This is a genomic window from Deltaproteobacteria bacterium HGW-Deltaproteobacteria-18 (assembly GCA_002841885.1).
Lineage (GTDB): Bacteria > Desulfobacterota > Desulfovibrionia > Desulfovibrionales > Desulfomicrobiaceae > Desulfomicrobium.
The window spans coordinates 1-93,831 of the sequence record PHBE01000017.1; the positions used below are offsets into that span (position 1 = coordinate 1).

Consider the following 93,831-nt stretch of genomic DNA (forward strand, 5'->3'; position numbering starts at 1 on the left):
TCTTCGTCATTCTCTGCTCCCTAATCATTTGCGTTTGAAGGGGTCGGGGCTAGCAGAGTTCCCACCTAAAGGCTTGTGCAAATTTCTGGGGCCACTTCTATCCAAGTTGGCAAACGGCGTCATCGATGCGGCGGGCATTCGTTTCCATTTCATGGCCAGCAACTACGTCCTTTTTTTGCAGCAGGAACTGCGGCAGCGTTACGAATACGCCCGTTCGGGACGGCCATTGCTGCCGCGTCACATCCCTGCCGACAGATTGGACCGAAGTGACGATTTCAACCAGGAACTGTTTGCCTACATGCGGCCCGTAACCCTGGCCGAACTGCTTGACCGGCATGTTTTGGAGCTTGTCAGCCGGAAGACGCTGGAGGATGAAATCGTACGGTTCTGCCGCGACACTGTCCAACTGGACGAAATGGCCCGGCAGGAACAGGACGCTGAAAGAAGGGAGAAAGCATCCAAATCCTGCCATGCTCGGCGTTTTGAGACCCCGCTGGAGGTTTCAAGGGTAATGGAGATGAAGGAAGGGCTACCCCCCGGATACATTCAGGTAGCTTGTGAGATTGAGGCGCAGGGGGCTCAGAGCGTGGCCGAGGACTTCATGCGGCAGTGCGTGGCGCAGGAAAATTCAGCGTTCGCATAACGGACGAAGAGCAGCCCGAATCCAGGCAAAAGCAGAGCCGTTTTGCATCACCACTATTGATTATACTCGCAACAGCCTTGAATCATGAAGAGCAATGGGAAAAGAGCAGGCCCCGGTCCAGGATATGGACCGGGGCCTGTTTTGTTTGGAAGGTCAGGGGTTCTAGGACGCGTTCAGGAAATCCTTCATGCAGCGGCACAGCCGGGTGATGCCGGTGTCGATGGTTTGCTCCGAGGCGTTGGAGAAATTGAGGCGCAGGGTGTTCTGGCCCGTGCCGTCGGTGTAGAAGGGCATGCCCGGCACAAAGGCGACCTTCTGTTCGATGGCCAGGTTGAAAAGGTCCATGCACGAGCCCTTGCCCTCGGGCAGTGTGACCCAGGAGAACATGCCGCCTTCGGGGCGGGTGAAGGTCACGCCTTCGGGGGCTTCCCGTTCCAGGGTCCGGACCATGGCCGCCGCCTGGGAGCCGTAGCAGGCGGTTATCTTGGCGATGTGTTCGTCGATGGAGTGTTTTTTGAGGTACTCGGCGATGACGAACTGGTTGAAGGTCGAGGAGTGCAGGTCCGCGGCCTGCTTGGCCTTGACCGCGAGGCGGATGATTTCCGGGGGCGCGACCATCCAGCCGAGGCGAAAGCCCGGCACCGTGATCTTGGAGAAGCTGCCGAGCATGATGCTGCGACCGCCGGTATGGGCGAATACGGGCTTGTGGTGTTCGCCGCAGAAACGCAGTTCGCCGTAGGGGTCGTCCTCGATGAAGAGGGTTTCGGGATACTTTTGCAGCAGCTTGCCGAGCTCCTCGCGTTTGGCCCTGGAGTAGGTCAGGCCCGAGGGGTTCTGGAAGTTGGGCACGGCGTAGAAGAGCTTGGGTTGGCCCGTGGCAAGCAGGGCTTCGACCTGCGCCAGATTGGGGCCGTCGGCCTCCAAATCCACGGTGACGAAGCGTGGCTCGAACATGGTGAAAGCCTGGATGGTGCCCAGGTAGCTCGGTCTTTCCAGGATGACCTCGTCGTCCTTTTCAATGAAGAGCTTGCCCAAAAGATCGAGACACTGCTGGGAGCCGGTGGTGATCAGCACCTGATCCGGGTCCACGCTCACGCCGTGACGGGAGTAGCGGTTTGCGATCCAGGCCCTGAGCTCGGCGTGGCCTTCCGTGGTCGAGTACTGCAGGGCGCGCGCTCCGGACGTGGCCAGGGTTTCGCGGGCGGCTTCCTGCAGGGCCTCAATGGGAAAAAGGCTCGGGTTGGGAAGTCCGCCGGCAAAGGAGGTGATGCTCGGGTCCTGGGTGACTTTGAGTATCTCGCGAATGAATGATTTCGGAGTGTTCTGGATGCGGTTGGTGAATCGAAAACTCATGTTGCCTCCTTGAGGCCGGTGTTATGCTAAAAATAATCTGCCCAGTGCCACGCAGCCCATGCCGGTGACGATGGCGCCGACAAAGCTCTTTGTTTTCCAGCACACCGCGAAGGTCGGGATGGCCGCCCACAGAAAGATGTTTTCAGCGGAGAAATCAAGCCCTTTTTCCGTTACGACAAGCGACGGCAGCAGCATGGCCGAAAGCACCGCCACGGGGATGAAGCCCAGCCAGCGCACAACGGAATCGGGCAGGGTGCGCTGCGCCAGGGCCAGGAGCGGCAGGGCGCGCGGGACATAGGTCACGGCCATCATGCCGAGAATGGTCAGGAAGATTGTCTGCTGGTCCATGCGTGAACTCCAAGGCCAATGGTTGCGGCGATGATGGTCGCGGCCAGGACATGACTCTGGTCAAGGCCCGCGAGCATGAGGACTGTGGACAGGACGCCCGCGATGACGGCCACGGCGAGGTGCTGCCGCGACTTGAGCTGACCCAGCAGCAGCGCGATGAACATGGCCGGCAGGGCGTAATCAAGGCCGATGGGCCGGATGTCGGTGATGAGCGTGCTTGCGGCCAGGCCAAGGACAGTCCCGCCGACCCAGGCGCTCTGGGCGATGACGTTGATGCCGAAGGTCTCACCCGGTCCGGTCTCGCTTTTTGCGAAGCGTCCGACATGCAGGGCAAAGGTTTCGTCCGTCAGCTGATAGGAGAAGAGGCCCAGGCGCGATTTGCTCCAGCCTCGCAGATAGGGGGCCAGGGCCGCCGACATGAGCAGGTGGCGCAGATTGACGACAAAAGTCGTGGCCACGATAGCCAGAGGTGCGGCTTTGGCCGCAAACAGGCCGACCGCGATGAGCTGGGCCGAACCGGCAAAGACCAGCAGGCTCATGAGAACGGTGTTGATGCCCGAAAGACCGGATTTCTGGGCCAGAACGCCATAGGCAAAGCCTACTGGCACGTAGCCCAGGATGATGGGCAGGGTCTGCCTGAATGCCGAGACCAGCGTGGATTCGGTCCGGCCGGCGGTGGAAAGGGTGTCGCAGTTCATAATCGATTATCCTCGTACGGCTCAACCTAGTCAAAAACTGTTTGCAGTACAGATACAGTTTGCATAAATTTAAACCATAACAGATTGGAGGGGCGCCGGGCTGCAAACTGGGGATGAGATGGTGGCACGGAGGTCCGTTCAGGGCAAGGTCGAAAGGTTGGGGCCGGAGACAGCTTTTTATCTGACGTCGGATGGGGGGGTGGCTGGTGTCGGGGGTGGCGGTCCGCCGGAACTCCCTCGCCGGCCTCGTAGAGACGATCCATTGCGTGCAGCGCGTTCAGGCGGCGGATCGGCCGGTAAGGCAATGGTTCGTCAAACGATGCCTGGCTCGGTCAGACAGCCGACGGACCGCCACCCCCGACACCAGCCAAACCCTGCGGTATCTCTGTGAATGTAAAGGCAGAAATCCATGTTTTGGATCGTAAGCGCCCGATGCCTCCGATTTCGGAAAAAGCCCTGCGCGATAACCTGAAACGCAGTCACGACGGGAACAGCCCCGCTTACCGTGCCATGCGAGAGGCCTTTACCATGGAAGATTTCAGATACCGTCAGATCGAGCAGAACCTCATGCAGCAGATCGCCTCGGGAACCCTTGGTCCCGGGGCCAGGCTGCCTTCCCTGCGTCATGTCAGCCTGCGTAGCCGGGTGGCGGTGAGCACTGTGCTGCAGGCCTACGCCGAACTGGAACGCAAGGGGGTCATCGAGTCGCGGCCCAGATCCGGTTTTTTCGTGCGGCGCGACGCTCGGCAACTGCCTCCTCCCCCGCGCAATCCCCGGCCCGTTCTCCGGCCCCACACCGTCAACCGCAGCCAGCTCATTTCCGCCGTGCTCGAGACCGTGGGCGACCGGGAGCTTCTGCCTCTGGGTATCAACTGCCCTTCCGAGGAACTGCTGCCTTACCGCGAACTGGCCAAGGTGGCGGCCCGTTTGTCGCGGGAAGATCCCAAGCGGCAGGTCAGCTATCTGCCCGTGGAAGGCAGCCTCGAGCTGCGCCGCCAGCTGTCCCTGCGAGCGGCCCAGGCGGGGCTTGCCGTGCGGCCCGAGGAGATCATCATCACCTGCGGGGCGCTCGAAGCCCTGCATGTGGCCGTGCGCAGTCTGGTGCGGCCCGGCGACAACGTGCTCATCCAGGCCCCGTCCTATTTCTGTTTTCAGCAGCTTCTGGAGAATCAGGGCGTGCGCTCCATCGAGATTCCCTCCCATCCACGGCACGGGGTGGACCCAGCCGACGTGGAACGGGCCCTGGAGCGGTTCGACATCAGCGCTTGCATCTTTACCCCCAATTTCAACAATCCCGACGGGTCCCTGACTTCGGACAGCGCCAAGCGGGAAATAGTGGAGCTTCTGGCCAGACGGGAGATCCCGCTTATCGAGGACGATGTCGCCGGGGATCTGCATTTCGGTCCGGTCCGGCCTTCGGTCTTCAAGATGTATGATGACCTGGGGCTGGTCATCCTCTGTTCGTCCCTGTCCAAGACGCTGTGCCCTGGCTACCGCATCGGCTGGATCATGCCGGGCCGGTTTTATCGTGAGGCCTATGAGGTCAAGGCCACCACCAACGTTTGCTCCGCGACTCTCACCCAGGAAGCCGTTGGCGCCTATTTGCGCGAGGGCCGCTATGATCGGCACCTGCGTGGTCTGCGCCGGGCCTTGCAGCAGCAGACGCAGTCCATGCAGCTGCACGTGAGCCGCACCTTCCCGGAAGGCACGCGGGTCGGCAGGCCGGAGGGCGGGGGAGTCTTGTGGGTGGAACTGCCCGGGGGCGTGGACTCGGTGGAGCTCATGTATCGGGCCAGGGAAGCGGGCATCAGCATCGCCCCCGGCACCATCTTTTCGACCCAGGACCGTTTTTCCGGACACGTACGTCTCAACTCCGGCAATCCCTGGACCGTTGAGCTGGCTGAAGGGATAGAGCGTCTGGGCGACCTGGTGGCCGAGATGGTTGGCGCATGAGGGGGGCGTGTGTCATTTTGGGATATTGACGAGGCTTCTTTGCTGGCCGAGGAAACCCCCATGTCAATGAACCCGCCGCTTTTTCCGCGCAAACTTTATGTGGAGCCGGCCACCCTGTGCAATCTGGGCTGCGCCATGTGCGTCAAACATTCCGCAGGCTGGGACTGCGAGGACGCGCTCATGGCGAGGCGCACCTTCGAGGCACTGGCCCCTCTTTTTCCCCATCTGGATACACTCAACCTGAACGGCATCGGCGAATCCCTGATGCACCCGGAGTTGGCCGCGTTCATCGCCTTTGCCCGGGCTGGGGTGCCTGATGACTGCGTTATCGGCTTTCAGTCCAACGGCATGCTCCTGACCAGAGCCTTGGCCGGAGAGTTCATGGATGCGGGGCTCGACAGGATCTGTTTTTCCGTGGATTCACCGGATGCGGATCAGCTGGAACGCTTTCGGGCCGGGTCGGAGCTTGGCCAGGTCGGTCAGGCCTTCGATCTGATGCGCGGGGCAGCCTCGCGTCCGGGCGCGCGGCCTTTGTCCCTGGGTGCTGAAACCGTGATCAGCGTCCAGAATTATGCCAGTCTCCCGGACATGGTTTCCTGGTGCGCGGATCGCGGCGTCGATTTTGTCATTGTGTCCCATGTACTGCCCTACAACGCTTCCGATGCCCCGCAGAGTCTGTACGTGCCATTATCGCAGCGTTGCCTGGATTTTTATCACGAATGGGCAAAGGTCTTTGCTGCGGAAGGGCTGGACGTCTCGCATTCGTATACTTCCTTCTACGCGGTTTTCCGCACCCCGGAGCAGCAGCGGCTGGTCGACATCATCCTGGCCATGAAGGATGACGCGCAAGGGCGCGGGCTGCAGTTCAGCCTGCCCAACACCATGAACGTCGATTTTGAACGATTGGCGCGGGTGCGTGAGACATTTGCCCACGCCATGGATATCGCGCAGGCGCGGGGTGTTCGTCTTGACCTGCCCGAGATAGCCGCGCGAGAGCCCAGGGAATGCGCATTTGTTCAAAATCCAAGCCTGTTTGTGGCCTATGATGGGGCGCTGACCCCCTGCTATTACCTTTGGCACAGCTATTCGGCCTGGCTGCTTGGCTCCGAGGTGCGCGTCAGGCAGCGTGTTTTCGGGCGTGTGCCGAAAGACGACCCGTTGCAGGTTTGGCGCTCCGGTGATTTTGTCCGTTTCAGGGACGAGGCCGTGCTTGAGGAGTATGCCCGCTGCGCCGACTGCAGCGTGGCCCCGTGCGACCATGTGCAGGGTTTCCCCGCGCCTTTCGACAGGGACTGCTATGGCCGGACGGTGCCCTGCGGGGTCTGTCCCTGGTCCGGTGGCGGGTTTGCCTGTCTGCGATAAAAAAAGGGAGGCGCTGGTGGCCTCCCTTCGGTGTCGTACGTCGTACCTGCGTTCGCTGGCTTTTTTCGCTGACGCAGCAGATTGCCGTTTTGGGGCGGTCTGCTAGCCCATGGCTGCGGGTCCGGTCTCCTGGGTGCGGATGCGGATGGCGGCCGCGCATTCCAGCACGAAGATCACTCCGTCTCCTTCCTTGCCGGTTCTGGCTCCGGTATTGATAGCCTCCACAGCCTGTTCGGCAAAATCGTCGTTGACTCCGATTTCGAGCCTCAATTTTTTCAGCAGGTTCACTTCCATGACCACGCCGCGGTATGTTTCGGTGAATCCTTTCTGGCGTCCGCTGCCGAGCACGTTGGTGACGGACATGTTGTAGATTTTCTTGGCGTACAGCTCTTGCTTGACTGCGTTCAGGCACTCGGGCCGGATATATGCTACTACGAGTTTCATGGCGTTATCCCTCTTATTCGTTGGTGAAGATCTGGAAGCCGTTGTAGGATTCCATGCCGTGTTCGGTGATGTCGAGACCCTTGAGTTCTTCTTCCTGGGTGACGCGTACGCCGAGGGTCATCTTCAGGATGGTGAAAAGGGCCAGGCCCGCTCCGAAAGCCCAGGCAAAGACCGCTGCCGCGCCGATGACCTGCGTGACGAGGATTTCACTGCCGCCTCCGTAAAAGATGCCCACGTTGTCGCCGTAGCCGGGTGCCGCGAAGAAGCCCACCGCGATGGTTCCGAATACGCCGCAGACGCCGTGCACGGAGGAGGCGCCGACCGGATCGTCGATCTTGAGGACCTGATCGATGAACTCGATGGAGATGACGACCAGGACGCCGGCCAGCAGGCCGATGATCAGCGAGCCTACGGGAGAAACTTCGTAACATCCGGCGGTGATGGCCACCAGGCCGGCCAGCGCGCCGTTCAGGGACATGGATGTGTCAGGCTTGCCGTGTTTGATCCAGGCGAAGATCATGGCGCCAAGAGCACCAGTGCAGGCCGCCATTGCGGTGTTGACCGCGATATAGCCGATGGTGCCGTCAACGGTGGTGGTGCTGCCGGGGTTGAAGCCGAACCAACCGAACCAGAGGATGAACACGCCAAGCCCGGCCAGGGGGATGTTGTGCCCGGGAATGGCTTTGGCCTTGCCGTCAGCGGTGTACTTGCCCAGACGGGGTCCGACCACGATCGCACCGGCCAGGGCTACCCAGCCACCAACGGAGTGAACCACGGTGGAGCCGGCAAAGTCGATGAATCCCATTCCTTCGAGCCAGCCCGCGCCGAGCGCGTCCCCGCCCCAGAGGCTTGCCCAGGCCCAGTGCCCCGAGATCGGATAGATGAGTGCCGTGACCGCTATGCTGACGATGATGTAGGCCGAAAATTTTGTCCGCTCGGCAATGCCGCCGGAAATGATTGTCGCCGCCGTGGCCGCGAACACGGACTGGAAGAACAGGAAGGTCAGGTCCCACTGTCCGCCTGCGGTGGTCGGATCGACCCCGGCCAGGGCAAAGCCGCTGGAACCGAAGAATCCCGAAATGTCCTGTCCGAACATGATGCCGAAGCCGAGCAGGAAAAATACCGGCACGCCGGCGGCAAAATCGAGCAGGTTTTTCATGAGGATGTTTCCGGCGTTTTTGGCGCGGGAAAAGCCCATTTCAACCAGGGCGAATCCAGGCTGCATGAACATGACCAGGATGGCCGCGATCAGTGTCCAGAGCAGATTGCCATGCTCCTGCGAGAGCGCTTCGCCTTCGGCAAAGGCCATGACCGGGGTGAAAGTTGCAAGCAATAGGGTCAAGGCCCAGACTTTTGGTCTGAGCAGGGCGGTTGTTTGTTTTTTCTCTTCGAACATGATGACCTCCGTGGTGGTGAGTGTTGATACCTCCACAGAGCATAGGTAATGCCAAAGTTGTTAACTATTTGATGTTGAACATATATATCGAAATTGCAGGATTGCCGCATGCGGTATTTGTTATTTTTTCAGCTCTTTTCTAGGCCACATTATGGCATAAATTAACATTTATGTATATTTATGCGCTGGTTTTTCTTTTCTGCCTTCTTTTACGAGGGTGGTCTGGTGCTTTTTTTATTTTGCTCTTTATTTTCAAATTGTTATATGTTTTTTCAATTTTGAAATGCGTTTGGCGGGCATGTCTCCCTCTGATCCCGTCCGGATTTTCTTTTCCGCTATTCGGATTATAAGGAAATAGTCCTTTTTTGATAAAATTATCTGCTGCGATATCTGCTGCGATATCTGCTGACGGAATGATTCTGAGTAATTTTGTACGATTTACCGAGTTCTGAGTCGCTGTTTGCCGACAAATATGTTCAATTCTACAAAACTGGGAGGATTGCTATTTGTCTATTTTTACAAAAAACGACAATTTGTCATTTTTTCTGTACGAAATTGTACTGAAACAAATTCCAGCTGTGTGGAAGTTTCTATTAACTATCTGGTATCAAATAGTTTTTTTCTGTGGCACCGTCTTTGCTTTAAACCGACAAAAATGGAGGTGCATTGTGAATCCGACAGATACTGCTTTTATCATCATTTGTGCTGCCCTGGTCATGTTCATGACCCCCGGGCTGGCCCTCTTCTACGCGGGCATGACCCGTTCCAAAAACGCCTTGGGCACCATAATGCAAAGTTTTGCGGCCCTTGGAGTCATCACCCTGGTCTGGATTTTCTGGGGATATTCCCTGTCTTTTGGTACTGACATGAACGGGCTTATCGGCGGTTTTGATTTTCTGGGCATGGCCGGAGTGGGCATGGAGCCGCACGAGTCCATCGCCACCAATCTTCCGCACATGGTCTTCATGATCTTTCAGTGCATGTTCGCCATCATTACACCCGCGCTGATCACCGGAGCCTTTGCCGAACGCATGCGGTTTTCCGCTTTTATCATTTTCATCATCCTGTGGTGCACGTTCGTCTATGCTCCTTTGTGCCACTGGGTCTGGGGCGGCGGCTGGATGGCCCAGATGGGCGCCATGGATTTTGCAGGCGGAGCGGTCGTTCACATGAGCTCGGCCAGCGCGGCCCTGGCCGCTGCGCTCGTCATCGGCAAGCGCAAGGGCTACGGCAAGCGCTCCTTCCTGCCGCACAACCTGCCCATGACCATGATCGGCACGGCGCTCCTGTGGTTCGGCTGGTTCGGTTTCAACGCCGGCAGTGCCCTGGCCGCCGACGGCCTGGCAGGCAACGCCTTCGTGACCACTCATGTGGCGGCCGCCACGGCCATGCTTGCCTGGGTCTTCGCTGAATGGAAGTTCCACGGCAAACCCACGACCCTGGGCGCGGCTTCCGGCGCGGTGGCCGGTCTTGTGGCGATCACCCCGGCGGCAGGCTTTGTAGGCATCATGGCGTCCGTGCTGATCGGGCTTGGCGCCGGCGTGCTGTGCTATTTCGGCGTGAGCCTCAAAGCCCGCTTCGGCTATGACGACAGTCTTGACGTGGTCGGCATTCACGGCGTGGGTGGAATCTGGGGCGCGCTTGCCACGGGTCTCTTCGCCAGCCAGGCCATCAATCCCGCCGGCTTCAACGGCCTCTTTTACGGCAATCCCGGACAGCTCTGGATCCAGTTCGTGTCCGTCGTGGCCACCTGCGCCTTTTCATTTGTGGTCTCCTATGTTTTGCTCAAGATTGTTAACGCCATCGTGCCCATCCGTGTCACCGAAGAAGAGGAAGAGGCCGGGCTTGACGTGGCCATTCACAGCGAATCCGCTTACCAGGCTTGATTTGCCAACCACTTGAGGAGGAATCATGAAACGAGTTGAAATAATCACCCGGCCCTACAAGCTGGACGAAATCAAGGAAGCCCTTACGGGCATGGGCATACAGGGCATGACGGTCACCGATGTTCGGGGCTTTGGACGCCAGCGCGGCCACAAGGAAGTTTATCGCGGGGCCGAGTATCAGGTCGATTTCGTGTCCAAGGTCAAGATCGAGATCGTCATCGATGATGAGATGCTTGACCAGACCCTGGATGTCATCCAGCAGGCCGCCAAGACCGGCAAGATCGGCGACGGCAAGATCTTTGTCTCCACCATCGACAACGCCATCCGCATCCGCACCGGAGAGTCCGGCGGATCGGCTCTTTAGAAACGGGCAGCTTCGGCTGCCCATTCTCGCCATGAGCATCGAAACCTTACGCCAGGCCCGGGATCTTTACCGCAATGTGGACGCGGACCCGGGCCATTCTCCTACCTGGTTTTCCGCACGCATGGATGAGTGGGTGCGCACGGCCTGTCAAACCCGCCTCGCTCCGGGCGGTAAGACGCTGGTCCTTGCCCTTGGCGGGTATGGCCGCGGCCAGCTTTTTCCCTTCTCCGACATCGATCTTCTGGTCTGTCTGCCTGAATCAGGCGCTCCCGATCCTCAGCTTTTGGCCGAGGATCTTTTTGTCCCGCTTTGGGACAGCGGCTTTGACGTCGGCCACGGCATCAGGACCGTTCCTGAAACCATTGCCCTGGCATCCGCCGATTTTGAAGTTCTTTGTTCGCTCCTTGATGCCCGGCTTCTTTATGGCTCGGCTGATCTGTTTGCCGAATTTCAGGCCGCCTGCGCGAAGGACCTTTTCATTCCTCTGCGCAGGGAGCTTTTCAACTGGCTCGCCGGACGTCACGAAGCGCGGCACAGACAGTTCGGCGACGCCACGCATCTTCTTTCGCCGAACCTCAAAGAGGGCCGCGGAGGGCAGCGTGATCATCAGACCACACAATGGCTTGAAACCCTGTGCCGGATCGACGGGGAATCGTCGCCTTTTCTTTCGTCTTCCGAGCAGGAGGCCTTGTCGCGCAGCGCCGATTTCACAGCGCTGGTCAGAGTCTCGCTGCATCGCATCAGCAAGCGCAAGAACGATGTCCTGCATCTGGAGTTGCAGCCAGAAATAGCGCAACTCATCGGCTATGGCCCGGCCGATGACCGGGACTCGGTGGAGAGTTTTCTCTCCGATCTGCACAAGGCAATGTCCGAAACCAGGCTGCTTTGCCGCCTCTGTCTGAACAAGGTGCGAGTTTCCGCCGAAGCTTCTGAATCCAGGTCTCCCAGCGCAGAGGCGGGTCTTGATTTTTCCATTCTTGTCGCCGACCCGGCCAACATACTGGAGTTGTTCCGGCATAGCGCGCAGACCGGGATACCCATTGGCTGGCATACCCGTCGCATCATCCAGGATCGCTTTTCCGCCCTGTCCGGGGAGCTGAACTGGCAGCAGCCGTTAGTTTCCCGTTTCGAAGAGATTCTGTGCAGCCCTCATGCAGGGCAGGCCCTCGATCAGATGCTTGAGGTCGGCTTTTTGACCATTTTTGTGCCCGAGTTTGCGGCCGTAGAACATCTGGTTCAATTCGACGCCTACCACAAGCTTCCCGCTGGTCCACATCTTGTCGAAACGGTGAAAAATCTCACGAAATTTGACCCGGGGCATGAATTTCTGGGTGATTTTCTCCATTCGGTGCACGCCGATCCCTGTCTGCGTTGGGCCTCGCTGCTGCATGACATTGGCAAGGGAAACGGAGATCATGCCGTCAATGGTTCCCGGCTTTCGCGCCTCATTCTTGGCAGGATTGGATATGGGCTCGATTTTGTTCAGGAATGTGTTTTTTTGATCGAACACCATCTGCTGCTGGTGCATACGGCCACACGCAACGATCTGGGAGAGGAGTCGGTCGTCATGGATCTTGCGCAGAGACTTGGCAGCACGCGCCGCCTTGACCTTCTGACCTTGCTGACCTGGGCCGACTCCTTGGCTACCGGTCCCAAGGCCTGGAATCCCTGGATCGAAAACCTGCTGCGGGAAACTTATTTCAAGACCCGAAAAGTCCTTGAACATGGAATCATGTCCGATGAAATCCTGGTGCACAGATTGAGCACGATGCGCGATGCGTTGAGGTCCGTCCGCCCAAATCATTTTTCCATCGGTGAATTCGAACGTTTTCTTTCCGTCATGCCGGCCAGGTACCTGATGCAGTCCGCTCCACAACGCATCATCGAGCACATAGAGCAGGTCCATGCCTTCCGGGAGCACTCGGATGACGTTCCTTTTCTTCTGTCATGGGAGCACAGGCCCAATTCAAGGTCGTTGCGCGTGACATTGGTCTCCATCGACAGGCCAGGACTCTTCGCCCGAGTCTGCGCGGCTCTGGCCCGGCATGGGATGTCCGTTCTTGGTGCTGAATTGTGCGTCTGGGATGACAAGACGGTCGTCGACGTGTTTTGGGTCACGGAACCGCTGGACATGCTCTATGCCGAGCAGACGGTGGAAGCCTTTCAATCCAGTCTCTCAGGGTTATTTGCCGACGAGAACAGGCTGGATAAGCTTCCTGTGCAGATAACCACAAGACTCAGGAAGTTTTACGCGCTGGACCGAGAACTTGTCAGTGTGCGTCTCGACAACGGCGCCTCGGATTTCCACACCGTGCTTTCCATTCAGGCCCCGGATGTGCCTGGTCTTCTGGCCACGGTTTCGCTTTGCCTTTACCGGCTTGGCCTTGACCTCGTTTTTGCCAAGATCGCGACACAAAAAGACAAGGCCATGGACATCCTGCACATCCGCGAAGGAGGGGAGAAGATTCCCGACTCGGAGTGTGAATCCCTTGAGCGCACCCTGAGTCTGCTCATTCGCAGCCTCTACGTCTGATTTTTCAGGAATGATTGGGTCTTCCGGTCCAGTTTTCCAGGGTCTCGGGTTCCGAGAGGCATTGGTAGCGTGGTTCCCAGTCGCACCGGGCCTTGATCTCGGCGCCGTGCTGGATGATCGAGATGGGGCGGTCCGAGCTGACCACGACAAGGATTACCTGGTCGTGTTCGGCGGTGAATCTGAGGGCGGAGTTGTATCTGGCTCCGCGGGCGCGGTTTTCCCCGGCCACGGCGCGGCCATCGAGCAGGGCGGCGAATGCGTGCAGCTTGAGGTACATCATGTCGATGTGCAACGCGCCGTCCACTTTGGCCAGCGAGGTCGCCAGATCGAGGTCCATGTGACGCTTCAGATCGAGCGGGCTTTCCAGATGCTGCCCTGAGATATTGGCCAGAGGACTCCCGAAATCGAGCACCAGGGCGCAGCCGTGTTTTCTTTCCTGGGCGCTGCGCACCAAGGTGCTGACGACCTTCATGATGGTGTAGAGCTTGTTTGAATCAAGGCTCAGTTCAAGCAGCACCTCTTCCAGTTGTACCAGATTGGCTTGTCTGGTGGAGGAGTGGAACCCCCCGTCGGAAAAGCTGCAGACGGTTTCGTCCTGAACCTTGATGAAGCCATGATTGCCGCGGAATTCGGCGGTCACGGAAAAGTCGGGCATCCTGCCCGTGCCGATGCCGATGATTTTCTGCCCGTTGCTGACCAGTTTGTGCTTGTTTCCTTCCACGGCCTGCAGAAGTTTGCGGGTGTGTTTGAAATCCCTCATGGCCGGTCTTTCGAAATCTCCGAACGTGGCCAGATAATGGATTCTGTGTACCTGCGACGGCTCGACGAAGATGAGGTCGCCAAAGGCCCATTTTCCTTCTTCCTGGGTCTTCGAGATGTTCAGGACTGCGTCCAGTATGGGGTAGATGCGCAGCCGCGTGTCCGGGCCCAAGCTCAGATTCCTCATGTCGACGATATGATCCCGGACTGCATGGGTCGCAAAATTCTGCAGCACGTAGCCGGAGGTCTCAAGATCAGTAGTGCTCTTTGTTCCCAGATCCTGGGAGAGCAGCCTGCACCCGTACTCCAGCCAGCGCTGGGTCGGGCCGGTGGAACACATGTCGACGTGGTGCTCGCTGAACCATGTCTGGTAGAACATGTTATGGAAATGACCGCCGCAGGCGATTATTCCGGCCAGTTCAGGGTTATCGAATTCCCCAAGATTTCTGTCTTCTGCTGCGGAAGCGCCTTGCATCCATTTTGCGTGTTTGAGAAAGATTTCCTCCAGACGCGGTTCGTGTCCTCGCAGCAGGTCGCAGGGGTCATAAATGCGCAGCGGACTGTTTTTGTTCAGGGCATAGATCAGCGCGGCCCGGCTTGGCCCCGAGAATCGCGACAGTCCATTGCACAGGCCATCGTGAATCTGGTCGATGCATTTGATCAAAAACAGTTCTTGCATGGGTATCTTCCGGTAATTTTTCTTTTTCCGCTATCGCAGGCAGTGTTTTCGGTCAACGCATCGTTTATCTGAGACCTTGCACCCTTTTTTTCAGCGCTTAAAGTATGTCGTGAATACCAAGGAGGTATCTATGCATGAAGTCAGCCTCAACCGTGTCATCACGGACTATCTCACCGGCCTGGAAATCATGGATACCACTTACGAGGATTTGCGGCAGGCGCTTGCCAGGCTGCTTGTTGAAGACAGGAAATATCCGCGTGAGAATATCCGATCGAAATATGCCCTGGATTACTCGATAAACGGTGAGCCGCATTCCGTTGCGATTGACCTGGCGGTCTTTTCCCCGGAAGGAGATCCGCTTCTGGCTCTCTTCTTCTGCCCGGGAGAGGTGGGAACCTTTGTGCGTGAGAGCGTAGCCGCGGCCCGTATTCATCTCCCGTCTCCGTTTCCGCTGGTGATCGTGACGGATTCGATGGACCTGCAGCTGATTGAGACCAAGTCCACCGAGGTGATCGGCAGCGGTTTCAATGCCGTGCCCAGATGGAGTGAGCTGCCTGCCCTTGTCCAGGCGCATCCTTGCCCATTGCCGGGTGAAGACCGGCTGGACAAGGAGCGCAGGATACTTGCGGCCTATGATGGCTTGGGCGGCCCCTGTTGCGGAGGTGAATGCCCCGTCTAGGAAACGGGCTGACCCTTAGGCGGGAGCGGGAACCATTTTTCCTGCTGCGCCGAAGGCCATGAGCTCAGCGTTTCGGTGAGTTCCTCTTGGGAGACGCCCACAGCGCCGACCTGACCAACCACCAGTCCGGCGGCGCAATTGGCAAGTATGCATGAACTGAGCAGATCGAGACCGGAACTCAGGCCGAGGGCTATGACCGCAATGACGGTATCTCCTGCACCGGTCACGTCGAAGACCTTCTTGGCCGTGGTCGGCAGGTGGAAGACTCCCTGACCGGGCAGGAACACCGCCATGCCTTCCGCGCCAAGGGTGATGACCAGACTCTGCAGGTCTTGCCGGTCGATGATCCTCTTTCCCGCTTTCAGGATCTCCTCGCGGGTCGTGATCGCCATTTCAGCCCCTTCGGAGGCTTCCTTCTTGTTTGGCGTCATGCAGTAGAAATCATGGTAGTGAGGAAAATTGCATGTCTTTGGGTCCAGAATGATTTTCTGATCAGGACGTTTTCTGTCCCGCAGCCAGCGCAGGAACTCTTCGGAAATGACGCCTTTGCCATAGTCTGAAAGAATGATCGTCTCAAAGCCGTCAAGCTTGCTCTCCACCGCTTGCTGAAGAGCCGAAAATTCCTTTGCGTCGAGGGCCCGGTTCGTTTCCCTGTCCACACGCAGAATCTGCTGGTGCTGTGCCATGATCCGGGTCTTCAGCGTCGTCTCACGCGAGGCGGATCGGATAAGCTGGCTTTCAACGCCGAGCGTACCGCAGATTTCCTGGAGATTGTCTCCATAGAGGTCCTGTCCGCAAATGCTCACCAGGGTGGGGCAGCCGCCCAGGGTGGCCACGTTCTGGGCCACATTGCCCGCTCCGCCGATCTTGAAGACCTGCTCGGTGATCTTGACTATGGGCACAGGCGCTTCCGGCGAAATTCTCTCGACCAAGCCCTTCTGGTACTGATCGAGCATGATGTCCCCGATGATGAGCACCTTGGAACCGATCATGCGCGAGGCATTGAACGCCAAGTTCATATTTCCTGCTCCTTGGCCATGCGTTCAAGGAAAGACGCTATTTTTTCCCTTTCTTCGTTGCTTGCGTAAGCGAACACGATTTTTCCTTTTTTGGGTGTTCCTGAGTGTTTGACGGTGAAGGTGCCAGCCAGGCTCTTGACGACACTTGCGATGTCTTCGACTACGGGCTTGGCGCGGCGAGGTTTTTCTTCTTCGACCGCTGTCTTGTTCTTGATTTTTTTGACCAGATCTTCCGTTGCGCGCACGTTCAGATTATTTTGCAGAATCTTTTCCGCCAGGACGGCCATGCTCTCGGGATCATCCAGCCCAAGCAGCGCCCTGGCGTGTCCGGCCGAGAGGGCGTTGGTCTCCAGCATGGTCTGCACTTTTTCAGGCAGTTTCAGGAGCCGCAGGCTGTTGGTGACGGCGGGTCTGCTTTTGCCGATCTTGTCGGCCAGTTCTTCCTGAGTGATCCTGAAATGCTCCTTGATCTGTCCCAGCGCCCGTGCTTCTTCGATCGGGTTGAGATCCTCGCGCTGAAGGTTTTCGATGAGCGCTATGGCCATGCTCTCGTAATCGTCCATACGCCGGACTATGCAGTCGATGGTCTCAAGTCCGGACATGCGGCAGGCTCTCCATCGTCTCTCGCCGGCCACGAGTTCGTAGTGACCCGGGGTGGGTAGCGGCCTGACCAGCACGGGCTGGATCAGCCCCTGGGTCTTGATGGAGGCGGCGAGTTCTTCCAGAGCCGCCTGGTCGAAGTGGTGGCGGGGCTGGTGGATGTTGGGCTCAAGTGCGTTTATGTCCAGCGTCACTATTTCTGCTTCGTGTTCGGGTTCGACATTGCGGCTTTTGATGAGTACATCAAGCCCGCGTCCGAGCCCTCTTTTTTTCATGGTCATACTTTACCCGCGGATGTTTGCGTCAGGGGCCGTTGACCCCTCGCGATTCGTATTTAATGACAGTTAATTGTCAAAACCTTCAACTTCCGGAGTCACAGTGAACAAGGATACGGCCATAAGATACGTTGTCGATGCCAAGGGCAATTCCCATGGCGTTTTTATTGAAGAGGAAATGTGGCAGCATGTCTGTCAGCATGTTCTCTCCGTGGTGGAAAAGCTCTATCCCTCGGAAGATCGCATTGTCGAACCCATGGCCGACCTGGAGCTTCTCGAAAAATATTGGGACCTGCGTTACGAGCTGCCCTCCGACGTGGCTTGTGAGACCTGCGGGGCAACCACCGAAGACTGGAAGGCGGATGAACCCCGCAAGTTCATGCTTCGCGCTGCCAACATGGGTGGCCTGCTTGCATTCCAGTGCGTCAGCTGCAAGTCGCGCATCACCAAGCGCCACTTCAAGGACAAGGTTACTGTGACCTGCACGCCTCAGGTCAGCTGCTCCTGCGGCTGATTCAGTTTCTTGTCGATCAGTTCCTGGGCCAGTGAGATATAGGATTGGGTTCCCATGGATCTGATGTCGTAGAGTATGGCCGGAAGGCCATGGCTCGGGGCTTCGGACAGGCGCACGTTTCTCGGGATCGAAGTGTTGAATACAAGCTCTTTGAAGTGGTCGCGCACCTCGCGCTCGACCATGAATGAGAGCTTGTTGCGTTTGTCGAACATGGTCAGCAGGATACCCAGAATGTCGAGGTCCGGATTCAGCCGCTCTTTGACCAGCCCGTAGGTTTTCATGAGCTGGGCGATTCCTTCCAACGCGTAATACTCGCATTGCAGGGGAACGAGCAGCCATCTGGCCGCGCACAGGGCGTTGATGGTGATGAGCCCCAACGACGGGGGGCAGTCGATCAGGATGTAATCGTACTCGGGGCTCAGCAATTTCACGATGCCGCGCAGGATGAATTCCCTGTTTTTTTCTTCGCCCAGTTCTATCTCCGCTCCCACCAGGTCAGGCGTGGAGGGGAGTATTTTCAGGAACTCCATGTCCGAATCAACGATGGCCTTCCGCGCTTCATTGGGAGAAAAGAGGGCTTGGTAGATCGAGGTCTGCACCTGGCTCACGTCAACGCCGAGTCCGCTTGATGCATTGGCCTGCGGGTCGCAATCAATAACCAGTACACGCTGTTCCATGGCTGCAAGTGATGCCGCCAGGTTGACGGTGGTGGTGGTTTTCCCCACCCCGCCTTTCTGATTCGCCAAAACGATTGTCTGCGCCAAATGTCTTCCCTCCTGATCCTGTCGTTTCACGGGGAACTACGGACGGTAGTAATCTTTGTACCAGGCGATGAACTTCTCTATTCCTTCCTCGATGCTCGTTGATGGCTTGAACCCCACTTCCTTGATCAGGTCGTCGATGTTGGCGTAGGTCGCTGGCACGTCTCCGGGCTGGATATCCATGTAGTTGCGCACGGCTTTTCGGCCCAGGGCATTCTCGAGCACGGTGATAAACTGCTCAAGCTCGACGGTGTTGTTATTGCCGATGTTGTAAAGCTTGTATGGAGCAGGGGATGTGCTCGGATCGGGATTCTTCCCGTCCCAGGCCGGATTGCCTTGGGGCACATGGCTCACGATCCGGAATACCCCTTCGACGATATCGTCGATGTAGGTGAAATCCCGGCGCATTTTGCCATGATTGAAAACATTGATGGGCTTGTTCTCGCAAATGGCCTTGGTAAAGAGGTAGAGGGCCATGTCGGGACGTCCCCAGGGACCGTAGACCGTGAAGAAGCGCAGGCCCGTTGTCGGCAGTTTGTACAGATACGAGTAGGTATGGGCCATGAGCTCGTTTGATTTCTTGCTTGCCGCATACAGACTCACTGGATGGTCCACATTGTCGTGCACGGAAAAGGGCATGGATGTGTTCAGACCGTAGACAGAGCTGGATGACGCGTAAACCAGGTGCCTGGTTCCATTGTGGCGGCAGCACTCCAGCAGGTTGGCGAATCCTACTATGTTGGAATCAATGTAGGATTTTGGGTTCAGAAGTGAGTATCTAACCCCTGCCTGGGCCGCCAGGTTGACAACATGCGTGAATTCATTGGCCTTGAAATACGCGTCCAGGGCCACGCCATCAGCGAGATCTATGGGTTCGAAATGAAAATTCGAGTCCTGTTGCAACAGCTTCAGGCGGTCTTTTTTCAAGTCGACCGAGTAGTAGTCATTGAGATTATCGAGGCCAAATACGGAAGTTCCGGTAGCAAGAAAGCGTTTGGCGAGGTGAAAACCGATAAATCCCGCCGCGCCCGTGATAAGAATTTTCATGCAATGCTCCATGTGAAACAAAATATGAAATTGACCTAACCTAAGGCTGTTTGGTGGGCAATACGGAATTTGAGTTCTGTGACTGCTTTTTTGTGATTCGGGTTGCTGAAGGCGGCGGTGTGGTCTTGTATCAGATCGTTTGCAGGATTTTCCAGGCCTCGTTTTTGACTTGCTGGTTGCCTTGCGCCATTTCCTCCAGGCTTGGCAGTTTCACGATGCGGCAGTTTGCCTGTGCCTGAAGGCGCTTGGCTTGCGCATTAGTCTTGTCACTCGCTGTTTCCCGGTCCTGGAATAGGAGGATCATCTGCGGCTTGAAATGTTCAAGCCCTCTGCGAAATGTTTCGGAATCCAGATCGAGGGGCCAGGAACAGATGTCGTTGGCTTGCCATTTGAGGTGCTGACAAACGGACTCCTGGATTTTTTTGAAGACGACCAGGCGGGGCGGATTTGTAGCGCATTGCATGTCTTCATGGAGTCCGGCGTAGGTCCACATTGTGCGTACAGGAGATTGTTTCCCGTGAAACAATGACCTCAGCAACAACGGGAGTGGCTGACTTGCGTCCGCTGAGGGGTTTTGGTCAGGCTGAGCTTGACTTGAAATTTCTGGCTTTGGCTCGGCGCGCAATGGAGTCGACAAAGGTGAAGAATCCTCTTGGTCCTTGCCCTGCTGGCGCAGAAGATGGGTAACACCAAGACGTTTCAGGGTGCGCTGGGCTTCAGTCAGGGTGTGTTCATTGAGATCCAATCCCAGATCCTCCACGCGATTTCTGTTTTGGGCAGCTGCGGCCACGCTTCCTGCCTGCCGTGCCGGTCCATGACCAGAACCCTGTTGGTGGATGATGCAAAGCCGGCACCGGCTTCGTCTATGGGATTGGCGACAAGCAGATCAAGATTTTTTTTGGAGAGCTTGAGCGCAGCGTTCTGCTCGAGGTCTTGTGCTTCAGCTGCAAAACCAATGGTTTGTTGTCCAGGCTTCTTGGATGTACTCAGGGTCGCAAGGATGTCAGGGTTGGATTCAAAAGTCAGGCTCAGGGCTTCTCCGCTCTTTTTGAACTTCCCTGTGGGGCAGGTTGGGGGGCGAAAGTCAGCCACCGCAGCCGTAAAGCATCCGATGTCCTGTGATGGAAAGATATCCTGGGCGGCCGAAAACATTTCGCGGGCCGTGACCACGGGCACTCGCTTGATCATGGATGGCAGGGCTATGTCCACCGGTCCGCTGATGGCGGTGACTTCGGCGCCGCGCAGGGCCGCCGCGACGGCAAGGCTGGCTCCCATGATCCCGCTAGAAGGATTGGACCAGAAGCGGGCCTTGTCAAAATATTCCCGGGTCGGTCCGAGCGTGATCATGATTTTCCTGCCGCGCAGGTCCTGAGGCGAAAGTGCAGCCAGGGTTTGAATGAAAATTTCCTCCAGCGAGGCAAGCCTGCCCTGGCCCGTGTCGCCGCAGGCAACGTTGCCGCACTCGGGTTCGATGCGCGTAACGCCGCGTTCGCCCAGTACGGACCAGTTGTGGCGGGTTGCCGGAGCGCTCCACATGCGCGGGTTCATGGCCGGGGCTACCAGCACCGGGCCGGGGTAGGCCAGAAGTTGGCAACTGAGAAGGTCGTCGGCGATGCCGCAGGACATCTTGGCAATCATGTTCGCCGTGGCTGGAGCAACAAGAAAAGCGTCGGCCACCGATGGTTCGAGATGATCAAAATTTACATCATCGGCAAACATGTCGGTGTAAAGAGGGTCTGCTCCGAGCGCTCCGAAGGAGAGACCGGTCACGAACTTGCGAGCGGAGTCGGTCAGGGTCACTCCGACCTGGAGATGCAAATGCAAAAAAGCCCTGGTCAGATCCAGGGCTTTGTATGCTGCAATGGAGCCGGTGACTCCCAGGTGGATACGTTTCCCGTGAAACGTGTCGAACAGGTAGTGTGCGGGAATCACTCTGAAAGGGTCCTTTCAGGCTCCGGGGAAGACCCGGAGGATGGGTAGCTTGGGTACGAGTCAACAGGCTGCGTGCCGGTGGAGTAAGCTGGAATGCTGGAGGTAGGGACTTTGGGGGTCACCTTGACTTCAAGCCATGTGTACCAGACGGGACTTTCTTCGATCGTCAGCATGCAAACCCGATTTTCTTTTGTAAAAACAAGGTTATAGCGCTGATATTTCTGGTACGTGACCAGTGTCCATCCGTCTTTGGGCATGGTGTTGAAGAAGTAGTCAAAAAGGGAAATGGGTTCCGCTCTGCCACGAAATACGATGGTTCCGAATTTGCCGGTTTCTGTAGGGGTGATGCTGGATTTGCTCGGCTGAATCTCCATCTCTTCCGGAATGCGAATGTCGCTGAAGTCATAAAAAAAACTGTTTTGTGTCGGCGCAGGACCAGGATCTTCGGTGGTGCCGTTAAAGGTGGCGCAACCCCATGAAGAAAGCAGCAGCGCTACAAGAATAAGTTTAAGATGACGCATGTGTGTAATCCTTTGAGGAACGTTAAAATTGGAGGTCGCAAGTTCTTGGGTTGAAAATCTAGCAACATCGGCAGTGAGATCAAGTTTTTTTTAAGAGCCTACCTTCACTTCAAGCTGTCTGGCCTTGGCCGCTTCGTCAAGCCAGCCCCCGTCCTCCAGGGATTGAGCGGCCAGTGCGTACATGCGGTGCGTTCCTTCTGTGTAGATGGCGTGGACCAGTTCCTCTGCATAACCCTTGAACACGCCGTGGACCAGTTCGCTTTGCGCGTAAAGGAAGCGGGCCAGCAGAGGGTTTTCATGATGGAGAGGAAGATATAGTATGAAAAGTCGTTTGCAATGGAAGATGATGAACCGTATTCGGCGAACCTCGCGCTCGATGCTTTCCGATGTCTGCCTGATGACCGCGTAAAGTTCCGATCCGATATGCTGTTCTTCAGGGGTCAGGCCCACGCCCTGCTGCAGTTGCTTGAACCGGGGTTTGTAGTTCATCTGCTGGTAGGCGTCTTCTTTGAGTTTTATGCACTCGTGGAATATGTAGCCCAGCGCCCAGTCCAGGTATTCGCCGAAAACCGCGTACGAGGTCCTTTCTTCATTACGGAAAAGCAGATGCGAAGTGTCTTTTAGCCTCCAGAGCAGGCCCTTGCTGTTTTGACGGCCGAGCATGTCGTCAAAAAAATGGAAGCTCACGGATCCGGTTGCGTCATACTCGGAAAAATGGTTTTCCAAAGCACTGGCAATCTGGCAGAAATCGCGCAGAACGTCTCGTACAAAGGAATCATGTTTGGATTTCAGCCAGCTTTTGGACATTGCACATCCCGTACTCTTTTTTTGCGTCATGTACGGTACCCCTCGGAATCCGTCAAACCCACAAGAATCGATGAACAGCGAACAAAAAATCACTTCTCCTGAAGAAATTGCACGACCCCGCGGCAAGGTCGTTTTCACCAACGGGTGCTTCGACATCATCCATCCAGGCCATGTGGACTACCTGGAAAGGGCCAGGAACATGGGCTCGTGCCTGGTCGTCGGTCTCAACAGCGACGCTTCGGTCAGGCGTCTCAAAGGTGAGCTTCGGCCGATCAACGACCAGAACAGCAGGGCGCGGGTGCTGGCGGCCCTGGCCTGCGTGGATTATGTCGTCATTTTCGAGGAGGACACGCCTCTCGAATTGATCGGCAAGATCCGGCCGGACGTGCTGGTCAAGGGCGGGGACTGGAGCGTGGACCGGATAGTCGGACGGGAGATCGTGGAGGCGGCGGGAGGGACTGTCTGTTCCATCCCGCTTCTGGCCGGATATTCTACAACGGGGACAGTGGAACGCATCGTGGCCCTGCATCGGAGCGGCGGCAATGGATAGCCTAAACACAAAGCGGGTGGTCTATTCCCTTACGTACCTGCTGGAAATTTTGACCGAAGCTGGGGAGATTAGCGAGGCGCAGGCCAGGATCATCATGGACCACGCCGTCAAGAACGGTATCGACACGGAGGGGCCGGACGGTATCGACGACCTGATCCGCTTCAATATCCGCAAGCCGCCGAAGGAGCCCGGGCACCCGGAATCGCGCATCACGGAGGATGTCATCCTGAAAGCCGTCGCGCGCAGGGAGGGCCTTGAGTTCCGCCGGGTGGACCCCTTTGATCTGGACCTTGAGGTGACCACCAAGACCATCTCCGAGAGCTTCGCCCGCGTGAACACCCTGGTGCCGATCATGATCCGCGACGGCGAGCTCGAGCTTGCGGTCTTCAATCCTTTCCGCCCGGAGCTGTGGCAGGACATGGAGCGCGTCAGCGACTTGCCCTACAAGGTTTTCCTGAGCACCCGGCAGGACATCAACCGTCTCATCGACGACTATTACCAGTTCCGCACGGCCATCCAGGCTGCGCAGATCGAGTTCATGGACTCAAGCGAGATCGGCAATCTCGAAGCGCGGGTCAAGGTCTCGGAAAAATCCGATCCCGAATCCCAGCGCCACGTCATAAAGGCCGTGGACTATCTGCTGCGTTCGGCTCTGCGCGAGCGCGCCAGTGACATTCACATCGAGCCCAAGAGGGATTTTGCGCTGATCCGGTTTCGCATCGACGGCATCCTTCACGATCTGCACCGGCTGCCCATGACCGTGCACCTGGCCATGATAAACCGTTTGAAGGGGATGAGCAGGCTTGACATCTCCGAAAAGCGCAGGCCCCAGGATGGGCGCGTGCAGCTGGTTTTGGCCGGTGTGCCGACGGATGTGCGCGTCTCGACCATTCCGGTGGCCTTTGGCGAGAAGATGGTGCTGCGACTCCTGTCCAGCGACAGCACGCTCAAGAATCTCGAAGAGCTGGGCATGGGCCCCGACCATTATGCGACCTACAGCAAGTTCCTGAACAAGACCTACGGGCTCATCCTGGTCACCGGGCCAACGGGAAGCGGCAAGTCGACCACTCTGTATTCGACCCTGAAAGTGCTGGCCAATCCACAGGTCAACGTGGTCACGCTCGAAGATCCCATCGAGATGGTGGTCGACGATTTCAACCAGATCGGCGTGCAAACGAAAATCGGTGTGACTTTCGGGCAGATGCTGCGCCACATCCTGCGCCAGGACCCGGACATCATCATGATCGGCGAGATGCGCGACCTCGAGACCGCCGAGCAGGCCATGCAGTCGGCCCTGACCGGGCATATTGTTTTTTCGACCCTGCACACCAACGACGCCAGCGCCGCCCTGACCCGCCTGCTGGATCTTGGCCTTGACGCCTATCTCATCAACGCAGCCGTCATCGGCTGCATCGCACAGCGCCTGGTGCGAAACATCTGCCTGCACTGCAAGGTGCAGTACACGCCTGATTACGAGGAAATAAAGGCCTTGGGGCTGGAGAGCTACATCCGTCCGGGTCAGGTCCTGTGGAAGGGGCGCGGGTGCGATCACTGCCGCCAGACGGGCTATTACGGCCGCACGGGCATTTTTGAGATTCTGCCCTACGACACCGAGGTCAAGGACGCCATTCGCAAGAACATCGATCTGGGCGATCTGCGCGAGATGGTCCGAAAGAAAGGTGTTCGTTCCCTTTTTGACGACGGCATGGCGAGAGTCGTGCAGGGGGTTACAACGGTGGAGGAAGTATTGCGCGTGGCCGGGGGATCCGTCGATTAAGTGCGGGGTTTGACGGACTTTGGAAGATTTTTGCCGGTGAGTTTTTTGATATCCTCGAATGCCTGGTCAAGCGTTGAGCGCTCATCGACGCTTTGCTGCAGAAAAGAGCGGATGGGATGGACCATGCTGATGGCCTTGTCGATTTCCGGATTTGAACCGGCGGCGTAGGCGCCGATGTTGACCATGTCTTCGACCCGCTGAAAGGTGGCCATCAGGCGTATCAGGTCCCGACCGGCGGTGATGACGGGCGAGGGGGTGACGTCGGGTGCCAGGCGGCTGACGCTTTTGAGCACGTCGATGGAAGGGTAGTGGCCCTGATCGGCCAGGTCCCGCGTGAGCACGATGTGCCCGTCGAGGATGGAGCGAACCGCGTCGGCAACGGGTTCGTTGAAGTCGTCGCCTTCCACCAGCACCGTGTAAATGCCTGTGATGCTGCCTTTGCTCGAACGTCCGGCGCGTTCGAGCAGGCGCGGCAGATGCGAGAAGACCGTCGGGGTGTATCCCCGCGTGGTGGGCGGTTCACCGGCCGCGAGGCCGACTTCGCGGGCGGCCATGGCGAAGCGGGTCACCGAGTCCATCATCAGCAGCACGTCCTTGCCCTCGTCTCGAAAAAATTCCGCCATGGCCGTGGCTGCATAGGCCGCACGCATGCGCACCAACGGACCCTGATCCGAGGTGGCCACGATGAGCACGGACTTGGCCAGTCCCTCCGGTCCCAGATCCTTTTCTATGAAATCCACGACTTCGCGGCCGCGTTCGCCGATCAGTCCGATGACATTGACATCGGCCGATGTGTAGCGGGCAAACATGCCCATGAGGGTGCTTTTGCCAACGCCCGAGCCGGCCATGATTCCGATGCGCTGCCCCTTGCCCAGTGTCAGAAGGCCATTTATGGCCCGGACGCCGACATCGAGCGGTTCGGTGATACGCGGTCTGGTCAGGGGGTTGGGAGGATCTGCGTGCAGCGGGTTGTAACGGGCAGGGAAAATGGTTTTTTCCGGATCAAGGGACTGCCCGAAAGCATCCACCGCGTGTCCGAGATAGCGATGGCCAACCGGGAAGACCGGTGGAGTGCTGGTGTTGCGGATGAGGCTCCCCGGACGGATGCCGCGCATCTCGCCGTAGGGCATGAGCAGCATCACGTCGTCGCGGAAGCCAACCACCTCGGCGTTGATGGACTGTTTGCCGGTATCGCCCGGCAGAAGCTGGCAGACAGAGCCAAGTGGGGCCTTTATGCCGCGTCCCTCGGCCACCAGTCCCACGACCTTGGTCACCTTGCCATAGGCTTGCGCCGGTTGCAGTCCGGCCAGGAGATGCAGGGTGCCGTCAAGGTCGGCGGTCATGAATTTTCCACATATCCGTCGAGAATGGCGCGGACCTGTTCAAAGCGGGCAGTGATGGAATTGTCCACCAGACCGTCGCCGCTCTCTATACGAACTCCGCCCGGTGCAAGTTCGGGGCTGGCGCAGATGCGCAGTTCCGGAAGGTCGGAGCGTTTTTCCCGGGTCTGTTCGGCCAGGGATTTGGCCAGTTCAAGGTCATCCCCGCAGACATGAACGGTTATGCAGGTCCTAGCCTGGAGCTGCGCGACGGCCTCCTCGAAGAGGGCGTTCAAAACCTGTTCGCGTTGCTCGTCGAGCATGACCCCAAGGGTCTTTTCAAAGGCCAGGCGCAGGATCTGGAAAAGGCTTTGCTTGTGCTCAAGATAGATGCGCTCCTTCTCGGCGATCACTGCCGCCTGGATCGTATCCATGAAGGAGCAGACCTTCGCGGTTTCCGCCTGCGCCAGCGTGTTGGCCTTTTTTTGTCCGGCGGCAAAGCCTTCTGTCTGGGCGCGGGCGCGAATCTGTTCGGCTTCGGCCAGAGCCTGGGCCAGAATTTCCTTGGCCATCTGCTGGGCGCGCTGGCGTACCTGTTCCATATAGTGGTCCTCGGTCTCCGTGTTCCAGATCAGGGTGGGCGGGCGGTTGAGCCCGACGCCGTCGCGGCTGTGCAATCCATAGATGACCCTGCACGGGTTTGGCGCATGATCAGACAAGGACTTCGCCTCCGCTGCCGGCGATGACGATACGGCCTTCGGCCTCCAGGCGTCTTACCTGCTTGACGATGTTCTGCTGCGCGGCCTCGACCTCGGAAAGCTTGACCGGACCCATGATCTCCAGATCCTCGCGAATCATGTTTCCTGCGCGTTCGGACAGGTTCTTGAAGAACTTTTCGCGCAGTTCTTCCGGCGCGGTCTTCAGCGACATGGTCAGGTCCTCGTTGCTGATTTCCTTCAAAACCTCGCGGATGCCGCGGTCGTCGATCTTGATGATGTCCTCGAAGACGAACATGAGCTGCTTGATCTCTTCGGCCAGCTGCGCGCTCTCTTCCTCGATGTCGGCCATGATCTCCTCTTCCGTGGCCCGGTCGATGGCGTTGAGGATTTCCGCCACGGAATTGACGCCGCCGACCTTGCGGCCTTCCTTGCCGCCGATGGCGATGAGTTGGCTTTGCAGGACGCGGTCGACCTCGACGAGCATTTCCTCGGCGACGGCTTCGAGCTTGGCCAGGCGGATAAGCACCTCGGCCCGGACACCGGGGGCCATGTTCTGCAAAAGATTGCCCGCGCTGTCCGGCGGTAGATGGCCGAGAATCAGCGCCAGGGTCTGGGGGTGTTCGTTGCGCAGGATCTGGGCCAGGATCTTGGGGCTGACGTTGCCGAGTTCCTTGAAGGGCACGGGGCCGGAATCAAAATCAAGCTCGTCCAGGATATAGCGTGCCGTGTCGGAATCGAGATTCGAGGAGATCATCTTGCGCACCTGCTCGGGCCCGCCGTAGAGCATCTCCTTGCCGATGGTCATGGCCTGGTTGAACTCCTTCAGCACTTCCTCCGCCTGTTCCTTGCTCACGGAATCGAGCTTGGCCATGGCTCGTGACACGGACGTGATTTCGCTGCGCTCGAATTTCTTGAAGACCTCGGAGGCAAAAGCGTCGCCAAGGGCCAGGATGAGAATGGCCGTCTTCTGCGGGCCGGTCAGTTTTCCAGTAGGTGCTGCCACTTATGCTTCTCCCTGAGTCATCCATTGACGCATGATCATGACGGCCTGATCCATGTTCTGCTCGACAAGCTGCTGTGCGAGGTGCTTGGCGTTTTCGATGCGTTTGACGGCGTCCACGGCCGCCATGTCCTCTTCGTTCAATCCTTCGGTCAGGGCCATGAGCTCCTGGGCCGCGCCAAGCTCGTCGGCAGTCTGCACCGTGGGCTTGTCGACCTTCGGACGGATCAGGGCCAGGACCACAGGGCGCGCCACGAAGAGCAGGAACAGGAGAATTACGAGCGTGTTCAGGAGCGGCTTGCCCAGGAGCTGGAAGTAGCGCGAGGCGACGTCCAGAAGTGGTGCCTGTTCCGCACCGACGGGCTCGCCAAAGGAGATCGAGGAGACCTCGATGGCGTCCCCGCGAGTGTCGTCAAATCCGACGGCGCGCTGGCTGAGCTGGCGAATCTGTTCCATCTGTTCGGCACTTAAGGGCTCGAAGGCGTATGTCCCGTCCTGCTGCTGAGTGTACTTGCCGTCGACGAGAACGGCAACGCTTAAACGCTTGATGCTGCCGACCTGGGAGATGATCTGCTGTTCTTCCTTGTTGATGTCGAAATTCGTGGTGGAGGATGTACGGGTGCTTTCCTGCGAGGTGCCGGAGGCGGTGCGGTCGTTTTCGCCCTGATAATTGGGATCAGGTGTGCCGCCGTCGACATTGGCCGACCCCGTGCTTTCCTCCTCGTTCTTGACCTCGCTTCTGACCACGGCGGATTTGGGATCGAAAATCTCCTTGCGGATGGTCGTGCGATCGAAGTCAAGGTCGGCGTTGACCCGGGCGATGACCCGTCCGGGGCCGACAATGGGCACCAGGAGCTGTTCGATGCGCTGTTCAAGGCTGCGCTGCATGCTCGACTGGTATTCAAGCTGGGTCGAGCTCAAGCCCGCGAAGTCGTTGTCCGTCTTGGGCTCGTAGAGGATCTTGCCCCTGCTGTCGGCGAGAGTGATATGCTCGGTGGTCATCCCTTCGACGCTGGTGGACACGAGGTTGACAATGGCCTGCACCTGCTGTGCGCCAAGGCTTCGACCACCTTTGAGCTTGAGCATGATGGCGGCGGAGGGCGGGGCCTGCTCTTCGACGAAGAGACTCTTGTTGGGCAGCACCAGATGTACGCGGGCGCTCTCCACCTCGGCCAGCTCGGAGATGGTGCGGGACAGCTCGCCCTGCAGGGCGCGCTGGTAGTTTATGCCCTGCACGAAGTTGGTTTGCCCGATCTTGTTCTCGTCAAAGAGTTCGAAGCCGATGCCCTGACCGTGCAGGGCGCCTTCACCGGCCAGTTTGAGCCGCGCTTCGTAGACCATGTCGCCCGGTACCATGATGGAGGTCCCGGAATCGGTGATCCGGTAGGGGATTTTTTCCTTTTGCAGGTAATTCACCACGCTGGACGCGTCTTCCTGGTACAGATTTGCGTATAGGACCCTGTAATCGACCTTGTTCATCCAGAAGATCATGGCGAAGAACGCGATCAGAAGCGAGACCAGCAATCCTCCTAGGAGGATACGCTGGGCCAGGGATTTATCGGTCCAGAAGTCCGTGGCCTTGGCCAGGGTGCTTTGCAGAAAGGGGGGCATGGTGAATCCTCGCGTGTATTAGAATCAGAACTGGATGCGCATTATTTCCTGGTATGCCTGCATGACCTTGTTGCGAACCGCAGAGGTCATGTCCATGGCCAGTCCGGCCTTTTGCAGGGTGATCATGAGCTCATGCACGTTCTGGTTTTTGCCCGAGGCAAAATCCTGGATCATGAGCGATTTTTCCCCCTGCATTTCGTTGACCTTGGCCAGTGACTCTTCAATGGTCTCGGCAAAGGACTGGGTCGCTTCCCTGGTGGACTTGTTCTTGGCATCAAGGCTTTTGGGATTGCTCAAAAGCTCGCTTGCCGCCGAATAGGCCTTGATGGCCAAAGGTGATACCGCCATGGAATGCCTCCTTGTCTGTGTCTGCTACTTTATCAGGCCGGGACTATGCTTCCGGCCTATCGCCCGATTTCGAGGGCCTTGGAAAACATGCTCTTGGACGTGGTGATGGTCGAGACGTTGGCCTCGTACGCGCGCATGGCCGAGAGCATGTTGGTCATCTCTTCCACCACGTTGATGTCAGGATAGCTGACATAGCCTTCTTCGTTGGCATCCGGGTGCCCCGGCTCGTAGACCTGCTTGAGCGGTCGCCTGTCGTTCTGGACGGAATCGACCCGGACCCCTTTGACGTCCTGATCCAGGGCCGAGTTCATGGCCTTGGAGAAGGGGCTCTGCACTTCGGTTTCCTTGAAGATGACTTCCTTGCGGCGGTAGGGGCCTCCGTCCACGGTCCTGGTCGTCTTGGCGTTGGCCAGGTTCATGGAGATGACATTCAAATGGGTGCGTTCGGCCTTGAGCGCGGACGCTCCGACATCGATGGCGGTCATGAAGTCCATTATTTGCCTCCGTCAGCGATAGTCTGCTTCAGGCCGGAGAGGCTTTTCTGCATCACCGTCGCAAGCGTGTTGTAAAGGAGGTTGTTCTTGGCCATGACGGCCATTTCCTTGTCCAGGTCCACGTTGTCCACGCCCTGCACCACTCGCGGCGTCAACGATTTGGTTACGCTGGCCTCGGTCTTGTCAGCGGCAAAGGCGACCGGAAAGTGGTCCGGATGTGTGCGGGACACGGCACCGGCTTCGGAGAGGCCGAGGGCGGCCTGCAGGTCTTTTTCAAACTCCAGGGTGCGGGCCTTGTAGCCGGGCGTGTTGATGTTCGCCAGGTTGGCGCTGACGATGTTTTGACGCTGAAGCTGAAAATCCATGACCTTGGCCGTCAGATCAATGTGATCGGGAAACAAGCTTTTCATTCGATAACCCCTTGTCGTACCGGCATTTGTTGTTCTGTGTGAGGCAGAGCCGGGATGCTGACGAGGTCTGGTTTGCAATGACCATTCCAGATTGTGAGGAAGACAGGATGATCTTTAAAATCATGATGTTGTCAGGATAAAGACAAGTTTGGGCACACATTTTGCGGGATGGCTTGGCAAGTGGCATCAAAGTTGCTTTGTCGCTGACAGAGAATCAATGCATACTAGATTTGCCGACAAGGAGGAGGAACCATGAGTTCGCATCTGGATTATGAAATCAACAAGGAACTGGGCGAGTGTTATCTTTTCATGGGTGAGCTGGACAAGGCCGAGAGCTATTACCAGAAAGCCGCAAGCAGCAACGGCGTCCACCCTGATCCATATTTGGGTCTGGCGACCATTGCGGTGCAGCGCGGGGATCTGGACCAGGCCATGGCCATGTACCAGAAAGCCGAGGACATCGCCTCTTCGGACAAGTCCATCGCAGGCATAGCGCTCATCAGCGCCCAGCAGGGCCAGGAAGACAAGGCGTTCGGGCTGTATCTGAAGGCTCTTGCGCTCAATCCCGAAAACATTGTCGCTCTTTTCGGGCTGGTTCAGGTCGCGCATGTGCTTGGCCGCACGGCCGAGGCCATCGCTCCCCTGGAGCAGCATCTGGAATTGAATCCTGGCAAGAGCGAAGTCCGCTATGCCTTGAGCGGGTGTCTCGTGACCAGCGGCCGCAAGGACGAGGCCAGGGCGCACCTGCGCAGGCTTTTGGAGATGGACCCCGCCAACGCCTCGGCGTCCGAGCTTCTGGCCCAGCTCTAGAACGGCTGCGTTCCTCCTCCCTCAAGGCAGGTCGGCTCCCGGTAATCCGGGGTCCGGCCTGTCTGCGTTATTGCATATTGCGGTCAAAGGTGGCAGTGCACGGCGAACATTCTTTTCGAGATGGGGGATACCATGAATATGTTGCCGATTCGCCGGGCCATCCTGAGCGTAACAGATAAATCAGGCCTTGAGGACTTTGCCCGCTTTCTGCAGGGCCATGGGGTGGAGCTTGTTTCCACCGGGGGCACCCGCAAGAAACTCGTCCAGGCGGGCCTTAAAGTCCGTTCCGTCAGCGATGTGACCGGTTTTCCGGAGATCCTGGGCGGCCGGGTCAAGACCCTGCACCCGCACGTGCACGCCGGAATTCTGGCGGACAAGGATGATGCCGCGCACATGCAGACCTTGAAGGACCTGCGGCTGTCTCCCTTCGATCTCATCTGCGTCAATCTCTACAATTTTGCCGAAGCCGTGCGCCAGACCCTGGAAGACAAGCAGGCCGTGGAGCAGATCGACATCGGCGGGCCGACCATGCTGCGCGCTTCGGCCAAGAACTTTCATTCCGTGGCCGTGATCCCCGATCCGTCACACTATGCCGAATGCATGCAGGAGATGAAGGGCAACGGCGGTTCCCTTTCCCTGGATTTCCGCAAGCGCATGGCCGTAGCGACTTTTGCCCTGACTTCGGAATACGACCGCATGATCACCGAGTACCTGAGCCGCTCCTGACGGAGCGGCCCGGCCGGCCCACGCCGGCAACGGAGAGAACACCATAGCATCCAAACCTCTGGGTAACCTGACCGGCCTGAAGCCCAGCCAGATCACGGCCATTTCTCGTCTCTACAACAGGCGCTTTCCCGACCAGGGCGGGTTTACTCCCGACCAGGCCCGGGAGCTGGCCATCCTGAGCAGGGGCATAAGCCGCCAGATCGGCGTGCTCGTAAACCGCAAGGGCGTCCCGGTCATGGTGCTGGTCGGAGAGCAGGACGGCATCCTGATCCCCGAACTCTCACGTCATCGCCAGGCCGATTCCAGACTGTCCGGCCTGCGCCTCCTGCACACCCATCTTGATTCGTCCCTGCTGACCCAGGAAGACCTCATGGACATGGTCTTTTTGCGTCTCGACGCGGTCTGCGTGCTTACGGTGTCTCCCGACGGAGCCCCCAGGACCTGCCAGATCGCGCACATCCTGCCTCCGAACACCGACGAGCTGCCCTATCAGGTCCACCCGGCCATGATCTGGGATGATGTGGACTTTGATTTCGGAGCGAACGTCAAGGCCCTGGAAGACGAACTCGCGCGTACGGGCCAGAGCGTGGCTGCCACGGCCCGCGAGGGCTCGGCCATTCTGGTCAGCGTGGCTTCCGAATCCAGAGGTGCGCAGGAACGCTCACTGGCCGAGCTGGCAGAACTGGCGGACACGGCCGGACTGGAAGTGGTGGGGCAGGTCGTGCAGCGGGTGACCAAGGTCAATCCCAAGCTCATCCTGGGCCGGGGTAAACTTTCGGAACTTGAAGTATTGGCCCTGCAGAAGAATGCCGCGACTCTGGTCTTCGATCAGGAACTGACCCCCACGCAGCAGCGCAACCTGAGCCAGATCACCGAGCGCAAGGTTCTGGACCGCACGCAGCTCATTCTCGATATTTTCGCCCAGCACGCCCAAACCCGCGAAGGAAAGCTGCAGGTCGAGATGGCCCAGCTCAAATACATGATGCCGCGTCTGGTGGGGCAGAATCGGGCCTTAAGCAGGCTGGCAGGGGGTATCGGTGGACGCGGTCCGGGCGAATCGCGCCTGGAGATGGATCGCCGCAAGATCCGCGAGCGCATCGCCCAGATCAAGACCGAGCTCGGGAGCGTGCGCAAGCACCGCAAGTCCACGCGCAGCCGCCGCGACAAGGCCGGGCTGCCCATCGTCTCTCTGGTCGGGTACACCAACGCGGGCAAATCCACGCTCCTGAACACCCTGACCAAGAGCGTGGTCCTGGCCGAGAACAAGCTTTTCGCGACGCTCGATCCCACCAGCCGCCGGCTGCGTTTTCCCGAGGACCGGGAAATCATCCTGACCGACACCGTGGGGTTCATCCGACATCTGCCGGCCGACCTGCGCGAGGCCTTCATGGCGACCCTGGAGGAACTCGAGAGCGCGGACGTGCTGGTGCATGTGGCCGACGCCTCGCACCCGGAGATGGACGCCCAGATCGAAGCGGTGGAGTCCATCCTGCGCGACCTGTCCATCGACGGAATTCCCCGCATCCTCGCCCTGAACAAGACAGACCGCATAAGCGAAGAGACTCGCCAGACCTTGAGCTTCGTCTATCCTGACGCGGTCTTCATCTCCGCCCTCGAACGCCCGACCCTGGCTCCTTTGGTCGATCGCATCAAATCACTGCTGTGACGCTGCGCCCAGTGCGGAGCCTCCTTCGATAAAGGCGGGAATCCATGTGCGGAGCCGCCCCGGCCGCAGATTCCCGCTGCATACAGAAAAAGCGCGAAAACCCAGGAGGTTTCCGCGCTTTTCGCGTTGAATTCAGGACGAAGGCTATTTTATCTTCCAGGGATGTTCTTCACCGGCCATGAGGCGCTGGATATTTTCGGAGTGTTTCCAGAAAATCAGCGCCATGAGCACCAGGGCCAGGGGAATGGCGCCGTAAAGGCCCTGGAAGAGCAGGACCACCGGCATGAGGGCGACCATGACCAGGGAGGCCAGGGACACGAAGTTGTAGAAGTACAGGGCCGCCAGGAAGCCCAGGGCGCAGAGTATCGTCCCGGAGGTGGAGATGGCTACGAAGGCGCCTACCCATGTGGCCACGCCCTTGCCGCCCTTGCCGTGCAGAAATACGGAGAACATGTGTCCGCAAACCGCGGCCGTGGCGACCAGCGTCAGAAAAAAGTAGGAATCCGAGAAGCTTGCGGCCAGGGCCACGGGCACGAAGCCTTTGAGCATGTCCAGGGTCAGGGTCATGGCGCCGTACTTGGTGCCGCAGAGACGGCCGACGTTGGTGGCACCGATGTTGCCGCTGCCCTGCTGGCGCGGGTCGATGCCGCAGCAGGTTCTGGAGATCAAGAGGCCGAAGGGCATGGCACCCAGAAGATAGCTGATCGCGAGCCAGAATATTGTCACCATGTGCAGTCTCCTTGGTCTTTGGAAAGTTGGATTGGCATGTGCCGAAATCCCCTACGTGAAAATGGCCTGCCGGACAAGTTCATTCCTCCTCCCAGGCCTCCACGATTTTGATTTCGTTGTTCAGCGGGTCGACCTTACCGATTCTGATGGAAAAGCCCTGACCGAGCCGGATCTTGTCACCGAAGATCTTGCGTGGTGCCTTCAGGAAGAGCTGCAGATCGGGCAGCGAGATGGTCACCAGGTGCGAGCCGGGATCGACAATGATCCCTGACCAGCGCATCTTTTTGTGGTTTTGCCTGAAATATTCGTATTTCCAGTATCTCGGGCGCATGCGCTGGACCTGCCCGACCAGTTCGGCCCTGCTGGACAGCAGCGGGAGCAGGCTCTCGAGCTCGGACTGGCTCAGCAGCCGTCCCTGTCCGGTCAGCCGGGCCATGATCTGGGCCATGTTGATGAAGTCCGAATAACGCCTAAGCGGCGAAGTTACCGGGGCGTAAGCCTTGGCTCCGATGGTGGCGTGACGCCGGGGCTCGCATTCCAGGATGGAGGGGCCCATGTTGTTGATGATGCGGTAGATGTCCGTGGGATCGGTCCAGACTCCGGCGCTTTCTGCGGACAGCGTGATGTTCTGCGTCCTGAAAAGAAGGGCAGTGCCCGTCTCTCGGGCCCACGAGCCCATGGCCTTGTTGGCCAGGATCATGAATTCGGACACGATTTTTTGCGATTCGGGCGTGGATTCCGACTGCACGACCTCGACTTCCGGGTTGATCGGATCCTTGCACAGGACCATGCGCGGGTCAGGCTGGTCCATGATCACCGCGTGCTCGCGGATGCGCCCCTGTCGCAGTAGGGTGGCCAGATCGCGGGCGTGATGCAGCATCCCGGGAGCGCCTGTGGCGATCTCGTTTTCAACGCCTGTGTAGGTCAGGTTGGCCTTTATGCTGATCCACGCGATTTGCGGGTCAAGGGAGCGCAAGGCTCCTTCCGAATCCAGATCAAAGGAGATGACCAGAGCCGGGCGATCCTGGCCGGCCCGGAGGCTGAAGAAATCCTTGCCCAGGGCCTCGGGGAGCATGTGGCTGGTGCCTTCGGGCAGATAGAGGGAGGTGAAGCGGTGCAGTACGGCCCTGTCCAGAGGACTGCCGAACTCCCAGCCGAGACAGGGGCAGGCCAGGGCCAGGCGAAGCTTGAACCCGTCCTGGTCGCGAGTCAGGTCGAAACCGTCGTCGATGTCCTGGGTGCTGGAGGAGTCGATGGTCACGATGTCCGCGATGGGCTCGGTGCGCATGGCCACTACCCGTTCCTGCAGGGCCGCGACCGCCTCGGCGTGGGCTTCGGCCCAGTCCGCCTCCCAATGGTATTGGGCGCGGCAGAGGTGGAAATTGAAATGCGGCGGCACGATGCCCCAGGCCTGGGCCAGAAACAGGGGCAGGTGCGGGTCTTCCGGCAGGCCCTGGCTCATGGTCTTCCACAGGGCGTCCGAATCCCGGTCGTCGGGGTTGCACAGGCGGGTCATGAGCAGGTCGCGGATGCGGTCCATCTGTTCTTCGTCAGGCTGGGGCAGGGCGCTTTTGCGCTTGCAGAAGATGTCCCACAGTCCGCGCAGAAAAACCTGCCCGAAGCCGACCAGGCGCTCACGCTCCTGAGCCTTGCGCATCTCTTCCTGGCGGCGTTCCACGGTCTCCAGCGGATATATCTCGAACTGGGGCGGGGAGAACTTGAAATGGGTCTTGGTCTGCAGGAGCTTGCGCCCCAAAGCCGCAAGCTGGTCGGGACTTGGCTCCTCGAAGACCAGGCTTGCGAACCAGTCAATGCCCGCTTCGTCCACTTCGCCCTGGGCCAGGTCCCAGATCTCCAGCGCGTCGACGGATTCAGCCAGGCGCTCCCGGCGGCCGTTGTGGGTGCGCAGCAGATCGAGCATTTCCTGGCGGCTGCTGTCTGCCGGGCATTGGGGGCCAAGCCAGGGCAGGACGCGGGAAAGGGGGAGCTTGAGTTCGCGCTGCCCGGATGTGAAAACCCGCAGGCGCGGTCCCTGGACGTCCAGGACCCAGGCAGTCACGGGCTGGTTGTCCTGCAGGAATTCCATGATGCACCCTGGCTGCAGGGAGAGAGAGGTGGACATAAAAGGCCTTATGCGCTGTGCGCGTGAGCCGGCCGGGCCGGCTCGGATGAACGGCCCGGAGGGGGCCGTGTTCTAGTGTTTGAAGGAGCGCTGGCCAGTGAAGACCATGGCCACCTGTGAGGTGGCGCTGTTCACGGCCTGGATGATTTCCCAGTCGCGGATGGAGCCGCCGGGCTGGGCGATGGCGGTAACACCCTGGGCAACGGCAAGATCAACGCCGTCACGGAAGGGAAAAAATCCGTCCGAGACGAGGACCGTTCCGGGCAGGCCGCCCCGGTCGGCATCGGTCTTCTTCAGGATTTCTTCCAGGGACGCGGCCAGTTCGGCGTCGGTCTTGGCCTTGAGCTTGAGTTCGTAAAGGGAAAGGTTGTGACGTTCGAAGGCCAGCCTGTCGGCATACTTGGTGTAGGCCTTCTGGATGGTCAGTTCAACGCAGCCCACCCGGTCCTGCTCACCCGTGCCGATGGACACGGTGGCCCCGTCGCGGGCGAAGATGATGGAGTTCGAGGTCACTCCGGCTTCCACGGCCCAGGCGAAGAGCAGGTCTTCGGCTTCGCGGCGGCTGGGCTTGCGGGCAAGGTAGGTGGTGCCGTCCTTGATCGCTTCGGCGGGCAGGAAGTCGTCCTCGGTCAGGATTCTGTTTCTGAAGGAGGCCTGGATGATGAGTCCCCCGTCGACCAGGGACTTTATGTCCAGAAAAGGGGTTCCCACGATTTTTTCCAGTTCGGCCAGCGCCGGAATGCGGATGATGCGCAGGTTCTTTTTCGCGGTCAGGACGGTCAGGGCCTCGGCCGTGAAATCCGGGGCGGCGATGACCTCGAAGTAGCTCGCGCTTATGAATTCGGCACAGTCCTTGTCGAGGGTGCGGTTGACGATGATGGTGCCGCCGAAAGCCGCGATGCGGTCGGAGGCGAAGGCGCGGGAAAGTGCCGTGAACAGGCCGCCATCGGACCAGGCCGCGCCGCAGGGGTTGTTGTGCTTGAGGATGATGGCGGCGGGCTTGGCTGTCAGGTACTGGAGCATGTTGATGCCGTTGTCCACGTCGGTCAGGTTGATCTTGCCCGGATGCTTGCCGGACTGGATCAGGTTCTCCTCGGTCAGGCTCGAAACGAGCTTGTGTTGTCCCTGCTGGAAGGCGACTCCGTCCATGTTGAAGGAACTATCGACCACTTCGTAGAGGGCCGCGGGCTGGTCCGGGTTTTCGCCGTAGCGCAATCCTTTCTGTTCGCCGCCGATGTTCCAGGTTTTCTTGGCGTAGCGGATGGTCTGATCACCCACGGTCAAGGTCAGGTCGGCAGGAAAGGAGTCCCGGTTCAGTGTATGATACATCTTCTTGAGATCACTCATATAGTCTCCGAAAAGAGGATTTGGCGTTGTCCGGCCCGAGGACCGGGCCGTGCGAATCCATGTGCCCCTAGCACAGGCCCGAATGGACGGCAAATCCCGTGCCGGGGCGGGACCCGGTCACAGTCGTGCGACATGCGCGAATTTACGGATTCGTGTTTTTTGAGAGCCAATCGATTGCGTAAATTGACTTCGCTCCAGCCTTCTCATAAAGAAGGGAGCCATTTGCCATTGCGCTGACGGCGAATATACCAAAGACGAGGAGATCGGATTCATGGCGAATATCGTAGTCATGGGCGCCCAGTGGGGCGACGAAGGAAAGGGCAAGATAGTCGATTTGTTGACCACGGATGTGGCCGCCATCGTGCGCTTTCAGGGCGGAAACAATGCCGGGCACACGCTGGTGGTCAACGGCAAGCAGACCATTTTGCACCTCATTCCGTCCGGCATCCTGCACCAGGGCAAGAAATGCATGATCGGCAACGGCGTGGTGCTGGACCCCTTCGTGTTCTGCCTGGAAATGGACAAGCTGGCCGCGTCGGGCATCGACGTCAGCCCCGATCGGCTCTTGATCAGCAAGAAGACCCAGCTCATCATGCCGTATCATTGCACCATCGACAGTGCGCGGGAAAATTTCAAGAGCGGATCGGACAAGATCGGCACCACGGGCCGGGGCATCGGCCCCTGTTACGAAGACAAGGTCGCGCGCATCGGCATCCGTGCGGCGGACCTGGCGGACGAGACCCTGCTCAGGCAGAAGATCGAAAAAGCCCTGGTGGAAAAAAACGCCTTGCTGACCGGTCTTTATGGCCAGGAGCCCATGTCTGCGCAGAAGATTTTTGACGAGTTGCTGCCTGTGGCCAGACGGCTGACGGCCTATCTGGGCGACGTGTCCTCGGCCATCCAGGAGGCCGCAGGGCAGGGCGTGCTTTTCGAGGGAGCGCAGGGCACCCATCTCGACATCGATCACGGCACCTATCCCTTTGTGACCTCGTCCAACACCGTGGCCGGAAACGCCTCGGCCGGGTCCGGATGTTCGCCGCGCATGTTCGATCGCATCGTGGCCATCGTCAAGGCCTATACCACTCGCGTGGGCGCAGGTCCGTTTCCGACGGAGCAGCCCGAGGGCGCTGGAGCCTACATGCAGCAGAAGGGCGCGGAGGTCGGTGCGACCACGGGTCGCAAGCGCCGCTGCGGTTGGTTGGACATGGTCGTGCTGCGCGAATCACAGCGTCTGAACGGCCCCACGGAAATCGCCCTGACCAAGCTCGATGTCCTGGGCGGTCTCGACGAGCTGAAGCTCTGTGTGGCATACCGCTATCGGGGCGAGGAGGTCGCCTATCCGCCGCAGGAAGAAAACGGCATGGCCCATGTCGAGCCGGTCTATGAGAGCATGCCCGGCTGGTCCGAAGACATCACCGGCTGCCGGACCTATGCCGAACTGCCTTTGGCCACGCGCGACTACATCGCCCGCATCGAGGAAATCCTGGGCATTCCGGTGTCCATAGTATCCGTGGGCCCGGACCGGGACCAGACCATTCTGCGTTGACAATGGGAGGTCCGCCTCCCATTTTTTCATCATGTCCACACCCTGGCATCATATCATCTCCTCTGAGCCCCGCATCGCGGGGTTTCTGGAACGCCTCGCCCAGGCTCCGCCCAATTCGCTGCTCCTGGAAGGCGGAGACGCTTCCGGGCGTCTGGCCTTCGGTCTTTTCTGGGCCGCGCGGTTGATGTGCCGGGAGGCGGTTCCTCCGTGCGGAAAATGTCGCATCTGTCTGCAGATCGCCGACGACGCCTGCCGCGATCTCATTCTTCTGAACGGAGCCGAAGGTTCGATCAGCGTGGACACCGTGCGCGAAGTGCGCGCCGTGCTCGGCGATCCGCCTGCGGGCCGGGGGCCGCGCGTGGTCATCCTGGCCGAGGCGCAGGCGCTGGGCGACGGTGCGGCCAATGCGTTGCTCAAGTCCCTGGAAGAGCCAAGCCCGGGCAACGTCTTTGTGCTTTTGGCTCCGAGCCGTGAAATCCTGCTCCCGACCCTGGTGTCCCGCAGTTTCGTGCTTACCTTGGGTTGGCCCAGGGGCGTGCCCGAAGAACCCGATCTGGGGGAACGCCTGCGCGCATTGAGCGAGTTCATCCAGAGCGGCAAGGGCGCATGGCTCGAATGGACTGGCCGCAAGGGCAATGTGGACGCGCGGATGGCCGACTCCATCCTGCGGGAAGTCCAGCGCAGCCTGGTCCAGGCCGGATATGGAAATCCCCTGACCGAACTGGCCCGCCTGCTGGCCGCGAGGCTTGATGTGGTCGCGGTGCGTCAGGTGGGTGTCATCATCGAGAACGCCCTTGAAAGTCTGGAAGTGGGGGCCAACCCAGCCGTAGTGCTGGAGTGGGTCGCAATACGCATGTGGAACCTCCTGCACAAATAAGAAGATGCGCGAAATCATTCTCATACAAATCGCCGGCATGGACCGGGACGGCCTGCTGGCCGGGATCATGGGGCAGCTGGCCGAGTCAGGGGTGATCATCCTCGACATCAGTCAGTCCGTCATTCACGACGACCTCTCGCTTGGCGTGCTCATCGAAGTGCCGCGTGAGAACGAATCCTCGCCCATTCTGAAGGATCTCCTCTACTGGGCCCACAACCAGGGGCTGCTCCTCAAGTTTTCGCCCGTGACCGAGGACGATTATGAGCGCTGGGTCGGAGTGCAGGGCCGCAAGAGGCATATCGTGACAGTGCTCGGGCGCACGATAACGGCAGCCAATCTGGCGGCCATGGCCGAAGTGATCACCTCGCACGGACTGAGCATCGACTGCATCACCCGTCTTTCGGGCCGCAGATCCCTGGCCAACCCGCCGGCCATGCCCCGGTCCTGCCTCGAATTTTCCGTGCGCGGAACCCCGGAGGACATTTCTGGCATGCGCGCCGCTTTTCTGGATCTCTCCCGGGAGCAGGGCATCGACATCGGCTTTCAGGAAGACAACGCTTTTCGCCGCATTCGGCGCCTGGTCTGTTTCGACATGGATTCAACCCTGATCCAGGCCGAAGTCATCGACGAACTGGCCAAACGGGCCGGAGTGGGCGAAGAGGTCGCGGCCATCACCGAGGCGGCCATGCGCGGGGAGCTGGATTTTTCCCAGAGCCTGCGCAGGCGCGTGAGCCTGCTCAAGGGCCTGCCCGAGTCCGTGCTGCAGGATGTCGCCGCAACCCTGCCCATGACCGAGGGCGCGGAAAGACTCATCCGCACTTTAAAAAGTCTTGGCTACACCATCGCCATCCTGTCCGGCGGATTCAATTATTTTGGCCGCCGCCTGCAGAAGCAGCTTGGCATCGACTACGTGCACGCCAACGAGCTTGAGATACAGGACGGGGTCCTGACCGGCGGACTGGTGGGCGAGATCGTCGATGGCGCGGGCAAGGCCCGGCTGCTGAGGGCCATCGCCGACAAGGAACACATCTCCCTGGCGCAGGTCATCGCCGTGGGCGACGGCGCCAACGATCTGCCGATGCTCGACGTGGCAGGACTCGGCATCGCCTTTCACGCCAAGCCCGTGGTCCGCCAGGGCGCGGGACAGGCCATTTCCAACGTGGGTCTTGACGGCGTGCTCTATTTTCTGGGCCTGCGGGACCGCGAAACTGTGGATCAACTGGCCGGACGGGAGGCATAATGTTTGGAAAGCTGTTTTTGCTCTTTGTATTGGTGCCGGTGGCGGAGATCTACTTGCTGGTCACTGTCGGAAGCTCCATCGGGGCTTTCCCGACCGTCGCCCTGGTCATATTGACGGCACTGGCCGGAGCGCATCTGGCACGCATGCAGGGCCTGTCGACCATGATGCGCATCCGCGAGAATCTGGATCAGGGTTTCATGCCGGCCGAAGAACTCCTCGACGGCGTGCTCATCTTTCTGGCCGGCATGGTCCTCCTGACGCCGGGTTTTCTGACGGACATAGCAGGCCTGCTCATCCTCCTGCCGGTCACCCGCAATCTCTTCAAACAATGGCTACGCAAGAAGTTTGACGAATGGCGGCAAAATCCCAACGTACACATAACGTTCCACCAATAAGCGCAAGCCCCGGCGCGATTCATCCCGCTGCCGCAAATCTCATACCGTCCATCTCGTCCATTTTCCGTCCATACCGTCCATATCGTCCACCAAGCAGCCCATTAAGCCCCAGCCCCCGGAGCACCCCATGATCTACCGCAATCTCAAATCCTGCCTCGACGATCTGGAGCGGACCAGGCAACTGGTGCGCATCGATGAGCCCATCGACCCCTACATCGAGGCCGGGGCCATCCAGCGCAGGGTTTTCCAGGCCGGTGGCCCGGCGTTGCTCTTCACCAACGTCAAGGGCACGAAATTTCCCATGGCCGCCAACATTTTCGGCACATTGGCGCGGACCAAATTCATTTTCCGCGCCACCTTGCGCCGCGTGGAGGCCATGCTCTCGGCCAAGGCCGATCCGGCGCTCGTTCTGAAGAAGCCCGGACTCTGGCCGGGGCTGGCGCTTGGTGCCTGGCATACCTTGCCGAGGACCGTCAGCGGCGGCCCGATCCTGGCCCGCACCACCAGCATTTCGCAGCTCCCGCAGCTCGTCTCCTGGCCCATGGACGGCGGAGCCTACGTGACCCTGCCGCTGGTCTATTCCGAGAGCCCGTCCCGTCCCGGCTATATGGGCTCGAACCTGGGCATGTACCGCATTCAGCTCTCGGGCAACGAGTTCGAAAAGGACAGGGAAGTGGGCCTTCATTACCAGATCCATCGTGGCATCGGCTATCATCATGCCGAGGCCATCGCGCGCGGCGAAACCCTGCCCGTCAACGTGTTTGTGGGCGGCCCGCCGGCCATGACCCTGGCCGCCATCATGCCCCTGCCCGAAGGCATCGCCGAGATGCTCTTCGCCGGAGCCCTGGGCGGACACAGGGTGCCCATGATCCGGCGGCCCGGGGAACTGCCGATCCCGGCCGAAGCCGATTTCTGTATCCGGGGGTACATCGATCCGCAGGTCCAGAAGCCCGAGGGACCCTTTGGCGATCATCTGGGTTATTACAGCTTGGCGCATGATTTTCCGGTCATGCGGGTGTCCGAGGTGCTGCACCGTGAAGGCGCTGTCTGGCCTTTCACCACCGTGGGGCGCCCGCCGCAGGAGGACACCATGTTCGGTGCGTTCATCCACGAACTCACTGCCGAGCTGGTGCCGCAGGTTTTCGGAGGCGTGCACGAGGTTCATGCCGTGGACGCGGCCGGAGTGCACCCGCTCCTGCTGGCCGTGGGCAGCGAGCGCTACGTGCCGTATGCGGGCGAGCGTCAGCCGCAGGAGCTCATCACCAACGGCCTCTCGCTTCTGGGCACGACCCAGACCTCTCTCTCCAAGTACGTCATTCTTTCCGCCCGCGAGGACGATCCCGGCCTGTCCTGCCACGATGTGCCCCGTTTCCTGCAGCATGTGCTGGAGCGCCTCGACCTGTCACGGGACCTGCATTTCATCACCCGCACGACCATGGACACCCTCGATTATTCGGGCATCAGCCTCAATCAGGGGTCCAAGGTGCTCTGGACGGCTGCCGGAAGTCCAAAGCGCGTTCTGGGCAAGGCCCTGCCCGCCCTGAACCTGCCGGACGGGTTTTTGAGCCCGCGTTTTTTTGCTCCGGGAGTGCTGGTCATTTCCGGCCCGGCCCACGCCCAGCCGCGCGACACCCACGACCCTGCCATGGAAAACCTGTGTCAGGCCCTGGCAAGCGCCGAGCTGGCAGGCTTCCCGCTGATCGTTGTCGCCGACGACGCCGACTTCACGGCGGGTTCCTGGGACAATTTCCTGTGGGTGACCTTCACCCGCTCAGACCCGGCCACGGACACCTACGGGCTGAACGGGTTCACGCATTGCAAGCATTGGGGATGCACGAGCATGGTCGTCGATGCCCGGCTCAAGACCTATCACGCTCCGGCGCTGAACAGTGTGGCGGAAATCGAAAAAAGAGTGGACGAACTTGCCCTGCCCGGAAGACCCCTGTATGGAATCATCTAATCCGCCAACCAATACCAACGGGGACATGCACATGCGTACAAAGATAGTGGCCACCTTGGGCCCGGCTTCCATGGATCAGAGCGTCATGAAGGAGATGGTCCAGCTTGGAGTGCGGGTATTCCGTCTCAATTTTTCTCATGCCGGCGCGGAGTATTTCGGGCCTGTCATCCAGAAGATCAGGCAGGTCGAGAAGGAGACCGGCATCCCCCTTACGGTCATGGGTGACCTGTGCGGCCCCAAGATACGCATCGGCGAGGTCAAGGGTTCCCCGCTGCAGATCCGCAAGGGGGCCTATGTGTGCCTTGGCGGTCCGTCCATGGCGGCGACGACCGAGAGCGATATCTTCATAAGCCTCGACGTACCCGAACTTCTGGAGGGCCTGGAGACGGATATGCCCGTGTCCCTGTCCGACGGCATGCTGCAGTTCAAGGTCGTGAAGGTCATCGAGCGGGACCGGCTGGTGCTGATGGAGGCCCTGAACGGCGGCATCCTGACCTCCAACAAGGGCATCGCCTTTCCCGGCAAGACGCTCAAGGTCGCGGCCATGACCGACAAGGATCGCCGCGACCTGCATCAGGGACTTGATATCGGCATTGACGCGGTGGCTCTTTCCTTTGTGCAGAGCAAGGAGGACATCGAGGACATCAAGGCCGAGATCGCACGGCACGGGACCTGGATTCCGGTCGTGGCCAAGGTCGAACGCAAGAACGCCGTGGACAAGCTCGACTCCATCCTGGAAGTGGCCGACGCCATCATGGTCGCGCGCGGCGACCTGGGCCTTGAATGCAGCCCGGCCGAGTTGCCCATCATCCAGAAAAAGATCCTGCGCGCCTGCCGCCACGCCCAGAAACCGGCCATCGTCGCGACCCAGATGCTTTTGTCCATGGTCAAGAATCCCATCCCCACACGGGCCGAATCAACGGACGTCTCCAACGCCATGATCGACGGCGCGGACTGCGTCATGCTCTCCGAAGAGACGGCCATCGGCAGCTATCCGGTGGAGGCGGTGCGTTTCATCAACGAGATCGCGCAGTATTCCGAGCCATACTACCTGGAGCGCCTGGGCGGCCCTTACGTGCCCAAGGCCGAAAAGAACCCTCCCAAATTCATTGCCTATTCCGCCTGCCTCATGGCCGACAACGCAGACAGTGCCGCCCTCGTCTGCCATTCGACCACCGGAGCCACGGCCAGATACATAAGCTCCCGCCGTCCGGCCCAACCCATTTACGCCATGACCACGGACGCGCGCATCATGCGCTGGATGAACTTCTTCTGGGCCATCACTCCGGTGGAGAGCCCGCTGGAGCCGCGCAGCCACCAGAAGCGGGCGGAAAAATTCGTGCAGGAGTACGCAGGCTTTCGGCCCGGCGAAAACGTAATCATCGCCAGCGGCCAGGCCACCCCGGGCATGGGTACGGTCATGACCAACGAGATCAAGGTGTACTATAAGTAGGGGAGAAGAGATGCCTCCGGCGGGCAGGGGACTTGTCTCCTGCACCCCATTCAACTGTCTTTAATAAAAAAACGGGCGGCCCAATTTGGGTCGCCCGTTTTTCTTTATTGCATCCACATAATGCCCCCAACCCCTGTAAGGGGTGCAGGGGACGAGTCCCCTGCCCGCCGGAGGCATGCCTTTAAAAATCCAGCGTCTTTTTCCAGGCTGTGGCCAGGTCTTCCACCGAAGCGTTGACCAGGATTGCGCTTCCTGCGCGCAGGGTCAATTTTTCGTCGGCGGTGGTCTTGCCGATGGCGGCCATGAAGTCTCCGGCGAAGAGGGCTTCGAAGGCGGCGCGTTTGTCATCGGCCACGGTGACCACGAAGCGGCTGGCCGATTCGCTGTAGAGGCGCTGTTCGGCCAGCGGGCAGTCCAGGGCCGGGATCAGGTCCGTGTCGATATCCGCGCCGATGCGTCCGGCCAGGGCCATTTCGGCTACTGCAACGGCCAGACCGCCGTCGGAGACGTCATGGGCCGCGCTCAAAAGGCCGGTGGTGATGGCTTCGTGCATGCGCTCGTAGCGGATGCGGGCGGAAACCGCGTCGACCTGCGGAACCGATCCGCACACGCCCAGGGCGTCGGCATATTCAGAGCCGCCCAGTTCGTTTTTGGTCAGGCCCAGCACGTAGACGTTTTCGTCCGGCCGCTTGAAGTCGGAGGTCATGGTCTTGTTGCAGTCACTTATCACGCCCATGACTGAGAAGAGGACCGTGGGCGGGATGGAGATCTTGGTTCCGCCGCCGGTGTAGTCGTTCTTCATCGAGTCCTTGCCTGAGATGCAGGGCACTCCGTAGGCGAGGCAGAAGTGGGCCAGGGCCTGATTCGCGCGGACCAGCTGGGCCAGCTTGTATTCGCCGTCCGGGGTTTTTTCGGACTGGACCGGGTCGCACCAGCAGAAGTTGTCCACGCCGGCCATGTGGCGAATGTCTCCGCCGGTGGCCACGGCGTTGCGAACGCCTTCGTCGATGGCGCCCGCCATCATCCAGTAGGCATCCAGATCACTCAGTTTCGGGCAGATGCCGTTTGCTATGACCAGGGCCTTGTCGCTGCCAAGTTGGGGGCGAATCACGGCGGCGTCGGCGGGACCGTCGTTCCTGGCTCCGACGAGGGGCTTGATCACGCTTCCGCCCTGAACCTCGTGGTCGTACTGACGGATGACATACTCGCGGGAGCAGATATTCAGGCGGCCGAGCATGGACTGCAGAAAGTCCTGATGATCAGTTACCATGGGCTGCGGCGTTTCGCAGCCACAGCAGACCTGCGGCTGTGTCCAGGCGGCGCGGAGCTGCATTTGCGGACAGCCGTCATGCAGGAATTGCATGTCGAGATCGGCCACGATTTTGTCGTTGTAGCGCACGTGCAGGTAGCCCGAGTCCGTGAAGCAGCCCAGATCCGAAGCCTCGACGTTCATTTCCTCCGCCAGTTCCATGAAGGCCTGCAGTTTGGATGGGGGCACGGCCAGAGTCATGCGCTCCTGGGCTTCGGAGACCAGGATTTCCCAAGGCCGCAGGCCGTCGTACTTGAGTGGCGCCTTGGCCAGGTCCATGTCGCAGCCGCCGCAGTCCTGGGCCATTTCGCCCACCGAGGAGCTCAGCCCGCCCGCGCCGTTGTCGGTGATGGCATTGTAGAGGCCCAGATCGCGGGCGCGCATCAAAAAATCGTACATGCGGCGCTGGGTGATGGGGTCGCCTATCTGTACGGCCGTGGCCGGAGAGCCCTCGTGCAGCTCTTCGGAGGAGAAGGTCGCGCCGTGGATGCCGTCCTTGCCGATGCGCCCGCCGGTCATGATGATGCGGTCGCCGGGCAGGGCCTTCTTTTCGTAGCTGGGATGTCCGGCCACGGTGGCGGGCATGGTGCCGACGGTACCGCAGAAGACCAGCGGCTTGCCGAGGAACCGTTCGTGAAAGACGATGGCCCCGTTGACCGTGGGAATGCCGGACTTGTTGCCGCCGTGCTCGACGCCTTCCCGCACGCCCTCGAAGACGCGGCGGGGATGCAGCAGTCGGGGCGGCAGTTCTTCGTCATGAAAGGGCGAAGCGAAGCAGAAGACGTTTGTGTTGCACAACAGGTTCGCGCCCATGCCTGTGCCCATGGGGTCGCGGTTCACGCCGACAATGCCGGTCAGGGCTCCGCCGTATGGGTCCAGGGCCGAGGGGCTGTTGTGGGTTTCGACCTTGATGCAGACGTTTATGTCTTCGCTGAAGCGGATCACGCCGGCGTTGTCCTTGAACACGGACAAGCAGAAGTCGTCCTTGCCCATGCGCTGGCGAAGCTGCTTGGTGCTTCCCTGAATGAATGTTTTGTAGAGGCTGTTGATTTCAGCCTTGGTGCCGTTTTCAAGGTTTTCGTAGCTGATGCGGGAACTGAAGATCTTGTGCTTGCAGTGCTCGGACCAGGTCTGGGCCAGGCATTCGAGTTCCGCGTCCGTGGGCGCTGCGGGCAGGCCTTTGGCCTTGCGGTGGGAGACGACCGCGGGGCTTGCATAGTAGTCGCGGATGCAGCGCATCTCCTCCAGGTTCAGCGCCAGGATGTTTTCGCGGCTGAGGCGAAGAAGGGCGTCGTCATCCAGGCTGCTCAGATCCACGATATCGACGGTGCTCGAGGCTTCGCCCGTGACCGCTGCAGTGCGGGCCTGAAAACCGGGACTTGCGGTCCAGGTGTCCTTGTCCGCGATTTCGAAGCGCTGGATCAGTTCGTTTGCCAGCAGGTCCCTTGCGATGTGTTCCACCTGGGCCCGGTTCAGATCGCCGCAGATCAGATACTGGGTGGAGGTGTAGACCGCGATGTCAGCGTTGCGGTCCCCGAGCACGGTGCGCAGGGTTTCGCGGGCGGTGCGGCCTTCGTTGTCGGTCACGCCGGGACGGAAGCCGACTTCGATGAGCCAGTCGAAATCCGTGGCCGCCGGAGCGGTTTGGGCCGTATGCAGGACCGGGTCGTGCAGGGCTCCGGCTTCGATGGCCTGATCCACCTGGGCTGGGCTCAGTCCATCGACGGTGTAGATCCGGATGATCCGGACCTGATCGACGGTCAGGCCGAGCTCGCTTTTGATCTTGTGGGCGGTCTTGTTGCCTTGGGTATCGGTAACTGCCTTGCGCAGAGCCACTTCGACTCGGATCGGCATGTTGTTCTCCTGGTGACGCTTATGGTTCAGAGGTAATGCTTGGCTGCAGGTGCACAATGGCGTTTCCGCCCTGAGCCTTGGCTTGATAATTGGCTTTGTCGCAGCGTTCAAGCAGGGATTGCGAGGTGTCATCGGGTTCGAGCATGCTCATGCCGATGCTCAACGTGACCTGATTATGATGCAGTATGCTGAATTCTTTCTGAATTCTTTCAGAAATCGTCAGCAGGTTGTCGACGGTGGAGTTGCTGGAGATGACGACAAATTCATCTCCGCCGAAGCGGCAGGGAAAGTCCAGGCCCTTGCGCAGGATGCGCCGCAGGAGCTGTCCCAGTTCTTTCAGGGCTTTGTCGCCGCCATGGTGGCCATGGGTGTCGTTGAAGAGCTTGAATTTGTCGATGTCGAAAAAGATCAGTCCGAGCGGGGTCCCGGTGCGTTTGGCGCGAAACATTTCCCTGTCCAGAAGCGGCTGGAGGTGATGCCGATTGAAAACCTGGGTCAGGGAATCAAAAAGGGCCTGTTCCCGAATCTTGCGCTCCAGCCTGCGGATGGTCGAAATGTTGCGGCCGACAATCAGCCCGTGGTCGGTCCCGAACGAAAAACGGGAGAAGACGAGTTCGAGCTGCAGGTGTTCGTCGTCAAGGACGATCTGCACTTCCACCGCAGCCGGGCTCTGCTCCAGAAACGCCATGTCCCACGCTTCTTCCTGTTCGTTCATGGGGCGGGTCAGATGGAAGAGGTTGCGCCCGGTCAGGAAGGCACTGTGGCGGCCGGAAGCAAAGGTGATGATCCCGTTTTTGTCTGTGGTGAGAACCAGGTCCTGCATGGATTCGAGCAGGGTGTTCAGGAAGTCCCGTTGACGCAGGGCCTCGAATTCGAGCATCTGGATTTCGGCCAGGTCCTGGACCATGGTCAAAATGTTTGCCTGAGAGCCTTGAGGGATTTTGTAGCCGGCCAGGGAGAAGGACGACGTCGCAGGCTCGTTGCCGGGGCCCAGCGGGCAATGGATGGAGCAATGAGCGCTCTGGGAAGGGGCGAGCAGGAAGTTCCGCCAGCCTTGCAGGGCCAGGCTGGCCTGCTGCGCATCCTTGCCTTTGGCCAGCCGGTCTTCGAGCTGATTCGCACTTCCAAGAAATTTGGTGAATGTGGGGTTGGCCCGCAAGATGCGTCCCTGCGCGTCGAGCAGCGCCACTCCGGTGGGAAGGATGTCGAGCAATTCGGCCTTGATCTCAAGCTGCCCGACGGTGCGCGCCTGGTGCCGGATGCCGCGGGCCAGGAGCCGGGTGTAAAGTGTGACTTCGGCCCTGATCCGCTTTGACTCGGCTTCGTCGTTCAGGCGAAGCTCTCCGACCATATGCCCCTCGGCTTCGAGCGGAAAGTCAGCTTCCGAAAATAGCCTGAGCCGTTCGAGGGCGGGCGCGATGTCGGGCCCATGCACTCCGGCATCGTTCAGGACAAATCGCTCCCAGTTTCTGTTGGAGGGGGAGTGCAGGATGATCTCGGCTTTGCGGCAGTTCCAGTTCCAGCGCAGATGCCTGCCGATGCAGGCCGCGATGGCCGCGTTGCCGCCGGTCAGGCCTTCGACTTCCTTGGCCTGGTGATGGAAATCCTGAATGGATTGCAGGGAGTGGGCGTACAGCCTGTCGTTGGGATCAAGATCCTTGACGTTCATGGCTGCGGTCAGTTCCGAAAAAAGGGTCGCGCATTGACGGCGCAGTTCGTCCATGCCTTCCGGAGGCAGGGCGCCTGCCTTGGCCAGAAGAAAGCTGAGCTGATTCAGGCTGTCCGGAGCCGGATCGGTGCGAAACTCAGCCTCCGCCCATCTGGTACCGAGGATGACCGCCTGGGTCAGAGGCGGGTAGTCAAAGACGTGCTCCAGGTCGTGGTGGGCGGAGATGGCCGCGATCATGGGCTCGGGAAAATTCCACTGCTCGAGCAATTCGGCGGTCAGGTTGGAGTGATCCTCCGGAAGATGGTCCTGCCAGGACATGAACGTCGGGCCAGTGTTGACAAAATCCGGCTGCTTGAGATGCGGCAGGAGATGTTCGGGAAAGTTGGCGGCGTAGAGGAGCAGGGAGAGATCCTTGACCAGGGCGCAGATGTAGGCGGTTTCCGCTTCCTCCGGGGCCAGGCGCTGGGCGATGAGCTCTGCGCCCAGTGCTGCCCAGATGATTATGCGCCAGTTGGCAAAGGTGTCAAAACCGTTATTTTCCAATATCGAGTTCAGGTTTTTTTGCAGGGACAATGACAGGGCGATGCGCAGAATCTCGTTGTCGCCGAGGATTATTGCCGCCCGTTGCACGTCGGAAATTTTGCTGGTTTGTCCGTAGTAGGGCGAATTGACAAGGGACAGGATGGTCGTGGCCAGGGCCGGATCGAGCCTCAGTATGGAGGCGATGACTCCGAAGTTCGGCTCGGACTTGACCGCCTCCTGGAGAAGCTGGGCCGTGGCCGGCGAAAAGGTCGCTTTCAGGCTTGCACGCAACGAGGTTGCGAGGTTGCGAGGGGGAAGGCGATCCTGAATTGGCATGTTTATTTATCTCTTGTCAGCACGAATTCGATCATGGCTCCGAGCAGTTTTTTCTCCAGGCATTCGGGTAGCACGCCAAGAGCCTGACTGGCTAGTCTCAAATAGGATTTGGCTTCGTCCCGGGTCTTTTCGGCAAAGCCCTGTCCCGCGACATCGGCGATGATCTGGTCTTGCCTGGCAGGGCACAGGTTCACGTCCGTGAGCTCCCGGGTGATGATTTCGCGCTGGTCCGCTGGCAGGGATTCAAGGTACAAGAGCAGGGGCAGGGTGAATTTGCCTTCGCGCAGATCTCCGCCCAGGGGTTTGCCCGAGGTGTCGGCCCGTGACGTATAGTCCAGGGCATCGTCCACCAGCTGAAAGGCGATTCCAAGATTCAGACCGAAGGTCCTGGCGCCGGTGCGAGCCCGTTCGGAGCCCCCTGCCGCGATGACGCCGAATTCGCAGGCCGACTGGATCAGGTAGGCCGTCTTGCCGGTGATGATCTCGATGTACTCGGCCCGGGTGATGTGCGCCTTGCGGATGGCGGCGATCTCCATGATTTCGCCCGTGGCCGTCTGCATTATGGCCTTGGCGATGCATGAGGTCAGGGCTGGATTGTCCGTACGGGCCACGATTTCGTTGGCCAGCGCCAGAAGCACGTCTCCGGCCAGCACCGTGGGGGTGATGCCGAAAAGGGTGTGGGCGGCCGGTTTGCCCCTGCGCAGTTCGGCGTTGTCCAGGATGTCGTCGTGCATGAGGGTGGCCGAATGCAGAAATTCCAGGGAGCTGGCCAAGGTTTGCAGGTTATCACCCCGGAAATCCAGGGCGCGCGCAAAGAGAAGCGTGAGCATGGGCCGCAGGCGCTTTCCACCGGCGTCCATGACGTGCGCGGCCACCGGTCTGACCAGCGCGGGCAGGGCGTCAATCTCCTGCGCGATGGCGGCATTGATGGCTGGCAGCTCTTTGAGGAAGGTTGCTTTGAGTTGGGCGAAGGCTTCGTTCATGAAAAATCCCGCAGTGTTTGCAGCGTGTTGAGAGCGGCCAGACCGTCTGAGCCCATGTCCATACTGAATTCGTTGACGTAGGCGGCAATATGTTGTTCCAGCGTGGCCGCGTCAAGCTCTCTGGACAGAGAAGCTATGAATGGCATGATGGAGTCTTGCCGGGCCCTGGCGTGAAGGATGCTTGCGCGGATGCTTTCCGTGACGCAGGTGTGGACGTCCGCGCCGAGTTCGTTTCGGGCCACGATGCAGCCCAGGGGTAAGGGCAGGGCGGCAGTGTGTTCGCGCCACCAATGCCCAAGGTCGAGGCGCAAGGCAAGATCGTAGCGGTCGTGGATCAGGGCGGTTTCATGGATGAGCAGCCCCGCATCGACATCTCCGGCGCACACGGCATCGACGATGGCGTGGAAGATCATGGGTACCGGGATAAAATTTCCACCCAGGGCCGCACGCAGTACCAAGGCCGCGGTGGTGTCGAGGCCCGGCACGGCGATCCTGTGCAAGGCGCCTGAAAAATCCGTGCGGGTCACGAGCTTGGGGCCGTGTTCGAGGCCAAAAGCTCCGCCGCAGGGCAAGATTGTGTACGTGTCGCTCAGGCGCAGGGCCGTGGCCGCGCTGACCTTGATCACGTCCCAGGCTTCCGCGAGGGCGCCCTGGTTGAGCTCCTGCACGTCGTGCCAGAAAAACCGGCAGTCGTGTCCGGCCGGTGAATCGGTGAGGCCGAGTACCCAGGCCCCAAAGATGAAGCTGTCGTTGGGACAGGGGGAAATGGCGACGTTTAAGGGGATCATGCAGAAGCTCCGGTGAGAACGGGGAGAATGTCCTGCAGGGCGCGCAAGGCCAGCCGGAAGTTCCAGAGGCGCTTGTCGCGGGCACCGACAGGGTTTGACACGGTGCGGATCTCCAGGAATCCGATGCCCCGTCGCCTGGCCGCCAGCGCCAGGCTGAACCCTTCCATGTTTTCCGTGAGGCCGTCATGGCGGTCTTGGAGCAATGCCGCGCGCTGCTGGTCCCCGCTCACCCCGGCCACGGTCAGGCTTGTGCCGATGATCCATTTTGGATGAAGGGTCATGCCCATGGCCGCTGCTTGCGCGGACGGATCAAGATCGAGCCGGTTGACAGGATCAAGGGGGAGGTCCGCGAACATCTGGTGCCCAAAGACATCCTCTTCCTCCTGTATAAAATGATGCACTCCGTACTCCGGCCAGATTTCGGCGTTGGCGACGCAGGTCGACCCCAGGGGCGCGCGAGCCATGTCGAAGCTGCCGCAAATGCCAAGATTCAAAATGCCGGTCACCTCGGGATGTCGCTCAAGCATTGCTCCCACGCTAAGGGCGGCAGCCACTGGCCCGATCCCTACCGGACACGGCAGAAGGTCGTGGCCCCGGATGTTTACGGGTTCAAGAGTCTCCGCCGGAGAAGATGCCGGCAGGTTCAAGGTGTTTCGGCATTCCATCAGGGTTGCGCAGGCCAGGAGAATCATGGGCGAGCCACGGCTTAGAGACGCCAGTATTTGAATTCCCGCGACAGGGCGTCCCGGTCCAGAAATCCTTTGACGTCAATGACGATTCCGCTGGCAGGGTCCTTGAACATGGCCGCGATGCGGCTCGCATCAAGCTGCGCGAACTCGCCGTGCGAGACAGCCAGAATGAGGGCGTCAAGCTGCCGCAGTTCTGCCAGAGGCAAAAGGTCCACGCCGTATTCCACCTTGGCTTCATGCATGTCGGCCAGCGGGTCGTGCACCAGGACATCGACCTGGTAATCAGAAAGTTCGTGGATGATGTCCTCGACCCGACTATTGCGCAAATCCGGCACATCTTCCTTGAAGGTCAGTCCCAGAAGGCCTACGCGTGCGCCCTTGATCAGGCATCCGGCGTCGATCATGGCCTTTATGGTCTTCTCGGCGATGAATTTTCCCATGCCGTCGTTGATGCGCCTGCCGGCGAGGATGACCTGCGGGTGGAAGCCGATGGATTCAGCCTTGAAGGTCAGGTAGTAGGGGTCCACCCCGATGCAGTGTCCGCCAACGAGACCCGGCCGAAAGGGCAGGAAGTTCCATTTGGTGCCAGCGGCTTCAAGCACTTCTTTTGTGTCGATGTCCATGCGGTCGAAAATGAGCGCCAGTTCGTTCATGAGGGCGATGTTCAGATCGCGCTGGGTGTTTTCGATGACCTTGGCGGCCTCTGCGACCTTGATGGTCGAAGCCCGGTGCACTCCGGCCTTGACGACCGAAGCGTAGAAGCGGGCAAGCAGGTCCGCAGTGGGTTGATCCTGGCCTGCGACCACCTTGACGATGCTCTCCAGGGTGTGGACCTTGTCGCCGGGATTGATGCGTTCCGGCGAATAGCCCACGGTGAAATCCCTGCCGCAGGTCAGTCCTGATTTTTCTTCCAGCAGCGGCACGCAGATTTCCTCGGTCAGTCCCGGGTAGACCGTCGATTCATAGACGACGATGCATCCTTTGCTCATGTGCGCGCCAACAGTGACGGTGGCTCCGACCACGGGTCGCAGGTCCGGTTTGCGGTTGCCGTCGATGGGGGTGGGCACGGCCACGACGATGACTCCGGCCCCGGCGAGCCGCGTGGGATCGTCGGTGTATTCAACCCGGGCACGGGCCAGCCTGTCGGGTTCCACCTCGCGCGTGGAATCCCGGCCGCTCTGCAGTTCTTCGATGCGGGGACGTGAAATATCAAAGCCGACGACTTTGAAGTGGTCGCCAAGGGCCACGGCCAGGGGCAGGCCGACATAGCCCAGTCCCACCACTGCAACTTCCGACGTGCCGGATGCGATATCTTCGAACGTGATCATGAGTGTTCCTCGTTTACTTCATATCCCAAGGGGTGAAGGCAATGCGTGGCTGGCAGGGCATCAGGACGGTTTTTGGGCCACATGGATATACACGATTCCCGAGCTCAAAGCCTGATAGCCAACCTGGTCGAAACCTGCGTCCCGCAACTCCCCGGCCAGGGCCGATGCGTTGGGGAAGGCCAGGATCGTGTCCGCAAGATACTGATAAGCTTCTGGATTTTTGGAGAAAAATCGACCGATCCGGGGCAGGACCTTGCCGAGATAGAAATTGTATGCTCCCTGCCAAATCCTGGCCTGGCCCGTGCCGAACTCAAGAATGCACAGCCTTCCACCGGGTGCCAGGACCCGCAGGATTTCGCTGTAGGCTTCGGTTCGGGGAAGGATGTTGCGGATGCCGAAGGCTATGGTCACGGCGTCGACGCATCCGTCAGGCAAAGGCAGGGCGCGGCCGTCGGCCTGGACCGGAAAAATCAGGGGCTGGTTAACGACCTTTTTCTTGCCGCTGCAGAGCATGGCACGAGAAAAATCCATGCTCAGCACCTTGATGGCGGGATGGCGACGCAGAATTTCCCGGCTTACGTCCAGGGTCCCGGCCGCAAGGTCGAGCACCGCACCCGTGGATCCGGTCCGCAGCGTGCGCACCAAGCGATAGCGCCAGTAGATATCCTGGCCCAGGCTCAAGAAATGATTGAGAAAATCGTACCAGGTCGCGATGTTGTCGAAAAGGCTGGAGACCCGCTTTCCGTGCTCATTCGGATTCAACGGCGCTGTCCTTCTCGATGTCCGGAATCTGACCGGTTTTGGTCACCGTGCGGTAGACGTCGTCATAGATGGGTTCGAAGTACTCGGAAAAATTGGAAGGGGAGATGCGCCCGACTTCGATGAACTTGACGACGATTTCCTTGGCGACCTGCAAGGCTTGTTTTTGGATCTGGTCCATGAATCTCTCTCTGGGTTGAAATGCAACAAAAAAACCGCCCGGGGGGAATGGTATCGACCTGCTTTGGGGGAAAACCGGGCGGTAAAAAAAGAAAGAAAAACCCTGAAGCCATCCCTTCGTTTTTTTCCTAGCTAGCACAGCCCAAAGTGGGAGTCGAGAGCCTCCCGGGGCCTTGGCCCCGGGGCGGGCTCAGTCTCCAAGCTCCTGGAGCAGGGCCTGAATCTCCTCGCGGATGATCTTGGCTGCTGCTGCGGGCATCTGCTGCTGAACGTACTCCTGCAGCCCGCTTCTGATCGCGTCCAGATCCGGGCCGGCTGCAGCCTTGGCTGTCGCGGCGTCAAGCTCTGCGCGCAGGCGGGTGGACTCGTCGCTCAAGGTCGCGATGGCGGCATCCTTGTCCGACAAGGTCTTTTGCAAGGCGGTCAGGCGTTCTTCCTGGTCGCGCACCAAGGCTCGCAAGTCCTCAAATTCCGCTTCCATGTTCTGCATGGCCGATGTGGGCAGGGTCTTGGCAAGTTCGGCCCGGATGTCAGGCATGGATTCGACCTGACTCTGCAGAGCGTTCACGGATTCCTGCAGCCCGTCCACGCTGGCGGAGGCTGCCAGTTCCGCGACTCTGGCCTCGACATGCTCGAGGATTTCCTGCCTCAGGGTCTCGGCCAGGGGCAGGTCCCCGGGGGATTGCGGCAGGAGGGCCAGGATTTGCTCGGCTCCCGGTTCTTCCCGGTTTTGAATGAGGGCACGCAGGTCATCAAGGTCAGCCTCGATTTTCTGCATGGCAGATGCAGGCAGGGTCTTGGCCAGCTCCGTTGGAATGTCGGGTATGGATTCGACCTGACTCTGCAGGGCGTTCACGGCTTCCTGCAGCCTGTCCACGCTGGCGGAGTCCGCCAGTTCCGTCACCCTGCCCTCGACATGGTCGAGGATTTCCTGCCGCAGGGTTTCAGCCCAGGGCAGATCCCTGGGCGATTGCGGCAGGAGGGCCAGAATTTCTTCGGGACCGGGCGCAAAAGTCGGCTCAGGGCGGGACTCGAGGGCGTCGAGCCTGGCGCTGATGATTTCAAGTGCGGCGTGGGAGATGTGCGGTTCCCCGGCAATCAACGGCTGCGCGGGCTCTGATCCCGCCAAGGTGGCCGGAGACGTTGAAGGAGTCGTGTCCTGTGCCGACGGAAGAAGAGCTGGCTCATCCACTTCCGCCTGTTCGGGCCTGGCCTCGGCAGGAGCTTCGGGCTGGACCTCCGCAGCCGTTGCCGGTTCTTCGGCTGGTTCTGCCTCCGCGGCGGCCAGTGCGGACTCTTCAGGTGCATGGGGCTGCTTCATCGATTCCGCTGCGGGTTTTTCAGGCGCGGCGGCGGACTCGGGCATGGACGCGGCTGCCGATTCCAGCAGAACGGTCTCCGGGATGTCCTCAAGCAGGTCGTCGGTCAGGTCCTGAATGTTCGAGGATTTGTCATCGCTGTCCATGCCGGGAAGTTCCAGTTCCAGATCGATTGAATCGGATGGGTAAAAAGTTTCGATATCCTGCTTTTTGGGATCCGGCGTGTCCCCGTCGAGAATGATGTCGAGGGCGGTGTCCTCGTCGTCATTCCCGCCAATGCCCAGAGAATCGAAGAGGTCGTCCAGGTCCGAGATGTCCATGCTTTGATCGGGCGCTTGCGTCATCACGGGCTTTTGTGTTGGAGCGGTGGCGGCAGGTTGGGCCTGCTTGGCGGGTGCGGGTTCATCGAAGAGGATGTCCAGATCGATTTCGTCACCGGCTTCCTCGGCAGACGCGGACAGGGGTTCGGGGTCGCGGAGCAGATCGTCAAGCTCCTTGTCCAGGCTTTTGGCGTCAATGGCCTTGTCCATGGCGAAGTCTTCGAACTTCTTGTCCAGCGGAATTCCTTCTTCCACGATCTCCGTCAGTTCAATGATATCGTCCGTCGGGTTGGTGCTTGTGGTCATGGCGTGATCCTTTCTTGGCGTTGGGGACATCGACTTTTCCTATCAAGAAGCCTGAGCAAGAGCAATGCACGGGGCGGGTTATCTGATTTCCGGCCGAAAAAAAAGCCCCCGCCACAGGGTCTGTAGCGGGGGTAACCAAAGGCCGGCCTTTGCTTGTGCTGATGTGCGATCTATAGCGTGAACGCTATTTGGTGTGACACTTGCCACAGGCGGTGGGGCCGGTGGGCTTCTTGTCTTTTTTCAGAGCCTTGTGACAATCGATGCACTGGGTGTGGAACGCGTTTTCAACCAGCTTGACTTCCTTTGCATTGGCCTTGTCACGGAACTCCAGGGAGTCGTGGCAACCGGAAGTGGTGCACTTCTTGACTGCGCCACCGTCGGCTTCCAGTGTGTGGTGACACTGGGCGCACTCAACCGTGGCGTGTTTGGAATGGGGGAAGGGAACTGCTTTCTGCAGGGTCCCGGGCTTGTCGCCCTTGGGTTTTGCCTTCATGCCCTCGGGGGCGCTGATGACATAGTCATCGCCGGGAGCGTCTGCGGCGCTGACGCTCATGACGGCGCCCATGCACAGGAAAGCCGCGCAGATCAGGCTGATCAACAATTTCTTTTTCATCCTCTTTCTACCTCCAGAAAGAAAAGTTACAAAAAGCACAAGCAGGGACGTATATATCGACGGTCTTGGTCTTCAGTCAAGGATGCCCGAAAAAAGGGTTTTTGATTTTCTAGAAATCAACCTTCCGGGCCGCCTCCAGGGTGCGTTCATAATCCTGCTCCGAGTGGGCGAACGATGTGAAGGCGCACTCGAATCCTGAAGGTGCAAGATAAATGCCCTGTGCCCGCATCTGCTGGTAAAAAGACACGAAAGCCTTGCTGTCGGCCGTCTGCGCCGAGGGGAAGTCGACGACGGGTGTCTTGGTGAAGAAGAGGGTGAAAATGGAAGCGATGTGGTTGCGCGTCACGGGCACGCCCTTGCCGTGCAAAATGTTCTCAAGTTCACGGGAGAACGCATCGGTGCGCGCGGCGAGGGCTGCGTAATCCTTCTGGGCCAGCGCCTTTAAGGTCGCAAGGCCTGCGGCCATGGCCAGCGGATTTCCCGAGAGCGTGCCGGCCTGGTAGACGTTGCCGCTGGGCGCGATGTGTCCCATGATTTCGCGCTTCCCGCCGTAGGCCCCGACGGGCAGGCCGCCGCCGATGATCTTGCCGAGGCACGTCAGGTCCGGATCGATGCCGAAGGCCGCCTGGGCCCCGCCAAAGCTGACCCGAAAACCGGTGATGACTTCGTCGAAAATAAGCAATGCCCCATGCTTGCGGGTCAATTCGCGCAGGCCTTCCAGAAATCCGGGCTTCGGCAGGACCAGCCCCATGTTGCCGGCCACCGGCTCGACGATGACGGCCGCGATGTCGTCACCCTGCTGCTCGAACAGCGTCCGTACGGCGTCCAGGTCGTTGTAATGGGCCAATAGCGTGTGCTTGACCACGTCGGCGGGCACGCCGGGGGTGCCGGGGATGGACTGGGTGGCCACGCCCGAACCCGCGCTGGCCAGAAATGCGTCGGCATGACCATGATAGCCGCCGTGAAATTTTATCACACCGTTCTTGCCGGTGTAGCCTCTGGCCAGGCGCAGGGCGCTCATGGTCGCCTCGGTCCCGGAGCTGACCATGCGCACCATGTCGATGCCGGGAACAGCGTCCACCACGGCCTGGGCCAGTTCGACCTCAAGCCTGCAGGGCGCGCCGAAGCTTGTGCCCCTGGTCGCCGTTTCGGCGACGGCGGCCGCCACCTCGGGGTGGTTGTGTCCGAGCAGCATGGGTCCCCAGGACATGACGTAGTCGATGAATTCTACCCCGTCTTCGGTGGTGAGCTTGCTGCCGCTCGCAGAAGCGACGAAGAGCGGGTCGCAGTGCACGCTCTTGCAGGCCCGCACGGGGCTGTTGACGCCGCCCGGGATGAGGGTTCCGGCCTTCTGGAAAAGTTCCTGTGATATGGTCATGTCATCTCTCCGTGAATGCGCTAAAAATATTCCATGGATGTCTTTTTCAGCTCTTTTATGCTGAAAAGCATTTCGTACTGGGTAACCCCTGTCTGCTCCATGAGCGCCTGCACGACCTGCATGCAGTCCTCGCGACTCTTGCCGTGGATCATGGTGTACATGTCGTAGGGCCAGTCCATGCAGTTCGGACGCTGGTAGCAGTGTGAAATTTCGGGGCGCGTGGCCATGATGCGTCCGACCTCGTCGGGGTCGAATCCTTCCTCGATGTACCAGGCCACCATGGCGTTGAAGCCGTAGCCGGCCTGCTGATGGCGCAGCGTCGCACCGAAGCGGCGAATCTGACCGCCGTTTTTGAGTTTTTTGAGCAGCGCGAGGACGTCCTCTTCCGTGCTGCCGGTCTGGCGGGCAATGTCCGCGTAGGGCGTGGCGCTGTCGGGCAGGGTATCCTGGACGATGCGCAATATGTCGTGTTCGCTCTTGGTAAAATCCACTTTTTCTCCTCGGGGAGCCCGAAACTCCGGGTTTGTTTCGGGTCGGTCCTTACCTGTTTCGCCATATACTGGCAATAGCGCCCTTTACAGAACGCGGAGCATCTTCGATAGTGGGCGGGCTTGCCCGAAGATCCGCAATGGAGGTTTTTCCGTGAAGATTTCGATACTTGGAGCCGGGAGCTGGGGTACGGCCCTGGCCAACGTGCTGGCCTGCAAGGGCGAAGAGGCCCGGCTTTGGGCCCGGCGGACGGAGATTGCCGCAGACGTGAACGAGCACGCCGTCAACAGCCGCTATCTGCCAGGCCTGCCCCTGAGCCAGAATTTGCGGGCGGATACGGATCTGGCGCGGGTGCTGGACGGAGCGTCCTGCGTCGTGCTCGCCGTGCCATGCCAGAATCTGGCCCTTTTTCTGCGTGAACATCGCGATCTTTTTCCGGCGCGCACCGGGATCGTGTGCGCGAGCAAAGGCGTGGAGCTGGGTACGTTCCGCACCATGGGGCAGGTGGTATGCGAGGAACTGGCCGGTCTTGAACCTCGCTACGCGGTGCTTTCAGGGCCTTCCTTTGCCTCGGAGGTGGTGGCGAACATGCCCACGGCCGTGACCCTGGGCTGCGCCGATCCGGCACTGGCGGATCTCGTGCAGGGGCTTTTTTCGACCCAGAGTTTTCGCGTCTACGTCAACAGCGACGTCATCGGCGTGGAGCTGGGCGGGGCGGTCAAGAACATCATGGCCATCGCCTCGGGCATTTCCGACGGCCTGGGATTTGGCGAGAACGCCCGCGCGGCGCTGATCACTCGCGGCCTGTCCGAGATGTCGCGCCTGGGCGCGGCCATGGGCGCCCGTCCGGCCACGTTCATGGGGCTGTCCGGCATGGGCGATCTGGTCCTGACCTGTACCGGGGATTTGAGCCGCAACCGGCGAGTGGGTCTGGCCATCGGGCGGGGACAGACCCTGGAGGAAGTCCTGGCTGGGATGCACAATGTGGCCGAAGGCGTGAAGACGACCCAGGCCGTGCACGCGCTGGGCATCAGGCAGGGCATCGACTTGCCCATCACCGGGCAGGTTCACTCCGTCCTTTTCGAGAACAGGAACCCCGCCGAGGCCGTGCGTGAACTCATGACCCGGCCCTTGCGGGAGGAATGAGTCAGCTTGTGATCCTGACCCAGACCGTGCGCGTTCTGGGCCCGTCGAATTCCCCCAGGAAGATGCGTTGCCACGTGCCGAGCATGAGTCGCCCCTCGTGCACGATGACCTGCACGGATGACCCGAAGAGAGTAGCCTTGATGTGTGCGTCCGAATTGCCTTCGGCGTGGCGGAAGCCGGCATGTTGCGGGATCATGCCGCGCAGGTGGGTCAGGATGTCCCGGCAGACGTCGGGGTCGGCCCCTTCGTTTATGGTCAGCCCCGTGGTCGTGTGCGGCGTGTAGACAGTCATGACTCCCGAATCTGCTTCCAGGCTTCTCAAGAGCTCTGTCAGGCGAGCGGTGATATCGATCATGGCTTCTCTGGCACCGGTTTTGATCTCGATGGAGTGCATTGCTAGCCTCGATATTCCAGAGTCAGGGCATTGCCCTTGGCATTGTAGCGGGCGGCCTTGGCGTAATTGCGGAAAATTTCGTGCCCGCGGCCGCTGACGTCGTCGGCCTGGCTGCGGGCCTGCATGTGCCTGTCCCAGGCAAACCCGGGGCCTTCATCCGCGATGTGCAGGTCAAACCCGTCTGCCTGAGCCTGCAGCCGAAAGAGTACCGTCTTGGTACGGTCCAGACGGTTTCCGTGGATCATGGCGTTGTTGAGCGCCTCGCGCGCCAGGAGCGAGAGGGGGAAGAGGTGTTCGCTTGCGTCTCTGTCCTCCAGGAAAATGCGAATCCGGTCCACGCAACGATCCACGTTTTCAAGGCTGGTGTCCATTTCAAGGGCGAAGCCCTGGTCAAGCGGCGTCAGTTCGAACATGTCAAACCTCCAGGGCCAGGAGGATGGTGTCGTCTTCCCGCGCTGCCCCTGGCTCGGCCAGCGCCTCGTGGATCGCATTCACGGCTTGCGCCAGGGGCAGGCTCCGGTGTGCTTCGCAGACCGCGCTGAGCCGGGCCAGCCCCTCCTCCCGCGTCATCTTCCTGTCTCCGAAACCCTCGATGAGGCCGTCCGTGTACATGAAAAGCCGGTCACCGGGCTGGACCGGGAGCTCCAGGACTTCGAACCAGACGGAGTCGAAGACGCCCAGAATGTCTCCGGAAGGCTGCGGGGTTTCAACTCCGCCTCCGGCGCGGACCAGCACGGGCGAGGGGTGTCCGGCATTGACGTAGCGCAGGATACGCTGCTCACGGTTCAGGCGTGCGAAGCCGGCCGTGATGTGGGTGCCGCCGGTCAGGATGCGGCAGAGGACGCTGTTGATCATGGTCAGGCTCTCCGTCGGCGAGGTGACCAGATTGCAGTTCTGGTTGAGCAGGGCTTTCAGGGCCGAGGTGATGTAGGATGTGCCGAGGTCGTGTCCGCTGACATCAGCCACGACGTAGTCGAAGGTCGTTCCGCCGACATGGAGAACGTCATAGAAATCTCCGCCAGCCTCGAGGACCGGCTCGAAGCGTACCGCAAATCCCGCCTCGGGCAGTTCGGACGGCAGGACCAGGAGAGCCTGCTGCGCGTCCTGAACCTGAGCCAGTCTTTGGGCCTGGGCCTCGATGAGGGCGCGGTAGGTGAAGCGCAGCTTCAGGTGCACCTTGACTCTGGCCAGTACCTCGGCCTTTTCGAAAGGCTTGGAAATGAAATCGACTCCGCCCACTTCCAGACCCCGGACCTTGCTCGACGTGTCCGTGAGGGCGGAAATGAAGATGATCGGGATTTCGGAGGTCAGCGATTGCTGCTTGAGCAGTTCGCACGTTGCGTATCCGTCTTCGCCGGGCATCAGCACGTCGAGCAGGATGAGGTCGGGGCTGTGTTCTGCGGCCAGGGCCCGGGCCTCGGGACCGTTGGTGCAGGACAGGGTGCGGTATCCGTTTTTTTTGAGGACGATATCAAGGAGCCTGATGTTCAGTGGCTCGTCATCGACGATGAGGATGCAGGGTGTGGTGTCTTTCACTGTGCGCGCCGTGTTGGAGAGATGGTGGATGTCCTGGGAGATAGCTGAAATCGGGGGGAATGCAAAGGTTCGGCCCCTGCTCAGCCCGTCCGCTGTGGGCGAGTTCTGATTTTCGAGCATTGAATATGTTATGGAAAGGAGCGGGGGGCTTTGCAGGCGCGTGTGCGAGGTGATGGCCGCAGGACGGATGCGCGGGGTTTGGGAAGAAGTTTCAAAAAAATTGCACAACATGCAAAAGAGATATTGACAGGAGACAAAAAGCGAAGATATATGCGGCTCTCCATTTAGGTGCGTAGCTCAGTGGGAGAGCACTTGCTTGACGTGCAAGGGGTCAGGAGTTCGACCCTCCTCGCGCCTACCAAAAAAGAACTCATAGGGAGGCACAGCCTCCCTATCGTGTTTGTGAGGCAGGGCATTATGGTTCAGATACAAGGTCAGGACATCGAGGTTCAGGCTGGGCAGACATGCGCGGATGTGTTGCGCGCGGTCCTCTCCGGCAAGAAGATGAAGGCAGCGGTAGCCTGCGCTTGCGACGGCGCGCTGCTCGATCTGGCTCGTCCGGTGCCTGCCGGAACCGCCGTTATGGAGCCCGTGTTTCTGGAATCCGCCCAGGGTCTGACCGTACTGCGTCACAGTGCGGCCCATGTCATGGCCGAAGCCGTCAAGGAGCTGTTCCCCTCCGCCAAGGTGACCATTGGTCCCGACGTCGAGAACGGCTTCTACTACGATTTCGATTTCGAGCGTCCGTTCACTCCCGAGGATCTGGAAAAGATCGAGGAGCGCATGGCTGCATCCGTGGCCGCGAACCAGCCTTTCACCCGCGAGGAGATGAGTGCTGCCGAGGCCCGGGAACTTTTTGCCTCCATGGGCGAGACGTACAAGCTCGAGATCATAGATGACCTTGGCGCCGACCAGGTCTCCCTCTATCGTCACGGCAACTTCGTGGACCTTTGCCGCGGACCGCACCTGCCGTCCACCGGCTTTCTGCAGGCCGTGAAGCTGACCTCCGTGGCCGGAGCCTACTGGCGCGGGGATTCAAAGCGTCCCATGCTGCAACGCATCTATGGGACAGCCTTCGCCACGCCCAAGGAATTGAAGGCTCACCTGGCCATGATCGAAGAGGCCAAGAAGCGCGACCACCGCAAGCTCGGCCCCCAGCTTGACCTGTTCAGCTTCCACGAACGCGGCGGCGCGGGCATGGCCTACTGGCATCCCAAGGGCGGCCTGTTGCGGACCATTCTCGAAGATTTCGTGAACAAGGAAATGATCCGCCGCGGCTACGGCATCGTGCGCACCCCCCAAATTTTGAAGCGCGACCTGTGGGAGACCTCCGGCCACTACGCCAACTACCGTGAAAACATGTATTTCACGGAGATCGACGAAGTGCCTTACGGGGTCAAGCCCATGAACTGCGTGGCGCACATGCTCATCTACAATACAAGCCAGCGCAGTTACCGCGACCTGCCTGTCCGCCTGTTCGAGTTCGGCGTCGTGCATCGCCACGAACTGTCCGGCGTTCTGCATGGCCTGATGCGTGTCCGCCAGTTCACCCAGGACGACGCACACATCATCTGCCGTCCGGATCAGCTCCTGGACGAGATCAAGGGCGTCATGACCTGGATTCAGGATCTCATGGGCGTCTTTGGCTTCGAATATTCCATGGAGATCAGCACCCGTCCCGAGAAGTCCATCGGCTCCGACGAGGACTGGGAGCGAGCCACTGCCGCACTCATGGACGCCATGGGTCAGATGGAACTGCCGTATGCAATCAACGAGGGCGACGGCGCCTTCTACGGTCCCAAGATCGACGTGAAACTGCGTGACTGCCTCGGCAGGCAGTGGCAGTGTTCGACCATTCAGGTCGATTTCACCTTGCCGGATCGTTTTGACTTGTTATACGTGGGCGAGGATGGCGAGCGGCACAGGCCTGTCATGGTGCATCGTGCCATCATGGGCTCTGTTGAGCGTTTTATCGGCATCCTGACCGAACATTTCGCCGGAGCTTTTCCGGCATGGCTTGCACCTGTCCAGGCCCGCATTTTGACAGTGACCGACAACCACAACGAATTCGCCCGCAATTGCCAGGCCGCGTTGCAGCGGGCGGGAGTGCGTGTGGAGGTCGATCTGCGCAACGAGAAGCTGGGATACAAGGTGCGCGAGGCGCAGATGGAAAAGATTCCATACGCGCTGGTCATCGGGGATCAGGAAGTCGAGCAGGCCTGCGTCAACGTGCGCATGTTGGGCGGCAACAATCTGGGCGCAATGCCTATCGATGCGTTTGTCGACCTACTGCGGCAGGAATGCGAAAAACCATTTAAACATGGAGGAATGAGATATTCTTTCAGCTGCTAAGGCCCGCCGGAACAAGCAAATCAGGGCCAAGGAAATCCGGGTTGTTGGAGATGATGGGAATCAGCTAGGTATCATGACCGTGCCCGAGGCCTTGGAACAGGCCGAGGGAAAGGGACTTGATCTGGTTGAAGTGGCGCCCAACGCCAAGCCGCCGGTCTGTAAAATCATGGACTACGGCAAGTACCTCTACGAGGAAAAGAAAAAGTCACAGGAAGCCAAGAAGCGTCAGACCCAGATTCAGGTCAAGGAAATCAAGTTCCGCCCGCATACCGACGATCATGACTTGATGACCAAGATCAAGCATATTCGCAGGTTCATCGAGGACGGAGACCGGTGCAAAGTGACCGTGTTTTTCCGAGGCCGCGAAATGGCGCACAAGGATCGAGGGCAAGTCATTTTGGACCGGATCGTGGAGATGGTTTCCGACGTCGCCAAGGTTGAGCAGACCTCCCGAGTCGAAGGCCGGACCATGTTTCTCCTGCTGGCAGGGCTTCCCAAGAAATAAGCTCCCTCTGCCGCCTTTTTAAGAAAAATTTCCCGCCACTTTGGCGGGAGGGAGCAGTATTGCCGGTCGCTTGCGCGACCATTCAAGTCTGTTTGAGGAGGAACTATGTCAAAGGTGAAAACCAACAGAAGTGCGGCCAAGCGTTTTCGGGTCACGGGCACAGGCAAGGTCAAAAGAAGCCACGCCAACATGCGCCACATCCTGACCAAGAAATCCGCGAAGCGCAAAAGACAGCTGCGTCAGTCCACCATGACTGCCCAGTCCTGTGTCGGCGCGATTCGTCGTTTGGTACCGTACATTTTCTAGTTCCGGCATTGTGCCGGGACGGAACGACTCAGCGTATAGTCATTTCCCACTATACCTGATTGCGAAAGGAGAAGATCATGAGAGTAAAAAGAGGAAAGACAGCCCACAGAAGGCACAAGAAGTACTTGGCCCTCGCCAAGGGCTATCGCGGATCACGCAGCAAGCTGTACCGCACCGCCCGAGAAACCGTTGAACGCGCCTTGTGCTTCGCCTACCGCGACAGAAAGCAGAAGAAGCGCGCCTTTCGGAGACTGTGGATCGTGCGCATCAACGCCGGCGTGCGTGAATTCGGTTTGACATACAACCGCTTCATGCATGGTTTGAAGCTCGCCGAAATCAATCTTAACCGGAAGGCCCTGGCCGACATGGCTGTCTATGAAAAAGACGCCTTTGCCGCGCTGTGCCAAATGGTAAAATCCAAGGCGAACTAGTGGCTAACGATATTATTCGCAAGCTTGAAAGCCTGGTCCCGGAGCTCAATGAAGCCCTGGGCCAGGCTTCTTCATTGGAAGAGTTGGAGGAGCTGCGTGTCCGTTTTCTCGGGCGCAAGGGGCTCCTGGCCGATCTGATGTCCGGTTTGACCGCGCTGGGCCCTGAAGACCGCCCGGCCGCAGGCAAGGCCGCCAATCAGGTCAAGGTCGCCATGACGACCCTCTGGGAAGAACAGGTCGCCGCCCTGAAGTCGCGCGCGCGCGAGCAGGCTCTGGGCGCGTTTGACGCATCGGTGCCGTCCTGGCAGCCAGACCTGGGCTCGCTGCATCCGGTGACCCTGGTCACCCGTGAAATCTGCGCGGTCTTCACGAGCCTCGGGTTCGAGGTCGTGTCCGGTCCGGAAGTGGAGAACGACTTCAACAATTTCGAAGCGCTCAACCTTCCCCCCGAACATCCTGCCCGCGACATGCAGGACACCCTCTACATTTCGGATTCGATCCTGTTGCGCACCCACACCTCGCCGTTGCAGGTGCGGACCATGCTGGCACGCAAGCCGCCTCTCGGCGTCATTGCTCCCGGCAAGGTCTATCGCCGGGACTCGGACATCACCCACACCCCCATGTTTCATCAGGTCGAGGGATTGCTCGTGGACACTCATGTGACCATGGCCGACCTTCGCGGCATTCTGACCGCCTTTGTGCAGAACGTGTTCGGTCACGACACCAGGGTCCGCTTCCGTCCGAGCTTTTTTCCCTTTACCGAGCCCAGCGCCGAAGTGGATATCAGCTGCGTGATCTGCGGCGGCAAGGGCAAGGTCAACGGCGAACCTTGCCGCGTTTGCAAGGAGACGGGCTGGGTGGAGATTCTCGGATGCGGCATGGTCGATCCGGCCGTGTTCCTCAAAGTCGGCTACGACCCGGAAATCTACACGGGCTTCGCCTTCGGTCTGGGTGTCGAGCGCATCGCCATGCTCAAATACGGCATCGGCGATCTGCGCATGTTTTTCGAGAACGATCTGCGGTTCCTCCGGCAATTCGCCTGAGCGGACATAAGGTTTTGCCATGCTGTTAAGCTTGAACTGGTTGCGGGAATTCGTGCCCTACGAAGGGGACGTCAAAGCGTTGGGGGACAGGTTGACCATGCTCGGTCTGGAGGTGGAGGAGATCGCAAATCCCTTTGCCGCGCTGGAGATGATCGTGGTCGGGCATGTTCTTGAAAGAGCACCGCATCCGACCTCGGATCATCTTTCGGTGTGCAAGGTGGACATTGGCACGGGCGAGATCCTCGACATCGTGTGCGGTGCCCCCAACGTTGCCGCCGGCCAGAAGGTGCCTGTCGCTCCGGTGGGAACGACCATGCCTGGCGGCCTTCTGATCAAGAAGGCCAAGCTGCGCGGCCAGCCGTCCTGCGGCATGATCTGCTCCGAACGCGAACTGAACCTGGGCGATGGTCACGAAGGCATCATGGTCCTTGATCAGGGCTTCGTCCCCGGCACGCCGATCTGCGAAGCTCTGGGTCTGGATCAGGTCGTGCTGGACGTAAGCATCACCCCCAACCGCGCTGACTGCCTGTCAGTTCTCGGGCTGGCCCGGGAAGTGGCGGCGGCCTTCGGCCTTCCGCTGACGATCCCGCAGGCCGAACTGGTCGAAAGCGGGGAGCCCTTTTCGGGGTTCGCCATCGAGCCGGATGCCGACCTGTGCCCTCTGTACCAGGCGCGCCTGATCCGGGACATAAAAATCGCGCCCAGCCCCGACTGGCTCAGATATCGTCTCCTGGCCGTGGGCCTGCGTCCGATCAACAACATCGTCGACGTAACCAACTACGTGATGATGGAGTGCGGCCAGCCCCTGCATGCCTTTGACCGGGATCTGCTGCGCGGAAACCGCATCCGGGTGGAGCGGGCCGAGGAAGGCATGACCCTGACCACCCTCGACGGTCAGGACAGGCTCCTGACCGAAAGGGACGTGCTCATCTGGGATGACGAGCAGCCTGTCGCCCTTGCTGGCGTCATGGGCGGAGCCAATTCCGAAATCGGTGAAGCGAGCACTACGGTGCTGCTCGAAAGCGCGGTCTTTGATCCGGCGTCCATCCGCAAGACGGCCCGGCGTCTGGGACTTTCCAGCGACGCCTCCTACCGCTTTGAGCGCGGTGTGGATCAGATCGGTAACACGCATGCCATGAACCGGGCTGCAAGCCTCATGGCCGCCGTGTCCGGTGGCGCAGTCGCTCCCGGGGTGGCCAAGTCCGAGCCCCGGCCTTTCACGTCCAAGGTCATTTCCTTCACTCCGGCCAAGGCCACAAAGCTTCTGGGGGTCGAGATGGCTCCCGAATTCTGCCGCGAAACCCTGACCCGTCTAGGGTGCGTTGTCGCGGGCGGCGAGTCCTGGCAGGTCACGGCGCCGTCTTTCAGACTGGATCTTGAGCGCGAGGTCGATCTCATCGAAGAGGTTGCCCGCGTGTACGGGATGGACCGCATCGAGGCGGTGCTGCCCACGGTCAAGAAGAGTCTTGCCGACCTGGACAAGGCCGATCCCACCTTTGCGTTTCTGGGCCGGGTCAAGGACTGGGGACGGGGCGTGGGCCTCTCGGAGGTCGTGAACTACAGTTTTGTCGGTACTGCTGATCTGGACCGCTGCGGGCTGCCTCTTGAAGGCCGGGTGAACATTTTCAACCCGCTCAGCGAGGAAATGAACGTTCTGCGTACGGAACTGGCTCCTGGCATGCTGGGCTCGCTGCGTCAGAACATGAGCCAGGACAACACCCGTATCCGCATCTTCGAGATCGCGCATTCCTTTGTGCAGGACCCGGGCAGCGACACCTTGACCCGCGAAAACAACCGTCTCGGCATCTTGCTGCATGGCGGCCGTTTTTCCGCCCGCTACCCCTACCCTGAAGGACGCTTCGGATACGCCGACATCAAGGGGCTGGTGGAGCATCTGCTCCTGACTCTGGGAGTGGGCGCCGCAAGCTTTGAGCGCGGCGGGGATCATGCGTATCTTGCTCCCGAAATCCTGGTGCGTGCCGGAGGAACGGCCGTGGGCAGGGTCGGCATGATCCGCGAGGATCTGGCCGATGCCTACCAGGCACGCGGAGAGGTCTGGTACGCGGATCTCGACCTTGACCTGCTCATGGGCCTGCGGCTGAACGTTGCGTTCAGGGCGATCCCCAAATTCCCGGTGGTTCGCCGGGACATGACCCTGGTCGCGCCCGAGAGCCTTGCAATCGGCGAGGTAGTTGATACGGTCAGGGCATTGCAGGAGCCGCTGCTTGAGGATGTCTTTCTGGTCGATGTCTATGCTCCGGAAGGGAGCGCGGAACGCAATTTGACTTACAGGTTCGTGTTCCGTCACGCTGAGCGCACCCTGAAAGACAAGGACGTGGAAAAAATCAATCTTCGCATTGGTCAGCATCTGGTCGAGAGGTTGCCTGTCCGCTTTTCCTGACAGGCTTCACGGGCCAGGAGGGAATGTGCTCAAACCCGTTACGCCCGACACCGAAAAGCGCTTTCGCATTGGACAGGTTGCCCGGCGGCTTGGCGTGGAACCTTACGTGCTGCGTTTTTGGGAAGAGGAGTTCCCCCAGCTGACCGCAGCCAGGACCTCCAAGGGACAGCGCTACTACACCGAGGAGCATGTCCGCGTCCTGGAACGGATTCGCCATTTGCTGTACGTCGAAAAGCTGACCATCAAGGGCGCACGCCAGAAGCTCGAAGGCACGGAATCTGTCCGGGCTCCGCTGGACGCGATCCGGCGAGAGCTGGAGGAAATTCACCGTCTGCTGACCAAAAATCCCTGACTTGCAAAGAGGTCGGGGTTTTTTTGTGTCAAGCGGTCCTTTTCCATATGTCTTTACATGGCGAATTCGAAACCGTAGCATTCTGCGTTGTTCCTACTTTCCAAGAAGTCGAAAATGTCCTTTAAGGAAGGCCATGCTGAAAGTTTACGCCGACAAACAGGGCAAAGCCGTGTTCAACTGTCCACATTGCGGCTTCGTGACCAATTTTGATGCTTCGGCGTATCGGAATCGTGACAGCCGCATCAAGATCAAGTGCCGCTGCGGCGAAAGCATGGTCATGCTGGTCGAATTCAGGGAATATTATCGCAGGGCGGTATCCTTGATCGGGACATGCAGCGTGCACAGAACCGGAAAGGACATGGCGATGAAGGTACGCGATCTGTCCCTGAGCGGCCTGTCCTTTTCCCTCGAATCGTCACAGGAGGATCAGGAGGCCCTGCAAGTCGGCGACGTGATAACGGTGCGGTTTCGCCTCGATGCTCCGCCAGAGTCTTTTATCCAGCGGAAGGCCTCGGTCCGCAATATCCGCGGTGATGCCATCGGCGCCAGGTTTTCCAGGAGCGAGTATGACAAGGAACTTGGATTTTACCTCCTGCATTGATTTTGCGTGGAGGCAAGCATGAACAAGGATTTTGATTCCGGTAACGCTAACGGGACCGAAGAAGCCATCAATCCCATTATCAAGCTTCTGATCCGCGAAGGGCACCTGACTGTCGAGCAGGCGCAGTATGCGCTGCGGGTCACGTCCAAGCTGCACATGAGCAAGCCCCTGTGCGACGTCGTGCGGGAGCTCGGATATGTCACCGACGAAACGATCCGGCAGACAGTCCGCCGCAATCAGGGTGAACTGCGTATCGGCGACCTGCTGAACGGTCTGGGCTTTTTGACCGACGAGGAACTCAATCGCGCCCTGGACCTGCAGCTGCAGGGTGGGCGCCAGCAGAAGCTGGGCGACATCCTCATACAGCATAAATTTCTGGCGGACGAGAAGCTGACGGAAATACTGGCCATGCAGCTCGGTTTGCCGATCCTGGAGCTGGCGGCCAAGGATCCGGACCCGGGTCTCATGGCCCGCGGACCCGTTGAATACTACGAGCAATATCGCTTTGTGCCTTACGACATGCAGCCCGATGGTTCGGTGCGCATCGCCTTTGCCGACCCCCTTGACCCGCGCAGCCTGGACGCGGCGCGGGACTATTTCGGCAAGACCATTGTCGTCTGCATCACCCGTGTCAGTCAGCTTGACGATGTGTTGACCAAGCGCAAGGAAGAGTTGCGCGTCGGCAACGGGACGGACCTGAACCGTCTGAACATCGTCGAAATCGCCAATTCCATCGTGCTGGCCGCGTTCAAGCGCGGGGCCAGCGACATTCATGTGGAGCCCATGGCGGACCGGTTGCGGGTCCGTTTTCGTGAAGACGGCGTCATGGTTCATTTCCGCGACTATCCCATTGGTGCCGTGGCTCCGCTGGTCAGCCGCTTCAAGATCATGTGCGGCGCGGACATCGCGGAAAAGAGGCGGCATCAGGACGGGCGGCTCATTTTCAACCACATGGGCGTGCAGATCGATCTGCGCATGTCCTTCTACGTCACGGTGTACGGCGAGCAGATCGTCATGCGCCTTTTGAAGAACCAGGAAGAGCTGTTGCCCATGCACGAGCTGGGAATGCTCCCGGGCATGCTCAACCGGTTCATGGACGAAGCGCTGGATGCGCCTTCAGGAGTCATCATGGTCACCGGGCCCACGGGATCCGGAAAATCGACCACGGTCTACAGCTGCATCAACTACCTGAACCGGCCGGAAGTGAGCATCATCACGGCTGAGGATCCGGTCGAATACAAGGTGCGCGGGATCGGTCAGTGCTCCATCATGCCCTCCATCGGCCTGACCTTCGAGGAGACGCTGAAGCATATCGTTCGCCAGGATCCGGACATTGTGGTCATCGGCGAGGTGCGCGATCATTTTTCGGCGGAGATGTGCATTCAGACCGCACTGACCGGACACAAGGTTCTGACGACCTTTCACACCGAGGACAGCATCGGGGCCCTGGTCCGCTTGCTGGACATGAACATCGAGCCGTTCCTGGTCTCCTCGACCCTGTCCTGCATCCTTTCCCAGCGACTGGTGCGGCGGGTCTGTCCGCATTGCGCGGTTCCCTATCAGCCCGACTTGAGCCAGCTGCGGCGGATGGGCTGCACCTACGGCGATCTGGCCGGGGCGGAGTTCCGCAAGGGCCGGGGGTGTGCGACCTGCAGGCACAGCGGATACAAGGGCCGTCTGGCCGTTTACGAGATGCTCATTCCGGAGGTCTTTATCCGGGACGCGGTATTGCTGCGCAAGACCACTCATGATCTGCGCGTGATAAGTATGGAAAAGGCAGGCATGATCTCCCTGATGGAAGACGGGATCACCAAGGCGGCCATTGGGCTGACCACGGTGGAAGAGGTCTTGAGGACCTTGCCCAGAGCCCAGAAACCCAGGCCTCTGGCCGATTTGCGAAGGATACTCGGAGTTTAGGAATGTTTGAAATCGCCTCTATTCATGACCGTGTGCGGGAATTTCTGGAAGAACCCGGCGGAGATCTGCCGGTTTTCGACCGCACGGCCCTCTTGGTGCATCAGGAAGCCACCAAGGCCGACCCGGACACCGACAAGGTCATCAGTTACATAGCGCAGGATCAAGTGCTCGCGGCGGAAGTGCTCAAAGTCGCCAATTCATCCTTTTTTCGCGGTATCAAGAAGGTCAGCCGGATTCAGGACGCCGTGGTGCGTATCGGTCTGCGTGAAGTGGTCAACAGCGTGATGATGGCCACTCAGCGCAAGAACTACAGCTCCCGCAACCCTTTTGTGCAGCAATATACGGCCACGTTGTGGAAGCATTCCGTGGCCTGCGCTTTTGGCGCGCAGTGGCTGGCCCGGCGTTGCGACCACTCCGAGCTTGCGCCCGAGGCCTTCATCGCAGGCCTCATCCATGACGTCGGCAAGCTGCTGGTGCTCAAGGCCCTGGTCTCCGTGGGCGAGAAAGACAAGGACGCGCCTCGGATCACCAAGACCGCGGCTGATGAATTCGTGGATACCATGCATCCCGAATGTGGTTTTCTGCTGCTCGAAAAATGGAATCTGCCCGAGTCCTACTGTTACGTATGCCGGGATCATCATCGCAAGGATTACGATCACGGCAACACCCTGCTGGTGCTGGTGCGACTGGCCAATCTTGTGTGCAGGAAGCTCGGCATCGGCCTGCGCCAGGATCCAGACCTGATCCTGGTCACCAGCAGCGAAGCCGGGATTCTCGGCCTGACCGACGTCACCCTGGCTGAACTGGAAATCGCGATGGAAGATCACGTAGCCAACGCGGAAATCTGACCTTCATTCACCCCAATCGCCCCAACGGAGACTCCACCACAATGAAGCTGGCGCAACGCATTACCAGGATCAAGCCGTCCGCGACCCTGACCATCAACACCAAAGCCCAGGAGCTGCGCGCCGCAGGGCGGCAGATTGTCAGTCTGGCCGTGGGCGAACCCGATTTCCGCACGCCCGGGCATGTCTGCGATGCGGCCAAGGCCGCCATGGACGAAGGCTTTACCCGCTATACCCCAGTGCCCGGCATTCCCGAACTGCGCACGGCCGTGGCCAAATATTTCAAGACTTTTTACGACGTGGACGCGGCCATGGAGAACGTGGTTGTGACCAACGGCGGCAAGCAGAGCCTGTATAACCTCTTTCAGGTGCTGCTCGATCCGGGTGACGAAGTCATCATTCCCGCACCTTACTGGGTCAGCTATCCGGCGCTGGTGCAACTGGCCGACGGCGTGTCTGTTTTCGTGGCCACGGAGCCGCGGAATAATTTCCTGGTCAGCGTCGAGCAGCTGGAGGCCGCGCGCACCCCTCGCACCCGTTGTCTGATCATGAACACGCCTTCGAATCCCACCGGCTGCCATTACACCCAGGCGCAGCTTGATGCCATCGCCGCCTGGGCCGTGGAAAAGGGCGTCTTTGTCATCGCCGATGAAATCTACGACCAGCTGGTCTATGCTCCGGCCAAGCCGGCGTCCCTTGCTCCTTGGTGGCAGCGCTACCCTGAAAATTTTGCAGTGGCCAATGGCCTGGCCAAGAGTTTCGCCATGACTGGCTGGCGGGTGGGCTATACCCTGGCGCATGCGGATCTGATCAAGGCCATGACCAAGATCCAGGGCCAGTCTACGTCCAACATCTGCTCCATCGCCCAGAAGGCGGCCCTGGCGGCCCTGACCGGCGGCTGGGAATGTCTGACCCCCATGCGTGAGGCTTTCGTGCGCCGGCGTGACCTTGGCCTGGCCATGATCCGTCAGTGGGGAAATGTGATCTGCCCGGAACCGGCCGGCGCGTTTTATCTTTTTCCGCAGGTCGACTGGTACTACACGCCCGAAGTGCCGGATTCCACGGCCCTGTGCGCGCTCTTGCTGGAAAAGGCCGGCGTGGCCGTGGTGCCCGGAGCCGCCTTTGGCGACGACCGCTGCATCCGCATTTCCTATGCGCTCGATGATGAAACCCTGTCCGCTTGTCTGGACAGGATAGGCCAGGTTCTGCACAGTCTGAAAAAGTGACCGGAGGTGTGCCCTGTGATTGACCAGTCCTCCCCGTGGAAAGCTCTTGCTGAACATGCTTTGGAAATGACGCCCATGCGCGAGCTTTTTAATCGCGATCCGGGCCGCTTTGATCGTTTTTCTGCGGAAGGAGCCGGTCTTTTTCTGGATTACTCCAAGAACATGGTCACGGACGAGACCATGAACCTGCTTTTCGATCTGGCCGGTGAAGCCGATGTGGCCGGGCGGATAGGGGCCATGTTTTCCGGCGCCCGGATCAACACCACCGAGAATCGGGCCGTGCTGCACGTGGCCCTGCGGGCGGATGCGGACCAGCTCATTCTCGTGGACGGGATAAACGTGGTGGAGCAGGTGCATGGGGTATTGGACCAGATGGAGGTGTTCACGGCCAAGGTTCGCTCCGGGGAATGGAAGGGCTGCACGGGCGAGCGCATAACGGACGTGGTCAACATCGGGATAGGCGGATCCGACCTTGGGCCGCGCATGGTCACGGCGGCTCTCGACCACTACCGTAAATCCGACCTCAACTTCCATTTCGTGTCCAACATCGACGGTACGCACGTCGCCCAGGTGCTCGGCAGGGTGCGCCCGGAGAGCACGCTCTTCATCATCGCCTCCAAGACCTTCACCACTCAGGAGACCCTGACCAACGCGCATACCGCCCGCGACTGGTTTCTGCGCAGCGGAGCAGCGCAGACCGACGTGGCCCGGCATTTCGTGGCCCTGTCCACCAATGAGCCCGCGGTCCGGGATTTCGGCATCGACCCGGCCAACATGTTCGTCTTCTGGGACTGGGTCGGGGGGCGTTACTCCCTGTGGTCCTGCATCGGCCTGTCCATCGCCCTGGCCGTGGGGATGGAGAATTTTCGCGAGCTTCTGGCCGGCGCCAGAGACATGGACAGGCATTTCAGATCAACGCCCTTTGAACGCAATATTCCGGTGCTGCTGGCGCTGCTGGGCGTATGGTATCGCAATTTCCACGGTTTCGAATCCCATGCCGTGCTGCCCTACGATCAGTATTTGGCGCTTTTGCCTGCATATCTGCAGCAGGCGGACATGGAGAGCAACGGCAAGGGCGTGAACCGGGACGGAAGACCCGTTACCCACGCCACGGGCCCGATCCTGTGGGGCGAGCCCGGCACCAACGGCCAGCACGCTTTTTACCAGCTTTTGCATCAGGGCACGACCGTCGTCCCCTGCGATTTTTTGGTCGCGGTCAATCCGCTGCATGAGATCGGCGAGCATCACACCATCCTGCTGGCTAATTTTCTGGCCCAGACCGAGGCCCTCATGCGCGGCCGCACCCTGGCCGAGGCCGAGGCGGAGCTGGCGAACCTTGAGCCTGGGGCCCGGGCGGCACTTGCTCCGCACAAGGCGTTCCCGGGCAACCGCCCGAGCAATTCCCTGCTCTACGAGAGGCTCACCCCACGTGCGATCGGCAGCCTGATCGCCATGTACGAGCACAAGATTTTCGTGCAGGGGGTCATCTGGGGAATCAATTCCTTTGATCAGATGGGCGTGGAGCTGGGCAAACAGTTGGCGGGGGTGATCCTGCCGGAACTGCGCGGTGGGGCTGCGGCTGCCCACGATGCTTCGACCCTGGGGCTCATCCGTCTCTGCCTTGACCGGCGCAAGTCTTAAAGCCTAACATGAAATGAACCGGGGCCGCGTGCCCCGGCCCTTGCCCTTCCACATTTTTGACCTCGGCCAAAGCATGAAGCTCAATCCCTTTCGCGTTGATCCGGCCCATCCTTTCCAACTGGTAAAATTTTTGTCCATCAGCACGCTGGTGCTGATTCTTGCTTCAAGCAGCCTCATGTCGGTGTTCATGACCAATTACGCCAAGAGCGCGCTCCTGAAGAAAAATCAGGCTTTTGCCAGGCTATTGGCCGAAAATTTGAACCATCAGATCTACAGGCGCTTCACTTTGCCAGTGGTGCTCGGTTTCGGGCGTGTCGAGCTCAAGCGCAAGGACCAGTACGAACGCCTGGAGCAGGTCATAGACTCGACCATCCACTCCTTTCATGTCCTTGATCTGCGTATCTACGACGAGCAGAACGAGGTCGCCTTCAGCACCGATGCCGAACAGGTCGGAAACAACGAACTGGGCGGCACGGCCGTGCAGGCGGCGATAGAGAGCGGCAAGATCAGCTTTGAGTTGCAGAACTCCCTGGGCATCTGGGATGTGCTTTTAGGCATCAATCTCGAGGACGGGGACGTGGTGTTGCGCACGGTCTATCCGCTGAGGGCCGAACGGGAGCTGAGGTTTCGGGACCAGCCCGGGCCGCTTCTGGGCATTCTCGAATTGACCCAGGACATCACCAGCGATTACGAGACTGTGCTGCACTTGCAGCGACTCATCATCCTGACCACGTTCATGGGCTCGGCCGCCCTGTATGGGCTGATCTTTTTTCTCGTCCGCAAGGCTGACCGCGTGCTCGACGAGAGACTGCGCGACAAGGATCGCCTCGAAAAGGAACTGCTCCAGAACGAAAAGCTCGCCTCCATGGGGCGCATGGTGGCCAGCATCGCGCACGAGATCCGCAATCCGCTGGGCATCATCCGCAGCAGCGCGGAGCTTTTGCTCAAGCGGCAAAAAGCCGAAGGCGGAACCAACGTAAAGATGTTGGATGCCATTTTTCACGAGTCCAAGCGCCTGAGCCAGACCGTGAACGATTTTCTTGATTATGCGCGGCCCCGCCAGCCTTCCCTGGACGATGTCGACCTGGAGAAGGTCGTGCGCCACGCCGTGGCTTTTTTGACCCAGGAGGGGCAGGAGCACGGGGTAATGGTCGAGAGCTCGCTGCCGGTGGGATATGTGGTCCAGGGGGACCGGGATCTTTTGTACCGGGGTTTTTACAACCTGATCAGCAACGCGATCCAGGCCTGCGGCGATGGCGGGCAGGTGCGCATCATGCCGGTCTGTCACGAGGAGCAGTTGGCTGTGCTTGTGCAGGACACGGGCGCCGGCTTTGATTCCAAGCAGCTGGACCGTTACACGGAACCCTTCTTTACGACCAAGGACACGGGCACTGGTCTGGGGCTGGCCATAACAAGTTCCATTTTTCAGATTCACGGCGCGGAAATGATCCTCAGGAACGGTCCCCACGGTGGAGCCGAAGCCCTGGTAGTATTTTCCGAGCATTGCTAGCGGGTATTTCACATGGGCAATCACATACTGATCCTCGACGACGAGAAAAATTATCTTCTGGTTCTGGAGGCCATCCTCGAAGAGGAAGGCTATACGGTCACGGCCCTGGGCGATCCGGTCATGGCCATGACCTACCTCGACGAGTCCGAGGTCGACGTGGTCATAACCGACATGAAGATGCCCGGCATGACCGGACAGCAGGTTCTGGAGACGGTTCGCAAGCGCCATCCCCATGTCCCGGTCATGATCATGACCGCTTTTGGCACCATCGATCGTGCAGTGGAGGCCATGAAGAGCGGGGCTTTCGACTACATCACCAAACCCTTTTCCAATGACGAGATCCTGCTCTCTGTGGGCAAGGCCATGAAGCTCTCCCATGCGGAGCAGCAAAACCGGCTGCTACGCGAGAGCCTGGCCGAGAAGTTCGGCAAGGAGACCATCATCGGCAACTCCAAGCCCATCCAGGATGTCCTGACCCTGGCGGGGAAGGTCGCACCGACGCGCAGCAACGTGCTGGTCACCGGAGAGTCCGGCACAGGCAAAGAGCTGGTGGCCAGGGCCATTCACATCGCCTCGGACCGCAAGGACATGCCGTTTATCTCGGTCAACTGCATGTCCCTGAATCCGGGAGTGCTGGAAAGCGAGCTCTTCGGCCACGAAAAGGGGTCCTTCACCGGAGCCATGGCCTTGAAGCGCGGCCGCTTCGAGCTGGCCCAGGGCGGGACCCTCTTCCTTGATGAAATCGGAGAGCTTTCCCAGGAAATGCAGGTCAAATTGCTGCGAGTGCTGCAGGAGCGGGTGATCGAGCGGGTCGGCGGGACAGAGACCATTGCCGTTGATTTCAGGCTGGTGGCGGCCACCAACAAGAATCTGCAGGAGGAGATCGTGGCCGGCAGGTTCCGCGAAGATCTTTTCTACCGCCTGAATGTTGTCAACATCCATCTGCCGCCCCTGCGCGAGCGGCGCGAGGACATCCCCATCCTGGCCAGCCATTTCCTGCGCAAATTTTCGCTGGAGAACAATCGCCAGGTGCACGGCTTCACTCCCGGCGCCATCGACTATCTGTCAGCCTACGAATGGCCGGGCAACGTGCGTCAGCTCGAGAACGTCATCGAGCGCTGCGTGGTTCTCAGTAACCGCGACGTGATTGATGTGGACGACCTGCCGCCCGAACTGCGCGACGAGGAGATGCAGTTCAAGAGCGCCGTGGACCTGCTGCCGCTGAAGGTCAACCTGTCAGAAACCCTGGAAAAGATCGAGGCGGCCCTCATCCGCCGGGCCATGGTCCATTCCGGTTTCGTGCAGGTCAAGACGGCGGAGCTCCTCGACGTGTCCAAGAGTCTGCTGCAGTACAAGCTCAAGAAATACAAGATCACGGCCAAGAATTAGGGCGTGCCCGGGATGAGCGAAGCCTCTGTCGCCGATTTGCTGGCCAAGGTGGAGCGTACCCCCTGGCTCGCGGTTGATATCGCGGGACGCCGTTTTTTTCCGGCGCAGGCCCCGCGATTCGCCGTTCCGGAGCGGCCTTGGCCGCCCCCGGTGCAACGCGGGCTTGAGCTTCTGGGCGTGCGGGAGCTTTACGAACATCAGGTCCGCGCCGTCGATCTGGTCCGCTCCGGCGGCCACGTGGTCGTGGCCACTCCCACGGCCAGCGGCAAGTCCCTCATCTACAATCTGCCCGTCCTTGAGGCCTGTCATTGTGATCGCCGCACCCGCGCCCTGTACCTCTTCCCCTTAAAAGCCCTGGCCCAGGATCAGCGCCGGGCCCTGGACTCCCTGGCCGCCGGTCTTTTTCCCACGCCAACTTCGGCCATTTACGACGGGGACACCTCGTCCTCGCAACGCTCCCGCATTCGCCGGGATCCTCCAAACGTCCTCTTCACCAACCCGGACATGCTGCATCTGGGGATTTTGCCCAACCACGAAAAATGGTCGGAATTTTTTGCCAATCTGAAATTCGTGGTCGTGGACGAGGTGCACACCTATCGTGGCGTCATGGGTTCGCACATGGCCTGGGTTTTTCGTCGTCTTGTGCGTCTCTGCCGTCTGCACGGTGCAAATCCGACCTTTGTCTGCTCTTCCGCGACCATAGCCAACCCCGAGGAACTGGCCTCGGACCTGACCGGGCTGCCCATGCGCGCGGTGCTGGAGGGCACGGCCGCTAGCCCCCCGAAGCACATGCTCCTCCTGAACGGAGTGGACGGAGCCGCCCGCAAGGCCATCGGTCTGCTGCAGGAGGCCATGACGCTGGGTCTCAGGACCATCGTCTACTGCAAGTCGCGGCGCATGACCGAGCTTATCGCCATGTGGGCGGGAGAACGTGAAGGTGAGGAGCGCGAACGCATCTGCGCCTACCGGGCGGGATTCCTGCCGGAGGAGCGACGCGAGATCGAAGCTCGCCTCTCTTCCGGAGAGCTGCAGGCCGTGGTCTCCACCAGCGCCCTTGAGCTTGGCATCGACATCGGAGGGCTCGATCTGTGCATCCTGGTAGGCTACCCCGGCTCCATCATGGCCAGCCTGCAGCGTTCGGGCCGGGTGGGGCGAGGCGGGCGCGAGGCGGCGACCTTCCTGATCGGGCACGAGGACGCGCTGGACCAGTATTTCATGCACCATCCCGATGAATTTTTCGCGCTCAAGGCCGAACGGGCGGTCATCAATCCGGACAATCCGGTCATCGCCGCCAGACATCTGCAGTGCGCTGCGGCAGAGGCTTCACTGCATGCGGACGATGCGCTGGTCCTGGAAAATGCCGGGCTGGTGGCTAGCCTGGTCCGTAGCGGCGAGCTGCTGCAGAGCCGGGACGCAAGTGAGTATTTCAGCAAGGCCAGACAGCCCCATCGGGGCGTGGCCCTTCGCGGCACGGGTTCGACCGTTGCCATCATGGACATGGACAGCGGCGAGCGCATCGGAATGGTGGACGGTTTTCGGGCGGTGCTCGAGACCCACCCCGGCGCGGTCTATCTGCACAGGGGCGTTACCTACGTGATCGCCGGTCTGGACCTTGAGACCGGGATGGCCAACGCGCGGCGGGCCAAGGTTTCTTACTACACCCGGGTACGGCACGAGAAGAGCACGGAGATCATCGAGGTAAGCTCCAGCCGCCCGGTGTTCGGGGCCATGGTCAGTCTCGGGTGGCTCAAGGTCACGGACCAGGTTACGGGCTACGACCGTATCAGCACTCGCGGCGGAAAGAACCTGGGCACCGTCCCCCTCGACATGCCCCCGCTGGTCTTTGAGACGCAAGGTGTCTGGATCGCCATCCCTGAATCCGTGCGCAGGCAGGTGGAAGCGCAGATGGCCCACTTCATGGGCGGCATCCATGCCCTGGAGCACGCCGCCATCGGGATGATGCCCCTTCTGGTCATGACGGACCGGAATGATCTGGGCGGGATATCCATTCCGTTTCATCCACAGGTCGGGTCCGCGGCCGTGTTCATCTATGACGGATTGCCCGGCGGATGCGGGCTGGCAGAGCAGGCCTACATCGAATACGAGACATTGCTTGAGCGCACCGTCCGCGTGATCCGGGACTGCGCTTGCGAGAACGGGTGTCCGGCCTGCGTGCATTCCCCCAAATGCGGCTCCGGCAACAGGCCCATCGCCAAGGGCGCGGCCCTGATGGTGCTGGAGGGGATCATGAACGCGGAACCCCCGGTCGAAGTCCCGTCGCAGGAATTCGTGACTTCGCGCATCGAAATGACCGCGCCGCCGGCTTTCGTGCAGGAAACAGCTTCGAACCCGCTGCCGCAGGATTTTCGCTACGCGGTTCTGGATCTGGAAACCCGGCGATCGGCGCAGGAGGTCGGGGGCTGGCATCGTGCCGATCTGATGGGGGTCAGTTGTGTGGTCGTCTATGACTCTGGGATTGATGATTTTCGAAACTACGGGCAGGAGGACGTGCCGCGTCTGGTCGGGGAACTGGTGGAGTTCGACCTGGTGGTCGGGTTCAACATTCTGCGCTTTGATTATGCCGTTCTCGGCGGCTTGAGCCGTTTTGACTTTTCAGGTTTGCCCACACTGGACATCCTGGGCAGCATCCATGAGATCTTGGGGTATCGCCTGTCCCTTGATCATCTGGCCCGCGAGACCCTGGGCGCTGCCAAGAGCGCCAGCGGCCTGCAGGCCCTTGCCTGGTGGAAGGAGGGACGCATCGACGACATCATCGCCTATTGCCGTCAGGACGTAGCCGTGACGCGCGATCTGTTTCTCTTCGGCGCGCAGCACGGCCATCTGCTCTTTCGCAACAAAGCCGAAAAGATCGTGCGCGTGCCGGTGGATTGGGTCGCGAAGCTGGGTGGGTAGACGCGGTCGAGTCTTGCCAAGGGCGGCGGACAAGCTTACCGCCGTCATGTTTCGATAAACGTGAAAGGGAAAATTTCATGACCACCACTCCGGATACCCCCCCCACCAATGGCCGGGCGGGTCGCAAACGTTTCGTCGTATTGATCGTTTTTCTCCTCATCGTTGGAATCGGCATCCTGCAGTATGTGCGGGGCATGGGCCGGGTGTCCACGGATGACGCCTTTGTCGATGGCCGAATCTATCAGATAACGCCACGGGTGGATGGGTACATTTTGCAGGTTCTGGTGGAGGACAACCAGATCGTGGAGGAGGGGCAGCCGCTCCTGCTTCTCGACCCCGTAGGTTACGAAGTGGGTGTGGCCCAGGCACGGGCCGATCTTGCCACTGTCGAGGCGCAACTGGAATCCTTGCGCAAGGGTGTGCCCCTGCAAAAGAGTCAGACCGAATTTCAGGTTACGGGCGCGCGGGCCCAGCTCGACAGCTTGCTGCGCAGCCTGGATCAGGCTCGCCTGGAAGAGGCCGCTGCCAGGCAGATGGTGCTGCAGGGCGAGGCGGAACTCAAGAATGCGGAGCTTGGTTTTAACCGTCTTTTTGAATTGCGTCAGGGTGGAGTCGTTGCCGAATCCGCTTTGGACGAGGCCCGTTCCAGGTTGGACAGCGCCCGCGCAAAGACTGCCGCCGCCCGTGACCAGGCGGATGCGGCGGGGCGCAATCAGGCCTCGCTGCGTGAAAATGTGGCGCGCCTGCAAGCCAACATCGGCCTTGCTCAGACCGGGCATGAAGTGGTTTCCATCAAGTCTCTGGAGGTGGCGGCCCAGGAGGCGCGGGTGGACTTGGCCCGGGCGAAGGTGCGCAAAGCCGAGCTTGATCTGGGCTATACCCGCATCCTGGCTCCGGCTAAAGGGCATGTGACCAAGAAGCGGGTTCAGGTCGGACAGCTTGTGGCGGCAGGACAGCCCATCATGGCGCTTGTTCCCCTGCATCAGGACCAGCTCTGGATCACGGCTAATTTCAAGGAGACCCAACTGGCCAAGGTGCACCCCGGACAGCGGGTCTCCATCACGGTCGACACCTTTCCCGGCCGGGAGTTCTCGGGCCGGGTGGAGTCGGTTATGGCCGGAACCGGCGCGGTTTTTTCGCTCTTTCCCCCAGAGAACGCCATGGGAAACTATGTGAAGGTCGTGCAGCGCATTCCGGTCAAAATCGTTCTTGATTCGACCAATGCGACCGAGAGTCTGCGGCTGGGTATGAGCGTCGTCCCGACCATTCATCTGGATTAGACTCATGGCTGCTACGCGCGCCACGGGCAAGTGGCTGATCACTCTCAGCGTCATGATCCCGACGCTGTTGGAAATTCTTGATACCTCCATCGCCAACGTCGCGCTGGGACATATCCAGGGTTCCCTGTCCGCCGGTCAGGACGAGGTGACCTGGGTTCTGACGTCCTATCTGGTTGCCAACGCCATCGTCATTCCCATGAGCGGCTGGCTGGCCCGGATCATGGGGCGCAAGAATTACCTCATGGCCTCGGTGACCCTGTTCACCCTCGCCTCCATGCTTTGCGGCCTGGCCCAGAGTCTCGAATCTCTGGTCCTGTTCCGGATAATCCAGGGTATCGGAGGCGGTGGCCTGCAGCCCATGTCCCAGGCCATCCTGCTCGAGACCTTTCCGCCGCGGCAGCGCGGGCTGGCCATGGCCATCTTCGCCATGGGCGCGGTCCTTGGTCCCATCCTGGGGCCGCTGCTCGGCGGGTACATCACGGACAATTATTCCTGGATCTGGATATTCTACATCAACGTACCACTGGGCATTCTGTCCCTTTTCATGTGCTGGTCCTTCATCTTCGACCCGTCCTATCAAGAGCGCCGCGTGGCCGGGGAAAAGGTGGACTATCTGGGCCTTGCGCTCCTGTCTGTGGGGCTTGGCTGCCTGCAGATCGTGCTCGACAAGGGGCAGGGAGACGACTGGTTCGCTTCGCAGCATATTGTGATTCTGAGCGTCCTGGCCGTGATCTGCCTGTGCGCGCTGGTGTGGTGGGAGCTTCGGCATTCCAATCCGATCATCAATCTGCGCACTTTTAGGTACCGTAACTTTGCGGCCGGCAACGTGGTCATGTTTTTTGGATTCTTCGCGTTTTTCGGGTCAATTGTGCTCTTGCCCATGTATCTGCAAAACCTGATGGGCTATACATCCTATCTTGCGGGACTGGTCCTGGGGCCAAGCGGAGCCATCATGCTCCTGCTCCTGCCCGTGGCGGGGAAGCTCACGGAGAAGATCGACGCCCGTTTTCTGCTTTGCTTCGGCCTTACGGTCTCGGGGCTTTCTCTTCTGTTTATGTCCAATTTTACCCTGCAGATCGACATTGATACGGCCATTCGGGGGCGTAACATCCAGGCCATCGGCATCGCCTTTTTTTTCGTGCCGCTGTCATATCTGACCATGGCCTTCATCCCGCGCGAGAGCATGAACAGTGCCTCGGCCCTCTTCAATCTGCTGCGCAATCTGGGAGGTTCCTTCGGCACAGCCTTCGTGACCACGGTCCTGGCCCGCCGGGCTCAGGTGCACCAGCACCATCTGGTCGAACACCTGACACCATACGATCCCCCGTTCACCCAGGCCCGTGACGCCCTGGAAAAATTCATGGGGCTTGACCCTGTGCAGGCCGCGGGAGTCATCTACAGCCATGCGGTCAAGCAGGCTGCATACATGGCCTATGTGGACGTTTTTTACATCCAGGCCATGTTCTTCTTTGGATTGGCGATGTTCATGTGGATCATCAAAAGGCCCGACCACGGCACGCACATGCCCGAGGGCATGCACTAGGATCCGGGCTGGCGGACAGGAAGACGGCGCGGGTCTGAGTATCCTGTCGACCGGTTGGTAAAAAAAGAAAAGGGGGGCCCGGCCCCCCTTTTTCTGGTTGCAACGCAGGGCTATTCCTTGCTGATGGCTTCCACGGGACAGGCATCGATGGCTTCCTGGGCGCATTCGGCCTTGGAGTCCGGGGCCGTGACCATGGCTTTTTCTTCGCCGTCGATCATGGCAAAAACTTCGGGACAAAGCTCCACACACGTCTCGCAGCCGATGCATTCCTCGTGGTCGATTACTATGGCCATGATTCCTCCAGGTTCGGGTTGGGTTTTGTTTTTTCCATACAGCTTTCCAGATGGCCGTGCAAGCCACGGGGTGATTGGATTGAGCCCATGGTTTTTATTCGTTGGCATGAATCTGGCTCATGTTCAGGCGGAGGATTCCATGCGAGAACCAACACCAGAAATCATACGCGACGTGTCGGCGCGGCTTTCCCGCCCCGGGCATGGCCAGCGGGCCATGGCTGGCGCGGAAGAGCCCCTTGGCGGCGGTCATGGCCGGGATGGCGAGCGATCCGGCGAGAGCGCTTTTGGTCAACAGTTTGACATTTTTGCCCGGGAGCAGCAGTCACGGCCCGCCAGCTGGGTCATTTGCTGGTCGGACCTGATGATGACCATGTTCATCATGTTCGCCGCCCTGTATATTTTTCAGCTGCCCAAGATCCAATACAAGTCGGTTTCAGAGTTGTCCGTGCAAGCCCTGCCGCTGGGGACTCAGATGATTCCTCCCCAGGCCCAGGCCGGATCGATTCTGGATCGCCTGCATGACCGCCTGCGTGATCTTTTTGAGCGCGATGGCCTGCAGGACGTGATCGCGGTGCAGTCGGTTCCGGGAAAATCCCTGCACGTGGTGCTCCCGGGTGATTTTCTTTTTGAAAACAGCGGCACCGTCTTGCGCGGAGATGCCAAAAAAACGCTGCTGGCCGTGGGCGAAATCCTGGGCAGCGCGCCGCATGTCGTGTCCGTGGTCGGCCATGCGGCTTCCGATGGCGTGTCGGCGGGGTCCATGGGGCCCTGGGGGTTGTCGGTGGCCATGGCCTCCGATGTGGCCGATTTTTTGATACGTGACGCGCGCCTGCCTGCCGGGCGCCTGCTCGTGGCGGGGTACGGCGATCAGCGTCCGCTGGTGGATGGTGACGGGACCCGCGCAGGCTGGCGCGTGGAATTGATCTTGAGTTCGGAAAATCCGACGGAGCCTCTGCCCATGGTGCACGTCCCGTCCGGGGAAGGATTCCGGCAATGGCTCGCGGCATCGAAGCAGGGAGGGCAATGATGGACGGAAAATCGATTCTGGGCCTAGTGCTCTGCGCCGTGATCTTTGGAGCCGGATTCGTCATCAGCGGCGAAGTGGGACAGTATTTCAACCTGTCCGCGTTCCTGATCGTCTTCGGAGGCTGTCTGGGCACGGCCATCGCCAGTTTTCGGATGGAGCGCCTTGTCTATGTGGTCAGGGTGCTGCGCAACTCCTACCGCGCGCGGATGAAGGATCCGGCCGGCATAGTCGAAATTCTGGTCGACCTGTCGGTCAAGAGCCGGATTCGCGGGCTGCATACCCTGGTCGAAGACGAGCGCGAGACATCGATCATGTTTCTGCGCCGGGCCTTGGGTTTCGTGGTCGATAACTATCCAAGGGAGCAGACCACCGACATCCTGAACACGGAGATGTATTTCTTCAAGCAGCGCCGCGACGAGTCCGAGCGGGTGCTGCGGGTCATGGCCGACATCTGTCCGGCCATCGGACTGGCTGGCAGCGTGGTGGGGCTCATCGGAATGCTCTCGGGCGTCAACGATACGGGAATTGTCCTGGCGACCATTCCCATCGCCCTGACCTCCACCCTGTATGGCGTGATTCTGGCCAATTTCGTTTTCCTGCCGCTGGCCGCCAGAATTCGCGAGGTCACGGATCACGAACTCCTGCTGCAGAAGATCATCATCGAGGGCGTACGGGCCATTCAGAGCGAGCTCAACCCGCGGGTTCTCGAAGTGAAGCTCAAGTCCTTTCTCACTCCCTCGGCGCGAGAGGGGCAGCTTGTCTCCCTGGCGCGCATCAAGGAGCGTTTCCAGATCCGGGAGCGCGAAGAGGAGGCCCCGCGCATGGCCGCACCGGAAGAACTCGGGGTTCCCTTGTAAAGCTTCCGGTTAACTCGAAGGCGGGTTCTGGCTGGCCAGCGCCTTCAGAATCACGTCCCGGTCGACCATGCCGAGCAGACGCCCTTTATCGTCGGCGACAACCAGACGCTTGACCTTGTTGTTCACGAGGGTCCGGATGACTGCGCTCAAGGGGGTGTCCGGAGTCACGCTGAGTACTTCGCGGGACATGACCTCTCCGGCAGTGCCTTCGAGCGTCGCGGGCACGGTCTCGCGCCGGGTCAGGACGCCGAGGAGCCTGGCCACCAGCGTTGGAGAGTTCTGGCGCACGAAGCATTGCAAGAGATCCCAGTCGTGAATGATGCCACGAATCGTCCTGTCCGGGTCCACGATGACCACCCGGCGCAGGGGAGACGCGACCAGCTTTTCCAGAACTCCGGCCAGGGGGGCGTCCGGTGCGGCGGTGGGCACGTCCGTGTACAGAACGTCCCGGGCGCAGGCGTGCACCCCCGCGGGTAGGACATCGAGATGCGCCGCCACTGCCGAGGTCCGTCCAATGGCCGCCAGCACATCCGTGCGGCTGACGATGCCCATCAGCGTCCCGTCTTCGGCCGTGACCGGCAGGCGCTTGATGTTGCGTGCCGCCATCAGTTTCAGGGCGTCGGTGACCGTGGTCGTGATGTTGAGGCTCGTGACCGGGGCGGACATGATGTCGCGCGCCTTAAGTCCCTCGAATTCCAGGCAATGACTGTGTCTGTGGCGCAGTCCGTCCGGCACGTGCCCGTGCATGTCCAGCCGGAGGGGCATCCGCGCCCGGGACAGCAGGTCGCCGCCGGTGATGATGCCCACGAGACGCCCTGCCTCCATGACCGGGACCGCTTTCACCTCCCTTTTCAGCAGCAGGTCCACCACATCGTCCAGGGACGTCTGTGTGCCCACGGTAACAACCTGCTCGGTCATCACGTCGCGGATGCGCATGGGCAGGTGGAAAATGGCCTGCCCGTCCTGGACCACGATGCTCCCTTCCTCGACGAGAGCGTCGACCACGGGCAGAAAATCGGCGATGCGTGACGGCGTGTCCACAATCTCGATGATGATGGGCAGGTCCTCGGCCAGACGCAGGATTTTGGCCGTATGCAGAAGACTGCTCGCCCCGAAACCCATGAAGCCCCTGGAAACCGAAGCCCCTGCCATGCCGCGCTGACGGGCCTCGTTGACGATGACGTCATGGAGCGGCGAGCCGTTGTGCCGCACTGCCTCGCCGACGAAAATCTTGAGAATCTTCACGTCGATCAACTTGACCATCGGATGCCTCCCTTGATGAGCGCTGTCTGGAACCTGTTTCGTCCGCATCGGACCCGGCTATGCCCCCGGAGTGCACTTGTCGTGATTCCGGGCGGTTGCGAAGCTGCGTGTCTTTGGGCCAGACAATCCATTTGCGGCTGATGTTGCTTTGCCGCGTATTGGTGCGTGGTGGAAAGAGCGTTCCTTGTGCCGGAATCTGCGCGCTGGACTACTGTCTGGCCGGAAGCATGCCGATTTCGGTGATTATGGCCTGGTCGATCCTGCGGACAAGGTCCTGGTCTACGGCTTTGGAGTATATGATGTAACGAAGGTTGCCCTGAGGGATATCGTTCATCGCGCGCAACATGAAGTTGTTTCCGTGCATCTGGGCCGCTTGCAGGAGGATGTCAGCTTCCTCGGGCGGTATCAGCATGAAGTCGAAGCGCCGGCATTCGAGCATCTTGAGCAGACGGACCGAATCCGCAGCGACCTGCACCGTCTTGTGCTCGTATTTGGCCAGCATTCCGTCAAGTTGAGCGCCTTCCGAAAAACCCTGCACTCTTCCCAAAAAGAACTGCCCACTCTGCAGCAGGCCTTCGAGACAGTCGTACGGGCGGAATTTTTGCTCGCTTTCCCGCCGAAAGAACACCCCTGCCGGCCGGTTTACATAAATAGGCATGGAAAACTGGGCAAACTGTTCTCGCTCGGTGGTTTTGAACCAGCCCAGCGAAGCCGCCGGACGACCGCTTTTAATTTCATGCAGGATTCTTTTGGCGGGAACGAAGTAAAATTTGGGTTCAACCTTGGCCGAAGCCAGGACTTTGCGGGCAAGATCAACAATGATCCCAGAGGCCTGACCATTTTCAAGTCTGTGGTAGTAGGGAGGGTATTCGAAGTAGTAGATGTCGAGGGATTCTGCGATGCCGGGCTGGGGCCGCATGAGCAAGAGCACCGCGCCAAGGCACAGTAACGCTTTTTTCAGCATGGGCTCTCCCTGGGAATGAAGAGCGGGGTCGAGGCTTCCAGAGTTTGCCTTTTTCTCATGGCATTCTCATACGGACAGACAGGCTTGGTCGGCAATCATTTCTTTGTCTGATGCGTAAACGACGTCCTTGCCATGCCTTTCGGATTTGCCTGGGGCTGATTGAATTCCGTACGGCGGGATTTAGCGCGTTGGGCAGGCGGGAAAATTTGCGAAAAGAAAAAGGGTTGCAACATTTCTGCTGCAACCCTTTGACTTACTGGTGCCGAAGAGAGGACTCGAACCTCCACCGGGGAACCCCGACTAGACCCTGAACCTAGCGTGTCTACCAATTCCACCACTTCGGCGTGACGTGAGAAGCGTGTTTATGTGAGAGGTTTGGGTTTGGCAAGGGTTTTGTTGTCTTTTTTTCAAAATATTTTTTTTAATTGGTAATTTCAGTGAATTGGCTTGTATTGCGGATGTTTTTCTCCTTGCAGGGCCCGTGTTGAAGCCTGGGTTCTTTTGGTATAGAGGCAAGCCAGCTTGTTGCCTGGAGGAGAATATTTCATGCATTGCGTTACTTGGCCGGATCAGATCAGCGGCCTGGAAAAAGGGTCCTGCGTCACCATCGGCAATTTTGACGGGGTCCATATCGGACATCAGCGTCTCATTGCCCGGGTACGGGACTTGGCCGCCGGTTTCGGCCTGCCGTCGGTGGTAATCACCTTCGAGCCCCACCCCTTGCGTTTTTTCACGGGCAAGAAGACCCCGCCTTTCATTACCCTCTACGAACAGCGCTCCGAGCTCATCCGTGCCCTGGGCATAGATCATCTGCTCTGTCTCGAGTTCAATCAGGAACTGGCGAGCATGAGTCCCGAGGATTTCGTGCGCCGCATCCTGGTTGAGGGTCTGCATGTCAAGGAATTGGTCATCGGCTATGACTATGCCTTCGGCAAGGGCCGGGGCGGCAATTACGCGCTCTTGACTCGGCTCGGGCAGCAGTGGGGCTTCGGGGTCGAGCAACTCGAGCCCGTGATGGTCGATCAGGCCATTGTCAGCTCCACGCGTATCCGCGACCTGGTCGAGGCCGGGGATGTCTGGGCGGCGAAAGCCTTGCTGGGCCGCTTCTATCGCGTGTCCGGGACCGTGATTCATGGTCAGAACCGGGGCGGCCGCCTGCTTGGTTTCCCCACCGCCAACATGCATCTTGTCGACGAGCTTTTCCCCAAGACGGGAGTATACTGCTGCTGGGTCGAGCTGGACGGAGAGCTTCATCCGGCCGTGGCCAACATCGGCTACAATCCGACCTTCGGCAATGACGTGCTTTCCGTTGAGGTGCACATCATGGATCTGAACAGGGACCTCTACGACCGTACGCTGAAGGTGCACTTCGTGCAGCGTCTGCGCGGCGAGCGCAAGTTTTCCGGACTCGATGAACTCAAGGCGCAAATCGGCAAGGACATAACCCTGGCCCGGACCATACTGGCCCTGCCCGAAGCCAGACTGGTCTAAGGGCAAACTCATGCGTGCATTTTTCAGATCTTTGTTCAAGATTCCCATGGAGCTGGCTCACAGCTACCATTCCGTCCTGAGTTTCAAATGGCTGGCGCTCGGGATCGTGGTCGGGGCCATGACGGGTCTCGGGGCCGTGCTCTTCTATGTCTCCATTGAATGGCTGCAGCATCTGCTCCTCACGACATGGGCCGGTTTCAGCCTGCCGGTGCCGGCGGGTGAGAATCTGTTTTCAGGAGAGGCGGGAACTTTTCGGCCCTGGTTGCTCTTTGTCTTTCTGGGCGTGATCGGTCTTTTTACCGGCTACCTGTTGCGGCGTTTCGTGCCCCAGACCCGTTACGGCGGAACGGATGGGACCGACACCATGATAAAGGCTTTCCACCATCAGGCGGGACACATCACTCCGTCCGTGCCCGTCATGAAAGTCGGCACTTCCATTCTGACCATCGCCGCCGGTGGCAGCGCCGGACGCGAAGGCCCCATCTCCCTGCTTGGAGCCGGGTGCGGCTCCTGGCTGGCCGGGAAGCTGCGTCTTTCGGCCAAGGAGCGACGCATTCTGCTTCTGGCGGGGGCGGCAGGAGGGCTTGGCGCAATTTTCCGCGCTCCTCTGGGCGGGGCGCTCACTGCGGTCGAGGTCATCTACCGCGAGGACTTCGAGGCCGAGGCCCTGCTTCCTGCCATCATCTCCTCCGTGGTTTCCTATTCCATCTTCACCCTGGTTTTCGGGTCGGAACCCATTTTCGGGATTCCCAGGTTCGAGTTTTCCGAAATTCGCGAATTGCCCATCTACGCAATCCTGGGGCTGGTTTGCGCGGCTACGGGATGGTTCTATGTGCGCACCTTTCGCTTCATCAAATTCAAGGTGTTCTGGCCCCTGACCGACCGTTTCGGGTTCATCCCGGCGGTGGCTCTTGGCGGCTTAGGCATGGCCAGCATCGGCTACCAGTTCCCGGAGCTTCTGGGTGGCGGGCAGGGCTGGCTGGAGCTCGCCATGCTCGGCAAGCTGTCCGTGACCATGATGGCCGGGATGATCGTGGGCAAGACGCTGGCCACGTCCGTGGTCCTTGGCTCGGGCATGAGCGGCGGCATGTTCGCACCGGCCCTCTTTGTGGGCGGCATGAGTGGCGGCGTGGTCGGCACCTTGGCCCAGCGCCTGTTTCCGTCCGTGGTGGCCGAGCCGGGAGGCTACGTCCTGGTGGGCATGGCCGCCTTTTTTTCAGGGGTGGCCAATGCGCCCATTGGCCCCCTGGTCATGGTCTGCGAGTTGACACAGGGCTACGGCCTGCTTGCTCCGCTGATGCTGGCCACGGCCATCGCGCTGGTTCTGGGGCGGAACGTGTCGCTGTATGAAAATCAGGTCGACAACAAGTTCGAATCCCCGGCCCATGTCGGTGACGCGACCATCAACATCCTGGAACGTGAAAAGGTCGAGGCGCACTACAAGCCGAGCAGGGTGACCATCGTGGAGGAGGGGACGCATTTCGGCGCCCTGACAGACATCATCGTCAATTCCAACGAGCTCTGTTTCCCGGTGCGCGGCGCTGATGACAGGATAACCGGCATGCTTGCGGTGCAGGATCTGCGAAAGGTCCTGTTCGAGGACACATTGTGCGAATTGCTTGTCGCGGGAGATGTGGCCAGAAAGGTCGTTGTGTTGCGGCCTGACGAGGACCTCTACACGGCCCTGCTCAAATTTGTGGAGTCGGATCTGCCCCAGTTGCCCGTGGTGGATAGTGAGGACCCAACAAACGTGCTCGGAATGCTGGCCAGAGAAGACGTGTTTACGGCATATGCCAAGACCTTGAAGGACATGAAGGAGTTGAGCTGATTTTTGTCGTCGCCGTAAGCGAAGCTGGGCCGGCATGGGCTTGCTTTTGCCGGAAACGGGTACGCATGAACGACTTTGGTGACCGTGCTTCTTTGCACCAAAAAAATCCCCGCCTTGAGAGCGGGGATTCTTATTTCATGCGGCCCGGTAACGTGCCGGACAGTTAGACCTTGGCGGCCTGCAGTTCCTCGGTGGAGTATCCCCAGCTCACATTGTGCGGAGCAAGGAGTTCTTCGCGGAAGAAGCGGGGCAGCTGGTCGTCT

General features: G+C 59.7%; 82 protein-coding genes and 2 tRNA genes. 42 read left to right on the top strand and 42 right to left on the bottom strand.

Annotation, left to right across the window (positions count from 1 at the left end; genetic code table 11):
* Positions 1-73 precede the first annotated feature (73 nt).
* On the top strand, positions 74-643 hold the full coding sequence (locus tag CVU60_14290; GenBank protein PKN40687.1) for a hypothetical protein: 570 nt from the start codon (positions 74-76) through the stop codon (positions 641-643).
* 162 nt (positions 644-805) lie between these two features.
* Here the strand turns inward: CVU60_14290 and CVU60_14295 are convergent, their stop codons facing one another.
* The 3 genes from CVU60_14295 to CVU60_14305 are packed head-to-tail and all read right to left on the bottom strand — an operon-like array spanning position 806 to position 3,042.
* Complete coding sequence (locus tag CVU60_14295; protein ID PKN40688.1) at positions 806-1,996, bottom strand: aspartate aminotransferase; 1,191 nt, start codon at positions 1,994-1,996, stop codon at positions 806-808.
* Positions 1,997-2,017: 21 nt separating this feature from the next.
* Positions 2,018-2,344, bottom strand: coding sequence for a branched chain amino acid ABC transporter (locus CVU60_14300; GenBank protein ID PKN40689.1), 327 nt, complete (start codon positions 2,342-2,344; stop codon positions 2,018-2,020).
* The gene (locus CVU60_14305; protein ID PKN40690.1) at positions 2,320-3,042 is read right to left on the bottom strand and encodes a branched-chain amino acid ABC transporter permease; all 723 of its coding nucleotides are present in this window, start codon (positions 3,040-3,042) and stop codon (positions 2,320-2,322) included. Before CVU60_14305 ends, CVU60_14300 begins: the two co-directional genes overlap by 25 nt.
* Before the next feature lie 528 nt (positions 3,043-3,570).
* Between CVU60_14305 and CVU60_14310 the strand changes: the two genes are divergently transcribed.
* Both CVU60_14310 and CVU60_14315 read left to right on the top strand, forming a co-directional pair.
* Complete coding sequence (locus tag CVU60_14310; GenBank protein ID PKN40765.1) at positions 3,571-4,995, top strand: PLP-dependent aminotransferase family protein; 1,425 nt, start codon at positions 3,571-3,573, stop codon at positions 4,993-4,995.
* A gap of 60 nt (positions 4,996-5,055) precedes the next feature.
* Positions 5,056-6,357, top strand: coding sequence for a radical SAM protein (locus CVU60_14315; protein PKN40691.1), 1,302 nt, complete (start codon positions 5,056-5,058; stop codon positions 6,355-6,357).
* 102 nt (positions 6,358-6,459) lie between these two features.
* Here the strand turns inward: CVU60_14315 and CVU60_14320 are convergent, their stop codons facing one another.
* Positions 6,460-6,801, bottom strand: coding sequence for a transcriptional regulator (locus CVU60_14320; protein PKN40692.1), 342 nt, complete (start codon positions 6,799-6,801; stop codon positions 6,460-6,462).
* A 13-nt stretch (positions 6,802-6,814) separates the two neighbouring features.
* Entirely contained in the window at positions 6,815-8,197 is a 1,383-nt protein-coding gene (locus CVU60_14325) for an ammonium transporter (protein PKN40693.1), read from the bottom strand.
* A gap of 668 nt (positions 8,198-8,865) precedes the next feature.
* On the opposite strand from CVU60_14325, the gene CVU60_14330 reads away from it, so the two are divergent.
* From CVU60_14330 to CVU60_14340, 3 genes are read left to right on the top strand one after another with little or no spacing between them, the layout of a single operon-like run.
* On the top strand, positions 8,866-10,083 hold the full coding sequence (locus CVU60_14330) for an ammonia channel protein (protein ID PKN40694.1): 1,218 nt from the start codon (positions 8,866-8,868) through the stop codon (positions 10,081-10,083).
* Between the two features lie 25 nt (positions 10,084-10,108).
* Positions 10,109-10,447, top strand: coding sequence for a transcriptional regulator (locus CVU60_14335; protein ID PKN40695.1), 339 nt, complete (start codon positions 10,109-10,111; stop codon positions 10,445-10,447).
* Positions 10,332-12,980, top strand: a complete 2,649-nt coding sequence (locus CVU60_14340) for a hypothetical protein (GenBank protein PKN40696.1) — start codon at positions 10,332-10,334, stop codon at positions 12,978-12,980. Before CVU60_14335 ends, CVU60_14340 begins: the two co-directional genes overlap by 116 nt.
* A 4-nt stretch (positions 12,981-12,984) precedes the next feature.
* Here CVU60_14340 and CVU60_14345 read toward each other — a convergent pair whose 3' ends face one another.
* Positions 12,985-14,418 carry a DNA-binding protein gene (locus tag CVU60_14345; GenBank protein PKN40697.1) on the bottom strand — a complete coding sequence of 478 codons (1,434 nt, stop codon included), beginning with the start codon at positions 14,416-14,418 and terminating at the stop codon, positions 12,985-12,987.
* Between the two features lie 130 nt (positions 14,419-14,548).
* Here CVU60_14345 and CVU60_14350 point away from each other — a divergent pair, with 130 nt between their 5' ends.
* Positions 14,549-15,097 carry a type I restriction endonuclease subunit R gene (locus CVU60_14350; protein PKN40698.1) on the top strand — a complete coding sequence of 183 codons (549 nt, stop codon included), beginning with the start codon at positions 14,549-14,551 and terminating at the stop codon, positions 15,095-15,097.
* Here the strand turns inward: CVU60_14350 and CVU60_14355 are convergent.
* Both CVU60_14355 and CVU60_14360 read right to left on the bottom strand, forming a co-directional pair.
* Positions 15,094-16,116, bottom strand: coding sequence for a D-glycero-beta-D-manno-heptose-7-phosphate kinase (locus tag CVU60_14355; GenBank protein PKN40699.1), 1,023 nt, complete (start codon positions 16,114-16,116; stop codon positions 15,094-15,096). The two genes, CVU60_14350 and CVU60_14355, sit on opposite strands and share 4 nt — an antisense overlap.
* Complete coding sequence (locus tag CVU60_14360; GenBank protein PKN40700.1) at positions 16,113-16,997, bottom strand: stage 0 sporulation protein J; 885 nt, start codon at positions 16,995-16,997, stop codon at positions 16,113-16,115. The genes CVU60_14355 and CVU60_14360 overlap by 4 nt, the downstream gene beginning before the upstream one ends.
* Positions 16,998-17,094: 97 nt before the next feature.
* Here CVU60_14360 and CVU60_14365 point away from each other — a divergent pair, with 97 nt between their 5' ends.
* The gene (locus tag CVU60_14365) at positions 17,095-17,505 is read left to right on the top strand and encodes a hypothetical protein (protein PKN40701.1); all 411 of its coding nucleotides are present in this window, start codon (positions 17,095-17,097) and stop codon (positions 17,503-17,505) included.
* On the opposite strand, the gene CVU60_14370 is transcribed toward CVU60_14365, so the two are convergent.
* From CVU60_14370 to CVU60_14395, 6 genes are all read right to left on the bottom strand, one after another.
* Positions 17,481-18,269: a chromosome partitioning protein gene (locus tag CVU60_14370; GenBank protein ID PKN40702.1), complete on the bottom strand. Its 789-nt coding sequence runs from the start codon at positions 18,267-18,269 to the stop codon at positions 17,481-17,483. The genes CVU60_14365 and CVU60_14370 overlap by 25 nt on opposite strands.
* 36 nt (positions 18,270-18,305) lie before the next feature.
* Positions 18,306-19,313, bottom strand: a complete 1,008-nt coding sequence (locus CVU60_14375; GenBank protein ID PKN40703.1) for a capsular biosynthesis protein CpsI — start codon at positions 19,311-19,313, stop codon at positions 18,306-18,308.
* Between the two features lie 130 nt (positions 19,314-19,443).
* Positions 19,444-19,806: a hypothetical protein gene (locus CVU60_14380; protein ID PKN40704.1), complete on the bottom strand. Its 363-nt coding sequence runs from the start codon at positions 19,804-19,806 to the stop codon at positions 19,444-19,446.
* Positions 19,807-20,033: 227 nt separating this feature from the next.
* Positions 20,034-21,245 carry a bifunctional phosphopantothenoylcysteine decarboxylase/phosphopantothenate--cysteine ligase CoaBC gene (coaBC, locus tag CVU60_14385; protein PKN40705.1) on the bottom strand — a complete coding sequence of 404 codons (1,212 nt, stop codon included), beginning with the start codon at positions 21,243-21,245 and terminating at the stop codon, positions 20,034-20,036.
* Positions 21,242-21,766, bottom strand: coding sequence for a hypothetical protein (locus CVU60_14390; GenBank protein PKN40706.1), 525 nt, complete (start codon positions 21,764-21,766; stop codon positions 21,242-21,244). Before CVU60_14390 ends, coaBC begins: the two co-directional genes overlap by 4 nt.
* 90 nt (positions 21,767-21,856) lie before the next feature.
* A complete protein-coding gene (locus CVU60_14395; protein PKN40707.1) occupies positions 21,857-22,573 on the bottom strand; it encodes a hypothetical protein in 717 nt (238 codons plus the stop codon).
* Positions 22,574-22,643: 70 nt separating this feature from the next.
* On the opposite strand from CVU60_14395, the gene rfaE2 reads away from it, so the two are divergent.
* Both rfaE2 and CVU60_14405 read left to right on the top strand, forming a co-directional pair.
* Positions 22,644-23,123, top strand: coding sequence for a D-glycero-beta-D-manno-heptose 1-phosphate adenylyltransferase (gene rfaE2, locus CVU60_14400; GenBank protein PKN40708.1), 480 nt, complete (start codon positions 22,644-22,646; stop codon positions 23,121-23,123).
* Complete coding sequence (locus CVU60_14405) at positions 23,116-24,900, top strand: type II/IV secretion system protein (GenBank protein ID PKN40709.1); 1,785 nt, start codon at positions 23,116-23,118, stop codon at positions 24,898-24,900. Before rfaE2 ends, CVU60_14405 begins: the two co-directional genes overlap by 8 nt.
* Here CVU60_14405 and fliI read toward each other — a convergent pair.
* The 7 genes from fliI to flgB are packed head-to-tail and all read right to left on the bottom strand — an operon-like array spanning position 24,897 to position 30,801.
* Positions 24,897-26,243, bottom strand: coding sequence for a flagellum-specific ATP synthase FliI (fliI, locus tag CVU60_14410; GenBank protein ID PKN40710.1), 1,347 nt, complete (start codon positions 26,241-26,243; stop codon positions 24,897-24,899). The two genes, CVU60_14405 and fliI, sit on opposite strands and share 4 nt — an antisense overlap.
* A complete protein-coding gene (locus CVU60_14415) occupies positions 26,240-26,938 on the bottom strand; it encodes a hypothetical protein (GenBank protein PKN40711.1) in 699 nt (232 codons plus the stop codon). The genes fliI and CVU60_14415 overlap by 4 nt, the downstream gene beginning before the upstream one ends.
* Positions 26,931-27,941, bottom strand: coding sequence for a flagellar motor switch protein FliG (gene fliG, locus CVU60_14420; protein ID PKN40712.1), 1,011 nt, complete (start codon positions 27,939-27,941; stop codon positions 26,931-26,933). Before fliG ends, CVU60_14415 begins: the two co-directional genes overlap by 8 nt.
* Positions 27,942-29,549 (bottom strand): flagellar M-ring protein FliF, encoded by a 1,608-nt coding sequence (gene fliF, locus CVU60_14425; protein PKN40713.1) that lies wholly within the window; start codon positions 29,547-29,549, stop codon positions 27,942-27,944.
* A gap of 24 nt (positions 29,550-29,573) precedes the next feature.
* Positions 29,574-29,897, bottom strand: a complete 324-nt coding sequence (locus tag CVU60_14430; GenBank protein ID PKN40714.1) for a flagellar hook-basal body complex protein FliE — start codon at positions 29,895-29,897, stop codon at positions 29,574-29,576.
* Positions 29,898-29,953: 56 nt separating this feature from the next.
* The gene (gene flgC / locus CVU60_14435) at positions 29,954-30,391 is read right to left on the bottom strand and encodes a flagellar basal body rod protein FlgC (GenBank protein ID PKN40715.1); all 438 of its coding nucleotides are present in this window, start codon (positions 30,389-30,391) and stop codon (positions 29,954-29,956) included.
* Positions 30,391-30,801 (bottom strand): flagellar basal body rod protein FlgB, encoded by a 411-nt coding sequence (flgB, locus tag CVU60_14440; GenBank protein PKN40716.1) that lies wholly within the window; start codon positions 30,799-30,801, stop codon positions 30,391-30,393. The genes flgC and flgB overlap by 1 nt, the downstream gene beginning before the upstream one ends.
* Positions 30,802-31,053: 252 nt before the next feature.
* Between flgB and CVU60_14445 the strand changes: the two genes are divergently transcribed.
* The 3 genes from CVU60_14445 to hflX all read left to right on the top strand — a co-directional run bounded on the left by CVU60_14445 (position 31,054) and on the right by hflX (position 34,003).
* Entirely contained in the window at positions 31,054-31,611 is a 558-nt protein-coding gene (locus tag CVU60_14445; GenBank protein PKN40717.1) for a hypothetical protein, read from the top strand.
* Between the two features lie 132 nt (positions 31,612-31,743).
* Positions 31,744-32,337 carry an IMP cyclohydrolase gene (locus CVU60_14450; protein ID PKN40718.1) on the top strand — a complete coding sequence of 198 codons (594 nt, stop codon included), beginning with the start codon at positions 31,744-31,746 and terminating at the stop codon, positions 32,335-32,337.
* Positions 32,338-32,380: 43 nt separating this feature from the next.
* Positions 32,381-34,003: a GTPase HflX gene (hflX, locus tag CVU60_14455; protein ID PKN40719.1), complete on the top strand. Its 1,623-nt coding sequence runs from the start codon at positions 32,381-32,383 to the stop codon at positions 34,001-34,003.
* A 144-nt stretch (positions 34,004-34,147) separates the two neighbouring features.
* Here the strand turns inward: hflX and plsY are convergent, their stop codons facing one another.
* The 3 genes from plsY to CVU60_14470 all read right to left on the bottom strand — a co-directional run bounded on the left by plsY (position 34,148) and on the right by CVU60_14470 (position 38,201).
* Positions 34,148-34,732, bottom strand: coding sequence for an acyl-phosphate glycerol 3-phosphate acyltransferase (plsY, locus tag CVU60_14460; protein ID PKN40720.1), 585 nt, complete (start codon positions 34,730-34,732; stop codon positions 34,148-34,150).
* A gap of 79 nt (positions 34,733-34,811) precedes the next feature.
* On the bottom strand, positions 34,812-36,854 hold the full coding sequence (locus CVU60_14465; GenBank protein ID PKN40721.1) for a ribonuclease II: 2,043 nt from the start codon (positions 36,852-36,854) through the stop codon (positions 34,812-34,814).
* 72 nt (positions 36,855-36,926) lie between these two features.
* Entirely contained in the window at positions 36,927-38,201 is a 1,275-nt protein-coding gene (locus CVU60_14470) for an IMP cyclohydrolase (GenBank protein PKN40722.1), read from the bottom strand.
* A 271-nt stretch (positions 38,202-38,472) separates the two neighbouring features.
* Here CVU60_14470 and CVU60_14475 point away from each other — a divergent pair, with 271 nt between their 5' ends.
* The 6 genes from CVU60_14475 (at position 38,473) to pyk (ending at position 45,672) form a co-directional block, all read left to right on the top strand.
* Positions 38,473-39,747, top strand: coding sequence for an adenylosuccinate synthase (locus CVU60_14475; GenBank protein PKN40723.1), 1,275 nt, complete (start codon positions 38,473-38,475; stop codon positions 39,745-39,747).
* Between the two features lie 31 nt (positions 39,748-39,778).
* A complete protein-coding gene (locus tag CVU60_14480; protein PKN40724.1) occupies positions 39,779-40,624 on the top strand; it encodes a DNA polymerase III subunit delta' in 846 nt (281 codons plus the stop codon).
* Between the two features lie 4 nt (positions 40,625-40,628).
* Positions 40,629-41,864 carry a phosphoserine phosphatase SerB gene (serB, locus tag CVU60_14485; GenBank protein ID PKN40725.1) on the top strand — a complete coding sequence of 412 codons (1,236 nt, stop codon included), beginning with the start codon at positions 40,629-40,631 and terminating at the stop codon, positions 41,862-41,864.
* A complete protein-coding gene (locus tag CVU60_14490; protein ID PKN40726.1) occupies positions 41,864-42,259 on the top strand; it encodes a membrane protein FxsA in 396 nt (131 codons plus the stop codon). The genes serB and CVU60_14490 overlap by 1 nt, the downstream gene beginning before the upstream one ends.
* 127 nt (positions 42,260-42,386) lie before the next feature.
* On the top strand, positions 42,387-44,219 hold the full coding sequence (locus CVU60_14495) for a 3-octaprenyl-4-hydroxybenzoate carboxy-lyase (GenBank protein PKN40727.1): 1,833 nt from the start codon (positions 42,387-42,389) through the stop codon (positions 44,217-44,219).
* A 31-nt stretch (positions 44,220-44,250) separates the two neighbouring features.
* Positions 44,251-45,672, top strand: coding sequence for a pyruvate kinase (pyk, locus tag CVU60_14500; protein PKN40766.1), 1,422 nt, complete (start codon positions 44,251-44,253; stop codon positions 45,670-45,672).
* A 181-nt stretch (positions 45,673-45,853) separates the two neighbouring features.
* Here the strand turns inward: pyk and CVU60_14505 are convergent, their stop codons facing one another.
* The 12 genes from CVU60_14505 to CVU60_14560 form a co-directional block, all read right to left on the bottom strand.
* Positions 45,854-48,835 (bottom strand): phosphoribosylformylglycinamidine synthase, encoded by a 2,982-nt coding sequence (locus CVU60_14505; protein ID PKN40728.1) that lies wholly within the window; start codon positions 48,833-48,835, stop codon positions 45,854-45,856.
* A 19-nt stretch (positions 48,836-48,854) separates the two neighbouring features.
* Complete coding sequence (locus tag CVU60_14510) at positions 48,855-51,362, bottom strand: hypothetical protein (protein PKN40729.1); 2,508 nt, start codon at positions 51,360-51,362, stop codon at positions 48,855-48,857.
* Positions 51,363-51,364: 2 nt separating this feature from the next.
* A complete protein-coding gene (locus tag CVU60_14515) occupies positions 51,365-52,345 on the bottom strand; it encodes an octaprenyl-diphosphate synthase (protein ID PKN40730.1) in 981 nt (326 codons plus the stop codon).
* Positions 52,342-53,133 (bottom strand): hypothetical protein, encoded by a 792-nt coding sequence (locus tag CVU60_14520; GenBank protein ID PKN40731.1) that lies wholly within the window; start codon positions 53,131-53,133, stop codon positions 52,342-52,344. The genes CVU60_14515 and CVU60_14520 overlap by 4 nt, the downstream gene beginning before the upstream one ends.
* Positions 53,130-53,825 (bottom strand): futalosine hydrolase, encoded by a 696-nt coding sequence (gene mqnB, locus CVU60_14525; protein PKN40732.1) that lies wholly within the window; start codon positions 53,823-53,825, stop codon positions 53,130-53,132. The genes CVU60_14520 and mqnB overlap by 4 nt, the downstream gene beginning before the upstream one ends.
* Positions 53,826-53,839: 14 nt before the next feature.
* Positions 53,840-55,150 carry a nucleotide sugar dehydrogenase gene (locus CVU60_14530; protein PKN40733.1) on the bottom strand — a complete coding sequence of 437 codons (1,311 nt, stop codon included), beginning with the start codon at positions 55,148-55,150 and terminating at the stop codon, positions 53,840-53,842.
* A 60-nt stretch (positions 55,151-55,210) separates the two neighbouring features.
* A complete protein-coding gene (locus CVU60_14535) occupies positions 55,211-55,912 on the bottom strand; it encodes a ubiquinone biosynthesis methyltransferase UbiE (GenBank protein ID PKN40734.1) in 702 nt (233 codons plus the stop codon).
* Positions 55,899-56,090 (bottom strand): hypothetical protein, encoded by a 192-nt coding sequence (locus CVU60_14540; GenBank protein PKN40735.1) that lies wholly within the window; start codon positions 56,088-56,090, stop codon positions 55,899-55,901. Before CVU60_14540 ends, CVU60_14535 begins: the two co-directional genes overlap by 14 nt.
* Before the next feature lie 189 nt (positions 56,091-56,279).
* Positions 56,280-58,034, bottom strand: coding sequence for a hypothetical protein (locus CVU60_14545; protein ID PKN40736.1), 1,755 nt, complete (start codon positions 58,032-58,034; stop codon positions 56,280-56,282).
* 184 nt (positions 58,035-58,218) lie between these two features.
* Positions 58,219-58,647: a cytochrome C gene (locus CVU60_14550; GenBank protein ID PKN40737.1), complete on the bottom strand. Its 429-nt coding sequence runs from the start codon at positions 58,645-58,647 to the stop codon at positions 58,219-58,221.
* Positions 58,648-58,756: 109 nt separating this feature from the next.
* Positions 58,757-60,025: a glutamate-1-semialdehyde-2,1-aminomutase gene (gene hemL, locus CVU60_14555; GenBank protein ID PKN40738.1), complete on the bottom strand. Its 1,269-nt coding sequence runs from the start codon at positions 60,023-60,025 to the stop codon at positions 58,757-58,759.
* 20 nt (positions 60,026-60,045) lie between these two features.
* On the bottom strand, positions 60,046-60,516 hold the full coding sequence (locus tag CVU60_14560) for an Lrp/AsnC family transcriptional regulator (protein ID PKN40739.1): 471 nt from the start codon (positions 60,514-60,516) through the stop codon (positions 60,046-60,048).
* Between the two features lie 151 nt (positions 60,517-60,667).
* Between CVU60_14560 and gpsA the strand changes: the two genes are divergently transcribed.
* The gene (gene gpsA, locus CVU60_14565; protein PKN40740.1) at positions 60,668-61,660 is read left to right on the top strand and encodes a glycerol-3-phosphate dehydrogenase; all 993 of its coding nucleotides are present in this window, start codon (positions 60,668-60,670) and stop codon (positions 61,658-61,660) included.
* Between the two features lies 1 nt (position 61,661).
* On the opposite strand, the gene CVU60_14570 is transcribed toward gpsA, so the two are convergent.
* The 3 genes from CVU60_14570 to CVU60_14580 are packed head-to-tail and all read right to left on the bottom strand — an operon-like array spanning position 61,662 to position 63,620.
* Positions 61,662-62,054, bottom strand: a complete 393-nt coding sequence (locus CVU60_14570; GenBank protein ID PKN40741.1) for a hypothetical protein — start codon at positions 62,052-62,054, stop codon at positions 61,662-61,664.
* A gap of 2 nt (positions 62,055-62,056) precedes the next feature.
* Positions 62,057-62,545 (bottom strand): hypothetical protein, encoded by a 489-nt coding sequence (locus CVU60_14575; protein ID PKN40742.1) that lies wholly within the window; start codon positions 62,543-62,545, stop codon positions 62,057-62,059.
* The gene (locus tag CVU60_14580) at positions 62,469-63,620 is read right to left on the bottom strand and encodes a histidine kinase (protein PKN40767.1); all 1,152 of its coding nucleotides are present in this window, start codon (positions 63,618-63,620) and stop codon (positions 62,469-62,471) included. Before CVU60_14580 ends, CVU60_14575 begins: the two co-directional genes overlap by 77 nt.
* A gap of 256 nt (positions 63,621-63,876) precedes the next feature.
* Between CVU60_14580 and CVU60_14585 the strand changes: the two genes are divergently transcribed.
* From CVU60_14585 to CVU60_14680, 20 genes are all read left to right on the top strand, one after another.
* Positions 63,877-63,951 (top strand) — tRNA-Val (locus tag CVU60_14585).
* Between the two features lie 56 nt (positions 63,952-64,007).
* Positions 64,008-65,942: a threonine--tRNA ligase gene (locus CVU60_14590; GenBank protein ID PKN40743.1), complete on the top strand. Its 1,935-nt coding sequence runs from the start codon at positions 64,008-64,010 to the stop codon at positions 65,940-65,942.
* A complete protein-coding gene (locus CVU60_14595) occupies positions 65,926-66,447 on the top strand; it encodes a translation initiation factor IF-3 (GenBank protein PKN40744.1) in 522 nt (173 codons plus the stop codon). The genes CVU60_14590 and CVU60_14595 overlap by 17 nt, the downstream gene beginning before the upstream one ends.
* 105 nt (positions 66,448-66,552) lie before the next feature.
* On the top strand, positions 66,553-66,753 hold the full coding sequence (locus tag CVU60_14600; GenBank protein PKN40745.1) for a 50S ribosomal protein L35: 201 nt from the start codon (positions 66,553-66,555) through the stop codon (positions 66,751-66,753).
* Between the two features lie 77 nt (positions 66,754-66,830).
* Complete coding sequence (locus CVU60_14605) at positions 66,831-67,184, top strand: 50S ribosomal protein L20 (GenBank protein ID PKN40746.1); 354 nt, start codon at positions 66,831-66,833, stop codon at positions 67,182-67,184.
* Positions 67,184-68,227: a phenylalanine--tRNA ligase subunit alpha gene (locus CVU60_14610; GenBank protein ID PKN40747.1), complete on the top strand. Its 1,044-nt coding sequence runs from the start codon at positions 67,184-67,186 to the stop codon at positions 68,225-68,227. The genes CVU60_14605 and CVU60_14610 overlap by 1 nt, the downstream gene beginning before the upstream one ends.
* Before the next feature lie 19 nt (positions 68,228-68,246).
* Positions 68,247-70,628 (top strand): phenylalanine--tRNA ligase subunit beta, encoded by a 2,382-nt coding sequence (locus CVU60_14615; GenBank protein ID PKN40748.1) that lies wholly within the window; start codon positions 68,247-68,249, stop codon positions 70,626-70,628.
* Positions 70,629-70,653: 25 nt separating this feature from the next.
* Positions 70,654-70,980, top strand: coding sequence for a MerR family transcriptional regulator (locus tag CVU60_14620; protein ID PKN40749.1), 327 nt, complete (start codon positions 70,654-70,656; stop codon positions 70,978-70,980).
* 133 nt (positions 70,981-71,113) lie between these two features.
* Positions 71,114-71,581: a hypothetical protein gene (locus CVU60_14625; GenBank protein ID PKN40750.1), complete on the top strand. Its 468-nt coding sequence runs from the start codon at positions 71,114-71,116 to the stop codon at positions 71,579-71,581.
* Between the two features lie 18 nt (positions 71,582-71,599).
* Positions 71,600-73,498 carry a secretion system protein E gene (locus tag CVU60_14630; GenBank protein ID PKN40751.1) on the top strand — a complete coding sequence of 633 codons (1,899 nt, stop codon included), beginning with the start codon at positions 71,600-71,602 and terminating at the stop codon, positions 73,496-73,498.
* 2 nt (positions 73,499-73,500) lie between these two features.
* Positions 73,501-74,346, top strand: coding sequence for a phosphohydrolase (locus CVU60_14635; protein ID PKN40752.1), 846 nt, complete (start codon positions 73,501-73,503; stop codon positions 74,344-74,346).
* A gap of 41 nt (positions 74,347-74,387) precedes the next feature.
* On the top strand, positions 74,388-75,569 hold the full coding sequence (locus CVU60_14640) for an aspartate aminotransferase (protein PKN40753.1): 1,182 nt from the start codon (positions 74,388-74,390) through the stop codon (positions 75,567-75,569).
* Positions 75,570-75,584: 15 nt separating this feature from the next.
* Positions 75,585-77,210, top strand: a complete 1,626-nt coding sequence (locus CVU60_14645) for a glucose-6-phosphate isomerase (GenBank protein ID PKN40754.1) — start codon at positions 75,585-75,587, stop codon at positions 77,208-77,210.
* 73 nt (positions 77,211-77,283) lie between these two features.
* The gene (locus CVU60_14650; protein PKN40768.1) at positions 77,284-78,720 is read left to right on the top strand and encodes a two-component sensor histidine kinase; all 1,437 of its coding nucleotides are present in this window, start codon (positions 77,284-77,286) and stop codon (positions 78,718-78,720) included.
* A 12-nt stretch (positions 78,721-78,732) separates the two neighbouring features.
* The gene (locus tag CVU60_14655; protein PKN40755.1) at positions 78,733-80,109 is read left to right on the top strand and encodes a DNA-binding response regulator; all 1,377 of its coding nucleotides are present in this window, start codon (positions 78,733-78,735) and stop codon (positions 80,107-80,109) included.
* Positions 80,110-80,121: 12 nt separating this feature from the next.
* Positions 80,122-83,022, top strand: coding sequence for a DEAD/DEAH box helicase (locus CVU60_14660; protein ID PKN40756.1), 2,901 nt, complete (start codon positions 80,122-80,124; stop codon positions 83,020-83,022).
* Positions 83,023-83,099: 77 nt separating this feature from the next.
* Complete coding sequence (locus CVU60_14665; protein ID PKN40757.1) at positions 83,100-84,302, top strand: HlyD family secretion protein; 1,203 nt, start codon at positions 83,100-83,102, stop codon at positions 84,300-84,302.
* A 4-nt stretch (positions 84,303-84,306) separates the two neighbouring features.
* Positions 84,307-85,845, top strand: a complete 1,539-nt coding sequence (locus CVU60_14670) for an EmrB/QacA family drug resistance transporter (protein ID PKN40758.1) — start codon at positions 84,307-84,309, stop codon at positions 85,843-85,845.
* A 54-nt stretch (positions 85,846-85,899) separates the two neighbouring features.
* Positions 85,900-87,165 carry a hypothetical protein gene (locus CVU60_14675; protein PKN40759.1) on the top strand — a complete coding sequence of 422 codons (1,266 nt, stop codon included), beginning with the start codon at positions 85,900-85,902 and terminating at the stop codon, positions 87,163-87,165.
* Positions 87,165-88,022 (top strand): flagellar motor protein MotA, encoded by an 858-nt coding sequence (locus CVU60_14680; GenBank protein ID PKN40760.1) that lies wholly within the window; start codon positions 87,165-87,167, stop codon positions 88,020-88,022. Before CVU60_14675 ends, CVU60_14680 begins: the two co-directional genes overlap by 1 nt.
* Positions 88,023-88,031: 9 nt before the next feature.
* On the opposite strand, the gene CVU60_14685 is transcribed toward CVU60_14680, so the two are convergent.
* The 3 genes from CVU60_14685 to CVU60_14695 all read right to left on the bottom strand — a co-directional run bounded on the left by CVU60_14685 (position 88,032) and on the right by CVU60_14695 (position 90,593).
* Complete coding sequence (locus tag CVU60_14685; protein ID PKN40761.1) at positions 88,032-89,333, bottom strand: signal transduction protein; 1,302 nt, start codon at positions 89,331-89,333, stop codon at positions 88,032-88,034.
* 160 nt (positions 89,334-89,493) lie between these two features.
* Positions 89,494-90,249: a hypothetical protein gene (locus CVU60_14690; protein ID PKN40762.1), complete on the bottom strand. Its 756-nt coding sequence runs from the start codon at positions 90,247-90,249 to the stop codon at positions 89,494-89,496.
* 257 nt (positions 90,250-90,506) lie between these two features.
* Positions 90,507-90,593, bottom strand: a tRNA-Leu gene (locus tag CVU60_14695).
* Between the two features lie 202 nt (positions 90,594-90,795).
* Between CVU60_14695 and CVU60_14700 the strand changes: the two genes are divergently transcribed.
* Together CVU60_14700 and CVU60_14705 are read left to right on the top strand one after the other, a co-directional pair.
* The gene (locus tag CVU60_14700) at positions 90,796-91,740 is read left to right on the top strand and encodes a riboflavin biosynthesis protein RibF (protein ID PKN40763.1); all 945 of its coding nucleotides are present in this window, start codon (positions 90,796-90,798) and stop codon (positions 91,738-91,740) included.
* Positions 91,741-91,750: 10 nt separating this feature from the next.
* Positions 91,751-93,568: a chloride channel protein gene (locus CVU60_14705; GenBank protein ID PKN40764.1), complete on the top strand. Its 1,818-nt coding sequence runs from the start codon at positions 91,751-91,753 to the stop codon at positions 93,566-93,568.
* Positions 93,569-93,831 lie beyond the last annotated feature (263 nt).

What these genes read in the sequence shown, in the direction of transcription:
- CVU60_14295 (PKN40688.1), bottom strand. Translation starts at nt 1,996, where the DNA reads ATGAGTTTTCGATTCACCAACCGCATCCAGAACACTCCGAAATCATTC.
- CVU60_14300 (PKN40689.1), bottom strand. Translation starts at nt 2,344, where the DNA reads ATGGACCAGCAGACAATCTTCCTGACCATTCTCGGCATGATGGCCGTG.
- CVU60_14305 (PKN40690.1), bottom strand. Translation starts at nt 3,042, where the DNA reads ATGAACTGCGACACCCTTTCCACCGCCGGCCGGACCGAATCCACGCTG.
- CVU60_14310 (PKN40765.1), top strand. Translation starts at nt 3,571, where the DNA reads ATGGAAGATTTCAGATACCGTCAGATCGAGCAGAACCTCATGCAGCAG.
- CVU60_14315 (PKN40691.1), top strand. Translation starts at nt 5,056, where the DNA reads ATGTCAATGAACCCGCCGCTTTTTCCGCGCAAACTTTATGTGGAGCCG.
- CVU60_14320 (PKN40692.1), bottom strand. Translation starts at nt 6,801, where the DNA reads ATGAAACTCGTAGTAGCATATATCCGGCCCGAGTGCCTGAACGCAGTC.
- CVU60_14325 (PKN40693.1), bottom strand. Translation starts at nt 8,197, where the DNA reads ATGTTCGAAGAGAAAAAACAAACAACCGCCCTGCTCAGACCAAAAGTC.
- CVU60_14335 (PKN40695.1), top strand. Translation starts at nt 10,109, where the DNA reads ATGAAACGAGTTGAAATAATCACCCGGCCCTACAAGCTGGACGAAATC.
- CVU60_14340 (PKN40696.1), top strand. Translation starts at nt 10,332, where the DNA reads ATGTCATCCAGCAGGCCGCCAAGACCGGCAAGATCGGCGACGGCAAGA.
- CVU60_14345 (PKN40697.1), bottom strand. Translation starts at nt 14,418, where the DNA reads ATGCAAGAACTGTTTTTGATCAAATGCATCGACCAGATTCACGATGGC.
- CVU60_14350 (PKN40698.1), top strand. Translation starts at nt 14,549, where the DNA reads ATGCATGAAGTCAGCCTCAACCGTGTCATCACGGACTATCTCACCGGC.
- CVU60_14355 (PKN40699.1), bottom strand. Translation starts at nt 16,116, where the DNA reads ATGAACTTGGCGTTCAATGCCTCGCGCATGATCGGTTCCAAGGTGCTC.
- CVU60_14360 (PKN40700.1), bottom strand. Translation starts at nt 16,997, where the DNA reads ATGACCATGAAAAAAAGAGGGCTCGGACGCGGGCTTGATGTACTCATC.
- CVU60_14375 (PKN40703.1), bottom strand. Translation starts at nt 19,313, where the DNA reads ATGAAAATTCTTATCACGGGCGCGGCGGGATTTATCGGTTTTCACCTC.
- CVU60_14380 (PKN40704.1), bottom strand. Translation starts at nt 19,806, where the DNA reads ATGTGGACCTACGCCGGACTCCATGAAGACATGCAATGCGCTACAAAT.
- CVU60_14390 (PKN40706.1), bottom strand. Translation starts at nt 21,766, where the DNA reads ATGCGTCATCTTAAACTTATTCTTGTAGCGCTGCTGCTTTCTTCATGG.
- CVU60_14395 (PKN40707.1), bottom strand. Translation starts at nt 22,573, where the DNA reads ATGTCCAAAAGCTGGCTGAAATCCAAACATGATTCCTTTGTACGAGAC.
- rfaE2 (PKN40708.1), top strand. Translation starts at nt 22,644, where the DNA reads ATGAACAGCGAACAAAAAATCACTTCTCCTGAAGAAATTGCACGACCC.
- CVU60_14405 (PKN40709.1), top strand. Translation starts at nt 23,116, where the DNA reads ATGGATAGCCTAAACACAAAGCGGGTGGTCTATTCCCTTACGTACCTG.
- fliI (PKN40710.1), bottom strand. Translation starts at nt 26,243, where the DNA reads ATGACCGCCGACCTTGACGGCACCCTGCATCTCCTGGCCGGACTGCAA.
- fliF (PKN40713.1), bottom strand. Translation starts at nt 29,549, where the DNA reads ATGCCCCCCTTTCTGCAAAGCACCCTGGCCAAGGCCACGGACTTCTGG.
- CVU60_14430 (PKN40714.1), bottom strand. Translation starts at nt 29,897, where the DNA reads ATGGCGGTATCACCTTTGGCCATCAAGGCCTATTCGGCGGCAAGCGAG.
- flgC (PKN40715.1), bottom strand. Translation starts at nt 30,391, where the DNA reads ATGGACTTCATGACCGCCATCGATGTCGGAGCGTCCGCGCTCAAGGCC.
- flgB (PKN40716.1), bottom strand. Translation starts at nt 30,801, where the DNA reads ATGAAAAGCTTGTTTCCCGATCACATTGATCTGACGGCCAAGGTCATG.
- CVU60_14445 (PKN40717.1), top strand. Translation starts at nt 31,054, where the DNA reads ATGAGTTCGCATCTGGATTATGAAATCAACAAGGAACTGGGCGAGTGT.
- CVU60_14450 (PKN40718.1), top strand. Translation starts at nt 31,744, where the DNA reads ATGAATATGTTGCCGATTCGCCGGGCCATCCTGAGCGTAACAGATAAA.
- plsY (PKN40720.1), bottom strand. Translation starts at nt 34,732, where the DNA reads ATGGTGACAATATTCTGGCTCGCGATCAGCTATCTTCTGGGTGCCATG.
- CVU60_14465 (PKN40721.1), bottom strand. Translation starts at nt 36,854, where the DNA reads ATGTCCACCTCTCTCTCCCTGCAGCCAGGGTGCATCATGGAATTCCTG.
- CVU60_14470 (PKN40722.1), bottom strand. Translation starts at nt 38,201, where the DNA reads ATGAGTGATCTCAAGAAGATGTATCATACACTGAACCGGGACTCCTTT.
- CVU60_14475 (PKN40723.1), top strand. Translation starts at nt 38,473, where the DNA reads ATGGCGAATATCGTAGTCATGGGCGCCCAGTGGGGCGACGAAGGAAAG.
- CVU60_14480 (PKN40724.1), top strand. Translation starts at nt 39,779, where the DNA reads ATGTCCACACCCTGGCATCATATCATCTCCTCTGAGCCCCGCATCGCG.
- serB (PKN40725.1), top strand. Translation starts at nt 40,629, where the DNA reads ATGCGCGAAATCATTCTCATACAAATCGCCGGCATGGACCGGGACGGC.
- CVU60_14490 (PKN40726.1), top strand. Translation starts at nt 41,864, where the DNA reads ATGTTTGGAAAGCTGTTTTTGCTCTTTGTATTGGTGCCGGTGGCGGAG.
- CVU60_14495 (PKN40727.1), top strand. Translation starts at nt 42,387, where the DNA reads ATGATCTACCGCAATCTCAAATCCTGCCTCGACGATCTGGAGCGGACC.
- pyk (PKN40766.1), top strand. Translation starts at nt 44,251, where the DNA reads ATGCGTACAAAGATAGTGGCCACCTTGGGCCCGGCTTCCATGGATCAG.
- CVU60_14505 (PKN40728.1), bottom strand. Translation starts at nt 48,835, where the DNA reads ATGCCGATCCGAGTCGAAGTGGCTCTGCGCAAGGCAGTTACCGATACC.
- CVU60_14510 (PKN40729.1), bottom strand. Translation starts at nt 51,362, where the DNA reads ATGCCAATTCAGGATCGCCTTCCCCCTCGCAACCTCGCAACCTCGTTG.
- CVU60_14515 (PKN40730.1), bottom strand. Translation starts at nt 52,345, where the DNA reads ATGAACGAAGCCTTCGCCCAACTCAAAGCAACCTTCCTCAAAGAGCTG.
- CVU60_14520 (PKN40731.1), bottom strand. Translation starts at nt 53,133, where the DNA reads ATGATCCCCTTAAACGTCGCCATTTCCCCCTGTCCCAACGACAGCTTC.
- mqnB (PKN40732.1), bottom strand. Translation starts at nt 53,825, where the DNA reads ATGATTCTCCTGGCCTGCGCAACCCTGATGGAATGCCGAAACACCTTG.
- CVU60_14530 (PKN40733.1), bottom strand. Translation starts at nt 55,150, where the DNA reads ATGATCACGTTCGAAGATATCGCATCCGGCACGTCGGAAGTTGCAGTG.
- CVU60_14540 (PKN40735.1), bottom strand. Translation starts at nt 56,090, where the DNA reads ATGGACCAGATCCAAAAACAAGCCTTGCAGGTCGCCAAGGAAATCGTC.
- CVU60_14545 (PKN40736.1), bottom strand. Translation starts at nt 58,034, where the DNA reads ATGACCACAAGCACCAACCCGACGGACGATATCATTGAACTGACGGAG.
- CVU60_14550 (PKN40737.1), bottom strand. Translation starts at nt 58,647, where the DNA reads ATGAAAAAGAAATTGTTGATCAGCCTGATCTGCGCGGCTTTCCTGTGC.
- hemL (PKN40738.1), bottom strand. Translation starts at nt 60,025, where the DNA reads ATGACCATATCACAGGAACTTTTCCAGAAGGCCGGAACCCTCATCCCG.
- CVU60_14570 (PKN40741.1), bottom strand. Translation starts at nt 62,054, where the DNA reads ATGCACTCCATCGAGATCAAAACCGGTGCCAGAGAAGCCATGATCGAT.
- CVU60_14575 (PKN40742.1), bottom strand. Translation starts at nt 62,545, where the DNA reads ATGCGATCCACGAGGCGCTGGCCGAGCCAGGGGCAGCGCGGGAAGACG.
- CVU60_14590 (PKN40743.1), top strand. Translation starts at nt 64,008, where the DNA reads ATGGTTCAGATACAAGGTCAGGACATCGAGGTTCAGGCTGGGCAGACA.
- CVU60_14600 (PKN40745.1), top strand. Translation starts at nt 66,553, where the DNA reads ATGTCAAAGGTGAAAACCAACAGAAGTGCGGCCAAGCGTTTTCGGGTC.
- CVU60_14605 (PKN40746.1), top strand. Translation starts at nt 66,831, where the DNA reads ATGAGAGTAAAAAGAGGAAAGACAGCCCACAGAAGGCACAAGAAGTAC.
- CVU60_14615 (PKN40748.1), top strand. Translation starts at nt 68,247, where the DNA reads ATGCTGTTAAGCTTGAACTGGTTGCGGGAATTCGTGCCCTACGAAGGG.
- CVU60_14625 (PKN40750.1), top strand. Translation starts at nt 71,114, where the DNA reads ATGCTGAAAGTTTACGCCGACAAACAGGGCAAAGCCGTGTTCAACTGT.
- CVU60_14630 (PKN40751.1), top strand. Translation starts at nt 71,600, where the DNA reads ATGAACAAGGATTTTGATTCCGGTAACGCTAACGGGACCGAAGAAGCC.
- CVU60_14635 (PKN40752.1), top strand. Translation starts at nt 73,501, where the DNA reads ATGTTTGAAATCGCCTCTATTCATGACCGTGTGCGGGAATTTCTGGAA.
- CVU60_14640 (PKN40753.1), top strand. Translation starts at nt 74,388, where the DNA reads ATGAAGCTGGCGCAACGCATTACCAGGATCAAGCCGTCCGCGACCCTG.
- CVU60_14650 (PKN40768.1), top strand. Translation starts at nt 77,284, where the DNA reads ATGAAGCTCAATCCCTTTCGCGTTGATCCGGCCCATCCTTTCCAACTG.
- CVU60_14655 (PKN40755.1), top strand. Translation starts at nt 78,733, where the DNA reads ATGGGCAATCACATACTGATCCTCGACGACGAGAAAAATTATCTTCTG.
- CVU60_14660 (PKN40756.1), top strand. Translation starts at nt 80,122, where the DNA reads ATGAGCGAAGCCTCTGTCGCCGATTTGCTGGCCAAGGTGGAGCGTACC.
- CVU60_14665 (PKN40757.1), top strand. Translation starts at nt 83,100, where the DNA reads ATGACCACCACTCCGGATACCCCCCCCACCAATGGCCGGGCGGGTCGC.
- CVU60_14670 (PKN40758.1), top strand. Translation starts at nt 84,307, where the DNA reads ATGGCTGCTACGCGCGCCACGGGCAAGTGGCTGATCACTCTCAGCGTC.
- CVU60_14680 (PKN40760.1), top strand. Translation starts at nt 87,165, where the DNA reads ATGGACGGAAAATCGATTCTGGGCCTAGTGCTCTGCGCCGTGATCTTT.
- CVU60_14685 (PKN40761.1), bottom strand. Translation starts at nt 89,333, where the DNA reads ATGCGGACGAAACAGGTTCCAGACAGCGCTCATCAAGGGAGGCATCCG.
- CVU60_14690 (PKN40762.1), bottom strand. Translation starts at nt 90,249, where the DNA reads ATGCTGAAAAAAGCGTTACTGTGCCTTGGCGCGGTGCTCTTGCTCATG.
- CVU60_14700 (PKN40763.1), top strand. Translation starts at nt 90,796, where the DNA reads ATGCATTGCGTTACTTGGCCGGATCAGATCAGCGGCCTGGAAAAAGGG.
- CVU60_14705 (PKN40764.1), top strand. Translation starts at nt 91,751, where the DNA reads ATGCGTGCATTTTTCAGATCTTTGTTCAAGATTCCCATGGAGCTGGCT.